The 113,856-nt window shown below is 67.2% G+C and carries 94 protein-coding genes and 6 tRNA genes (2 of these 100 cut by a window edge); 37 read left to right on the top strand and 63 right to left on the bottom strand.

Annotated features, from left to right (window positions below; translation table 11 throughout):
- Positions 1 to 105: the end of a hypothetical protein gene (locus ACK6C6_RS07630; protein WP_409266686.1), read on the top strand. 357 nt of this gene lie to the left of the window's left edge; 105 of the gene's 462 nt are visible here — the last part of the coding sequence; its start codon lies off the left edge, out of view; it ends in the stop codon at positions 103 to 105.
- A gap of 34 nt (positions 106 to 139) precedes the next feature.
- Here ACK6C6_RS07630 and ACK6C6_RS07625 read toward each other — a convergent pair whose 3' ends face one another.
- From ACK6C6_RS07625 to ccoN, 7 genes are all read right to left on the bottom strand, one after another.
- Positions 140 to 1,219 carry a S41 family peptidase gene (locus ACK6C6_RS07625; protein ID WP_409266685.1) on the bottom strand — a complete coding sequence of 360 codons (1,080 nt, stop codon included), beginning with the start codon at positions 1,217 to 1,219 and terminating at the stop codon, positions 140 to 142.
- Between the two features lie 175 nt (positions 1,220 to 1,394).
- Positions 1,395 to 1,922: a FixH family protein gene (locus ACK6C6_RS07620; RefSeq protein WP_409266684.1), complete on the bottom strand. Its 528-nt coding sequence runs from the start codon at positions 1,920 to 1,922 to the stop codon at positions 1,395 to 1,397.
- Between the two features lie 27 nt (positions 1,923 to 1,949).
- Entirely contained in the window at positions 1,950 to 3,338 is a 1,389-nt protein-coding gene (ccoG, locus tag ACK6C6_RS07615) for a cytochrome c oxidase accessory protein CcoG (protein WP_409266683.1), read from the bottom strand.
- Positions 3,335 to 4,282 (bottom strand): cytochrome-c oxidase, cbb3-type subunit III, encoded by a 948-nt coding sequence (gene ccoP, locus ACK6C6_RS07610; RefSeq protein ID WP_209586194.1) that lies wholly within the window; start codon positions 4,280 to 4,282, stop codon positions 3,335 to 3,337. The genes ccoG and ccoP overlap by 4 nt, the downstream gene beginning before the upstream one ends.
- On the bottom strand, positions 4,275 to 4,445 hold the full coding sequence (locus ACK6C6_RS07605) for a cbb3-type cytochrome oxidase subunit 3 (protein WP_409266681.1): 171 nt from the start codon (positions 4,443 to 4,445) through the stop codon (positions 4,275 to 4,277). Before ACK6C6_RS07605 ends, ccoP begins: the two co-directional genes overlap by 8 nt.
- A gap of 2 nt (positions 4,446 to 4,447) precedes the next feature.
- Positions 4,448 to 5,068: a cytochrome-c oxidase, cbb3-type subunit II gene (gene ccoO / locus ACK6C6_RS07600; protein WP_409266679.1), complete on the bottom strand. Its 621-nt coding sequence runs from the start codon at positions 5,066 to 5,068 to the stop codon at positions 4,448 to 4,450.
- A gap of 16 nt (positions 5,069 to 5,084) precedes the next feature.
- Positions 5,085 to 6,545 carry a cytochrome-c oxidase, cbb3-type subunit I gene (gene ccoN / locus ACK6C6_RS07595; protein WP_409266677.1) on the bottom strand — a complete coding sequence of 487 codons (1,461 nt, stop codon included), beginning with the start codon at positions 6,543 to 6,545 and terminating at the stop codon, positions 5,085 to 5,087.
- A 218-nt stretch (positions 6,546 to 6,763) separates the two neighbouring features.
- Here ccoN and ACK6C6_RS07590 point away from each other — a divergent pair, with 218 nt between their 5' ends.
- Positions 6,764 to 7,162 (top strand): TraR/DksA family transcriptional regulator, encoded by a 399-nt coding sequence (locus ACK6C6_RS07590; RefSeq protein WP_409266676.1) that lies wholly within the window; start codon positions 6,764 to 6,766, stop codon positions 7,160 to 7,162.
- 8 nt (positions 7,163 to 7,170) lie between these two features.
- On the opposite strand, the gene ccoS is transcribed toward ACK6C6_RS07590, so the two are convergent.
- From ccoS to ACK6C6_RS07565, 5 genes are all read right to left on the bottom strand, one after another.
- Positions 7,171 to 7,320: a cbb3-type cytochrome oxidase assembly protein CcoS gene (ccoS, locus tag ACK6C6_RS07585; RefSeq protein ID WP_027863618.1), complete on the bottom strand. Its 150-nt coding sequence runs from the start codon at positions 7,318 to 7,320 to the stop codon at positions 7,171 to 7,173.
- Position 7,321: 1 nt separating this feature from the next.
- Positions 7,322 to 9,802: a heavy metal translocating P-type ATPase gene (locus ACK6C6_RS07580; RefSeq protein ID WP_409266674.1), complete on the bottom strand. Its 2,481-nt coding sequence runs from the start codon at positions 9,800 to 9,802 to the stop codon at positions 7,322 to 7,324.
- A complete protein-coding gene (locus ACK6C6_RS07575) occupies positions 9,799 to 10,584 on the bottom strand; it encodes a sulfite exporter TauE/SafE family protein (protein ID WP_409266673.1) in 786 nt (261 codons plus the stop codon). Before ACK6C6_RS07575 ends, ACK6C6_RS07580 begins: the two co-directional genes overlap by 4 nt.
- On the bottom strand, positions 10,581 to 12,047 hold the full coding sequence (hemN, locus tag ACK6C6_RS07570; protein WP_409266672.1) for an oxygen-independent coproporphyrinogen III oxidase: 1,467 nt from the start codon (positions 12,045 to 12,047) through the stop codon (positions 10,581 to 10,583). The genes ACK6C6_RS07575 and hemN overlap by 4 nt, the downstream gene beginning before the upstream one ends.
- Before the next feature lie 326 nt (positions 12,048 to 12,373).
- Positions 12,374 to 13,939, bottom strand: coding sequence for a methyl-accepting chemotaxis protein (locus tag ACK6C6_RS07565; RefSeq protein WP_409266670.1), 1,566 nt, complete (start codon positions 13,937 to 13,939; stop codon positions 12,374 to 12,376).
- Between the two features lie 172 nt (positions 13,940 to 14,111).
- On the opposite strand from ACK6C6_RS07565, the gene ACK6C6_RS07560 reads away from it, so the two are divergent.
- Positions 14,112 to 15,419: a metal-dependent hydrolase gene (locus ACK6C6_RS07560; RefSeq protein ID WP_409266668.1), complete on the top strand. Its 1,308-nt coding sequence runs from the start codon at positions 14,112 to 14,114 to the stop codon at positions 15,417 to 15,419.
- Here the strand turns inward: ACK6C6_RS07560 and ACK6C6_RS07555 are convergent.
- Positions 15,416 to 17,302 carry a glycosyltransferase family 2 protein gene (locus ACK6C6_RS07555; RefSeq protein WP_409266666.1) on the bottom strand — a complete coding sequence of 629 codons (1,887 nt, stop codon included), beginning with the start codon at positions 17,300 to 17,302 and terminating at the stop codon, positions 15,416 to 15,418. The genes ACK6C6_RS07560 and ACK6C6_RS07555 overlap by 4 nt on opposite strands.
- Positions 17,303 to 17,476: 174 nt before the next feature.
- Here ACK6C6_RS07555 and ACK6C6_RS07550 point away from each other — a divergent pair, with 174 nt between their 5' ends.
- From ACK6C6_RS07550 to ACK6C6_RS07540, 3 genes are all read left to right on the top strand, one after another.
- Complete coding sequence (locus ACK6C6_RS07550) at positions 17,477 to 17,947, top strand: MarR family winged helix-turn-helix transcriptional regulator (protein ID WP_409266665.1); 471 nt, start codon at positions 17,477 to 17,479, stop codon at positions 17,945 to 17,947.
- A 70-nt stretch (positions 17,948 to 18,017) separates the two neighbouring features.
- A complete protein-coding gene (locus ACK6C6_RS07545) occupies positions 18,018 to 20,870 on the top strand; it encodes a PAS domain S-box protein (RefSeq protein WP_409266663.1) in 2,853 nt (950 codons plus the stop codon).
- 97 nt (positions 20,871 to 20,967) lie between these two features.
- On the top strand, positions 20,968 to 21,792 hold the full coding sequence (locus tag ACK6C6_RS07540; protein WP_409266661.1) for a hypothetical protein: 825 nt from the start codon (positions 20,968 to 20,970) through the stop codon (positions 21,790 to 21,792).
- Here ACK6C6_RS07540 and ACK6C6_RS07535 read toward each other — a convergent pair.
- The gene (locus tag ACK6C6_RS07535) at positions 21,786 to 22,349 is read right to left on the bottom strand and encodes a carboxypeptidase regulatory-like domain-containing protein (RefSeq protein ID WP_209586184.1); all 564 of its coding nucleotides are present in this window, start codon (positions 22,347 to 22,349) and stop codon (positions 21,786 to 21,788) included. The genes ACK6C6_RS07540 and ACK6C6_RS07535 overlap by 7 nt on opposite strands.
- Before the next feature lie 221 nt (positions 22,350 to 22,570).
- On the opposite strand from ACK6C6_RS07535, the gene ACK6C6_RS07530 reads away from it, so the two are divergent.
- Both ACK6C6_RS07530 and ACK6C6_RS07525 read left to right on the top strand, forming a co-directional pair.
- Entirely contained in the window at positions 22,571 to 22,942 is a 372-nt protein-coding gene (locus tag ACK6C6_RS07530; protein WP_409266660.1) for a hypothetical protein, read from the top strand.
- Between the two features lie 27 nt (positions 22,943 to 22,969).
- Complete coding sequence (locus ACK6C6_RS07525; RefSeq protein WP_409266659.1) at positions 22,970 to 23,386, top strand: hypothetical protein; 417 nt, start codon at positions 22,970 to 22,972, stop codon at positions 23,384 to 23,386.
- Here ACK6C6_RS07525 and ACK6C6_RS07520 read toward each other — a convergent pair.
- The gene (locus ACK6C6_RS07520; RefSeq protein WP_409266657.1) at positions 23,383 to 24,603 is read right to left on the bottom strand and encodes an MFS transporter; all 1,221 of its coding nucleotides are present in this window, start codon (positions 24,601 to 24,603) and stop codon (positions 23,383 to 23,385) included. The genes ACK6C6_RS07525 and ACK6C6_RS07520 overlap by 4 nt on opposite strands.
- Positions 24,604 to 24,690: 87 nt before the next feature.
- Between ACK6C6_RS07520 and ACK6C6_RS07515 the strand changes: the two genes are divergently transcribed.
- On the top strand, positions 24,691 to 25,491 hold the full coding sequence (locus tag ACK6C6_RS07515) for an AraC family transcriptional regulator (protein ID WP_409266656.1): 801 nt from the start codon (positions 24,691 to 24,693) through the stop codon (positions 25,489 to 25,491).
- On the opposite strand, the gene ACK6C6_RS07510 is transcribed toward ACK6C6_RS07515, so the two are convergent.
- Entirely contained in the window at positions 25,481 to 26,725 is a 1,245-nt protein-coding gene (locus tag ACK6C6_RS07510) for a sensor histidine kinase (protein ID WP_409266654.1), read from the bottom strand. The two genes, ACK6C6_RS07515 and ACK6C6_RS07510, sit on opposite strands and share 11 nt — an antisense overlap.
- On the bottom strand, positions 26,715 to 28,085 hold the full coding sequence (locus tag ACK6C6_RS07505) for a sigma-54-dependent transcriptional regulator (RefSeq protein WP_409266652.1): 1,371 nt from the start codon (positions 28,083 to 28,085) through the stop codon (positions 26,715 to 26,717). Before ACK6C6_RS07505 ends, ACK6C6_RS07510 begins: the two co-directional genes overlap by 11 nt.
- Before the next feature lie 215 nt (positions 28,086 to 28,300).
- Between ACK6C6_RS07505 and ACK6C6_RS07500 the strand changes: the two genes are divergently transcribed.
- Genes ACK6C6_RS07500 through ACK6C6_RS07490 form a run of 3 tightly spaced genes read left to right on the top strand, consistent with a single transcriptional unit; the run spans position 28,301 to position 32,742 of the window.
- Positions 28,301 to 29,596, top strand: coding sequence for an efflux RND transporter periplasmic adaptor subunit (locus ACK6C6_RS07500; RefSeq protein WP_409266651.1), 1,296 nt, complete (start codon positions 28,301 to 28,303; stop codon positions 29,594 to 29,596).
- A 28-nt stretch (positions 29,597 to 29,624) separates the two neighbouring features.
- The gene (locus ACK6C6_RS07495) at positions 29,625 to 30,305 is read left to right on the top strand and encodes an ABC transporter ATP-binding protein (RefSeq protein WP_409266649.1); all 681 of its coding nucleotides are present in this window, start codon (positions 29,625 to 29,627) and stop codon (positions 30,303 to 30,305) included.
- Positions 30,306 to 30,318: 13 nt separating this feature from the next.
- A complete protein-coding gene (locus ACK6C6_RS07490; protein ID WP_409266648.1) occupies positions 30,319 to 32,742 on the top strand; it encodes an ABC transporter permease in 2,424 nt (807 codons plus the stop codon).
- Position 32,743: 1 nt separating this feature from the next.
- Here ACK6C6_RS07490 and ACK6C6_RS07485 read toward each other — a convergent pair whose 3' ends face one another.
- Positions 32,744 to 34,723, bottom strand: a complete 1,980-nt coding sequence (locus tag ACK6C6_RS07485; RefSeq protein WP_409266646.1) for an alkaline phosphatase family protein — start codon at positions 34,721 to 34,723, stop codon at positions 32,744 to 32,746.
- Between the two features lie 186 nt (positions 34,724 to 34,909).
- On the opposite strand from ACK6C6_RS07485, the gene ACK6C6_RS07480 reads away from it, so the two are divergent.
- The 10 genes from ACK6C6_RS07480 to ACK6C6_RS07435 all read left to right on the top strand — a co-directional run bounded on the left by ACK6C6_RS07480 (position 34,910) and on the right by ACK6C6_RS07435 (position 49,683).
- The gene (locus ACK6C6_RS07480) at positions 34,910 to 37,264 is read left to right on the top strand and encodes a GH92 family glycosyl hydrolase (protein ID WP_409266645.1); all 2,355 of its coding nucleotides are present in this window, start codon (positions 34,910 to 34,912) and stop codon (positions 37,262 to 37,264) included.
- Positions 37,261 to 39,570 carry a GH92 family glycosyl hydrolase gene (locus ACK6C6_RS07475; protein ID WP_409266644.1) on the top strand — a complete coding sequence of 770 codons (2,310 nt, stop codon included), beginning with the start codon at positions 37,261 to 37,263 and terminating at the stop codon, positions 39,568 to 39,570. The genes ACK6C6_RS07480 and ACK6C6_RS07475 overlap by 4 nt, the downstream gene beginning before the upstream one ends.
- Positions 39,571 to 39,574: 4 nt before the next feature.
- Entirely contained in the window at positions 39,575 to 40,558 is a 984-nt protein-coding gene (locus ACK6C6_RS07470) for a LacI family DNA-binding transcriptional regulator (RefSeq protein WP_409266642.1), read from the top strand.
- 17 nt (positions 40,559 to 40,575) lie between these two features.
- On the top strand, positions 40,576 to 41,811 hold the full coding sequence (locus ACK6C6_RS07465; protein ID WP_409266641.1) for an AGE family epimerase/isomerase: 1,236 nt from the start codon (positions 40,576 to 40,578) through the stop codon (positions 41,809 to 41,811).
- A 79-nt stretch (positions 41,812 to 41,890) separates the two neighbouring features.
- A complete protein-coding gene (locus tag ACK6C6_RS07460) occupies positions 41,891 to 42,229 on the top strand; it encodes a four-helix bundle copper-binding protein (protein ID WP_051996253.1) in 339 nt (112 codons plus the stop codon).
- A 253-nt stretch (positions 42,230 to 42,482) separates the two neighbouring features.
- Positions 42,483 to 44,480: an LTA synthase family protein gene (locus ACK6C6_RS07455; RefSeq protein ID WP_409266640.1), complete on the top strand. Its 1,998-nt coding sequence runs from the start codon at positions 42,483 to 42,485 to the stop codon at positions 44,478 to 44,480.
- Between the two features lie 206 nt (positions 44,481 to 44,686).
- Complete coding sequence (locus ACK6C6_RS07450) at positions 44,687 to 46,825, top strand: protein-disulfide reductase DsbD family protein (protein WP_409266639.1); 2,139 nt, start codon at positions 44,687 to 44,689, stop codon at positions 46,823 to 46,825.
- Between the two features lie 46 nt (positions 46,826 to 46,871).
- Positions 46,872 to 47,477, top strand: a complete 606-nt coding sequence (locus ACK6C6_RS07445) for a redoxin domain-containing protein (protein ID WP_409266638.1) — start codon at positions 46,872 to 46,874, stop codon at positions 47,475 to 47,477.
- Positions 47,478 to 47,573: 96 nt separating this feature from the next.
- A complete protein-coding gene (locus tag ACK6C6_RS07440; RefSeq protein ID WP_409266636.1) occupies positions 47,574 to 48,473 on the top strand; it encodes an alpha/beta fold hydrolase in 900 nt (299 codons plus the stop codon).
- A gap of 82 nt (positions 48,474 to 48,555) precedes the next feature.
- Positions 48,556 to 49,683, top strand: a complete 1,128-nt coding sequence (locus tag ACK6C6_RS07435) for an alpha/beta hydrolase family esterase (protein ID WP_409266634.1) — start codon at positions 48,556 to 48,558, stop codon at positions 49,681 to 49,683.
- Positions 49,684 to 49,740: 57 nt separating this feature from the next.
- Here the strand turns inward: ACK6C6_RS07435 and ACK6C6_RS07430 are convergent, their stop codons facing one another.
- The gene (locus ACK6C6_RS07430) at positions 49,741 to 50,073 is read right to left on the bottom strand and encodes a four-helix bundle copper-binding protein (RefSeq protein ID WP_209586167.1); all 333 of its coding nucleotides are present in this window, start codon (positions 50,071 to 50,073) and stop codon (positions 49,741 to 49,743) included.
- A 191-nt stretch (positions 50,074 to 50,264) separates the two neighbouring features.
- Between ACK6C6_RS07430 and ACK6C6_RS07425 the strand changes: the two genes are divergently transcribed.
- A complete protein-coding gene (locus ACK6C6_RS07425) occupies positions 50,265 to 50,396 on the top strand; it encodes a hypothetical protein (protein WP_409266633.1) in 132 nt (43 codons plus the stop codon).
- Between the two features lie 92 nt (positions 50,397 to 50,488).
- On the opposite strand, the gene ACK6C6_RS07420 is transcribed toward ACK6C6_RS07425, so the two are convergent.
- The 3 genes from ACK6C6_RS07420 to ACK6C6_RS07410 form a co-directional block, all read right to left on the bottom strand.
- The gene (locus ACK6C6_RS07420) at positions 50,489 to 51,814 is read right to left on the bottom strand and encodes a chloride channel protein (RefSeq protein WP_209586166.1); all 1,326 of its coding nucleotides are present in this window, start codon (positions 51,812 to 51,814) and stop codon (positions 50,489 to 50,491) included.
- Positions 51,815 to 51,908: 94 nt separating this feature from the next.
- A complete protein-coding gene (locus ACK6C6_RS07415) occupies positions 51,909 to 52,160 on the bottom strand; it encodes a hypothetical protein (RefSeq protein ID WP_209586165.1) in 252 nt (83 codons plus the stop codon).
- A 172-nt stretch (positions 52,161 to 52,332) separates the two neighbouring features.
- Positions 52,333 to 55,869 (bottom strand): indolepyruvate ferredoxin oxidoreductase family protein, encoded by a 3,537-nt coding sequence (locus ACK6C6_RS07410; RefSeq protein WP_409267313.1) that lies wholly within the window; start codon positions 55,867 to 55,869, stop codon positions 52,333 to 52,335.
- Positions 55,870 to 56,012: 143 nt separating this feature from the next.
- Here ACK6C6_RS07410 and ACK6C6_RS07405 point away from each other — a divergent pair, with 143 nt between their 5' ends.
- A complete protein-coding gene (locus tag ACK6C6_RS07405; protein ID WP_409266632.1) occupies positions 56,013 to 56,480 on the top strand; it encodes an Lrp/AsnC family transcriptional regulator in 468 nt (155 codons plus the stop codon).
- A 9-nt stretch (positions 56,481 to 56,489) separates the two neighbouring features.
- On the opposite strand, the gene ACK6C6_RS07400 is transcribed toward ACK6C6_RS07405, so the two are convergent.
- The 3 genes from ACK6C6_RS07400 to ACK6C6_RS07390 all read right to left on the bottom strand — a co-directional run bounded on the left by ACK6C6_RS07400 (position 56,490) and on the right by ACK6C6_RS07390 (position 62,098).
- Positions 56,490 to 57,800, bottom strand: a complete 1,311-nt coding sequence (locus ACK6C6_RS07400) for a DUF1593 domain-containing protein (protein ID WP_409266631.1) — start codon at positions 57,798 to 57,800, stop codon at positions 56,490 to 56,492.
- Positions 57,797 to 59,074 (bottom strand): pectate lyase, encoded by a 1,278-nt coding sequence (gene pelA / locus ACK6C6_RS07395; protein WP_409266630.1) that lies wholly within the window; start codon positions 59,072 to 59,074, stop codon positions 57,797 to 57,799. Before pelA ends, ACK6C6_RS07400 begins: the two co-directional genes overlap by 4 nt.
- Positions 59,075 to 59,179: 105 nt before the next feature.
- The gene (locus ACK6C6_RS07390; RefSeq protein WP_409266629.1) at positions 59,180 to 62,098 is read right to left on the bottom strand and encodes a TonB-dependent receptor domain-containing protein; all 2,919 of its coding nucleotides are present in this window, start codon (positions 62,096 to 62,098) and stop codon (positions 59,180 to 59,182) included.
- A gap of 411 nt (positions 62,099 to 62,509) precedes the next feature.
- Between ACK6C6_RS07390 and ACK6C6_RS07385 the strand changes: the two genes are divergently transcribed.
- Positions 62,510 to 63,961, top strand: coding sequence for a Gfo/Idh/MocA family protein (locus ACK6C6_RS07385; protein WP_409266628.1), 1,452 nt, complete (start codon positions 62,510 to 62,512; stop codon positions 63,959 to 63,961).
- Between the two features lie 57 nt (positions 63,962 to 64,018).
- Here the strand turns inward: ACK6C6_RS07385 and ACK6C6_RS07380 are convergent, their stop codons facing one another.
- Positions 64,019 to 65,998, bottom strand: coding sequence for a hypothetical protein (locus ACK6C6_RS07380; protein WP_409266627.1), 1,980 nt, complete (start codon positions 65,996 to 65,998; stop codon positions 64,019 to 64,021).
- Between the two features lie 125 nt (positions 65,999 to 66,123).
- On the opposite strand from ACK6C6_RS07380, the gene ACK6C6_RS07375 reads away from it, so the two are divergent.
- Together ACK6C6_RS07375 and ACK6C6_RS07370 are read left to right on the top strand one after the other, a co-directional pair.
- The gene (locus ACK6C6_RS07375) at positions 66,124 to 67,182 is read left to right on the top strand and encodes an AI-2E family transporter (RefSeq protein ID WP_036207550.1); all 1,059 of its coding nucleotides are present in this window, start codon (positions 66,124 to 66,126) and stop codon (positions 67,180 to 67,182) included.
- Between the two features lie 87 nt (positions 67,183 to 67,269).
- Positions 67,270 to 68,487: an MFS transporter gene (locus ACK6C6_RS07370; protein ID WP_409266626.1), complete on the top strand. Its 1,218-nt coding sequence runs from the start codon at positions 67,270 to 67,272 to the stop codon at positions 68,485 to 68,487.
- Here the strand turns inward: ACK6C6_RS07370 and ACK6C6_RS07365 are convergent.
- Together ACK6C6_RS07365 and ACK6C6_RS07360 are read right to left on the bottom strand one after the other, a co-directional pair.
- Complete coding sequence (locus ACK6C6_RS07365) at positions 68,484 to 69,395, bottom strand: LysR family transcriptional regulator (RefSeq protein WP_409266625.1); 912 nt, start codon at positions 69,393 to 69,395, stop codon at positions 68,484 to 68,486. The two genes, ACK6C6_RS07370 and ACK6C6_RS07365, sit on opposite strands and share 4 nt — an antisense overlap.
- 15 nt (positions 69,396 to 69,410) lie before the next feature.
- Positions 69,411 to 70,634: a hypothetical protein gene (locus ACK6C6_RS07360; RefSeq protein ID WP_409266623.1), complete on the bottom strand. Its 1,224-nt coding sequence runs from the start codon at positions 70,632 to 70,634 to the stop codon at positions 69,411 to 69,413.
- A 291-nt stretch (positions 70,635 to 70,925) separates the two neighbouring features.
- Here ACK6C6_RS07360 and ACK6C6_RS07355 point away from each other — a divergent pair, with 291 nt between their 5' ends.
- From ACK6C6_RS07355 to ACK6C6_RS07345, 3 genes are all read left to right on the top strand, one after another.
- Positions 70,926 to 73,349, top strand: a complete 2,424-nt coding sequence (locus tag ACK6C6_RS07355; protein ID WP_409266622.1) for a putative bifunctional diguanylate cyclase/phosphodiesterase — start codon at positions 70,926 to 70,928, stop codon at positions 73,347 to 73,349.
- A gap of 39 nt (positions 73,350 to 73,388) precedes the next feature.
- Entirely contained in the window at positions 73,389 to 74,918 is a 1,530-nt protein-coding gene (locus ACK6C6_RS07350; RefSeq protein WP_409266621.1) for a diguanylate cyclase, read from the top strand.
- Positions 74,919 to 75,028: 110 nt separating this feature from the next.
- Positions 75,029 to 79,594 (top strand): AAA domain-containing protein, encoded by a 4,566-nt coding sequence (locus ACK6C6_RS07345; RefSeq protein WP_409266620.1) that lies wholly within the window; start codon positions 75,029 to 75,031, stop codon positions 79,592 to 79,594.
- Here ACK6C6_RS07345 and ACK6C6_RS07340 read toward each other — a convergent pair.
- A complete protein-coding gene (locus ACK6C6_RS07340; protein ID WP_409267312.1) occupies positions 79,572 to 80,393 on the bottom strand; it encodes a LysR substrate-binding domain-containing protein in 822 nt (273 codons plus the stop codon). The genes ACK6C6_RS07345 and ACK6C6_RS07340 overlap by 23 nt on opposite strands.
- 118 nt (positions 80,394 to 80,511) lie before the next feature.
- On the opposite strand from ACK6C6_RS07340, the gene ACK6C6_RS07335 reads away from it, so the two are divergent.
- Both ACK6C6_RS07335 and ACK6C6_RS07330 read left to right on the top strand, forming a co-directional pair.
- Positions 80,512 to 81,372, top strand: coding sequence for an alpha/beta fold hydrolase (locus tag ACK6C6_RS07335; protein ID WP_409266619.1), 861 nt, complete (start codon positions 80,512 to 80,514; stop codon positions 81,370 to 81,372).
- Between the two features lie 130 nt (positions 81,373 to 81,502).
- Positions 81,503 to 82,999: a diguanylate cyclase gene (locus tag ACK6C6_RS07330; RefSeq protein ID WP_409266617.1), complete on the top strand. Its 1,497-nt coding sequence runs from the start codon at positions 81,503 to 81,505 to the stop codon at positions 82,997 to 82,999.
- A 102-nt stretch (positions 83,000 to 83,101) separates the two neighbouring features.
- On the opposite strand, the gene ACK6C6_RS07325 is transcribed toward ACK6C6_RS07330, so the two are convergent.
- From ACK6C6_RS07325 to plsX, 27 genes are all read right to left on the bottom strand, one after another.
- Positions 83,102 to 83,175: transfer RNA gene (locus tag ACK6C6_RS07325), tRNA-Cys, on the bottom strand.
- Positions 83,176 to 83,320: 145 nt separating this feature from the next.
- A tRNA-Cys gene (locus tag ACK6C6_RS07320) sits at positions 83,321 to 83,394 on the bottom strand.
- 74 nt (positions 83,395 to 83,468) lie between these two features.
- Positions 83,469 to 83,544 (bottom strand) — tRNA-Gly (locus ACK6C6_RS07315).
- A 28-nt stretch (positions 83,545 to 83,572) separates the two neighbouring features.
- Positions 83,573 to 83,648 (bottom strand) — tRNA-Gly (locus tag ACK6C6_RS07310).
- A 46-nt stretch (positions 83,649 to 83,694) separates the two neighbouring features.
- Positions 83,695 to 83,770 (bottom strand) — tRNA-Gly (locus ACK6C6_RS07305).
- An 82-nt stretch (positions 83,771 to 83,852) separates the two neighbouring features.
- A tRNA-Gly gene (locus ACK6C6_RS07300) sits at positions 83,853 to 83,928 on the bottom strand.
- Between the two features lie 89 nt (positions 83,929 to 84,017).
- Positions 84,018 to 84,596, bottom strand: coding sequence for a CDP-diacylglycerol--glycerol-3-phosphate 3-phosphatidyltransferase (gene pgsA / locus ACK6C6_RS07295; protein WP_036207442.1), 579 nt, complete (start codon positions 84,594 to 84,596; stop codon positions 84,018 to 84,020).
- A 141-nt stretch (positions 84,597 to 84,737) separates the two neighbouring features.
- On the bottom strand, positions 84,738 to 86,630 hold the full coding sequence (gene uvrC, locus ACK6C6_RS07290) for an excinuclease ABC subunit UvrC (RefSeq protein ID WP_409267311.1): 1,893 nt from the start codon (positions 86,628 to 86,630) through the stop codon (positions 84,738 to 84,740).
- 177 nt (positions 86,631 to 86,807) lie between these two features.
- The gene (acpS, locus tag ACK6C6_RS07285; RefSeq protein WP_409266615.1) at positions 86,808 to 87,209 is read right to left on the bottom strand and encodes a holo-ACP synthase; all 402 of its coding nucleotides are present in this window, start codon (positions 87,207 to 87,209) and stop codon (positions 86,808 to 86,810) included.
- Position 87,210: 1 nt separating this feature from the next.
- The gene (pdxJ, locus tag ACK6C6_RS07280; RefSeq protein ID WP_036207438.1) at positions 87,211 to 87,984 is read right to left on the bottom strand and encodes a pyridoxine 5'-phosphate synthase; all 774 of its coding nucleotides are present in this window, start codon (positions 87,982 to 87,984) and stop codon (positions 87,211 to 87,213) included.
- A 9-nt stretch (positions 87,985 to 87,993) separates the two neighbouring features.
- Complete coding sequence (gene recO, locus ACK6C6_RS07275; RefSeq protein ID WP_209586123.1) at positions 87,994 to 88,794, bottom strand: DNA repair protein RecO; 801 nt, start codon at positions 88,792 to 88,794, stop codon at positions 87,994 to 87,996.
- A 24-nt stretch (positions 88,795 to 88,818) separates the two neighbouring features.
- On the bottom strand, positions 88,819 to 89,748 hold the full coding sequence (era, locus tag ACK6C6_RS07270) for a GTPase Era (protein ID WP_036207597.1): 930 nt from the start codon (positions 89,746 to 89,748) through the stop codon (positions 88,819 to 88,821).
- 8 nt (positions 89,749 to 89,756) lie between these two features.
- The gene (rnc, locus tag ACK6C6_RS07265; protein ID WP_229445848.1) at positions 89,757 to 90,524 is read right to left on the bottom strand and encodes a ribonuclease III; all 768 of its coding nucleotides are present in this window, start codon (positions 90,522 to 90,524) and stop codon (positions 89,757 to 89,759) included.
- Positions 90,525 to 90,601: 77 nt separating this feature from the next.
- Positions 90,602 to 91,024 carry a DUF4845 domain-containing protein gene (locus tag ACK6C6_RS07260; protein WP_409266613.1) on the bottom strand — a complete coding sequence of 141 codons (423 nt, stop codon included), beginning with the start codon at positions 91,022 to 91,024 and terminating at the stop codon, positions 90,602 to 90,604.
- 19 nt (positions 91,025 to 91,043) lie between these two features.
- Complete coding sequence (gene lepB, locus ACK6C6_RS07255) at positions 91,044 to 91,973, bottom strand: signal peptidase I (protein WP_409266612.1); 930 nt, start codon at positions 91,971 to 91,973, stop codon at positions 91,044 to 91,046.
- Complete coding sequence (gene lepA / locus ACK6C6_RS07250) at positions 91,974 to 93,767, bottom strand: translation elongation factor 4 (protein ID WP_409266610.1); 1,794 nt, start codon at positions 93,765 to 93,767, stop codon at positions 91,974 to 91,976.
- A gap of 278 nt (positions 93,768 to 94,045) precedes the next feature.
- Positions 94,046 to 94,318, bottom strand: a complete 273-nt coding sequence (locus ACK6C6_RS07245; RefSeq protein ID WP_409266608.1) for a glutaredoxin family protein — start codon at positions 94,316 to 94,318, stop codon at positions 94,046 to 94,048.
- Positions 94,315 to 95,793, bottom strand: coding sequence for a DegQ family serine endoprotease (locus tag ACK6C6_RS07240; RefSeq protein ID WP_409266607.1), 1,479 nt, complete (start codon positions 95,791 to 95,793; stop codon positions 94,315 to 94,317). Before ACK6C6_RS07240 ends, ACK6C6_RS07245 begins: the two co-directional genes overlap by 4 nt.
- 221 nt (positions 95,794 to 96,014) lie before the next feature.
- Positions 96,015 to 96,419, bottom strand: a complete 405-nt coding sequence (locus ACK6C6_RS07235) for an RseA family anti-sigma factor (RefSeq protein WP_409266606.1) — start codon at positions 96,417 to 96,419, stop codon at positions 96,015 to 96,017.
- Positions 96,420 to 96,478: 59 nt separating this feature from the next.
- A complete protein-coding gene (rpoE, locus tag ACK6C6_RS07230) occupies positions 96,479 to 97,081 on the bottom strand; it encodes an RNA polymerase sigma factor RpoE (protein ID WP_027863712.1) in 603 nt (200 codons plus the stop codon).
- Positions 97,082 to 97,142: 61 nt separating this feature from the next.
- Positions 97,143 to 97,697, bottom strand: coding sequence for a hypothetical protein (locus tag ACK6C6_RS07225; RefSeq protein WP_409266604.1), 555 nt, complete (start codon positions 97,695 to 97,697; stop codon positions 97,143 to 97,145).
- Positions 97,698 to 97,861: 164 nt separating this feature from the next.
- Positions 97,862 to 99,112, bottom strand: coding sequence for a beta-ketoacyl-ACP synthase II (gene fabF / locus ACK6C6_RS07220; RefSeq protein ID WP_209586115.1), 1,251 nt, complete (start codon positions 99,110 to 99,112; stop codon positions 97,862 to 97,864).
- Positions 99,113 to 99,144: 32 nt separating this feature from the next.
- Positions 99,145 to 99,384, bottom strand: coding sequence for an acyl carrier protein (gene acpP / locus ACK6C6_RS07215; RefSeq protein ID WP_020653257.1), 240 nt, complete (start codon positions 99,382 to 99,384; stop codon positions 99,145 to 99,147).
- A 170-nt stretch (positions 99,385 to 99,554) separates the two neighbouring features.
- Positions 99,555 to 100,292 carry a 3-oxoacyl-ACP reductase FabG gene (fabG, locus tag ACK6C6_RS07210; protein ID WP_409266602.1) on the bottom strand — a complete coding sequence of 246 codons (738 nt, stop codon included), beginning with the start codon at positions 100,290 to 100,292 and terminating at the stop codon, positions 99,555 to 99,557.
- A gap of 27 nt (positions 100,293 to 100,319) precedes the next feature.
- Positions 100,320 to 101,270, bottom strand: a complete 951-nt coding sequence (gene fabD / locus ACK6C6_RS07205; RefSeq protein WP_409266601.1) for an ACP S-malonyltransferase — start codon at positions 101,268 to 101,270, stop codon at positions 100,320 to 100,322.
- Between the two features lie 141 nt (positions 101,271 to 101,411).
- Complete coding sequence (locus ACK6C6_RS07200; protein WP_409266600.1) at positions 101,412 to 102,398, bottom strand: beta-ketoacyl-ACP synthase III; 987 nt, start codon at positions 102,396 to 102,398, stop codon at positions 101,412 to 101,414.
- A 25-nt stretch (positions 102,399 to 102,423) separates the two neighbouring features.
- Positions 102,424 to 103,452, bottom strand: coding sequence for a phosphate acyltransferase PlsX (gene plsX / locus ACK6C6_RS07195; RefSeq protein WP_027863718.1), 1,029 nt, complete (start codon positions 103,450 to 103,452; stop codon positions 102,424 to 102,426).
- Here plsX and ACK6C6_RS07190 point away from each other — a divergent pair.
- A complete protein-coding gene (locus tag ACK6C6_RS07190; RefSeq protein WP_409267321.1) occupies positions 103,411 to 103,605 on the top strand; it encodes a hypothetical protein in 195 nt (64 codons plus the stop codon). The two genes, plsX and ACK6C6_RS07190, sit on opposite strands and share 42 nt — an antisense overlap.
- Before the next feature lie 44 nt (positions 103,606 to 103,649).
- On the opposite strand, the gene rpmF is transcribed toward ACK6C6_RS07190, so the two are convergent.
- Positions 103,650 to 103,832: a 50S ribosomal protein L32 gene (gene rpmF, locus ACK6C6_RS07185; RefSeq protein ID WP_005666806.1), complete on the bottom strand. Its 183-nt coding sequence runs from the start codon at positions 103,830 to 103,832 to the stop codon at positions 103,650 to 103,652.
- Between the two features lie 218 nt (positions 103,833 to 104,050).
- Complete coding sequence (locus ACK6C6_RS07180) at positions 104,051 to 104,548, bottom strand: DUF177 domain-containing protein (protein ID WP_036207394.1); 498 nt, start codon at positions 104,546 to 104,548, stop codon at positions 104,051 to 104,053.
- A gap of 175 nt (positions 104,549 to 104,723) precedes the next feature.
- On the opposite strand from ACK6C6_RS07180, the gene ACK6C6_RS07175 reads away from it, so the two are divergent.
- Together ACK6C6_RS07175 and ACK6C6_RS07170 are read left to right on the top strand one after the other, a co-directional pair.
- Positions 104,724 to 105,338 (top strand): Maf family nucleotide pyrophosphatase, encoded by a 615-nt coding sequence (locus tag ACK6C6_RS07175; RefSeq protein ID WP_409266596.1) that lies wholly within the window; start codon positions 104,724 to 104,726, stop codon positions 105,336 to 105,338.
- Positions 105,339 to 105,360: 22 nt separating this feature from the next.
- Positions 105,361 to 106,110 carry an SAM-dependent methyltransferase gene (locus tag ACK6C6_RS07170; protein ID WP_409266595.1) on the top strand — a complete coding sequence of 250 codons (750 nt, stop codon included), beginning with the start codon at positions 105,361 to 105,363 and terminating at the stop codon, positions 106,108 to 106,110.
- A gap of 69 nt (positions 106,111 to 106,179) precedes the next feature.
- Here ACK6C6_RS07170 and ACK6C6_RS07165 read toward each other — a convergent pair whose 3' ends face one another.
- The 4 genes from ACK6C6_RS07165 to aceA all read right to left on the bottom strand — a co-directional run bounded on the left by ACK6C6_RS07165 (position 106,180) and on the right by aceA (position 111,241).
- Positions 106,180 to 107,445: an EAL and HDOD domain-containing protein gene (locus ACK6C6_RS07165; protein WP_409266594.1), complete on the bottom strand. Its 1,266-nt coding sequence runs from the start codon at positions 107,443 to 107,445 to the stop codon at positions 106,180 to 106,182.
- 120 nt (positions 107,446 to 107,565) lie between these two features.
- Positions 107,566 to 108,816 carry a 23S rRNA (adenine(2030)-N(6))-methyltransferase RlmJ gene (locus ACK6C6_RS07160; RefSeq protein WP_409266593.1) on the bottom strand — a complete coding sequence of 417 codons (1,251 nt, stop codon included), beginning with the start codon at positions 108,814 to 108,816 and terminating at the stop codon, positions 107,566 to 107,568.
- Positions 108,817 to 108,911: 95 nt separating this feature from the next.
- A complete protein-coding gene (locus tag ACK6C6_RS07155) occupies positions 108,912 to 109,751 on the bottom strand; it encodes an ROK family protein (RefSeq protein ID WP_409266592.1) in 840 nt (279 codons plus the stop codon).
- 191 nt (positions 109,752 to 109,942) lie between these two features.
- The gene (aceA, locus tag ACK6C6_RS07150) at positions 109,943 to 111,241 is read right to left on the bottom strand and encodes an isocitrate lyase (protein ID WP_027863723.1); all 1,299 of its coding nucleotides are present in this window, start codon (positions 111,239 to 111,241) and stop codon (positions 109,943 to 109,945) included.
- Positions 111,242 to 111,620: 379 nt separating this feature from the next.
- On the opposite strand from aceA, the gene ACK6C6_RS07145 reads away from it, so the two are divergent.
- Positions 111,621 to 112,406: a PEP-CTERM sorting domain-containing protein gene (locus tag ACK6C6_RS07145; RefSeq protein ID WP_409266590.1), complete on the top strand. Its 786-nt coding sequence runs from the start codon at positions 111,621 to 111,623 to the stop codon at positions 112,404 to 112,406.
- A gap of 167 nt (positions 112,407 to 112,573) precedes the next feature.
- Positions 112,574 to 113,149: a PEPxxWA-CTERM sorting domain-containing protein gene (locus ACK6C6_RS07140; RefSeq protein ID WP_409266589.1), complete on the top strand. Its 576-nt coding sequence runs from the start codon at positions 112,574 to 112,576 to the stop codon at positions 113,147 to 113,149.
- Between the two features lie 73 nt (positions 113,150 to 113,222).
- Here ACK6C6_RS07140 and clpB read toward each other — a convergent pair whose 3' ends face one another.
- Positions 113,223 to 113,856, bottom strand: partial view of an ATP-dependent chaperone ClpB gene (clpB, locus tag ACK6C6_RS07135; RefSeq protein ID WP_409266588.1) — the end only. It continues 1,973 nt past the right edge of the window; the window shows 634 of its 2,607 coding nt (coding positions 1,974-2,607); the start codon falls outside the window, past its right edge; its stop codon occupies positions 113,223 to 113,225.

Raw genomic sequence — 113,856 nt, 5'->3', positions numbered from 1 at the left:
GCGCGCCGCTCCTGGGCTGCGCCAATCCTGATCGGCGTGGCGGGGATCTGCGCCATTCCGTTTGCGGCCGGTGTCGTGACCGCCTTCCGGGTCGCGGCCGCGTAATCGGCCGCGGGCACGAGCGCGCTGGTCGGCGAGCTTACTGCCGCGCGGCGGCCAGCGCGCCGCCCTCCGCGAGCCGGCGCCGCAGCAGGTCCTCGGCCACCCCGAGCGCCTTGTCCGGCGCCGCGGCAATATCCGGAATCACGCCCGCGCCCTCCCAGTTGGACCCGGTGATCGGGTTGATGGCGCGCCTGTTGGGAATGAAGGCAAAGAAATGCTTGCCGATGCGGAAGGCGCGCGACGGGTGGGCGCCGCCCCAGGTCGGCGCGCCGATCACCGTGGCGCGCTTGAGCGCCTGCATCGTGTAGACGAACTCTTCGCCGGCCGACTTGGTGTCGGGGTCGACCAGGATCAGGACCGGCTTCTTGCTGCCATAGCGCTTTCCATCGAGCTTGTCGACGCTCCAGTGCTGCTGGCTGGTGCCGGTGCTGCGATCCCAGATGTCGTTGAGGCGGGTACGCTGGTCCACGAAATAGCTGATGAGTAAGGCCACGCCTTCCGGATTGCCGCCGCGGTGCCCGCGCAGGTCCATGATCAGGCCATCGGTGCCGGCAAGTTCATCCATGGCAGCGGCGAACCTGCGGCCCGAGATGAAGGGTGGAGGGAAACCGGAGATCTTCAGGTAGCCGATGTTGCCGTCCAGGTGCTCGACCTTGTCGACCGGGTTCGCCATGACGTAGGTGATCTGGCGCATCACGAAGTTGTTGCGCCGCTCCCAGTCCGCCTGCGTCTCCGGCCGCGGCCCGCCCTTGCTGTCGGGAGGTAGCGGGTCGGCGCTGAACCCGACCATCATGTGGCGGTCAGGGGCGATGCGCTGGACGTCGTCGGTGAGCTGCTGCGCCAGCTGTTCGGCGTCCGTCACCCGATCGTAGATGCCCTCCTGCTGGCGCTGGCGCAGGAAGGCCTCGACCTGCTTCGCCTTGTCGGGCAAGACATAGTGCCTGTTGTATTGGGTGATCAGCCCATCGATTGCCTCGCGGCTGGTGCCGCGATCGATCGCGACCTTAGGCTGCGGCACGTACATCTGCCACAAGTGCGCCCAGACAGGCATGGTAACAGCGATGCCGGCAAGGGCCAGCACCAGCAAAGGCGCAATCACGATCCATTTCTTCTTCATTGTCTTCCTTTGTGTGGCACACGCCATGTATGCGCGGCGGTTAGGACGGAAACAATTACTTCAGTTTTGAAGCAGAGAAACGAATTGAGAATAGCACAGCAATTGCTAGCTCATAGCAAGTTTTTATGCCGGTCGAGCGCGCGGCATGAAGCTGTCGTGGACCAGGCGCCCCACTTCAGGGCTTGGCGCCGCTCCCCGCCTCCACATCCGCCGTGATCGCCAGGACCGGCTCGCGCTGCCAGCTCCAGCTGCGCGCCAGGCGCCAGTCGCGCGCGCTCCCCTCCACCACGACTTGCCAGTGGGTCGCCTCCAGTCCCGGCGCCTGCGCCGCGAAGCGGCCGCGGGCGTCCGGCAGGGCTTCCAGGACGCGGTCGCGTTCCGGCTGGGTCGGATGCGCGAGGCGGATGTGGAAGGGTGCGCGCACCGGCTCGCCATGGCTGAGCAGGGTGCCGGTCACGCGCCCGGCCGCGGCATCGTAGCCGGCCTCGAAGCGCAGCCCGAGGCGGCTGGCGGCGCGGTCGCGCTTCAGTTCCTGGTTGATGGCCTTGCCCTGCTTGTAGTAGTCGCCGACCACCATCGCGTCCGGACGGCTCAGCGCCAGCGAGAGCATGACGAAGCCGCCAACCAGCACCAGCACGGGGCCGATCATCAGGAACCAGGGCCAGCGGTGCCGGTACCAGGGGGCGGCCGGCTGAAGGCTCATATTCGTTCGCATCTTGTTTGCTCCTTTTTACTTGGGCACGATGAATGCCGCTTCTTCCGTCACCTGCAGCGCGGCGCCGTCTGTCGATGCCAGCGTGAAGGCGATCCGGTTCGACCCGGGCCGGCCATCTCCACCGGCGATGCGCACCCGCACCGGCACGGCGCGCGTGGTGGCCGCATCGATCTCGACCACGTCCTCGTCCACCACTTTCGCCGAGGCGATGCCGTCCACCGTGATGCGCAGGCGCTGCGCCTGTTCCAGCGTGTTCATCACCTGCAGCCGGTACACGTTCTCGATCATCCCGTCGTCGACCTCGCGGCCCATCGAGCCGCGGTCGCGGATCACGTCCAGCTTGAGCGGGTTGCGCAGCGCCAGCGAGGCGACCATGGCGCTGCCGAGGATCGCCAGCACCGCGGCATAGATCATCACGCGCGGACGCAATACACGCCGCCGCACCTGGCGCGGCGAGAGTTTCGCCGCCAGCGCGTTCTCGGTCGCATAGCGGATCAGGCCGCGCGGGCGCGCCACCTTGTCCATCACGCCGTTGCAGGCGTCCACGCAGGCGGCGCAGCCGATGCATTCGTACTGCAGGCCCTTGCGGATGTCGATCCCGGTCGGGCACACCTGCACGCACATGCTGCAGTCGATGCAGTCGCCGCCATTCGGGGTACCGGCGCGCACATGGACCGCGCCACGCGGCTCGCCGCGGGCGGCGTCGTAGGTGACGATCAGGGTGTCCTTGTCGAACATCGCGCTCTGGAAGCGCGCATACGGGCACATGTACTTGCACACCTGCTCGCGCAGCCAGCCCGCGTTGCCGTAGGTGGCGAGCCCATAGAACAGTACCCAGAAGCTTTCCCAGGGTCCCAGCCCGAAGGTCGCGATGTCGAAGCTCAGCTCGCGCACCGGGGTGAAATAGCCGACAAAGCTAAAGCCGGTCCACAGCGCCACCAGGCCCCAGGCCGCGTGCTTGCCGCCCTTGCGCGCGATCTTTTCCAGCGTCCAGGGCTGGCGGTCGAGGCGGATGCGGCTGCTGCGCGCGCCTTCGAACTTGCGCTCGATCCACAGGAAGATCTCGGTGTAGACCGTCTGCGGGCAGGCGAAGCCGCACCACACCCGGCCCGCCACCGCCGTCACCAGGAACAGCCCGTAGGCGCACAGGATCAGCAGCGCGGCCAGGTAGATGAAGTCCTGCGGCCACAGCACCAGTCCGAAGAGATAGAACTTGCGGCTGGCCAGGTCGAACAGCACCGCCTGGCGGCCGTGCATCTCGAACCACGGCAGGCCGTAGAACAGCAGCTGGGTGAGCCAGACGCAGGCCCAGCGCAGCGAGGCATAGCGGCCCTTGATCTCGCGCGGGTAGATCTCTTCGCGCGCCGCGTACAGGCGGACCACCGCTTCCTGGGGGGCATTCATTTTGCTTGCGCCGTCACGATGGGTTTCAGTTCCGCCCCGTTCGACAGGCTCCATACGTAGGCCGCCAGCACGTGCACCTTCTCTTCGCCGAGGAACTCGCCGAAGGCCGGCATGGTGTTGGTGCGGCCCTTGCGGATGGTTTCCATCACGGTTTCCGGGCTGCCGCCGTACAGCCAGGTCTTGTCCGCCAGGTTGGGCGCCCCCATGGCCGGATTGCCCTCGCCTTTCACGCCGTGGCAGGCCACGCAGGCGGCGAACTTCGGCTTGCCGAAGGCGACCTTGATCGGGTCGGCGGGCAGGCCGGACAGGTCGCGCACATAATGGGCCACGCTCTCGATGTCCTTGTCCGAACCGAGCGCCGCGCCCATCGGCGGCATGACGCCGACCCGGCCCTGCATGATGCTCTGCTTGATGGTCGAGGGCTCGCCGCCGTGCAGCCAGTCGCGGTCGGCCAGGTTGGGGAAACCCTTGCTGCCGCGCGCATCCGACCCGTGGCACTGCGCGCAATAGGTCAGGAACAGGCGCTCGCCGATGGCATGGGCCTGCGGGTCGGCGGCGACCAGCTTCAGGTCCTGGTTGGCGTACTTGGCGAACAGCGGGCCGAACTCAAGCTTGGCCTGTTTCAGCTCGGCCTTGTACTCGCCGGTGGTCGTCCATCCCAGCTTGCCGGCATAGCTGCCCAGGCCCGGATACAGCGCCAGGTAGGCAAAGCCGAACACGATGGTGAGCCAGAACAGCACGATCCACCAGCGCGGCATCGGCGTGTTCAGTTCGGTCAGGTCCTCGTCCCAGACGTGGCCGGTGGTCTTCTCGGGCGTGCCGTCGGCGCCCAGCTTGACGCGGTAGCTCGACTGCGACCACAGCAGGATGCCGCAGCCGAGGATCGACAGCACCGTGATGACGGCCACGTACCAGTGCCAGAACTCGTTGAAGAAATCAGCCACGCTCGTTCTCCCCTGCCTCGTCCGCGAAGGGCAGCGCGGCCGCCTTGTCGAAATCGCTGCCCTTGCGCAGCACGTAAGTCCAAGCGACGATGCCCAGGAAGGTCACGAAGCTCACGACCGTCATCACGCTGCTCGCATCATCGAAAATCTGTTGAAGTGCCATGATTAATTCCTCGTCTTGATCTGGGTGCCCAGGCCCTGCAGGTAGGCGATCAGCGCGTCCTGCTCGGTCTTGCCGCTCACCTCGCTTGGCGCGGCCGCGATCTCGGCTTCGCTGTAAGGCACGCCGAGGCGGCGCATGGCGCGCATCTTCGGGATGATCTCGCTCGGGTCCAGCTTGGCCTTGGCGAGCCACGGATAGCCCGGCATGTTCGATTCCGGCACCACGTCGCGCGGGTTGTCGAGGTGGGTGCGGTGCCATTCGTCGCTGTAGCGGCCGCCAACGCGGGCCAGGTCGGGACCGGTGCGCTTCGAGCCCCACTGGAACGGGTGGTCGTAGACGAATTCGCCCGCCACCGAATAGTGGCCGTAGCGCTCGGTCTCGGCGCGGAACGGCCGGATCATCTGCGAGTGGCAGTTGTAGCAGCCTTCGCGGATGTAGACGTCGCGCCCCGCCAGGCGCAGCGGCGAGTAGGGTTTCAAGCCCGCCACCGGCTCGGTGGTGGACTTCTGGAAGAACAGCGGCACGATCTCGACCAGGCCGCCGAAGGAGATCACGAGCAGCACCAGGCCGATCAGGAGCCAGGGGTTCTTCTCGATCCATTCATGCGTAAATTTCTTCTTCATTGTGTGCTCCGGTGGTTCAGGCGTGCGCCGCTTCGGGCTGCACGTGGTTCGGATGCGGCTTGGCCGGCCCAAGCGGGATCAGGGCATCCACGCTCTTCGTGCCGCTCAGCGTCTTCCAGGTATTGAACGCCATGATCGCCATGCCCGACAGGTACAGGAAGCCGCCGGTGAAACGGATCACGTAGTAGGGATAGGTGGCCTTGACGCTTTCGGCGAAGGTATAGGTCAGGGTGCCGTCCGGGTTCACCGCGCGCCACATCAGGCCCTGCATCACGCCGGCGATCCACATCGAGGCGATGTAGAGGACGATGCCGATGGTGGCGACCCAAAAATGGGTATCGACAAGCGTCAGGCTCCACATCTGCTTTTTCCCAGCCAGGCGCGGGATCAGGTAGTAGATCGAACCCATGGTGATGAAGCCGACCCAGCCCAGGGCGCCGGCATGGACGTGGGCGACGGTCCAGTCGGTGTAGTGAGACAGCGAGTTGATGGTCTTGATCGACATCATCGGGCCCTCGAAGGTGGCCATGCCGTAGAAGGACAGCGAGACGATCAGGAACTTGAGGATCGGGTCCGAGCGCAGCTTGTGCCAGGCGCCCGACAGGGTCATGATCCCGTTGATCATGCCGCCCCAGGAGGGCGCCAGCAGGATCAGCGAGAACACCATGCCGATCGACTGGGTCCAGTCCGGCAGCGCGGTGTAGTGCAGGTGGTGCGGGCCGGCCCACATGTAGGTGAAGATCAGGGCCCAGAAGTGGACGATCGACAGGCGGTACGAATACACCGGGCGCTCGGCCTGCTTCGGGATGAAGTAATAGACCATGCCGAGGTAGCCGGCGGTCAGGATGAAGCCCACCGCGTTATGGCCGTACCACCACTGGATCATCGCGTCCTGCACGCCGGCATACGCGGAATACGACTTCATCGCCGACACCGGCATCACCGCGCCGTTCACCACGTGCAGGATGGCGACCGCCAGGATGTAGGCGCCGAAGAACCAGTTGGCCACGTAGATGTGCTGGACGCGGCGCTTGATGATGGTGCCGAAGAAGACCACGGCGTAGGCCACCCAGACCACGGTGATCAGGATCGCGATCGGCCATTCGAGCTCGGCGTATTCCTTGCCGCGGGTGAAGCCCATCGGCAGCGAGATCGCGGCCGACACCAGCACTGCCTGCCAGCCCCAGAAGGTGAAGCTGGCCAGCTTGTCCGAGAACAGCCGCACCTGGCAGGTGCGCTGCACCACGTAGTAGGAAGTGGCGAACAGGCCGCAGATGCCGAAGGCGAAGATCACCGCATTGGTGTGCAGCGGGCGCAGGCGTCCGTAGCTCAGCCAGGGGATGTCGAAATTCAGCGCGGGCCAGGCCAGCTGCGCCGCGATGAAGACGCCGGCGGCCATGCCGATCACGCCCCACACGACGGTCGCGATGGCAAACTGGCGCACGATCTTGTAGTTATAGTTTAGACTGGTGTCCAAGATGCTCTCCTGAAAATACCTTGATGGATGACAATCAGGAGTGTCGTTTTTCGCAGTGCAAAAATCCTTGATGTGAATCAAATTGTTCAGCATCAGATGAGCTATGCAACAGCATCTTGCGGCCGAGTGCGCGAGGCGTGTTGACTGAAAAATCCAAGGCTGCGATTTGAGATCAATCAAGGATCTCGACGGACACTCGGAAAGGAAGGAACCGCGCCATGCCGCCTCTATCGCAATCCGTATCGGAAGAACTCAGCAAGCGCCTGCACCAGGCGCGCCAGGACCTGCTCGACACCGTGCGCTCGCGCACCGGCCCGCAAGATGACGAAGCACCATCCATCGGTCCCCTCGCCCACCAGGGCCAGAGCGACGATGCGCCGCAATCGGAAATGATCAGCCACAACGAGCAGCACCTGGCCGACCACGAATCGAGCCTGCTGCACGAGATCGACGTCGCCATCGGCAAGCTCGAATCGGGCGGCGCCGGCATCTGCGAATCCTGCGGGCGCGACATCCCGGACGCGCGCCTGCTGGCCACGCCCACGGTGCGGCTGTGCATCGCATGCCAGGAACAGCTCGAGAAAGACCAGCATACCGGGCGCGGACCGTCGATGTAGGCCGGTGCTCAGGCCGGCCGATCGTCGTCCACCAGGATCCGCATCCCCGGCCCTTCGAGGTCCTCGAACTGCCCGCTGTCCGCCGCCCCGAAGAAGATCCATACCGCCAGCGCGACCAGGATCACGCTCAGGGGTATCAACAAATACAGTGCTTCCATGTCAGTCCTTGCGTAGCCGCAGCGCGTTCAGCACCACGATCGCCGAGCTGGCCGCCATGCCGATGCCGGACAGCCAGGGGTTGAGCAAGCCGGTCGCCGCCGCCGGGATCGCGGCCAGGTTGTAGACCGAGGCCCAGATCAGGTTCTGGCGGATCACCGCCAGCGTGCGGCGCGCGGTCACGGCGGCGTCGGCCAGCGGCAGCAGGCTGTCGCCCAGCAGCACGCCGTCGGCATGCACCTGGGCCAGCTCGGCGCCGCGCCCCATGGCGAAGGAGACGTCGGCGCCGCGCAGCACGGCCGCATCGTTGCTGCCGTCGCCCACCATCGCCACCACCGCCCCATCGGCCTGCAGCTCGCGCACGAAGGCAAGCTTCTCGGCCGGCAGGCGGCCGCCGAAGGCACTGGCGATGCCGAGCTGGCGCGCCACCGCGCTTGTAGCAGCCTGGTCGTCGCCGCTGAGCAGGATCACGGTCTTGCCGCCGCGCTGGAAGCGCCGCACCACCTCCCGTGCCTCCTCGCGCAGTGCGTCGGACAGGTCGAAGCGCGCCAGCCACTGACCTTCGCAGGCCAGCCAGGCGGTGCTGGTGCCGGCCGGCGCCGCTGAACCTACCATGCCGCCGGCCAGCTCCTGGACGTAGTCCGCGGTGCCGATGCGGTAAACGACGCCGTCGATGCTGCCTTCGATGCCGCGCCCGATGTCGGCGCGCAGGCCGCGCGCGCTCAAGCCGTGGCCCGGCATCGCGGCGCGGATCGCCATGCCGATCGGATGGGAGTTATCGGCCTGCAGCGCGGCGCCGATGCGCAGGCACAAGTCGCTATCGAGCGCACCGACCGGCTGCACCTGGCGCAGCACCGGGCGGCCCAGGGTCAGGGTGCCGGTCTTGTCGAACACCACGTGGGTGGCGCGCTCGAAGGTTTCCAGCGTATGCGGGGCGACGGCCAGCACGCCGCGGCGCAGCAGACGGTCGGTGGCCGCCGCCAGCGCGGTCGGGGTGGCCAGCGACAGCGCGCATGGGCAGGACACCACCAGCACCGCCACTGCCGCATGCCAGGCGCGCTCGGGGTCGACCGTGCTCCAGACCAGGTAGACCGCCGCGCTCAAGCCCAGCAGGGCCAGCACGAACCAGGCCGCGACGCGGTCGGCCCACAGCGCGATCGCCGGCTTGCCCTGGCCGGCACGCTCGACCAGCTTCACCAGCATCGCCAGCGTGCTGTCGCTGGCGGCCGCGGTGATGCGCACCACGATGGCCTGGCCGGCATTGACGGCGCCGCCCGGCAGCACATCGCCCGGTCCCATGCGGCGGGTCCGGCTTTCGCCGGTCAGCAGCGAGAAATCCAGCTCGGTCGTGCCCTCGTGGATGACGCCATCCGCCGGCACCGCCCGCCCCGGCGGCACCAGCACCAGTTCGCCCACCGCCAGGCTCGAGGCCGGCACCAGCTCGGTATCGCGCGCGGCCGGATCGCCGCGCAGGCGCAGGCCCGAGGCCGGCACTCCGCCGCGCAGGGTGTCGAGCGCCTGGGTGGCGCGCCGGCGCGCGCCCAGCTCCAGGTAGCGGCTGCCCAGCAGCAGGAACACGAACATCGTGATCGAGTCGAAATAGACCTCGCCCTTGCCGGACGCGAGGGTGACGCAGCTGCCGGCGAAGGCGGCCGCGATGCCCAGCGCCACCGGCACGTCCATGCCGGGCACGCCGCGCCGGAGGTCGCGCCAGGCGCCGGCGTAGAAAGGCAGGGCCGAATAGAACACGGCCGGCAAGGTCAGCGCGAAGGAAGCCCAGGCCATCAGCGCGCGCATGTCGGCGTCCATGCTGCCGTCTTCGGCCAGGTAGACCGGCACCGCATACATCATCACCTGCATCATCGACAGGCCGGCCACGAACAGCTGGCGGAACAGGGTGCGGCGTGTGCGCTCGATCCGTTCGGCGTGGCGCTGGGCGTCGTAGGGCGCGGCGAAGTAGCCGATGGCGCGCAACGCGCGCACGATCGCGCTGGGGCGGCACAGGGCCGGATCCCAGCGCACGAACACGCGCCCGGTGGCGACGTTCAGCGCCACTTCCTGGACGCCGGCCAGCTGCCCCAGGCGGCGCTCGACCAGCCAGACGCAGGCGCCGCAGCGCACCCCTTCGATCGAGAAGCTGCCCTCGCCGTCCAATCCTTGCTGGTCGAACAGCGCCAGCTCGGGTTCGTCCGCCCTGGCGGCGTTCGATGCCGCGTACTCGGTGCGCACGCTGTAGTAATCGGCGAAGCCGCCGGCGACGATCGCCTCGGCCGCGGCGGCGCAACCGGGGCAGCACATGCTGCGCAGTGCGCCGTCGACCCGGGCCTGCCAGCGGCTGCCTTCCGGAACCGGGGAGCCGCAGTGAAAGCAGCCGGCGGCGGCGTCGCCGAGGCCGGCGCTGCGCATGGCGTCGTTGGCGGCGGCTGCCGCCGCGCCCTCCACCGCCTCCACCGGCGGCGCGACCTGTGCCAGCACCGCACTCATGCTTCAGCTCCCGGCGCCACGCACAGGACGTCGATCCAGTGCGCCCACATCCCGTGGGCCGCGGCGCCGGGCACGGACATCCCGCCGGCGGCGCGCCACAGCCCGAGCAGGCCGAAGCCGAGGATCAGGAGGCCGCAGGCCAGGCGCACCTGGCGCAGCTGGAACAGGGTGCGCAGGCGCACCCCGGCCATGCCGATCGCCGCCAGCATCGGCAGCGTGCCGAGCCCGAAGGCCAGCATCACGCTGGCGCCGCCCAGCGCGGAGCCGCTCAGCATGGCCGTCACCAGCATGCTGTAGACCATCCCGCAAGGCAGCCAGCCCCACAGCGCGCCGGCCGCGAACATGCGTCCCGGCGTGGCGCCCGGACCGAGCTGGCGCAGCAGCGGGGAAATGCGGCGCCACAGCGCCTGTCCGCTACGCTCCAGCAGCGCCAGGCCGCGCCAGGCATCCATCAGGTACAGCCCCAGCGCCACCAGCATCAGGTTGGCCAGCACGTAGGCCCCAAGCTGCAACGCCGGCAGCCCGGCAAGCCTGGCGGCGCCGCCCGCCAGGCCGCCGGCCAGGGCGCCGGCAGTGGCATAGCTGGCGATGCGGCCGGCGTTGTAGGCGCCGACGTGGGCGGCCGCCGGCGCCAGGCGCTGGACGGCCACTGTGCGCACCGGCACGGGGAATGCGGGCCGCGGCGCGGCCGACAGTGCGCCCACGATGCCGCCGCACATGCCGGCGCAGTGGACGCTGCCGGCCAGGCCGACCAGGAATACCGGGAACAGGCTGACGTTCATATGGTCTGCGAATGGCGCGCGCCCTCGCTGCGGGCGCTGAGGTAGCGGTCGAACACCATGCACACGTTGCGGATCAGGAGGCGTCCCTTCATGGTCACGGTCAGCCATTCCGGGCCGACGCTCACCAGGCCGTCCTCTTCCATCTGGCGCAGGCGCGCCAGCTCGGGCGCGAAGTAGTCGCGGAACACGATCGGAAAGGCCTGCTCCAGCGCCGGGATCGACACCTCGAACTGGCACATCAGCTTCTGGATCAGGCTGCGGCGCAGCGCGTCGTCCATGCCGAGCCGGATGCCGCGCGCCACCGGCAGCTCGTTCTGGTCGAGCAGGTCGTAGTAGTCCTCGAGGGTCTTGACGTTCTGGCTGTAGGTGGCGCCCACCGCGCCGATGGCCGAGACGCCGCAGGCCACCAGGTCGGTGTCGGCATGGGTCGAGTAACCCTGGAAGTTGCGGTGCAGGCGGCCCTGGCGCTGGGCCACGGCGAGGTCGTCGTCCGGCTTGGCGAAATGGTCCATGCCGATGTAGACGTAGCCGGCCGCGCCCAGGCGTTCGATGCACAGCTGGAGCATCGCGAGCTTGGTGTCGCTGGACGGCATGTCGGCTTCCACGATGCGGCGCTGCGGCTTGAACAGGTGCGGCATGTGGGCGTAGTGGTAGACGGCGATGCGGTCCGGGCTGGCCGCCACCACCTTGTCGAGGGTCTGGCGCATCGTCTCCAGGGTCTGCTTCGGCAGTCCGTAGATCAGGTCGATGCTCACCGAGCGGAAGCCGGCGGCGCGCGCGGCGTCGATCACCGCGCGCGTCTCGCTCTCGGGCTGGACGCGGTTGACGGCGCGCTGCACCTCGGGGTCGAAGTCCTGCACGCCCAGGCTGATGCGGTTGAAGCCCTGGCGCCGCAAGGCATGCACCCGCTCGGCGGAGACGGTGCGCGGATCGACCTCGATCGAATATTCACCTACCTCGTCGGGCGCGAAGCGGAAGTTGCGGCGCAGGTGGGCCATCAAGTCGTCCATCTGGGCGTCGGAAAGATAGGTCGGGGTGCCGCCGCCGAAATGCAGCTGCTCGACCTCGTTCATGCCGCCGAACAGCGCGCCCTGCATGGCGATCTCGCGCTTCAGGTAGGAGAGATAGGTCGCGGCCTTCTCGCGCTTTTTGGTGACGATCTTGTTGCAGGCGCAGTAGTAGCAGACCGTGTCGCAGAACGGAATGTGCAGGTAGAGCGAGAGCGGGCGGGCGCCGCCGCGGGTGCGCAGGCCGGCCACGGCATGCAGGTAGTCGCGGTAGCCGAATTCCTCGCCGAAGCGGTCGGCGGTCGGATAGGAGGTATAGCGCGGGCCGTTCTTGCCGAGGCGCTTGAGCAGGTCGAGGTCGACGTCGACGCTGGAAGTTGCGGCGGTCTGGGTTGCCGGGTGGGCAAGGATGGGAACCACGGGCTTGCCCACGGCCGGTAACACTGTTGCATGCATGTCAATCAACTCCTGCTGCTGCCGGTTTGCGGAACTGCAAAACGGCTCGAATAACAGGCAGTTTATTGATCAGCGTCTTGGAAATCCTTGACTTGCATCAAATACGGACGAGTCTGCCGAAGCAGATGGTGCGTAGGGTGGGCGGCTCCATGTCACAGGGTGATGAGCGCTGCCATTCGCGCCGCCCACGCGGCGATAGTTCGCAGCGAGATCATCCGGCGCTATGACGGAGCCGATAACAATCACCGCGTGGGCGGCGCACGCGGCGCCTCTTCTCTGCCTGCCGGGTGGAGCCGCCCACCCTACCGTACCGGACCGGCGAGCATTCAGCGCCGCGCCGGCGCCTGCTCGTCGAGCTTGAACACCGACAATGCCTGCACCAGGTGGAAGGCCTCGTCGGCCACATTGGCCGAGGCATTCGCCGATTCCTCCACCAGTGCGGCGTTCTCGCGGGTGATCTGGTCGAGCTGGGCCATGGCCGCGTTCACCTGGGCGATGCCGGCGCCCTGCTCGCGGCTGGCGCCGGTGATGCCGTTCATGATCGCGGCCGCTTCGGCTACCTTGGCCACCACTTCGCGCATGGTCTGGCCGGCGTCGCCTACCAGCACATTGCCTTCGCCGACCTGCCGCACCGAGGTTTCGATGAGGGTCTTGATTTCCTTGGCTGCCGCGGCCGAGCGCTGCGCCAGGCTGCGCACCTCGCCGGCGACGACGGCGAAGCCGCGACCCTGCTCGCCGGCACGGGCCGCCTCGACCGCCGCGTTCAGCGCCAGGATATTGGTCTGGAAGGCAATGCCGTCGATCAGGCCGATGATGTCCACGATGCGGGTGGCCGAGGCGCTGATGTGGCCCATGGTGTCGCCCACCCGGCCCACGGCATCGCCGCCGCGTCCGGCGACGTTCGAAGCCGCCACGACCAGGCCGTCGGCGCGCACCGCGCTGTCGGTGTTGTGGCCGGCCGCCGCGGCGATCTGCGCCAGGCTGCTCGCGGTCTGCTCGAGGCTGGCCGCCTGGGCTTCGGTACGGCTGGCCAGGTCGCCGTTGCCGGCCGCGATCTCGCGGGTCGCATGCTCGATCGAGCCCACGTTGCGGCGCACGTCGCCGACGATCGCCTTCAGGTTGACGTTCAGCTGGCGCAGCGCCAGCTGCAGGCGGCCGATCTCGTCGTTGCGTCCCGGCTCGCATGGATGCGACAGGTCGCCGCCGGCCAGCGCATACACGGCGGCAGTGGCCTCGCGCAGGGGACGGGCAATGGTGCGGTGCAGTTCGGCCCAGGCCGCCAGCGTCGCCGCCACGCCTGCGCCTGCCAGCAATTTCCACAGCAAGCCGTCCGCCGCCAGCCCAAGGCCGGCCATCAACACCGCCTGGCCGCCCATCATGATGCCGAGGCGGCGCGACAGCGGCAGCGAACGCAGCGCACCGAGGCGGGCGCGCCAGCCGAGGCGGCGTGCGGCGCCACGGTGGATCGTCAGTCCCTTCGCCTCGCCGGCGCGGAATTTGCGATACAGTTCGCTGGCCGCCGCCACCTGCGCGCGGCTCGGCGCGGTACGCACCGACATGTAGCCGGTGACGCGTCCGCCCTCCTTGACCGGCACCACGTTGGCGACCACCCAGTAGAAGTCGCCGTTCTTGCGACGGTTCTTGACCAGGCCGGTCCAGGGCTCGCCCGCCTGCAGTGTGCGCCACATGTCGGCAAAGGCTTCGGGCGGCATGTCCGGATGGCGGACGATGTTGTGCGCCTTTCCGAGCAATTCGTGCTCGTCGAAGCCGCTGACTTCGACGAAGCTGGGGTTGATGTAGGTGATGCGGCCCTTGGTGTCCGTCTTCGAGACGATGGACTGGCCTTCCTGTAACAGGTATTCGATGCCGGTAACCGGCAGGTTGGTTCGCACGATGACTCCTAGTTGCCCATGGGCAATAAAATCCAGCGCACGATTCTAACAAGCGAATCGTCAGAATTTTTGACTTGGATCAAATTTAACCGTGACCACGTGGCGCGGAGCCAGCAAAAACCTTGATTTACGTCAAACGTTGCCATTGGTGTAAGCTTTTGGGATGGACAACATGACACACTCGCTCGTCGGCCTGGCCCTGGGGGAACTGGTCGAGCGCGCCCTGCCCGCGGCAAGCGATCCGGCCCGGGGCCGCACCCGCCGCCGCGCCCTCTTGCTCACCGGCCTGCTGGCCAGTAACTTCCCCGACCTCGACCTGGTGCTCACGCCGCTGCTGCCGGCGCCGCTGGGCTACCTGATCCACCACCGCGGGCACACGCATACCCTGCTGTACGCACTGCCGCAGGTAGTCCTGCTGCTGGCCCTGACTTGCTTGCTGTGGCCGGCAGCGCGCCGGCTGCTGCAGGAAGATCGCCGCGCCCGCCACGCCGTCGTCGCCACCGCCCTGCTGGGCATGGTGCTGCACCTGTCCTTCGACGGCCTGAACGTGTATGGGGTCCACCCCTTCCACCCCTTCGATTCGCGCTGGCTGTACGGCGACCTCGTCTTCATTGTCGAGCCGGTGTTCTGGACCGCACTCGGCTTTGCACTGGCCCTGCTGTCGCGGCGCACCGGCTTGCGCTGGCTGGGGCTGGGCTTCTTCGCCGGCATGCCGGTGCTGTTTACCTGGATGGGCTTCCTGCAATGGGGCTCGCTCGCCGGGCTGGGCGCGGTAGCGCTGCTGGTCGCCGGCGTCAATCTCAAGATGGGGGCGCGTGCCGGACTGGTGGCGGCCCTGCTTGCCTGCGTGGGCTTCGTCGGCATCCAGGCGGTGGGCGGTCAGCTTGCGCGCACCGAGATCCGCAGCGCGCTCCAGAAGGTAGCGCCGGGCAGCCGCGTACTCGACATCGCGCTGTCGTCCTTCCCGGCCAATCCCTTGTGCTGGTCTTTCGCCACCGTGTCCGACAAGCCGGCCGCCGGCAGCTATGGGGTGCGGGTCGGCGTGCTCAGCCTGGCGCCCGGCCTGAGCCCGGTCTGGGCATGCCCGGAACGCTTCGGCGGTGTGCCCGACAGTGCAAGCGAAGCCGCCGGCTGGCCGGTGCTGCGCGACGCACAGGGCCGGGGAGCCGAAGCGGCGGCCCGGGCCGTGCCTGCGGCGACAGCGGCACTGGCCTGGAAATTCAGCGAGACCGGCAGCCTGCAGGACTTCCGCGCGCTGCAGCGGACCAATTGCCACTTCGACGCCTGGCTGCGCTTCGCCCGCGTGCCCTCGCTGGCCGGGGGCAATGCCACCGATGTCCGCTTCGGCGCTCCCGACCAGCCCAATTTCTCGACCTTGCCGTATGCAGCCCGCGCGGCCGACCCCTGCCCGTCGCCGCTGGCGGCATGGGGCTATCCGCGGGGAGATCTGCTCGGCTGGAAAGGGCAGCAAGCGCGCTAGTGTGCGCGCCGCGGCGGCGCTCGCAACTGCCCGCCCGCCCGCACCCTCCCCTGCCGGCTGGCCTGGGCAATGACGCGCCCGAAGAAGTCCACCAGGCCGGGTGCGTGCAGGTCGAAGCAGAAGCCGTCGCGCACCTGCCACACGCGCTCGCGCAGCGCGGCCATGGCGGCGCGGTCGTGCAGCTGGCGCGCCAGGTCCTCGATGCTGTCGAAGAACACCCCGATCCCGAGGCGCCGGGCCAGCGCCTGGGCCGCCACGATGGCGGCGCCGTTGTCGAACTGGATCATCGGCAGCCCGGCCGCCGCCAGGGTCGCGGCACGCGCCGGAATGTTCAGGTCGTCCCAGTCGGCGCGCCGGATGTCGCCGCCGTTCTGGCTGCGAAACACGTGCAGCCAGCCGGCGTCGTATTGCGAAAATTCGCGCACCCATCCGTCCGGGTCGACGTTCCGGTGCAGGTGCAGGTGTTCCGGCGCCAGCGCCTGTGCCGTCCTTATCCACTCGCGCCACTGGCCCTGCGTGAAGTCCCCATAGAAATGCAGGTGGATGCCGTGGCGCGCCAGCTCGGCCACCGTGGGCGGATGCAGCCCGATCGGCCGCCCCGGCACCACGGTGTGCACCTGGCCGCCCGCGCCCGCCGCGGATAGCAGGGGCGAGCGCTCCTGCAGGAACCAGGCGCGGCGCGGCAGGTCGCCGTCGAGCACATGTTCAGGACGAGGTGCGGGGCGCGCGGCGGGCAGCCTGGGCACGGCGGTGGCGAACCAGTCGCGCATTTCGGGGCTGCTGTAGATGCAGCCGTCGGCCAGCCGCACCAGGTCGGCCAGCAGCGGCCAGGTGCCCTTCTCGATGCAGATGAAGGGGCCTTCCTTGAAATGCCAGACAAAGGGAATGTCCGGCGTGTGCATCAGCACCTCGTGGGCAAAGGGCACCGCCTGCCAGTTGAGCTGGGCGTAGACGAGGTCGGGTTCGATGCGCGCCAGCGCCTCGCGCCAGCCGTGGCGCGGCAGCTCCTCGACCTGGCCGAAAGGCAGCGGCCCGACCGTGTTGAACCAGCTCGGTGTCGGCGTCCACAATCCGTACAGCCGGTGTCCCAGGGCTTCCAGGGCCAGCACGCGGTCGGCGTTGTAGGCCAGCTCGCCGGCCAGCACGATCTTCAAGCCCGTGCGTGCGTCCGACGGCCGGGCGGCGCGCACCTGTGCATACAGCCGCTCCTCGTCGATGGGGTTGCCGGTGCTGGTATGGAAGCGCAGCGGTCCGGCTACCCGGTAGTGCTGGCGGAAAGGGTTGATGCCCCCGAGCGGCTCGCGCATGCGCTTGTGGCGCTGGCCCGGATGGTCGACCCACTCGCAGCTGATCGCCCCGGTCGGCACAAAAGGCCCCTGGGCGCGCAGCGCGGTCCAGAACAGGCGGTCGAGGTCGTCGCTCTCGAGCTCGGCGCGCTCGCGCCAGCGCAGCGCGGTGCGGCGATGCAGGCATTGCACGGGTTGCAGGCACTCCCCCGGGACGATGCCGTCGGCGCTGCGGTTGTAGTGGTGGCGCACGCCGGCATAGGCCAGCACCGCGCCGGGCGCGCGCTCGAGGCAGGCCACCAGCTGCGCCAGGTGCCCGGCATACCAGACGTCGTCGCTCGGCAGGTAGGCCAGCAGTTCGCCGCGCGCGGCGTCGAGGCCGGCGTTGATGGCGCGGCCCAGTCCGCCATTGCTGTCGAAGCGCAGGTAGCGCACCCGGGCGTCGGCCAGCCAGGGCGCCAGGGCGCTGGCGGTGTCGTCGCAGGAGCCGTCGTCGACGATGACGAGCTCCCAGTCGGAATAGGTCTGTGCCCACAGGCTGTCGAGGGCGCGGCCGATGAAGGCCGCCTGCTCGAAGGTGGGCATGAGTACGCTCACGCGCGGGGAATCGGGGACGGACGGCTGGCTGCTCATGACGATGGCTGGTTGTGGGAGCCTGCCCAGATTAGAAGGCGGCGCCCGGCCGCGTTTGCGGCAGGTCAGCAGTGCGCCGGAGGCGTCGCGGCGTCGCGGACGCAAGCACCGGGCCCGCTGCAAGGCTATACTCGCGGCATGGATCCCGACCAGCCCCTCCCCGATACCGCCTGCTACTGCTCGGCGCTGCGCCAGGCCTCGCGCTACGTCACCTCGTTCTACGACCAGATGCTGTCCGGATCGGGCCTGCGCGTGACCCAGTTCGCGATCCTGTCCCGGCTCAGGCCGCGCCCGGCCAGCGTGACCCAGCTGGCACAGAGCATGGTGATGGACCGCACCACGCTGGCGCGCAACCTGCAGCCCCTGGTGCGCGAACAGCTGGTAGAGGTGCGTCCCGGCGAGCAGGACCGGCGCGAGCGCGTCATCGAGCTGACCGCGCTCGGGCGCGACAAGGTCGAGGCCATCCTTCCCGCCTGGCGCCGCGCCCAGGCCCGCTTCGACGCGCAGTTCGGCGCGGACCGCGGCGCCCAGCTGCTCGCGACCATGCGCGCCGTGGTCGACAGCGGCCTGCACGAATCCGGCGAATCGGCCCCGGCCGAACCGGACTGAACGGCATGGCGGACGCGGCACTTGCCATTTTTTCAGTAAAATCGTCAGTTTCCCCACCGCTCGAAGCGCCGTGCCCCCTACCGAACCCATGCTAGCCTTCCTGTCGAACGGCGGCGCCCTAGGTGCCCGGATCCACGCGCACGACTGGCACGCGCACCCGCTCGGACCGATTACCGCCTGGCCGGCGGCCCTGCGCACCACCCTCGGCATCGTGCTGGGTTCGTCGTTCCCGACCTTCCTCGCCTGGGGTCCGCGGCTGGAGCTGTTCTACAACGATGCCTACCTGCCCCTGCTCGGCAACAAGTCCGCCGACGCGCTCGGCCGGCCGCTGCCCGAGGTCTGGGACGAGGTGTGGGATGCGATCGGCCCGTATGCCAACCGGGTGCTGGCCGGCGAGTCCTTCTTCTTCGAGAACTATGCCACCATGCTGGAGCGCCATGGCTACCGCGAGCAGGCCTGGTTCACCTTTTCCTACAGCCCGGTGCGCGACGACCAGGGCCTCGTGTGCGGCTTGCTGTGCACGGTCATCGAAGTCAGCGACAAGGTGCGCGCGCTGGCCCGGCACAAGCAAGCGGAAGAGCACCTCGCCCTGTCGCTCGAAGCCTCGGGCAACATCGGCACCTGGTCCTACGACCTCAACACCGCCGCCACGTATGTGGACGAGCGCTTCGCGCGCCTGTTCCAGGTCGACGCCGCGCTCGCCCGCGAGGGCACCGAGCTGGTGCGCTTTACCGACATGATCCACCCAGAGGACCGCCCGGCCGTGCTGGCCGCGATCGACCGCGCCATCCTGACCGAGAGCCTGTACGACATCGAATACCGGATCCCGCAGCGCTCCGGCCAGGACGTGTGGGTCAACGCGCGCGGCAAGGTGTTCGCCGATCCGGACACCGGGCGCCGCCGCTTCGCCGGCATCGCCGTCGACATCACCGAACGCAAGCACGCCGAGCAGGCGCGCATCGAGAGCGAGCGCGCGGCGCTGGCCGCGTCGCGGCGCGCCGACGAAAGCGCGCGCCGTCTCGACGTGCTGCTCGACGCCGCGCCGGTCGGCATCGTCTACGCCGACGCCGCGGGCCAGCTGCTGGTGGCGAATGCCACCAACCGCCAGATCTGGGGGGCGCATCCAATGCCGGGCGAGGTCGGCGAGTACGCCGAATGGAAAGGCTGGTGGCCGGATGGTTCGGCACAGGCCGGACAACGCGTGCAGGCGCACGAATGGCCGATCGCGCGCGCGCTGCAGGGCGAGGTCCACGCCGCCGGGGTATTCGAGATCGAACCCTTCGGCGAGCCCGGCACGCGCCGCACGATCCTGGTGCGGGCCGCGGCGATCCACGACCGCGAGGGCGCGATGGTGGGCGCGGTGGCCGCCAACATGGACATCACCGCCCAGGTCGAGGCGGAGCGGGCGATGATGGAAAGCGAGGCCAAGTTCCGCCTGATCGCCGACGCCATCCCGCAACTGGCCTGGTCGGCCGACGCGGGCGGCACCAACGATTACCTGAACGCGCGCTGGAGCGCGTTCACCGGCCTGCCGGTCGAGCGCATCGGCGGCAACGGCTGGGACGAGGTGGTCCACCCGGACGACCTGGCGGCCCTGCTCGCGGCCTGGCGCAACAGCCTGGCCCTGGCGGCGCCCTACGAGATCGAGCACCGCCTGCTCCACCATTCCGGCGAGTACCGCTGGATGCTCAACCGCGCCCTGCCCCTGCTCGACCAGCACGGCAAGGCCACGCGCTGGATGGGCACCCTGACCGACATCCACGACAAGAAGGCCGGCGAGGAAGAGCTGCGCGCGCAGGCGCGCCGCAAGGACGAGTTCCTGGCCATGCTGGCGCACGAGCTGCGCAACCCGCTGGCGCCGATCAGCAACGCCGCCCAGCTGCTCTCGATGACCACGCTCGACCCGCAGCGGGTGCGCCAGTCGAGCGAAGTGATCATCCGCCAGGTGCGCCACATGACCTCGCTGGTGGACGACCTGCTCGACGTCTCGCGCGTGACGCGCGGCCTGGTGGAACTGGAGCGCGAGCGGGTCGACGTCAAGGCGGTCGTCGCCAGCGCGGTCGAGCAGGCCAGGCCGCTGATCGAAGCGCGCGGCCACGCCTTCGACCAGCACATGACGTCGCGGCGCTGCTGGGTGTTCGGCGACCGCATCCGGCTGGTGCAGGTGATCGTCAACCTGCTGGGCAACGCCGCCAAGTACACCGCCCAGGGCGGCACCATCGCGCTGTCGGTCGAGACCGATGCGGCGAGCGTGACGATCGCGGTGCGCGACAACGGCATCGGCATCGACCGCGCCATCCTGCCGCACGTGTTCGACCTGTTCACCCAGGCCGAGCGCACCCCCGACCGTTCCCAGGGCGGGCTCGGGCTGGGCCTGGCGCTGGTGCGCAGCCTGGTGCAGCTGCACGGCGGCCAGGTCGCCGCCCACAGCGACGGCCTGGGCAAGGGCAGCAGCTTCACGGTGACGCTGCCGGTGTCCGACGGCGAGCCGGGTGCGGCGCCGGGCGAAGGGCAAGCGGCGGCGCCGGCCCGCTCGGGCGCCGGCCGGCGCATCCTGGTGGTCGACGACAACGTCGATGCGGCCCTGTCGCTGGCCGACGTCCTGCGCTCGCTCGGTCACCTGGTGGACACCGCGCACGATTCGCAGGACGCGCTGGCGCAGGCGGAGCGGGAATGGCCGGATGTCTTCATCCTCGACATCGGCCTGCCCGACATCGACGGCTACGCGCTGGCGCGCCGCCTGCGCGACAGCGAGCGTGGGCGGGCCGCGACCCTGCTCGCCCTGACCGGCTACGGCCAGGCCCACGACCGGGTGCTGGCCAAGACGGCCGGTTTCGACCATCACTTCGTCAAGCCGGTGGACCTGGCGCCGCTGGTGCAGATCATCGAACGCGCGCCGCGCTCGGGATTAAGGCAGGCTTAACCGGGGGCGCCCCATGCAATGCGCATTGCCCGGGGAACGGGCGGGGAACTATGCTGGCGCTGTCGCCGGCTGGTCCGGCCATTCACGAAGGACACCCATGCCGCCCCGCCGCGCCACCGCCGCCCTGTCCCTGTCCGCGCTGTTCGCCTCGCTGCCGCTGCACGCGGCCGCGGCCCCGTCCTGCACCCCGCTGGAAGCCATACCGGCGGCGGTGGCGGACGCGCCCTTCCTGGTGCTCGGCGACGTGCACGGCACCCGCGAGGTGCCGGCCTTCGTCGCCGCCTACCTGTGCGCCGGCGCGAAACAGCAGCGCAGCACCACGCTGGCCATCGAACTGCCGTCGAGCGCACAGGACGCGCTCGACGCCTTCCTGGCCAGCCAGGGCAGTCCGCAGGACGTCGAACGGCTGCTGGGAGGCGGCCTGTGGCGCAGTCCGCGCCAGGATGGCAGGACCAGCATCGACATGCTGCGCCTGATCCAGCAGGTGCGCACGCTGCGTGCGGAAGGTGCCGACATCCGCATCGCCGCGATCGATACCGTGGCCGCGACGCCGCAACGCAGCGCCGCGATGGCCGAGCGCCTGCGCGCCGAACTGCGCCTGGGGACGGGCCGCCAGCTGGTGGCGCTGGTGGGCGCGCCGCATGCGATCCGCAGCAAGGGCAAGCGCTTCAATCCAGATTACGAGTCGGCGATCTACCTGCTGGCCGACCGGCGTCCGCTCTCGCTCACGGTCGGCACGGCGGGCGGCACGGCCTGGGTGTGCCGCGGCGCCACGCCCGACACCTGCGGCGCGACCGCCTGGGACATCAACCGCGTCGACCCGGCCCCAGCCGGCCCGTTCTCGCTGGTGCCGCCGTCGCCGCAGTACGACGGCGTGTTCTACGTGGGGGCGACGAGCGCATCGCCGCCGGCCGTTCAATGAGGGAAAGGGCTTGCCGTGTCGAAGCGCTTGCCGTCGGGCGCCCGCGGCAGGCCCGCGTCCTGCAGGCGCTTGACCGACGCCAGCGCCGCGGCCGCGCCTGAAGCGGTGAGCGCATCCGTCACCAGCTTGCGTTCAGCCGGCGCCAGCGCGGCCACGCTCGCGGCATACTGCGGCGCTTGCGCTTGTCCGCTCTCCTTGAAGGCCGTGGCGACGGCGCGGTAATAGTCTGCCGGGCGGCCTTGCGCCACCAGGATGACGTCGGCCTGCGCAGCGACGCCCGGCTGGAGCGTGCGGCGCGCCGAACGGTTCTGGTACTTCAGCTTGTCGAAGCTGGCGTAGCGGGCGCTGCCCGGCACCTCCAGGCGATAGTGGCCGGCCGCGTCGGTCAGGGCGGCCTTGAGCAGCTTGCCGTCCTTGTCCTCGATGTTGACCGTGACGGCGGGAATGCCCATCCCGCGCGCGCCGCCATCGACGACCCGGCCATGGATGATCTCGGCCGCAAGCGGCTGGCCGGCAAAAGCGATCGCGACAAGGGCGATCACGGACGATCGTTTCATGCTGCGCATTCCATCCTCCCGGGGCAAGCTGCTTGGCCGTCGATGCTGACCGAGAGTAAAGCATACTCTGCCGGCCGCGCCTAGCCCTGGCTGCCGGCCAGGGGCTGCGTGGCTTGGATGCTGAGGACTCAGCCATAACGCGCGGAAACGAATATTTCGTCCGTTACGGTTTGGAACAATTTCGAATCGTGCATACCTGCAGCCGGGATTACGATTTATTCATGAACTTCAGCTTTTCTACCCCAACCAGCGGCGCGTGCCTGGTGAAGCTCTGGGCCAGCGGACGCTACGGCTTTTCGCTGCCGAAGAAGGTCGAGATCACCGGCCAGGACGGCGTGACCTCGACCTATCTGTACCACAGCCGAAAAGTCGGGCTGACGTCCGAACTCACCAACCGCACGCTTGTCAGAATCGCGATTGCCCAGTACCTGGAAGGCGCCGCGGGCGAGGTCCACCAGATCGACGATACGGTGGCGCCCTTCCCCGGCACCCTGACGCAGATCCGGCCCTTCGCCCCGCCGCCGCCGCCGCCGCGCGTGCGGCCATCGCGGGTGATGCCGCGCGCGGGCTCCGTCGCCAAGGAGGCGGCATGAATTCAACACGGAAGACGAGGTAGACGCATGCGTATCACCTTCACTCCCGGCCAGGTCGCCATGCTCATCGGCAGGGCCGAACGCCAGCTCGAACAGATCGTCGCCGACTCGATCCGCGAGGCCGGCGGCGGACGCAACATCGCGCGCGGCGCGCAGCACATCCTGCACGAGACGGTGGTCACCCTGATCCGCCTGTACCGCGAACAGGTGCCGGGCGGCGCGCCGGTCGCGACCCGCATCGCACGTGCCTACGCCAAGGGAGCCGACGCCCACACCGGGGTGCCGACCCTGGCCTGCGTGCGGACCATGCTCTCGATCATGCGCGACGCCGGCGCGCTGCTGGCGGACCCGTCGCAGCCCCAGCTCGATGCGCCGCAATTGGATGCGCCGCAGCTGGACGCGCCGCAGCATCGGCCGGCGGCCGTGAGGCTCGGACCGGCCTAGGCTGCCTGCCCGGCCGTGCCGGCCTGGCGCGCACGGGTACTGCCGCCCACCCCTACCGCGGTGGCGATCGCCAGCGCCTGGAACAGCGCCACGCCCGCGAATACCCAGCCAGGACGGCCCGCATCCATCACCAGCCCGAACAGCAGCGGGCCGATCGCCAGGCCGCTGTCCAGGCCCGAATACACGACGCCGTAGACCCGCCCGGTTGCCCCTTGCGGCGCGGCGGCGCGGATCATCAGGTCGCGCGAAGGGCCGGCCACGCCCGAGCACAGGCCGATCAGGCCCATCAGCGGCAAGGCCATCCAGGACGGGCCGGCGCCCGCCGCCAGCACCAGGGCCAGCAGCGCCGCGACCGCGAAGGCCGCCGCCACGGTCCGGTCGTGCTGCTTCGCATGCGCGCCCAGGAAGCCGCCCGCCACCATGCCCAGCGCAGAGGCCAGCATGTAGGCGGTGTAGGAACTGGTGGCGAGCGCATGCGAAATGCCGTACAGCGATTCCAGGCTGATCGTCGCGAAGCTCTGGATGCCGCCCAGCGCCACCGCCGTCAGCAGGAAGAAGCCAAAGCACAGCCAGACGGCGCGCAGCTTGAGGAAACCCAGCGTGCCGCCCTGGGCAGTTGCGGCCGCGCGCTTGATCGGATCCGGATACAGGACAGCGCGATTCAGCACCAGCAAGGCCAGCACCGCCATCGGCAGCAGCGCCGCCCACAGCAGCGCGGCGCGCCAGCCCTGGCCGGCCGCGATCGAGGTCAGGAAGATCGGCGACGCGGCCCAGCCGATATTGCCGCTGATGCCGTGCACCGAAAAACCGTGCGCCAGGCGCTCGCGCGAGACGCGCTGGTTCAGCAGCGTGTAGTCGGCCGGGTGGAAGATCGCATTGCCGATGCCGGCCAGCAGCGCGCCCGCCACCAGGCCGGCATAGCTGTCCACGCGCGCGAGCACCAGCGCCGACACGCCCAGCATCGACATGCCGAAGAACAGCACGGCGCGCGCGCCGACGCGGTCGACCACGAAGCCGGCCATGGCCTGCCCCACGCCCGAGACCACGAAGAACACCGTCATCAGGAGACCCAGCTCGGTGTAGCTGAGGCCGAAGGCGGGCTTGAGCCAGGGGATCAGGGCCGCCAGGATCAGGTGGTAGAAGTGCGAGGTGCCGTGCGCCAGGCCGACCAGGCCGATCACGCGGGCATCCTGCTTCAAGCTGTTCTCGTTGTTCATCGCATCCCTCTTGCCGAAAAAGCCAGTGTAAGCACATTTCCGGCGTCCGATTTAAGATAGCCTGTCAAGATTTGTCGAGAACCTGCCATGACGCTTGCGAGAACCGCACTTCCCCCGACCCCGGGACCGGGCCCGACCAGAGAGCATCCGGTCAGCCTGGTTGCGCGCGACCTGCCCGCCGACGTCTCGGTGGGGGCCCACAGCCACGAGTGGGGGCAGCTGACCTATGCGCACAACGGCCTGATGCGGGTGAGCGCCGAAAACAGCAGCTGGATCGTGCCGCCGCAGCGCGCGATCTGGATCGCGCCGCACGTCGTCCACGCGGTCACGATGATGGAGGCGGCCCGCCTCAGTCCCTTGCGCATCCACGCCTCGCGCGACCCGTTCCGCGGCGAGACCTGCCGCGTGGTGGAAGTGAGCGGCCTGCTGCGCGAACTGATCGCCGCTCTCGAGACGGGCGAGCAGCCGCGCGACCCCGGGCGCGCCGCCCTGATCGGCGAACTGATCCTGGACGAGCTGGCGCGCGCGCCCTCGCGCCCGATCCGCGTGCCGCTGCCGCGCGACAAGCGCTTGCAGAGCCTGTGCGAAGCCCTGCTCGCGGCGCCCGGCGACACCCAGACCCTGGCCGGCTGGGCGCACGCGGCCGGGGCCTCGGAACGCACGCTGGCGCGCCTGTTCGAACGCGAGCTTGGAATGAGCTTCGGCCAGTGGCGCCAGCAGGTGCGCCTGGCCCACGGCGTTTCCCTGATCGCGCGCGGCATGCCGCTGTGGCAGGTGGCGCAGCAGCTCGGCTACGCCAGCCAGTCGGCCTTCAGCGCCATGTTCCGGAAGACTTTCGGCAGCACGCCGTCGAGCTTCTTCGCGGACGACCGCCGCCCTAGAAGCTGATCACGAAGCGCGCCCCGGCGCCCACAGGCCGCGCATAGCGCACGGTGCCGCCGTTCTCGTGCACCAGGTGGCGCACCATCGCCAGCCCAATGCCGCCGCCCTGCTTCTTGGTCGTGAAGAAGGGCGTGAAGATGTGGTTGACGAGTTCGAGCGGCACGCCGGGGCCGTCGTCGGCCACCTCGATGCGCAGGCGGCCGCCGCGCACCAGGCGCGCGCTGACGCGTGCCCCTGCCTTGTCGACGCCGGCGCTGGCTTCGAAGGCGTTCTTGAGCAGGTTGATCAGGGCCTGTTCCAGTTGCCCCGGATCGGCCACCAGCTCGAGCGTGGCCGGCTCCACCGAGAACTGGACCTGGCCGCCGCGCGCGCGCCAGGCCGGGGCGACCAGTGCGCGCACCCGCTCGAACAGGGCGGCAACGTGGATGCGTTCCGGCCGCGCCGCCGGCACGTTCGACAGGCTGCGGTAGCTGGCCACGAAGTCGGCCAGGCTGTCGGCGCGCCGGCTGATGGCGTCGAGCGCGGTGACCAGGTCGTGGGCGACATCCTGCGGCAGCGCCGCGCGCACCTCGTCCAGCATGTCGCGCGCGGTGCGCGACAGCGAGGCCACCGGGGTCAGCGAATTCATGATCTCGTGGGTCAGCACGTGCACCAGCTGGCGCCAGGCGTTCAGGGCCTCGGCTTCCAGTTCGCTCTCGACCGGCACCAGGGCGGCCAGGCGCTGGCTTCTTCCCTGCAGCACCAGTTCGGACACCGCCAGCAGCGCGCGCTCGACGCCGCGCTCGGTATCGAACTGGATCATGGTGCGGCGTTCGCCGGGCTGGCCGGCCAGCTGGCGGTAGAGCGCGGCGGGTTCGACGGCGCGGCCCGGCGCGACCAGCTTGCGCGCATTGCCGTTCAGGGGCTTTACCAGCGTGGCCGCCGCTTCCTCGCCCGCGCCCTCGATGCGAAACAGCGCGATCGGCGCGTGCTCCAGGCTGGTCTCCAGCGCCAGCGCATTGTTGACCAGGTGCTGCTGTTCGATGGTCAGGACGGCCTTCGGTTCGGGCGGCTTGGGATGGCGCAGCATGGCCAGCCGCTCCAGGCAGCCCCACAGCGTCCAGAGCAGCGGCAACGCCGCCAGGGCGCACAGCACCACCAGGCGCGGCGAATCGTCGACCATGCCGGCGCCGAAGGCCAGCACGGCGACGCCCGCCACCGACAAGAGGACGCTGGCCTTGAGCCGTGGCTCAGATGCCATGCTTGCCCAGCTTGCGGTACAGCGCGGCGCGGCTCAGGCCCAGCATGCGCGCCGCCAGGCTGATGTTGCCCTTGGCCTTGTCGAGGGCGGCGGCGATGGTGTCGCGTTCCAGCGTGCCGAGCCGGAAGTCCTCGGTCTGCGCCGGCGTCTCCACGGCCGGCGCCGCGGCTGGAGGCGCGACCGGCGCCGCCAATCCGAAATCCTCGAAGCGGTATTCCGGCTGCGCCGCCAGGATCGCCGCGCGCTCGCAGGCGTGGCGCAGCGCGCGCACGTTGCCGGGCCAGGGCCAGGCGCACAGGGCGTCCAGCGCGTGCGGGGCCAGCTCGCGCACCGGGCGCCCGTACTGGCCTTCGTACAGCGACAGGTAGTGGTGCAGCAGCTGGAGGATGTCGTTGCGCCGCTCGCGCAGCGGCGGCACGCGCAGCACGATGGTGTTCAGGCGGAACAACAGGTCGGGCCGGAATACCGAGGTGTCGAACAGGCGCGCTTCTTCCAGGTTGGTGGCGCTGACGATGCGCACGTCGATCGGCTCGGCCCGGTCCGCACCCAGGGGCGTGACTTCGCGCCGCTCCAGCGCGGTCAGCAGCTTGGCCTGGGCGCCGAGCGGCATGTTGCCGATCTCGTCGAGGAACAGGGTGCCGGCGCGCGCCGCCTGGAAACGCCCGGCGCGGTCGGACCTGGCGTCGGTGAAGGACCCCTTGCGGTGACCGAACAGTTCGCTCTCGAAAGTCGCTTCCGGCAACGCGCCCATGTCCACGGCCAGGAAGGTTTCCCCGGCGCGCTTCGAGGCCGCATGGATGGCGCGCGCCACCAGCTCCTTGCCGACGCCGTTCTCGCCCAGCACCATCACGTTGGCCTCGGTCGGGGCGACCGCGGCGATCATCGCGCGCAGCTCGCGCATCGGGCCTGAGTCGCCCATCAGCGGCGAGGCGCCCGCCTGGCCCGGAGTCGCGTCGAGCGGCGCCGTGGCGGCGTGGCGCGCCAGGGCGCCGTCGACCGCCGCCACCAGGCGCGCATTGTCCCAGGGCTTGGTGATGAAATCGCTAGCGCCGCGCTTGAGCGCCTCGACCGCCAGCGGAATGTCGGCATAGGCCGTCAGCGCGATCACGCCGGGCGGGCGCGGCAGCGCGCGCAGGCGGTCCAGCACCGCCAGCCCTTCGGCGCCATCGATGCGGCCGGGGGTGAAGTTCAGGTCGAGCAGCACGAGCTCGGGTACGCCTCCTGCCAGCACCGCGTCGAGCCCGCGCGGATCGCCCAGTGTCGCGACCTTGCCGTGACGCCGGCGCAGCAGCATCTGCGCGGCACAGGCGACGTCCTCGTCGTCGTCGAGGATCAGGATGGAGGCGGTCGATGGGGACATGCGTTCGTGCGCGGGTAATGACAGAATCGCATTCTAGCAGCGGCAATCCGCGCTGTGGACAGCCCGCCGGACACCTGTCCGCCTGCGAACATGCATACCTGTCCGAATCCGGACACATTTGTTCGAATCGCCATCCGCAAGCGCCAAAACCGGGGTGGCACGGAAGTTGCGAAGACTCGGGCATTTCAACCCGCAGTCTCGAACACCCGACTACTATGGACCGACTCCCTCCCCAAGCCCAGGCCCAGGCCGTCACCGGCGCCGCCATGGACGTGGTGATGCCCAAACGCCGCGCCAAGCTGTATGTGCGCGCCGGCGTGACCCTCGCCCTGCTCGCCGCCTTCGGCGCCGGCGCCTGGCACACCATGCCGCACGGCCTGCAGGTAGACAGCGCCGACGTGCGCCTGGCCAGCGCCGCCACCGGCATCTTCCGCGACGACATCGTGGTGCGCGCCACCGCGCAGCCGCTCAATTCGATCATGCTCGACTCGGTCGAATCCGGCCGCGTCGAGGAAGTGCTGGTGGAGGACGGCCAGGCGGTCGACAAAGGCCAGCTGCTGTTCCGCCTGTCCAACCCGCTGCGCAACCTGGCGCTGCTGGAGCGCCAGGCCGAACAGGCGCAGCAGATCTCGAACCTGGCCAACCTGCGCGTGGCCCAGGAAACCAGCCGCAGCGAACACCGCCGCCGCCTGTCGGATGCCGAATTCGCGGTGCAGCAGGCCGAGAAGCAGCATGCGCGCAACAGCCGGCTGGCCCAGCAGGGCTTCATCTCGGCGGTGGCGCTGGAAGAATCAAGCGACCGTCTGGCCCAGCAGCGCCGCACCCTGGACAACGAACAGCGCCGCTTCGAGCTGGAGGAGCGCGTACGCCAGCGCGGCCTGCAACAGATGGAAACGGCGATCGACGGCTTCGCCTCCGGCCTGCAGCTGGTCAGCGCCACCGTCGACGCCTTGGCCGTGCGTGCGCCGGCGGCCGGCATGCTGACCGACTTCCGCCTGCAGGTCGGCCAGACCGTGCAGCCCAACCAGAACATCGGCCGCATCGACGACCCCAAGCGCTTCAAGCTCTCGCTGCAGGTCGACGAGTTCTACCTGAGCCGGGTGACGCGCGGCCTGGCGGGCAGCGTGACCCAGGACGGCAAGGCTTACCCGCTGAAGGTGAGCGCGGTGTTCCCGCAAATCCGCGACGGCCGCTTTACCGCCGAGATGGTGTTCACGGGAGAGCAGCCGGCCGTGATCAGCCCGGGCCAGAGCCTGGACGCCCAGCTGACCCTGGGCCAGCCGGCCCAGGCCCTGTTGCTGCCGACGGGTGCGTTTGTCAACGATACCGGCGGCGCCTGGGTCTTCGTGGTCGACCAGGCCAGCGGGCGCGCCGAGAAGCGCGCCGTGCGCCTGGGCCGCCGCAACAACAGCCACGTCGAGGTCCTGTCCGGCCTGAAGGCGGGCGAGCAGGTCGTCATTTCCAGTTACGGGCCGTTCGGCAAGGCCGAGCAGCTGCAGATCAATCGATAAGCGAACAAACAATCAGAAAGGAAGCACCATGCTGAAACTCAGGGGCGTCTCCAAGATCCACCAGGCGGGCGAAGTGCAGACCCGCGCCCTCGACCGCATCGACCTCGACATCGCGGCCGGCGAATACGTCGCCATCACCGGGCCGTCCGGCTGCGGCAAGTCCACCCTGCTGAGCGTGCTCGGCCTGCTCGACGTGCCGAACGAAGGCGACTACTTCTTCGAAGGACAGAACGTGGCCGGCTGGAGCGAGGCGCGCCTGAACGCGCTGCGCCGCGGGCGGGTCGGCTTCATCTTCCAGAGCTTCAACCTGATCGAGGAGCTGAGCGTGTACGAGAACGTCGAGCTGGCGCTGGAATACACCGGCACCGCGGCCGCCGAGCGGCGCCGCCGCGTCGAGGCCATGCTGGAGCGCCTGGGGGTGGCGCACCGTGCCAGGCATCGCCCGTCCCAGCTCTCGGGCGGCCAGCAGCAGCGCGTGGCGATCGCGCGCGCCCTGGTGGCGGAGCCGGCCATGCTGCTCGCCGACGAACCGACCGGCAACCTGGACACGGCACATGGCGACGAAGTGATGCGCCTGCTGCGCAACATCAACGCCGAGGGCACGACCGTGGTCATGGTCACCCACTCGCCGGCGCACGCCGCCCAGGCCTCGCGCACCTTGCACCTGGTGGACGGCCGCGTGGTGGTCGACGCCCTGCAGGCAGCATGAGGAGCGATTGAGAATGAACCTGCGCGTCTTACGTGATTTCCGCATCGGCTGGCGCCTGCTGGTCAAGGAACCCGGCTACTCGGCCGTGGTGGTGCTGGGGCTGGCTGTCGGCTTCGCCGCCTGCTTCCTGCTGCTCGGCTACGTGGCCCATTCGCTGTCCTACGACCGCCACGTGCCGCAGCGGGAACAGGTCTACCGCCTCATGCAGAAATGGAATACCTCCAACTCCAGCGGCAACTGGAACGATTCCAGCAGCCTGCCGGCACGCGACGCCGTTGTCGCGAGCGGCGCACCGGTACTGGCCAGCGCCTTTATTGAACGCAGCATCGACGTGCGCTCGGTGGTGAACGGCCACAGCCAGGTGCAGACCATCAGCCTGACCGTGGTCGATCCCGATTTCCGCCAGATCTTCCAGCCGACCGTGCTGGCCGGCGACCTGGCCGTCACCCTTGCCCGGCCGGATACGCTGGCGCTGACGCGCGAGACCGCCACCAAGCTGTTCGGCAACATCGACGTGGTCGGCAAGACCGTGCAGGTGGGCGGACTACCCTACCGTATCACGGCCCTGCTGGAAGACCAGCCGGCCGCCACCACCCTGCCCTACGCGTCGCTGGCCGGCAGCCGCACCTCGATCTGGAAGGACGAGTACCGGCAGCTGGTTACCACCAACTGGGGCTCCTCGCACGGCGGCGTGTACGTCAAACTGCTGCCGGGAGCGGACCGGCAGACCGTGCTCGATTCGCTGCGGCGCGCCATGCTGTCTTCGAACTTCATCAAGCGCATGAGCCCCGAGCAGATAGCGTCCCTGAACGGCCGCGACCTGATCGATTTCCGCCTCGGGCCCCTGAGCGAAGCCTACCTCGACCCGCTGATCAAGGAATCCTCGCCCACGCATGGCGACCGGAAGACCATCTTCGGCCTGGGCGCGGTGGGAGCGCTGATCCTGGTGCTGGCCGCCACCAACTACGTCAACCTGGCCACCGTGCGCACCGTGCGCCGCCAGCGCGAGATCGCGGTGCGCAAGGTACTCGGCGCCGGTACGGGTACGGTGAGCCGCCACTTCCTGGCCGAATCGGTGCTGGTGTGCCTGATCGCCACTGCGATCGGACTGCTGCTGGCCTGGCTGCTGCTGCCGGTGTTCTCCGACCTGGTTCAGCGCAAGCTCGACCATATGTTCACCCCACTCTCGCTTGGCCTGAGCCTGCTGCTGGGCATGCTGGTGGGCCTGCTGGCCGGCGCCTATCCAGCCTGGTCGGCCATCAAGGTGCGCCCGACCGCGGCGCTGGCCGGACGCGGCAACAGCGAGACCGTGGGCGGCCTGCGCCTGCGCCGGGTCCTCACGGTGCTGCAGTTCGCCACCGCCATGGGCCTGACCAGCCTAACCTTGGCCGTAGCCTGGCAGACGCGCTATGCCAGCACGCTCGACCCCGGCTTCGACGCGGCGCCGCTGCTGCTCGTGGCCACCTCGGACGACATGCGCAACGCCAATGTGCGCGCCTTCCGCGACGCCCTGGCGCGCATCCCGGGCGTGACCGCTGTCGGGGCCAGCGAGTCGGCGGTGACCGTCAACTTCAACAGCACATCCCTGCAACGCGACGGCGGCAGCCCGATCGAGATCAATAACCGGCAGGTCAGCCCCGATTTCTTCGACGTGCACGGACTCAAGCCGGTTGCCGGAAGGCTGTACGATCCGGCGCGCGACAAGGTCGAGGACGAGGACAAGATCGTCATCAACGAGGCCGCCGTCCGCAAGTTCGGCTTCGCCAGCGCCCAGGATGCGGTCGGCAAGTTCATCATCAGTCCGATCGGCGCGGACAGGATGCAGGTCATCGGGGTTGCGCCCGACATCCGGCACCGCTCGGCGCGCGAGGAGATGCAGCCCACGGTCTACTTCCCGGGCGATCGCACCGGCGTGTTTACCGTACGAACCGGTCCGGACCAGCAGGCCGTGCAGCGCGCCATCGAGGAACTGTGGCCGCGCTACTTCCCGAACGACGTGCTGGAAGTGCAGCGCGTGTCGTCCATGTTCGCGCTCAGCTATGCGGACGACCTGCGCATGGCCAAGCTGCTGGCGGCATCGAGCGTGATCGCTACCGCGATCGCCGCGTTCGGCATCTATGTGCTGGCCGCCTACAGCGTGCAGCGCAAGGCGCGCGAGATCGTCCTGAGGAAGCTCTACGGCGCCGGCCACGCCGCCATCGGCCGCCTGGTGGCGCGCGAGTTCGTGGTGCTGATCGGGATCGGCGCCCTGTTCGGTCTGCCGATTGCCTTCGTGGCGGTGCAGCGCTACCTGGCCGGCTTCACCGAGCAGGCGCCGATCGGCGCCTGGACCCTGACCGCGGCCCTGGTGGTGGCGGCGCTGGTCGCGACCGGATCGACCGCCCGCCATGCGCTGGCGGCAATGCAGATCCGGCCGGCGCAGGCGCTGCGCGAGTAAGTCAGCGCTTCCCTGCGGGCTGCCCGGCAGCGGTCGCAGGGGATGCCACCTGGTCCGGCGCCAGGAAGCGGGTCGACGGCCGGCCATCGGCGTTGTGCTGCATGATGCGCACCGGCCGGCCTTGCGCGTCGAGCCACACCTGGCCGATCCCGGCGCCATTCCAGACGCGCTGGCCCTCCTGGCGCTGGTCGGGCAGGTGCGGCGTGAACACGAGATCGCGGCGCTGGGTGAACCAGTTCAGCGGCGAGCGCGGCGAGTACAGCCAGCGATTCAGGCGATCGAGCCAGTCGAGCAGGCGGCGCGGGAATTCGTTCTTGATGCCGCTGCTGGTGATCTGCCAGACATGCGGCACCCGGTCCGAGTCGCGCACCTCGACGTCGTAGGCGAACGAATAGTGCACGTCGCCCGACAGGACCACATAGTTGCCCGGGGTGCGCGAATGGCTGAAGATATTCAGCATGCTGCCGGCCGCGCCGCGATGCGCCATCCAGTTCTCGGCGTCGACGGTCAGGGCCGCACCCAGAAAGGTGGCAAGCCGTTGCACCACCTCGATCAGCTTGACCCCGAACATGGGCGTCGGCGAGACGATGACGGCGGCGGTTTCGTCCAGCAGCTCGTGCTGCAGCTCGGTGAGCGATTCCCAATCCATCAGGCCCGACGGATGGCCGGGCCGGCCTCGGTTGCGCCAGCGCCGGGTGCGGGTATCGAGCACGATGATCGTGGGCCGGGTCCGCAGCACGAAATCCCACTTGCGGAACGCCAGCAAACGGTCGATCAGCGCGTCCTGCCTTGGTGCGTCGAACCGGTCGTCGCCAGCCGCCGTGTCGATCAGCCCCGCCAGGTCGTCCAGCGCCGCCCCGAAGACCTCAGGGCGATTGCCCCAGCCCTGGCACAACATGTAGGCGACCAGCGCATTGCCCACGATGCGGCGCGAGAACGGGTGCTCGTAGGCGGTGGTTTCCCACTTGGCCGACAGGTTCCAGTCGTCGGTGATGTCGTGGTCGTCGAAGATCATCAGGGTCTGGACGTGCGCCAGCAGCCGGGCGGCGCGCGGCAGGTCGCCGCGAAAGCCCGCCAGCGCCTGCGACTCGCGCTGCCAGCGCTGCGCATGCCTGGGTGTAAGCGGAGGCGGGGCCGCATCCGCCACCAGCTGCCAGGGCACCGGCGACCAGACCAGCAGGTACATGGCCATCACCTCGGACAAGGTGACCAGGTGGTTGTGCGCATTGGCCGTGGTGAAGATCGGCTTTTCGCTGCCGCCGAAGAAGCGGTCGCGCAGCGCGTCGTTGGATTTGACCGCAGGGAGCAGCTCTTCGCGCCGGTAGTAGCTGGCCGGATGGCGGTACAGCGCCTCGCTGTCGGCGACCACCGCGCCTTGCAGGCATTCGGCATACAGGCCCAGGCGCCGGATCAGCGCGTGGATCGCCGCCAGCATCGGGCCGGCCACGTCGTCGGCATACACCTGGTCTCCGCACAGCATCAGCACGGCGGGCCGCTCCTCGGCCTGCTCGACCTGATCGGCCAGCAAGGCGTCGGCGCGCGCCAGGCCGTCGCGCGCGGGATGGTGCGGCTTGCGGCAGGAGCCGAACAGGATATTGTCGCTGCGGCTGCGCAGCACCAGGTTCGGCCGTGTGGCGCCGGCATGCAGCAGGTGCGGCGCCCATCGGGCGATGCCGGCCTGATCGCCATCGTCCTGCGTGACGAGCAAGTCGTATTCGATGATCGTGTCCTGCGGCAGCGGCTCGGTGAGCGCCACATCGATCAGGTGCACGCAGGCGTGGCGGCCGACACGGATCACGCGACAACAGCCCGCGTCCAGGGGCAGGCGCCGGGGCGCTTCTGCGCTGGGCGCCAGCACCAGGGTCAGGTCGAGCGGCGCGCTGCCGACCAGCCACAGCACCAGGCGGCCCGGTTCGAGGCGGCGCAGGATAGGGCCGGCGAGGACGGGCGGCAGGCCTTCAGGGGCTGGAGTCGGGGTCAATCGGGTGGACCAAGCTGGTTTGATGAACACGCGAGTGTAGCAGACACTCCAGGCGGTCCAGTTTCGGAAGATGTTTAGTAAACGAACTAAACAAGGGCTGGGTTACCATCGCTTTATTGCTCAGAAAGCAAACTCGGCATATACATGCGAGACAAGAAAGCGTTTGCCGCCACCGTTGGAGACTCCATGACCGTCCGTTCGACCCGCGCCGCCCTCTCCCACTCCACCCTGGTCCTGCTGGCCGTCCTGGCATCCGCCGCCGTGCCGGCCCAGGCCGCGGCCCCCGGCACCCCGGCCGCGGCCGTGAACGTCTTCATCGGCACCGGCGGCGACGGTCATACCTTCCCCGGCGCCACCCGCCCCTTCGGCATGGTGCAGCTCAGCCCCGACACCCAGGTGCGCCACTTCCGCCAGAGCTATCCCTGGGCCGCCGGCTACCGCTACGAAGACAATTCGATCCTGGGTTTCTCGCACACCCACTTTTCCGGCAGCGGCCACGCCGACCTGGGCGACGTGCTCCTGATGCCCACCAGCGGCGAGACCAAGCTGGAGCCGGGCTACCCCGAGCGTCCCTTCTCCGGCTACCGCTCGCGCTTCTCGCACGAGCAGGAACGGGCGGAGCCAGGCTACTACGCGGTGCGCCTGCAGGACAACGAGGTGGACGTCGAGCTGACCGCCAGCGAACGGGTCGGCCTGCACCGCTACCGCTTCAGGAAGGACGCCACGGCCAAGCTGATCCTCGACCTGCGCTCGAGCATCTACGACTACGGCAGCAAGAACCTGTGGTCGCGCCTGCGCGTGCGCGACGCGACTACCCTCACCGGCATGCGCGAGACGCGCGGCTGGGCGCCGGGGCGCCAGCTTTATTTCGCGGTGAAGTTCTCGCGCCCGATGAGCGCGCGCCAGCTGCACAACCGCGAGGAAGCCATCGAGTACCGCGGCTTCGCCCCGCCCGGCAAGACGCCGGCGGACAAGGTGCTGGTCGAGGGCAAGGCCCTGATGGCGGCGCTGGAATTCGGCGCGCCGCCGGATGGCACTCTCCTGGTGAAGGTGGCGCTGTCGCCGGTCAGCGAAGACAACGCCCTGGCCAACCTGGACGAGATGCCGGGCTGGGACTTCGACGCCCAGCGCCTTGCCGCCTCCCATGCCTGGAACGAAGCGCTGTCTTCCGTGAAGGCCGAGGCGCCGGAGCCGATGCGCACCATGTTCTACACGGCCCTGTACCACAGCATGCTGGCGCCCTCGCTGTTCATGGACCGCGACGGCCGCTACCGCGGACCGGACAACGCGGTGCACCAGGCCAAGGGCTTCAACTTCCACTCGACCTTCTCGTTGTGGGACACCTACCGCGCCCTGCATCCCCTGCTCACCCTGGTGGCGCCGGAAAAGCGCAACGCCGACTTCGTCAACTCGCTGATCGCCGCCCGCGAGCACAGCCCCTACGGCATCCTGCCGGTGTGGTCCTTCCACGGCCTAGAGACCTGGTGCATGATCGGCTACCACGCGGTGCCGGTGATCGCCGACGCCTACATGAAGGGCATCCGCGGCTTCGATGCGGACAAGGCCCTGGCCGCGATGACGGCCAGCGCCGAATACGGCCCCTACGGCGGGCTGGAACACTACATGAAGCTCGGCTACGTGCCGATCGACCGCGAGCCGGAAGCGGCCTCCAAGACCGTGGAATACGCTTTTGACGACTGGACCATCGCGCGCATGGCCGAGAAGATGGGCAAGAAGGACATCGCGGCCAATTACTACAAGCGTGCCCAGAACTACCGCAATGTGTTCGACCGCGAGACCGGTTTCATCCGCGCCCGCAAGTCGACCGGCGAATTCCGCACGCCCTTCAACCCGGTGCAGTCGAACTACGGCAGCGACTACACCGAGGGCAGTGCCTGGCAGTATTCCTGGTACATGCCGCACGATAATGCCGGCCTGATCGCCATGCTGGGCGGCGACGCCGCGATGGTGGCGAAGATCGACCAGGTCTTCGACGCCAAGGTGGAAGACAATGCCTACGCCCACATGGAGGACATCGCTGGCCTGATCGGCCACTACGCCCACGGCAACGAGCCCTCGCACCACGTGGCCTACCTGTACAACTACGCCGGCGCGCCCTGGCGTACCCAGGAACGCCTGAGCCACATCATGGCGACCCAGTACCACAACCGCCCGGACGGCCTGTCGGGCAACGACGACCTGGGCCAGATGTCGGCCTGGTTCGCCTTCACGGCGCTCGGCTTCTATCCGGTGGCGCCCGGGAGCAACGAGTACGTGATCGGCCGGCCGTTCCTGGAACGGGCGCAGTTGAGCCTGCCGAACGGAAAGCGCTTCACGGTACGCGCCGAAGGCCTGAGCGAAGCGAACCGCTACGTCGGCCGCGTCACCCTGAACGGCAAGCCGCTGGCCCGCAGCTACCTCAAGCACGAAGACATCGGCGCCGGCGGAGAACTGGTATTCACGATGCAGGCAAGGCCGAACAAGGAGTGGGGCAAGGAACGCGCTGCCCGTCCCTACACCCAGACCGCCTACCAGCCATGATGCGCATTGCGGCGGCACTGCTCCTCGCAGCGGCGGGCGCCGCCGGCGCCCAGACGGTCGGCAAGGTGAGCGACCCGGTCGAATGGGTCAACCCGCTGATGGGCACCCTGAGCAAGCCGGAGCTTTCGAACGGGAACACCTACCCGGCGATCGCCGTCCCATGGGGCATGAACTTCTGGACCCCGCAGACCGGCAAGATGGGCAATGGCTGGGCCTACACCTACGACGCCGACAAGATCCGCGGCTTCAAGCAGACCCACCAGCCCTCGCCCTGGATGAACGACTACGGCCAGTTCGCCATCATGCCGGTGACCGGATCCAAGCGCTTCAACCAGGACGCCCGCGCCAGCTGGTTCTCGCATAAGGCGGAGGTCGCAAAGCCCTATTACTACAGCGTCTACCTGGCCGACGCCGACGTCACCACCGAGATCACGCCGACCGAGCGCGCCGCCCAGTTCCGCTTCACCTTCCCCGCGTCCAGCGCCAGCTACGTGGTGGTCGACGCCTTCGAGAAGGGCTCCTGGGTCAAGATCCTGCCGGAGCAGCGCCGCGTGATCGGCTACAGCACCCTGCACCGGCGCGGCCCGCTGCCGAAGAACTTCCGCAACTACTTCGTGATCGAGTTCGACCAGGCTTTCACCAGCGCCGATACCTGGCAGGGCGAGAAGCTCGAGGAAGGCAAGCTGGAAAACGAGGGCCTGCACAGCGGCGCCCTGCTCGGCTTCGCCACCTCCAGGGGGCAGAAGGTCCACATGCGGGTCGCGTCCTCCTTCATCAGCGTCGAACAGGCCGAGCTGAATCTGCGGCGCGAACTCGGCAAGGACGACTTCGACACCACGCGAGCCAGGGCCAGGGCCCGCTGGAACGAGGTGCTGGGCAGGCTGTCGGTGGAAGGCGGCACGGTCGACCAGACCCGTACCTTCTATTCGAGCCTGTACCGCACCGTGCTGTTCCCGAACAAGATGTACGAGCTCGACGCCGCCGGCAAGCCGGTGCACTGGAGCCCCTACAACGGCGAGGTGCTGCCCGGCCGCCTGTTCGCCGGCACCGGCTTCTGGGACACCTTCCGCGCCCTGTATCCTTTCCTGAACCTGGTCTACCCGTCGATCAACCGCGAGATGCAGGAGGGCCTGGCCAACGCCTTCAAGGAAGGCGGCTGGCTGCCCGAGTGGTCCAGTCCCGGCTACGCCGACATCATGATCGGCAATAACTCGGCCTCGGTGGTGGCGGACGCGTACATCAAGGGGGTGCGCGGCCAGGACATCGAGACCCTGTGGCAAGCACTGGAGCACGGCGCCAACAACGAAGGGCCGATGTCGGCGGTCGGACGCAAGGGCGTCAAGTACTATAACGAGCTGGGTTACGTGCCCTACGACGTCGGCATCAACGAGAACGCCGCGCGCACGCTCGAATACGCCTACGACGACTTCACCATCTACCAGCTCGGCAAGGCGCTGGGCAAGCCAGCCTCGGAAATCGACATCTACGCCCGGCGCAGCATGAACTACAAGAAGCTGTTCGACCCCGAGTCCGGCCTGATGCGCGGGAAGAACCTGGATGGCAGCTTCCAGTTGCCCTTCAATCCCTTCAAGTGGGGCGACGCCTTCACCGAGGGGAACAGCTGGCACTATTCCTGGTCCGTGTTCCACGACGTCGACGGCCTGATCCGGCTGATGGGCGGGCGCCGGGCCTTCGTGGACAAGCTCGACACCGTGTTCACGCTGCCGCCGGTCTTTGATGAGAGCTACTACAAGGCGGTGATCCATGAGATCCGCGAGATGCAGATCGCGAACATGGGCCAGTACGCCCACGGCAACCAGCCGATCCAGCACATGATCTACCTGTACAACCATGCCGGAGCGCCGTGGAAAGCCCAGCACTGGATCCGCGAGACCATGGACCGCATGTATGCGCCCACACCCGACGGCTACTGCGGCGACGAGGACAATGGCCAGACCTCGGCCTGGTACGTGTTCTCGGCGCTCGGTTTCTACCCGGTGACCCCTGGCGTGAACCAGTACGTGCTCGGCACGCCGCTGTTCCCGAAGGCGACGGTGAAACTGGAGAACGGGCGGACCCTGGCGGTACGCGCGCGCGGCGACGGCCGCTACGTCGACGCTCTGCGCGTCAACGGCAAGCCGGTGGGCCGCAACTGGCTCGGCCACGCCGAACTGACGCAAGGCGCAAGGCTCGACTTCAGCATGGCAAGCCGGCCGAACACCACGCGCGGCACCCGCGAACAGGATGCGCCCTATTCCTTCTCGCGCGATCCGGCCCGCCCGGCCGTGCTGCGGGAGGAAGACTAGCACTATGCCGGCCACCATCCGCGACATCGCGAAGGCGACCAATTACTCGATCGGCACCGTCTCGCGCGCCCTGAAGAACCAGGACGGCCTGACGGAAAAGACGCGCGCCCGCATCCGCGCCGTGGCGCGCGAGCTGGGCTACGACTTCGGCAAGCTGCGCCAGGGAGAACTTCGCCGCGTCGCCTTCCTGCTGCACCGCCAGCACGACACCCGGTCCAGCAGCCCCTTCTACCTGCCGGTGCTGCAGGGCGCCGAGGAAGCCTGCCGCCGGCGCGGCATCGCCCTCTCCTTCGTGGTAGTCGGCCCGGCCGAACCGGTGCTGGAACTGGTGCGGGTGCACCAGCCGGACGCCCTCTTGTGCGCCGGCTTCTTCGAGGCCGAACTGCTGGACGCCTTGCGCGAGACCGGCAAGCCGCTGGTGCTGCTCGACATGCGCCTGCCCGGCTACCGCAGCGTCAACCCGGACCACCAGCTGGGCGGCTACCTGGCCACGCGCCACCTGCTGTCCCTCGGGCGCAGGCGCATCGCCATGCTGTGCGGGTCGCTGGCCCACCACAGCATCCACGAGCGCAGCCGCGGCTTTCGCAAGGCCCTGTTCGAGGCGCGCCTGCTGGCCGATCCGGAGCTGGAGGTGCAGCTGCCGCGCGTCGGCGACCCAAGCGACAACGTGCGGCGCGCGATGGACACCCTGCTCGCCCTGCCCAAGCGTCCCGACGCCCTGTTCTGCTACAACGACAGCACCGCGCTGGCGGCCATGCAGCACTGCCTCGAGCGCGGCCTGAAGATCCCGCACGACCTGGCGATCGTCGGCTTCGACGACATCCAGGCGGCGGCGAGCGCCATTCCGCCGCTCAGCAGCATCGCCATCGACAAGGAAGCGCTCGGCGCGCTGGGCGTCGAGCTGCTGCTGGAAAAACACCCTGCGCCCGATGCCGACCGGACCCTGCCCGTCCAGCTGGTCGTGCGCGAGAGCAGCGACGACAACTAGGAAAGACCCAGGACGCCATGGAACAACTGCCCGACTTCTTCTCGCCCGCCGTGCTCGAACGGCACGTCGCCCACACGATGTCGTTCTACTACCCGCGCTGCGTCGACCCGAGCGGCGGCTTCTACCATTACTTCCGCGACGACGGCAGCATCTACGACCGCCGTTCGCGCCACCTGGTATCGAGCACCCGCTTCGTGTTCGTGTTCGCGCAAGCCTGGCGCCAGTTCCGGGACCCGGACTACCGGCAGATGGTGCGCCACGGCGTCGACTTCCTGCGCCGCGTGCACCGCAATCCGGATACCGGCGGCTACGCCTGGCAGCTGGAATGGGAAGACGGCAGCGCACGCGTGCTGGACGCCGACAACCACTGCTACGGCCTGGCCTTCGTGCTGCTGGCCTATTCGCATGCCCTGATGGCAGGCATCGAAGAGGCGCGCGGCTGGATCCTTGAAACCTTCGCGCTGATTGAGGAGCGCTTCTGGGAGGAAGAACACGGCCTGTACGCCGACCAGGCCAGCGCCGACTGGGCGCTCCGCGATCCCTACCGCGGCCAGAACGCCAACATGCATGCCTGCGAAGCCCTGCTGGCGGCCTTCCGCGCCACCGATCACCTGCCCTACCTGCACCGCGCCGAGCTCCTGGCCCGCAACATCACCCAACGCCAGGCCGGACGCGCCAATGGCATGGTCTGGGAACACTACACGCGCGACTGGCAGCCGGACTGGGAATTCAACCTGCACGACAAGGCCAACCTGTTCCGTCCCTGGGGCTACCAGCCAGGCCACTTCACCGAGTGGAGCAAGCTGCTGCTGCAACTCGAGGCCCATGGCGCCCGGCTGACGGGCGGGCGCGACTGGCTGCTGCCCGCCGCCCAGGATCTGTACGCCAAGGCGCTTCACTACGCCTGGGACAACAGGCACGGCGGCCTGCACTACGGTTTCGCACCGGATGGCAGCGTCTGCGACGCCGACAAATACTTTTGGGTGCAGGCCGAAACCCTGGCCGCGGCGGCGCTGCTGGGCGCGCGTACCGGCGCGGAACGCTACTGGGTGGATTACGAGCGCCTGTGGCGCTACTGCTGGGCGCACTTCGTCGACCACGAGCATGGCGCCTGGTACCGCATCCTCACGGCCGACAACCGCAAGTACTCCGACGAAAAGAGCCCGGCCGGCAAGGTCGACTACCACACCATGGGCGCCTGCTACGACATCCTGCCGGCGCTGGCGCAACGCAGGCCGCCGGTATCGAGCTAATCAGTGCCGGGCGGAATCAAGCGCTTGCCGGCGCCGCATTGCGCTAGGATGGCCAGCCACCACAGCAAAGGAGACGATCATGGGCGAAATGGCAAACGTACAGTCGTGCATCCAGGCCTGCATCGATGCGATGCGGGCCTGCCAGGTATGCGCCGCGGCCGACATCCGCGAAGGCCAGAACAATTGTGCGCTGATCAACCTCGACTGCGCCGACATCTGCGCAGCCACCCTGAACGTGCTGTCGCGCGGCTCGCCCCACCACGGCGACTTCTGCGCGCTGTGCGCCCACATTTGCCGCGCCTGCGCGGCGGAGTGTGCCAAGCACGCATCCATGCACCAGCACTGCGCCGACTGCCAGGCCGCATGCGAGCGCTGCGCCGCCGAGTGCGACAAGCACGCGCGCGAACGCCACATCTGAGCTTCGGCAGTTCCCCCGCTGCCATCCCCTGCCCGCCCTCCCGCGGGTGGGCATCCCCTAGTGTCGTATGTACACATCATTTAACGCATTCTTAACGCCCCAATAACGCCAGACTGAGCCGTTGCCGCGTAGCATCGACTATGATCTGAGCATAATATACATACACGGTCGCGCTGCCTACCAGGCGGGGCACCACGGGGGCATCGCCTGGCGATGTGTGTTCCACGTCAACCAGGCGTCGCAACGCGTTTTCATGTTTCCAAAAGCATCCGGCAGCACCTCCCAGGACAAGACCCCCTCGGCGCGCCTGGCCCGAATCACCCGCTGGGCCGGCCCCTATGCCAGCCTGCTGCAGATGCTGCTGTTGGGACTGCTCATCCTGACCCTGTCGCGCGTGGCCCTGGCCGCCTGGCAGTGGGAACGGGTGGAGGCGACCGGCATCTCGGCCGTGCTGTTCCTGCAGGGTGCCCGGGCCGACCTTATCCTGCTCGGCTATTTCCTGGCGGTCCCGCTGCTACTGGCGCCCCTGTTCGCGCACCGCTTCTCGGCCCGCCTGTGGCGCACGGCCACGGTGGCCTGGGCCACCTTCGCGCTGGTCTTCATCGTCTTCATGGAACTGTCCTCGCCGCAGTTCATCATGCAGTACGATGTCCGCCCGAACCGCCTGTTCATCGAATACCTGGCCTATCCGCACGAAGTGTTCGCCACCTTGTGGAACGGCTTTCGCACCGCCCTGCTGCTGGGCGTCGGACTGACCGTGGTGCTGGCCGTGCTCCTGTACCGGCTGCTGCAGCGCGCGTCGAACGGCATGAACATGTGGCCCTCGCGCAAGCTGCTGCTGCTCTGGCCCGTGCTCTGCATCGCGGTCTTCATGCAGGTGCGCTCGACCACCGGGCACCGCCCGGCCAATCCCGCCCTGTTCGCCCTCACCGGCGACTCGATGGTCAATTCCCTGATCATCAACTCGGCCTGGTCGGTGTTCGACGCCATCGGCTCGATGCGCAAGGAATCGGTATCTTCGGAAATCTACGGCGACATGCCGCGCGCCAAGGTGCTCGAGCAGGTGCGCGCGGCGCCCTGGCTGGCCGGGGCACGCTTCGACAACCCGCAGCTGCCCACCCTGCACCACCAGCCGGCCGCCGTCCAGCGCGCGCGTCCGCTGAACCTGGTCATCGTGCTGGAAGAAAGCCTGGGCGCCACCTTCGTGCAGTCGCTCGGCGGCCTGCCGGTGACGCCGGAGCTGGAAAAGCTCAAGCACGAAGGCTGGTGGTTCGAGCAGCTCTACGCCACCGGCACCCGCTCGGTGCGCGGCATCGAAGCGGTGGTGGCCGGCTACGCGCCGACGCCGGCGCGCAGCGTGGTCAAGCTGTCGCTGGCCCAGCAGAACTTCTACACGCTGGCGGCAGGCCTGGGCCAGCAGGGCTACCACACCGAATTCGTCTACGGCGGCGAAGCGCACTTCGACAATATGCGCAGCTTCTTCACCGGCAACGGCTTCCAGAAGATCGTCGACATCGGCGAAATGCGCCCGTCCTTCGTGGGCAGCTGGGGCGCCTCCGACGAAGACCTGTTCGACAAGTCGCTGGAGCGCTTGAACAGCCTGCATGCCGCGAAAAAACCCTTCTTCAGCCTGATCTTCACCTCGTCCAACCACGAGCCCTTCGAATTCCCGGACGGTAGAATCGCGCTGCACGAACCCACCAAGCAGACGGTCAACAATGCGGTGAAATATGCCGATCATGCGCTCGGCAACTTCATCCGCGAAGCGAAGAAGCAGGACTACTGGAAGGACACCGTATTCCTGATCGTGGCCGACCACGACAACCGGGTCTACGGCAATGCCCTGGTGCCGATCAAGAAGTTCCACATCCCGGGCCTGATCCTCGGCGCCGACATCCAGCCGAAGCGGATCGCCACCATCGCCAGCCAGGTCGACCTGGCGCCGACCCTGCTGTCGCTGCTGGGCGTGTCGAGCACCCACCCGATGATCGGCCGCGACTTCGTGCGCGACAGCAGCTCGCCCGGACGCGCCCTGATCCAGTTCAACAACCTGTTTACCTGGCTGGAAGGCTCCTCGGCCACCATCCTGCGCCCCGGCAAGGCGCCCCTGCTGGGCCGCTACGATGCCGCCAGCGGCGTGCTCGATCCCTACGCTGGCAAGCCGAGCCGGGCCCAGGTCGACCAGGCGATGGCGCACGTGATGCTGCCCTCCCTCCTGTACCGCGAGCAGCGCTACCGCCTGGCGCCGTAGACATACATATTCCGGAAACAAAACCGCAACAAAGTCGCCATCCTGCGGCTGATTCTTCGGCTTGGGTTCCTGCTAATATTGGTCGTCCCGCTCGCCTTGCTGTCCGGCCGCGGGCGCCAAATGCAGCGCTCTTCCAACCGGGAATAAGAAGATGGACGCCAGAACGCCAGCCTTGCTTGCCTGCACAGTTATGCCCACCAGCGCCCATGGACGCTGAGATGCGGCGTCCGGCCTTCCTGCCCGCTTTCCTTGCCTTGCTGGTGGCCGTCGTGCTCGCCTTCCATGGGGGCTGGGCACAGGCCGCCTCCACGGCCGAGACCGGCCATGCGCGCGCCAGCCTGCTGGTGCATGCACCAGGCGGCATCAAGCCGGGGCTTGAGGTCTGGCTGGGCCTGCGCGTCGAGCACCAGCCGCGCTGGCATACCTACTGGCTCAACCCGGGCGACTCGGGCCTGCCCACCACCACGGCCTGGACCCTGCCGCCCGGATTCGCGGCCGGCGACATCGCCTGGCCGACACCGAAGCAGCTGCCGCTCGGTCCCCTGATGAACTACGGCTACGACGGCGACCTGCTGCTGCCGGTGCGCCTGACGGTGCCGCCCGGCTACGCGGGCGGCCCGGTTCCGGTGAAGCTGCGCGCCGACTTCCTCATCTGCGAAGAGGTATGCATCCCGGAATTCGCGGAACTGGACACCGTACTCGCGCCCGGCCCTGTGTCCACCCATGCCGCGCTGTTCCAGCGCGCCTTCGACAGCGCGCCGCGCGAGCTGCCCGGCCTGAAAGCCAGCGCCAGGATCGAAAACAATGCGCTGGTGATCGAGGCCCAGGGGCTGCCGCCCGCCTACCGCGGCCAGGCCTTGCAGCTGTTCCCTGCCAACGGCGGCGTGATCGACCACCCGGCGCCGCTGGCGCAAGAGTGGAAGGACGGGCAACTGGTGCTGCGCGCGCCCTTGTCAAGCCAGCGCAGCGACAGTCCGGCATCCATGGATGCGGTGATCACCGCGGGCCACCAGGCACCCGGCATCCCCATCAGCTTCGCGATCGCGGGACCCTGGCCGACACCGGGTGCGGCCGCGGCGGCGCCGGCGCTAGCCGCGCCACCGGCGTCCGGGCCGGTCGACAGCGGCGCCGAGCGTCCCTGGCTGGTGGTGCTGGCCTTCGCCTTCCTCGGTGGCGCCATCCTGAACCTGATGCCCTGCGTGTTCCCGGTGCTGTCGCTGAAAGTGCTCGGCTTCGCCCAGCATGGCGGCGAGCGCAAGCGCATCGTGGCGGGCGGCTTCGCCTACACCCTGGGCGTCATCGCTTCCTTCCTGCTGCTGGCCGCGCTGCTGCTGGCCTTGCGCGCCAGCGGCGAGGGCCTCGGCTGGGGCTTCCAGCTGCAGTCGCCGCTGTTCGTGGCGGCGCTGGCCATCCTGTTCACGCTGATCGGCTTCAACCTGGCCGGCCTGTTCGAGTTCCGCCATATGCTCCCGAGCCGCATCCTGAATGCGCGCGCACGCACCCCGGTGCTGGACGACTTCCTCACCGGCGTGCTGGCGGTGGCCGTGGCTTCACCCTGCACCGCGCCCTTCATGGGGGCGGCCCTGGGCGCCGCCCTGTCCCAGCCCGCGCCCCAGGCCCTGTCGGTGTTCGCCGCGCTGGGCGCCGGCATGGCCGCACCCTATCTCGCCGCCAGCCTGTTCCCCGGCCTGGCGCGCATGCTGCCGCGTCCGGGTCCGTGGATGCTGCGCTTCAAGACCTTCATGGCCTTCCCGATGTTCGCCACCGTGGTGTGGCTGCTGTGGGTGCTCGGGCAGCAGGCCGGCGTCGACGCGGTCGCGGCCATCCTCGGCCTGATCGTGGCCGCCGCCTTCGGCGTGTGGGTGCTGGGCATCCCGGCGCGCAGCCATGCCGGGCGCTTTGCCGGCATCGGTGCCGCCGCCCTGGCATTCCTGGGCGCGGCTGCCTGGGCCTGGCCGGCGTTCCAGCATGGCCAGGCGAATGCGGCCACGGCCGAAGCCTCGGCCGGCTGGCAGGCCTGGTCGCCGCAGGCGGTGGCCCAGGCGCGCCAGCAGGGCCGGCCGGTCTTCGTCGACTTCACAGCAAGCTGGTGCGTGACCTGCCAGTACAACAAGCGCACCACCCTCGCCGACCCGGGACTGATGCGGGACTTCCAGGCCAGGGAGGTGCTGCTCCTGCGCGCCGACTGGACCCGGCGCGACGAAACGATCACGCAGGCGCTCAAGGAACTCGGACGCAGCGGCGTACCGGTGTACGCGCTCTATCGCAAGGGTGCGCCCCAGCCGACGCTGTTGTCGGAACTGCCGAGCGTGGAGGAAGTCAGGCAGGCCCTCGCCGCGCCGTAATCAACAGTTCAATCAGTCCAACCAGACCAACCACCAGGAGGATTTCATGAAGCGCACCATCGCATTCTCGCTGTTCGCCGCCGGCCTGCTTCTCAATGGCAGCGCCCTCGCCGAAGCCGTGGTCGGCCAGCCCGCGCCCGCCTTCAAGGGCGTCGACGCCGCCGGCAAGCCGGTCTCGCTCGAGCAGTACAAGGGCAAGTACGTGGTGCTCGAATGGGTCAACCCGGAGTGCCCCTTCGTCAAGAAACACTACGACAGCGGCAACATGCCCACCGTGCAGAAGTACGCCGCCGACAAGGGCGTGGTCTGGCTGTCGGTCAGCACCAGCGCCGACGGCGACCGCGCGGGCAAGTCGGCCGCCATCAACGACTGGGTCAAGGCGAAGAAGGCCATGCCCGCGGCCACCATCATGGACACGGGCGGCGCCATCGGCAAGGCCTACGGGGCGCGCACCACCCCGCACATGTACCTGATCGACCCGAGCGGCAAGCTGGTGTACGCCGGCGCGATCGACAGCAAGCCGAGCGCCAATCCGGCCGACATCAAGAGCTCGACCAACTACATGGTGCAGGCGATCGACGAATCCCTGGCCGGCAAGCCCCTGAGCCAGGCCGTCACCAAGCCTTACGGCTGCTCGGTGAAGTACGGCTGATTCATGCGATTCAGATAATGTGCCGCAGGGGCCCGCCATGCCTGGCGGGCACTGCTATGATGATTCCCAATATTCAAAAACAACAAGGGGATCCTCATGCGTCGCACCTCGCTTTCACGCCGCAGCCTGCTGGCCGCGGCCGCCTTTGCCGCCTTCCTGCCGCTGGGCAGCGCCCTGGCCGCGCCCTTCGAATCGACGCGCATCACGGTGCGCACGGAGGGCTCCGGGCCCGACGTGGTCCTGATCCCGGGTCTGAACTCCTCGCCGCGCGCCTGGGCCTCGACCGTGGCTGCAGTCAAGGGCTACCGCTACCACCTGGTGCAGGTGTCCGGCTTCGCCGGCCAGCCGGTGGGCGGCAACACCGAAGGCAAGGTGGCGGCGCCGGTGGCCGACGAGATCGCGCGCTACATCAAGGAGGCCGGGCTGAAGCAGCCGGCCGTGATCGGGCATTCGATGGGCGGCACCATGGGCATGATGCTGGCGGCGCGCCATCCGGAAGCGCTGTCGCGCCTGATGGTGGTGGACATGTATCCCTACCTCGGCAACTTCTTCGCCGGTCCGGGCGCACCGCCCGAGCAGGTCGAGGCGGTCGCGAACGCGGTGATGGCAGGCATCCGCAACGCCAGCCCCGAGCAGCGCGCCAGGAACACAAGCGACACCATCGCCGGCATGGTCAACACCGAGTCGATGCGCGCCGGCGCCATCTCCGATTCGGCCGCCAGCGACCTGGACGTCAGCAGCCGCGCCTACCGCGAGCTGATCGTGACCAACCTGATCCCGGAGCTGGACAAGATTACCAAGCCGGTCACCGTGCTCTACGTGCAGCCGAAGACCGTGCCGATCCCGGCCGAGCAATTCGACTTCGCCTACAAGAGCGCCTATGCGCCGGTGAAGAACCTGACCCTGAAACGTATCCCGGACAGCGCCCACTTCATCATGTGGGACCAGCCGCAGCGTTTCCAGGGCGAAGTGAAGGCTTTCCTCGCCACGCCCTGATCTAGCCTGCGCGTTCGCCAGCGCACGGAGCACGCGCCCCGAGACGATTATATTGCACTGCAACATAGCTTACAGATGCAATATGGTCAAACTTGCCCCCGGGGTGCGCTTGCTGCGCAGCCTGAGCCGCGCCGCCAAGGCGCAACAATCGCTGGCCGCGACGCTGCTGGGCGCGTTCGCGCCGGCGCCGCAAAAGCCGGCTTCCAGACGCAGCACTTCCCGACCCGCGCCGCGGGAGAACCGTGCGCTTGAAGCCGGCGCGCCCGGCCGATGGCTGGAGGCACAGTTTCCCCTGCCGCCGCAGCCGGGACAGGCGTCCGCGCAAACCATGTCTTACTGGCTCTACCTGCCGCGCCACGTGCCCGAGACCGTGACGCGGCACGGCTGGCCATTGGTCGTGATGCTGCACGGCTGCCACCAGAGCGCCGTCCAGTTTGCAGAAGGCACGCGCATGAACCGCCTGGCGGAAGAAAAAGGCTTTGCCGTGCTCTACCCGCAGCAAGAACGGCAGGCGCAGCGGCAGCGCTGCTGGCGCTGGTATGACCGCGACACCCAGCAGGGCGGCGGCGACACCATGGCGCTGGCCGCACTGGTCGACGCGGTGTGCACGCAGCACCCGATCGACCGCCGCCGCATCTATGCCTGCGGCCTGTCCGCCGGCGCCGGCATGGCGGCCGTGCTGGCCCTGAACCATCCCGAGCTGTTCGCCGCCGTCGGCCTGCATTCCGGTCCCGTCTTCGGCGCCGGCCACAGCCCGATCGGCGCCATGCACGTCATGCGCCACGGCGCTCCCTTGCAGGCCGATGCGGCCATCCGCGCCGTACTGGAGCGCCGTATCGCCGATGGCGTGGAGGCGCCGATGCCGCCGATGCCGGCGCTGATGATCCAGGGCGAGGAAGACCGGGTGGTGCGACCGATCAACCAGTTCGAGCTGGCGCGCCAGTGGCTCCAGTTGAACGGTTTGCCGGCAGGTCCGGCGACACGGATCGCGCAGAAGCCTGCGGGACGGGGCGGCCGCCGCAATGCCCATGAAATCCACGACCACCTGGCCGGTTCCAAGCTGCTGCTGCGCGTGGTCCGCATCGCCGGCCTGGGTCACGCCTGGAGCGGCGGCGATCCGGCCCTGAAGTTCAATGCGGAGGCAGGGCCGGATGCAAGCCGGATGATGCTCGACTTCTTTGGCAGGCATCGGCGCCAGGCGCGCTTATGACGGACCGGGAATTTCCACTGGACTAGCCTCCGTACCGCAGCAGCTTGCGCGGTCCGCTTACGCTGCAGCCATCGCGCGGCATGCATCCGCGCAGCGGCGGCACGCGGCGGCGCACTGCTGGCAATGTTCCATCTGGTGCTTTGCGCACTCGTCGGCGCAGGCCGCGCACACCTCCGCGCACTGGCGGCACAGGGCCGCGGCGTACTCGCTGCCGCGCGCCATGAAGCCGGAGGCGAGCCGGCAGATCTGGGCGCAATCGGTGTCCAGTGCAATGCAACGCGCCATCATCTTGACATCGTCCTCGCCCAGGCAGGCGCTTGCGCAGTGGTCGCATGCGGCCGCGCAGGCGTCGCAGGCATCGATGCACTCTTGAAATCGTTCGTGAGCCATATGTCCTCCATGAGAAAAGCCGGCAACGCAAGACCTCGGCAGCAGTGTGCCGGCCTGCGCCGTGATTCGATACATTTGCACAAACAGATTACGCGCATGGCGTCGCAGCCGGCACACGTTACCGGCGTTCATTGCTAATGCCTCTCAATCACGGGGCGCTCGTTTCCAACCTGCATACTAGGAGAAGCCGCATGCAATCGAGGGACAGCATTGCCGACATCTGGGACCAACGCAGCCCCTACGAGGGCGAATACCGCTGGCCGGTCCGGGTCGACCAGCGTAGCCTGGAGGAGCCCGAGCCCTGGGTGCAGTCGGCCAACTGATCGGCCGGCTGTGCGCACTGGACAAGCCACGCGCAGCCCGCTCGACGGCGACGAAGGACAGGACTGAAACGGATCTGCGCGGCGCCGGACTGTCAGCGCGGCGGCCGCGGCGGCAACTGGATCGCGGCCAGCGCTCCGTACAAGGGCGGGCTCCAGACCCGCGACACGGTGCTGGCCACCACCGCGCAAGCCATCAGGCTCAGCACCATGCTGTGGCCGTCGACCATTTCCATGACGATGATGAAGGCAGTCAGGGGCGCCTGGGTGGCAGCGGCCAGGAAGCCGACCATGCCAAGGGCGATCAGGGCCGCCCCATGCGGGTAGCCGGTCAGCAGCGCGATGTCGTGCCCGAGCGCGGCGCCGATCGACAGGGAAGGTGCGAATATCCCGGCCGGCACGCCAGACCATGCCGTCAGCCAGGTCGCGATGAACTTGAGCAGCACGAATGCCGGCGGCAGGCTGGCTTCATTCTCGAGCAAGGCGCGGGTGGTCTCGTTGCCGCTGCCATAGGTGGTCCCGCCGCTGATGGCGCCGATGGCCGCCACCAGCAAGCCGCAGCCGGCCGCGAACCAGACCGGATGGCGCGCCCGCAGACGCGTCGGCCAGTCGGGCGACACGCCGCGCAAGGAGGTCAGCAGCAGGCGCGCAAACAGTCCGCCCGCGCAGCCGCTGGCCAGCGCCGCGAGCAGGCCCGGTCCCAGCAGCGTCAGGCCGATCGGGCCGGGGTGGATGACCCCGAAATGGGTGCCGTTGCCGTACACGGAAACCGCAATCAGGCCGGCCAGCACAATGCCGGCCACGATCAGGCCGCTGTTGCGCTGTTCCGGCGCACGCGACAATTCCTCGATGGCGAACATGATCCCCGCCAGCGGGGTGTTGAAGGCGGCTGCGATCCCGGCGGCGCCCCCCGCCACCAGCAGGGAATGGGCGCTGACGCCGCTGCCGCGCGGCAGCCAGCGGCGCGCCCCCAGCATCACGCCGGCAGCAATCTGGACCGATGGTCCCTCGCGCCCGAGCGACATGCCGCCCAGCAGGCCGGCCGAGGTAAGTGCGATTTTCGCAATGCTCAGCCGCAAGGAGACCAGCAGGGGGCGGCGCCCGCCCGACAGCGCGGGGTCCAGCGCCGCCATGACTTGCGGGATGCCGGAGCCGGCCGCGCCGCGGGCGTAGCGCCGCGTGACCCAGACGATCGCAGCACAGCACAGCGGTGTCCACAGCAGCGGTGTCCACCACCCGTTTGCAGCCAGGTCACCGAACAATCCGAATGCCCCTTCTGCCAGCCACGTGAAGGCCACGACGACCAGTCCCGCCAGGGCCGCCATGCTGACCACGACGATACGCGTGCGCCAGAGATTAGGAGAAACGAACTCACGCTGGAATGCGGAGCGGACGTCGTGGGAAGAAGGGTCGGGTGGCATGGCGGGCACGATAGGATCGAGCGCCCATTATAAATGCATTTGTACGAATGCATTTTTCACACCGAAGGGGCTCAGCTTCAGCCGACTCCCGGACTCAGATGAAGGGCCAGCTCAGGATGCGCTTCAGGTGCAGGACCGTGCGGGTGGCAATGTAGCCGAAGGCGAACGCGAATGCCAGCAGGCTCCAGGCGTCTCCCAGCACCGCCAGCCAGGCGCCGCCGACGGTGGCGGCGGCGACCAGCACCATCAGCCAGAGTTCGATACTGAGAAAAAAGCTGGCGGCTTCGCGCCAGACGCGCACTAGGAGCGCAAGGGCTTCCTTGAAGGTCTTGATGTCGTGGCCCATGATCGTATTCGCAAGATGGCAATGATAAAAATGAAAAAACGCTGCCGGAAATGCAAATCGCCGGCAGTGCCGGCGATTTGCGATTATGTTGCGGTGGATTATAACCGAGTTCGCGAGTTTTGCCTGACAGCATCATCCTCTAGCGAAGAAGGGTGCGGGAACTTGCGCAATTTCAACGTTCCATGCGCACCAGCGCAACTTCCTTCATCTGCTCCTTCTTCGGCTCTTTGAACGCCTGCAGCAGGCGCGCCGTCTCTGCCCTGGCGCGCTCCAGGTTGGCCGCCTTGACGTGCCCATAGCCGCGGATCGACTCCGCCACCTGGGCCAGCTTGAGCGCGGCCGCGCGGTTTTCCAGCGTCAGCTCCGTGGCCAGCATGTCGACCAGCGCAAGATAGTCGCTGCGCAGCCGGCGCTCGGCGCGGCGCTCGTGGGTATAGCCGAAGACGTCGAAGGCGGTGCCGCGCAAGACCTTCAGCGGCGCCAGCATGAGGAAGGCCGAGCGCATCCACGGGCCGAATCGCATCTTGGCAGGGACGTCCGTGCCCGGCTTCTTCCTCGCCAGCAGCGGCGGCGCCAGGTGGTACTCGACCCGGAAGTCCCCCTCGAACTGCTCCTTCAAGCCTTCCAGGAAGCCGGTCTGCGTGTGCAGGCGCGCTACTTCGTATTCGTCCTTGTAGGCCATCACCTTGAACAGCGAACGGGCGACCGCCTTGGCCACTGCGCGCTTCGACGCCGGACCCTCGATCTCGACTTCGCGCGCCTCGACCTTCGCCACGGCGGCGCGGTACTGCTGGGCGTAGGCGGCGTTCTGGTAGTGCGTCAGCCAGTCGGCGCGGAAGGCCACCAGTTCCTCGAGCGAGCTTGGCGGCGCGAACTGCACCACCCTGGCCGGCTGCGCCAGGCGTGCGGCGGCCTGCTCGTCGGCGGCCACCAGGCGGCCCAGCATGAAGGCCTTCTTGTTCATCTCGACGGCCACACCGTTCAGTTCGATCGCGCGGTTCAATGCCTCCAGGCCGACCGGCACCAGTCCCAGCTGCCAGGCCGCGCCCATCATCAGGATGTTGGCGCCGATCGGGTCGCCCAGCACGCTGCTGGCGAGCTGCTGGGCGTCCAGGCGTAGCGTCGGGCCGCCGGCGTCCTGGATCTTGGCCAGCAGCTCGTCCTTGCGGATGTCGGCGTCGGGATCGCGCGTGAACTCGGCGGTCGGGGTCTCGTTCTCGTTGGCGACCACGCGGGTATGCCCGCGCCGCATCACGGCCAGCGCGTCCGGCATCGCCGCCACCACCAGGTCGCAGGCCAGCAGGGCGTCGGCCTGCTGCAGGTCGATGCGGACCTGGTGCAGCAAGCGCGGCGACGGGGCCAGCCGCACGTGCGACATCACCGCCCCGCCCTTCTGCGCGAAGCCCATGAAGTCCAGGGTCGAGGCGCCCTTGCCTTCGAGGTGGGCGGCCATCGTGATCAGGGCGCCAACCGTGACCACGCCGGTGCCGCCGACGCCCGCCACCAGCATCTCGAAGGGCTTGTCGAAGGCGTAGCTGGCGGGCAGCGGATAGGCGGCCAGCATGCTTTCCAGCTGGCGCAGTTCGAGCGCAGCGGCGGCCGGTTTCTTGAGCTGGCCGCCGATGACGGACACGAAGCTCGGGCAGAAGCCTTCGGCGCAGGAGTAATCCTTGTTGCAGGAGGCCTGGTCGATTCTCCGCTTGCGGCCCAGCGGGGTCTCGAGCGGCAGGATCGACAGGCAGTTCGACTGCACACCGCAGTCGCCGCAGCCTTCGCACACCGCCGGGTTGATCACCATGCGGCGCGGCGGATCGGGGAATACGATGTTGTCCGGCTTGTTCTTCTTGCGGCGGCGGCGCTTCTCGGCGGCGCAGGTCTGGTCGTAGACCAGCACCGTGACTCCAGGCATGTCGCGCAGTCGGCGCTGGATGGCGTCGAGTTCGTCGCGGTGGTGCACCGCCACCCCGGCCGGCAGCGTGACGCCCCCGTAGTTCTCCGGCTGGTCGGTGACGACCACCGCCTCCACCGCGCCTTCGCTGAGCACCTGCTGCAGGATCTGCGGGACGGAGAGCTTGCCGTCAACCGGCTGGCCGCCGGTCATGGCCACCGCGTCGTTGTACAGGATCTTGTAGGTGATGTTGGCGCGCGCCGCCACCGCCTGGCGGATCGCCAGCGAGCCCGAATGGTAATAGGTGCCGTCGCCCAGGTTCTGGAACACGTGCTTCTCGCGCGAGAAGCGCGAGGCCGCGACCCAGGGCACGCCCTCGCCGCCCATCTGGGTCAGCGTGAAGGTATCGCGCTTCATCCAGCTGGCCATGAAGTGGCAGCCGATGCCGGCCAGCGCGCGGCTGCCTTCGGGCACTCGGGTCGAGGTATTGTGCGGGCAGCCCGAGCAGAAGTAAGGGGTGCGCTTGATCGCGTCGGCGCCGTTGGACAGCAGCTCGGCGCGGCAGAACTGCGGCAGGAACTCCTCGAGGCGCAAGGCGGGCAGCTTCGGCCCCAGCCAGCGCACCAGCACCGGCGCGATGCGCGAAGGGCGCAGCTCGCCCAGCTGCGAGAGCAGCGGATGGCCGGCAGTATCTGTCTTGCCGAGCACCTGCGGACGCTGCTCCGGCGCCAGGTTGTACAGCAGGCTCTTGAGCTGGCCTTCGATGACGTCGCCCTTCTCTTCTACCACCAGCACTTCCTGCAGGCCGTGGGCAAACGCATGCAGGCGGGTGCGCTCCAGCGGGAAAGTCAGGCCCGGCTTGTACAGGCGCAGGCCGAGTCCTTCGAGCTGGTCGAGGCCGAGGCCCAGGCGGGCAAAGGCTTCCAGCAGGTCGAGGTAGGCCTTGCCGGCCGCGATGATGCCCAGCTTGGCGCTTGGTGCGGCGACCACCAGCTTGTCGATCGAGTTCACGGCCGCGAAGGCGTGCACGGCCTGCAGCTTGTCGGCCACGCGCTGTTCGATCGCCAGGCTGGGCAGGTCGGGCCAGCGGTAGTGCAGGCCGTCAAGCGGCGGCACGTAGCTTTCCGGCGTCTTGAAACAGGGGGGCGCGGGCAGTTCGACGACCGCGCCGCCTTCCACGGTCTCGGAGATCGCCTTGAAGCCGACCCAGGCGCCGGAAAAGCGCGACAGCGCCCAGCCGTACAGGCCGAACTCCAGGTATTCCTCGATATTCGCCGGATTCAGGACCGGCATGCCCCAGGCCATGAAGGCGTGGTCGCTCTGGTGCGGCATCGACGAGGACACGCAGCCGTGGTCGTCGCCGGCGATCACCAGCACGCCGCCCAGCGGCGAGGAGCCATACGCATTGCCGTGCTTGAGCGCGTCGCCGGCGCGGTCCACACCCGGGCCCTTGCCGTACCACATGGCGAACACGCCATCCACGGTGCGGTGCGGGTCGCCCCCGACCTGCTGCGAGCCCAGCACGGCGGTAGCGCCGAGTTCCTCGTTGATGGCGGGGAGGAATTCGATGGCGTTCTGCTGCAGGATTTTCGATGCGCGCCAGGCTTCCTGGTCGACCGCGCCCAGCGGCGAGCCGCGGTAGCCGGAAATGAAGCCGCCGGTGTTCAGGCCGGCGCGCTCGTCCAGGGCCTTCTGCATGAGCGGCAGCCGGATCAGGGCCTGGGTGCCGGTCAGGAACACGCGTCCCTGCTCACGCTTCAGGTTGTCGTCCAGCCGGTAGGCAGGGTCGGCCAGCGCCGCCCCGCCGACTTCCTCGTGCATCGATCCCATCTATTGTCTCCACTGTGCCAGCCCTGCAGGGCTTGTTCATAGTGAAAGATGATAGTCAATGCCAGGGAAATAAGTTTTCTAACTTACCGGGCTTTGGTGCAGAATAGGTAAATTATTTCTATTCAGAGCCATTCATGGAAAAATATTACCTTGACGCAGCGTCAATGCGCATCCTGCGCGAGCTGCAGCAGGACGGTCGCCTGTCCGTCAACGAACTGGCCGAACGGGTCGGCATGTCGGCCTCGCCCTGCTGGCGGCGCCAGAAGGAACTCGAAGAGCACGGCTACATCCGCCGCTACGCCGCCCTCCTCGACCGCCGCAAGCTCGACCTCGGCCTGGTGTGCATGCTGCACGTGTCCCTGACGCGGCACGAGGCCGGCGTGGTCGAGGCCTTCGAGGCGCAGATGCGGGCCTGCCGCGAAGTGATGGAGTGCTACGAAATGACGGGGACCTCGGACTACATCGTCAAGGTGATGGTCGCCAACATGGATGCCTACCACGACCTGCTGCACAACGTGCTGCTCAAGCTGCCGGGGGTGTCGCAGCTGAACACGAGTGTCGCGCTGCGCGAGGTGAAGTACGAGACGGCTCTGCCGCTCTAGGGTGCGCAATCATGGAGACTGGGCCGGGGACTGGGTACGGCGTAGCCGCGCGGCGAAATCGCGCAGGAATGCCGCGCGCCAGCGGCTGACTGTTCTGGCGCCCTGGTGCAATCCTTCCGCCAGCCGCGGATCGGGATCGTCGGTCCACCAGTTCGGGTGCCTAGCGGACGGCCGGCGTGCCAATTCGGGCGCCGCCATGCGCGAAGTGAAGCCGCCCGCCTGTCCGTCCAGCCCCGGATAGTTGCTGGCGATCCGGTAGCTCCAGGTCTTGTCTTCCTTGGGCGAGAACAGGAAGCGCCAGGAACCGTCCGGCTGCGCCCAGCCCGGGAATTCCTGCTTGTCGACCTGAAGGCTGGCCCGGGCGCCGGCCGGCGCCTTGCCCGCGGGGCGGTAGTTCAGCTCCATGATGGCGAAAGTCTCGACCACGTCCTGCGTGCTCGGCGGCGCATCGAAGACCACGCGCGGGCGCTCCCAGGCGCGCACGAAGCTGCCGCCCCAGCCGCCCGCGGTCGGATCCTCCGGATTCGCGCCCATCACATAGGTCAGCGAGGGCGTGTCGCCCATCTTGACCAGCGGCGCGATGCCGGCGAAGTAGTCGCCCAGGGCGCCCACACCCTTGACGTGGCGTTCCACGAAGGCGCGGTTATCCAGGTCGCCCGACTGGTCGCCCCCAAGGAACCAGCCGCGGTAGGTGGAGTTGTTCTCGATGATCCAGAGATCGGGATGTTCGCGCGCCAGGTAGTCGTAGGACGCGTTCGACCACTTCTTGTTGGGGCCGCCGATCATGTAGACGCGCAGCTTGGGCTTGATGTCCGGCGCATCGTGCAAGGCCTGGGCCAGGTCTTCGAAGCCGCCCCACAGCAGCACCCAGAGCGGGCGCGGGTCCGGCTGGCGGGCGCGCTCGACGATCCAGTTCGATCCCTCGGTCGGCTGGCCCCAGCCGGGCGGCGGCGCCAGGTCCAGGCCGCCCTGCTTCGCGATGCTCCGCAGGGTGGCCGGGCTCGGATAGGCCGCCGACCAGGTCTTCAGGTTCGGATAGTCCTTCTCATAGGCGTCGATGATGGCGAGCAGGTGGCGCTTGCGGTCGCGTCCCTCGCCCCAGGGCGAAGCCAGCATGCCTTCCAGCTCGATCATGTCGGTGTACAGCAGCAGGTGGACCAGCGACTGGAAGTCGTCGTAATCGGTGCCGCCGATGTCGGTGGAGACGATGACACGGGGTTTCGGTGCGGCTGCGGCGCTCTGGGCGGGCGGCAGCGCGCAGCCGGCCAGCGGCAGGGACAGGGCGAGCAAGGCAAGCAGGCGGCGTCGGTTCGTCTTCATTCGGCCCCCCCCGGATACTGCACGGACCAGGCGGCGTAACGCTCGATCGCCCGGGATGGAACCGTCCCGAACCATGCATAACCGTTGCGGCGCTCGATGTGCAGTTCGTTGACATCGTCATGGACGCTGCGGTCGCGGTCACCGAACACGGGCTTCATGCTGCGCGCGTCGTAGTAGCGCGCCCAGATTTCTCCCGCGCCAGGCGCAGGCAGCAGCATTCTTCCACGCTCGGGCGTGGTCGACTTCCAGGCGACGTCGCGCAGCGCCACCGAGCGCAGCCAGGCTACGCCACCATGTACCGCTTCCTGCACTTCGCGCGGCGGGTCAGGAAGGCGCATCATCAGCAGGAGCACGCTCGCGGTTTCGGGCGTGGCCAGGGCGGCCGGTTCGAAATTGCGCGCTCCGGCAAGCTCCAGCGTCAGGGCATCGAACTGCTGACCCCAGCCGGTCTTCGTTCCGCCTTGCGTCTGCTGGGTCGCGACCAACATCCTGACGGCGCGCTGCACCGCGGACTTTGCTTCTTCGACCTGCGTGGCCGGCACGAACGCAAAGTCGCTCCGCCCTTCTCCGACGTCCATCAACAGGTTCACGACCCGCGCCATGGCGTCGTCGTTCAGGGTGACCGCATCGTGGTAGCCGCCCTGCAGCGGATAGATCTGCGGGAAGCCACCATTGGGATACTGGGAACTCAGGAGATAACGCAGGCCCTTGAGGAAGCCGGCGCGATAGGGCCCGCCCCTCGTTCCCGGCAGCTGCGCCTGGACCCGCGCCAGAAAGCGCAACTCGTTGGTGGTGGCGCCGTTGTCGATGGTGCCGACGTAGGTCCAGTTCGTCCTGCCTTGCCGCTCTTCTCCAGGCACCCAGTGCTCGCCTGGGCGGCGCGGCGCCCCGCCACGGTCGACGTTCTTGCCCCATCCGCCGGCAGGCGTCTGGAAACTGAGGATGTTGTCTGCCACCCGCAAGGCTTCAGGCCCGCCATACCATGCAGCCGGTTTGCGCAGTGGCATCCCGCCTTCCGGCGCATCGGCGTGCGGGCGTTCCGGCACGCTTGACAATCCGGCGCGTTCAGCGCGCAGGGCAGCCTTGTCCGCCTCCATCAGCGCACGCGAACGCGTGAGGTAGGCCGTCCATTCGGCGCGCTGCGCCTCGGACAGAGCGCCGATGCGCGCCTCGCTCAGGGGCTGGGCCGGGGTCATGTGCGAAAGGATCGCCGGGCGGCAGATCGCGGGAAGCGCCAGGCACAGGGCGCCCAGGGTATAGGCAGTTCGTCGCATGATGGTGTTTGATTCCACAAAAGACAAAGCGGCACAGGCGTGGATTGCTTCCGCCCGTGCCGCCGGTGCGCAGGTATTGCACCTGCGCGACTCCAAGCCTTCAGCTTAGAACTTGTACTCGACCGACATGCGGTAGACACGGCCCATCATGTCCGCCAGGCTGGTCAGGTAACCGCCGCTGTAGATCGTGTTGGCGGTCAGCGGTGGCCACTCTTCCGTGATGTTGTTCACGCCCAGCGACACGGTGGTTTTCTTGATGCCGGTATAGCGCACGTTCAGGTTGAACTGGCTATACGATTCCACTTCGGTCAGGTTCGATCCCGCACGCGGAGTCAGGTCGGTCAGCGCGGTGTTGAAACGCTGCGACAGGGTGGCGCGCCACGGGCCGGTGCTGTAGGTTACCGCCGCGGTGTACTTCCAGCGCGGGTTCACCTGCGGCATGCCGGCCAGGCCCGAGTTCGGACCGGCGCTGCCGAAGCGGCCGTCGTTGGTGATGATGCCGACGTTGCTGTTCCATGCGCCGCCCGCCTCGCTCTGGAACTCGTACTTGTGGTACCAGGTCGCATCGAGTTTCGCATCGAAGGTGCCGAAACTGGTCTTCGGGAAGCGGTAGCTGCCCGAGAAGTCGGCGCCGCGGATGCGGGTCTGGCCACGGTTGGCCTGGCTGGCGATGATGTAGTCGATGGTGCCATCGGCGCGGCGGTTGATGACGCTCTCGTACTTGGCCGGGTTCTGCTGGATCTCGGCGATCGAGACCGCGCCCAGCACGTCACGCAGCTTCAGGCCCCAGTAGTCGACCGTCAGCGACAGGTTCTTGATCGGCTCCAGGCCGATGCCGATGTTGAAGCCGCGCGACTTCTCCGGCTTCAGGTGGCTGTTGTTGGGCGACTTGGTCCAGTAGTTGGTCAGGACGTTGCAGACCTGGTCGGCGGTATAACCTGCCGACGGGGTGCCGGTGCCCGGCTCCAGCGGACGGGTGCTACGGCACAGGACCGGATCGTCCATCAGCTGGCTGCGCACTTCCGGGGTCGGGTTCTGGATGTCCATGATCGACGGCGCGCGGAAGCCGCTCGAGACCGAGGCGCGCAGCACCATTTCCTGCATCGGCGCCCAGCGGGTCGCCAGCGCCGGGTTCACCGTGGTCTGGTCCAGGTCGTCGTAGCGGTCGGCGCGGACCGAACCGTTGACCAGCCAGGTCTTGGTGATCGGCGCATCGACCTCGAACATCAGCGAAGAGATCTTGCGCTTGAGCTTCTTGGCCACGCCCTGCGGGGTCTCGCCCACCAGGTCGGATTGCACCACGTTGCCGGAAGCGTCGATGTTGTAGCTGCCGTCGGCGCGCTTGTACACGAAGTCGAGCGGCGCGTTGTGGGTGCGCGCCGAGTCTTCGCGCAGTTCACCCGACACCGCCAGCACCATGTCGCCGCCGCCGAGCGTCCAGACCGGACGGGTGACGGTAGCGTCGATGCTCTTATTGAAGGCCTTGTTCAGGCGATAGGTATAGTCCTCGGCCTGGATGCTGCGCAGGTAGGCCAGTCCGGCGGCGTCCTGCGGGCCGAACGGATTCAGGATGCCCTGGTCGAAGCCGGCCTGCGCCTTGCTGTACAGGATGTAGCCTTCGCCCACGCGGGTGTCGCGCTTGGAACGGCCATAGTTCGCGCCGAGACGATAGTCCCAGCCCATCACGTCGCCTTCGAGCGACAGCACGACGCGGTCGTTGCCCTGTTCGTCGTTGCGGTAGGCCGGTCCGAGTTCGCCCGGACCCCACTGGAAGTAGATGGTGCGGTTGTTCATGTTCAGCGGCGTCGCCGTGCCCGGGGTCTTGGCCGGGTCGATGAACATGGCCGGGGTGTTGGCGCCGGTATTGCTGCCGACGACCTGCGGCAGCGGCGTGATGCCCTTGCCCGGGTAGAAGCGGCTGGTGGCCGGCATCGAGTAAGTGGTGAACGGCTGGGTCGCGTTCGGCACCTGCATGCCGCGGAACTTCTGCACGGTGAACGCGGAATGCAGCACGTCGAGGTCGAGCTTGTGGCCGCCCGCCAGGTTCCAGCTGACGCGGCCGGCGACGGTGGTGATTTCGCTGCCGTCGGTCACGGCGTTCCAGAACAGCGGATTGCGGATACAGCCCGGCGCGTAGACCGGCGGGGTCGCCAGGCTGTTGTTGCCGAGGGTCTGCAGCGACCATGGCGAATCGCAGCCGGTGGCGAAATTCGGGTTGTAGTTCGAGTTGGCGTTGCGGGCGAAGCCGAAGTTGGCCAGCGGGTTCGGGTTGCGCGCGTCCGGCGTGATGCCCAGGCCCAGGCTGCGCAGCACGGCCGGGTCATGCTGTTCCGGACGGTCGCCCTGGAACAGCGCATCCTTCTTCTGGTGGTCGATGGCGATGTAGGCGTTCCAGCCCTCCTCGCTCAGGTCGCCCCAGCCGAAGATGCCGCTGATGCTCTTGGTACGGCCGCCGCCGCTCAGTTCGGGACGGGCGTACTCGGCCTTGACCGCGCCGCCCTGGTAGCCGCGCTTGGTCCAGTAGTTCTGGACGCCGCCGATGGCGTCGGCGCCGTAGATCGAGGCGCCGCCGCCGTTCAGGGTCTCGACGCGCTCCAGCGCCATGCGCGGGATCACGTTGACGGAGACGTACTGGTCCTGCAGCGGCTCGTTCGCCAGGCGGCGGCCGTTCAGCAGGGTCAGGGTGCGCATCGGGCCGAGGCCGCGCAGGTTGGTCACCGGACCGGCCGCGCCGGAGTTGGTGCCGAGCGACAGCGATTGCGGCTGCTCCAGCACGAAGTCCTTGAGTTCGGTATGGCCGCGGGCTTCCAGTTCCTGGGCCTTGACGGTGGTGACGGGATTCGTGCCCTCGTCGTCGACACGGCGGATCAGCGAGCCGGTCACCACCACCGCCTGCACGGCTGGCGTTGACGACGGGGCTTCGGTGTTCTGAGCCTGCGCGTGGGCCGCCAGCTGGAACAGCGCCAGGCTAACTGCGCTTGCCAGTTGAGCTCGGCGTGGGGTGGGAACAAAGGTCGGGTTCATTCACGTCTCCTATCTTTTTTCTTAAGATTGATATGACCACACTACTGATTGGCCAGGCCACTTGGAGCGAATTCCACAGGCCTGCCGTCAAATCCTGACGCTGTCTTTGCAGGTTTTACAAGAAGTGATATGACCGGATTATAAATTGGTCAGGCCACTTTGTTGCAACAAATATTTACGGCGCATACTGATCAGCCTGCAAATAATGTCGAGTTGACAATATTTTGTTGCAATTATCTAACGAAATTCCATTGGCACCTCGGTTTTCCTCCTCAAATTGTTCGACCAGATGCGTGATTTAGTCCAACCACCTATGAAAGTGGTCTTGCCAATTCCACTACTTCAGGCCACCATATGCCGAGCCTGCGGCCGTGAACGCCGATGGCGCCACAACAAGACTGGAGACGAAGCATGAATGAAAAGAATTTCGGGGGGATCGATCGCCGCACCGTACTGAAGGGCGCCGGGGCGGCTGGCCTGGTGCTGGCTAGCGGCGGTGCCTTCGCGGCGACCGCGCGCAAGCGCTATGCGGTGGTGGGCGTGGGTTCGCGTGCGCGCATGTTCACCAATGCGATGACGGGCAAGTTCCGCGATACCAGCGAAGTCGTGGCCATCTGCGACAAGAATGCCGGCCGCCTGGCGCGCGCCGTGAAGCTCGTTACCGAGACCGGCGCCAGCCAGCCGCGCGGCTACGCCGCAGCGGACTTCGACCGCATGATCCGCGAGACCAGGCCGGAGTATGTGATCGTCACCACGCCCGACGCCACCCACGACGACTACATCGTGCGCGCCCTCGAAGCCGGCTGCGACGTCATCACCGAAAAGCCGATGACGACCACCGCCGAAAAAGCACAGCGCATCATCGATGCCGTCAAGCGCACCGGCCGCCAGGTCCGTGTCACCTTCAACTACCGCTATTCCCCGCCGCGCACCCAGATCAAGGAGCTCTTGATGTCGGGCGAGATCGGCGACGTCATCTCGGTCGACTTCACCTGGCTGCTCAACACTGTTCACGGCGCCGATTACTTCCGCCGCTGGCACGCCAACAAGGCCAATTCGGGCGGTCTGATGGTGCACAAGTCGACCCACCACTTCGACCTGGTCAACTGGTGGCTGGGCGCCCAGCCGGAGACCGTGCACGCCTTCGGCTCACGCCAGTTCTACACCCCGGAAACCGCGCGCCGCATGGGACTGTCCGGTCCGCACGAGCGCTGCCTCACCTGCCCGGAAAAACAGAAGTGCAATTTCTACTTCGACCTGGCGTCAGATCCTGGGCTGAAAGCCCTCTACCTCGACAATGAACGTTACGACGGCTACTACCGCGATCAGTGCGTGTGGCGCCCGAGCATCGACATCGAAGACACCATGAACGTGATGGTCCGCTACGACAACGGCGCACACCTGAACTACGCGCTGTCGGCCTATGACGCCTGGGAGGGCTACCACATCGCCTTCAACGGCACCAAGGGCCGTATCGAACACCGCATCGTCGAGTCGGGCGGCGCGGCCGGCGCCGCCAAGGTGCAGAGCGGCAGCGAGAACGTGTCGATCCGCGTGATCCCGATGCGCGGCCAGCCGCGCGACATCGAGCCGATCATCGGCAAGGGCAGCCATGGCGGCGGCGACGACGTCATGCTCACCGAGATCTTCGGCGAGGGACCGCCGGACAAGTACAAGCGCGCCTCGGACGAGCGAGCCGGCGCCTGGTCGGCCCTGGTCGGTATCGCGGCCAACAAGTGCTTCGAGACCGGACAGACGGTGCGCGTGGCCGACCTGGTCACCGGCCTCACGCCGCCGGACCGCGCGCCGATGCCGGACCGCCGCGCGCCGGTGCCGATGCCGATCCGGATCAAGATTCCCTGACCATCCACTTGCCAGAGTGAGAATCGTAGGGTGGACGGCGTTGCCGTCCACCCTACTTTACAGATCCACTGACAGGTAAGCCGACACCAGGCGCCCGGTGATGACGTCATACGCGCCGGCGCCGCGCAGTTCCCAGCCATAGGTATCGAACACGTTGTTCACCGCCACCCGCAGCGAAGCCGGCTGCTCGCCCAGCTTGAAGCGGTAGCGGCCGCTCAGCGCCACCAGGGTGCGCTCAGGGATGGCGACCCGGTTGTCGACGGTGGCGGTGATGGCGCCGCTGTGCGAAGCCGTCATGTCCAGCGACAGCCCCTCCAGCCACGGAGTGCGCCAGTCCAGATTGAATTCGGCGCTGCGCCGGCTCATGCCGACCGGACGCTCGCCGACCCGCCCCAGGCGCACACCCTCGCCGGTCGCGCGCGGGCGCGACAGGACCGCGCCGGCGACGACGTTCAGGCGTGGGCTCAAGGCGCCCGCCAGCGACATTTCCAGCCCCCGATTCTGCACGTCGCCCAGTTGGGCGTAGCGGTTGCCGGCATCGAAGTTGAAGTAGGGCTTGCGCAGGTCGAACACGGTGGCGACCAGCTTCATTTCCGGGCTCAAGGCATAGCGCAGGCCGAGGTCGCCCTGGGTGGTGCGGATCGCCGGCAGCAGCTCGTTGCGGTTGAGCGCATTGCTGGGCGCTACCCCGCTCTCTTCCAGTCCGCGAGTAAAGCTGCCGAAGGCCACCAGCTTAGGACCGAGATGGCCGGCGGCCGTCAGGTTGTACAGCCAGGGCTTGTCCTCGGCGGTGGCGAGCGGCAGGCCAGGCTTTTGCAGGCGCTTGCGGTAGTCGGTCTTCTGCAGGCTGAAGCCGATCTCGCCCACCTTGCGCCAGCGCCCGTCGTAGGCGAAGCCGCCGGTCCACTGGCGGGTGCGGTCGCGGGTCTGCTCGCCGAACACGAAGGCCGGCTCGGGCGCGGAGTAAGGCGCATCGATCGTGGTGCGCCCCAGGTCGAAGGCCTGCGAGCCGTCGTAGCGGCGCTGGCGGTCGCGCCCGCGCACGCTGAAGTGCAGGTTGTGCAGGCGCGGGCCTTCGACGACGACGCGCGTGAGGCGCAGTTCGCCGCTGGTGGAGGCATTCTCCGCCGGCGGATCGACGATCAGGCGTCGGTTCGCGCTGCCGTCCAGCGTCACGCCGGTGAGCAGGTGGGTGAAGGCGCGGTGGTCGTTGTACAGCGAGCGGAACACGCCGGCACGGACGGTCCAGTCCTCGTTAGCGCGCAGCGTGGCCAGGCCGCCGTAGTTCATCGCGGTGGTGCGAAAGTCGGCCCACTCCGGGCCTTTGAAACGGCGGCGCTCGATGCGCGGCGGCAGGTGGCTGCCGGCCGGCAGGAAGCTCGGCGCCTTTTCGTCGTCGTAGGTCTCGGCGCGGTGCCAGAAGGGGACGATCTCGAGGCTTGCTGCCGGCTGCCAGCGCAGGCTCAGCGCGGCATTGCGGTAGCGCGAGTCGGTGCCGTTGGGGTATTCGTTGCTGCCGACGGCAGTGCCGATGCCCAGGTTCAGGCTGCGTGCCAGCGGCAGTTCGCCGTCGGCCTCGATATAGGCGCCGCCGTAGCTGTCGCCACCCGTGACCAGGGCCAGCCTGGCCCGGTCGCCCGGCTTGCGGAAGCTGTAATCGACGATGCCGGTCGGCGCCGGGAAGGGATAGCCCTGGGCCGAGATGCCGACCCGGATGTTGGTGGAGCGCCGGATGCGCGGCGTGAGGCCCCAGACCTGGTCGAAGTACAGGCCCTCGATGCGCGCATTGCCCGCCGCGACCGGCGAGAAGCCGCGCACGCTGGACGAGTTGTACAGGCCGATGGTCTCGCGGCCGACGCTGGTGCCGAAGGCATCCTCGGCCTGGCGCATCACGTTTTCATCGGCCCGCCCATGCAGCTGCTGGGTACCGGGCATCGCCGGCTCGGCGGGCTGGCTGGCGGCGGGAGGAGTGGTCTGTGCCCAGGCGGGCGCCGCGGCCAGGGCCAGCAGGACGGTCGAGCTCAGGATCTTCAGCATGAGGCAATGCGCAAGTCGGAAAGCTGCGCATTATCCGGTATTGATAGACTACTATCAATATGAAATCACGCCTCGAATATTGATAGAGTATCATCGACACCATTCTTGAACTCCGGGCGCTCCTGATGACGCAATTCACGCTGCCGCAAAACTCCTTCCTGCTCCTGCTGGGCGCGGTGACCCTCGCCTTTTTCTGGATCCTGCTGCCGTTCTCGGGCGCCGTCTTCTGGGGCATGGTGCTGGCGATCGTGTTCGCGCCCGTGTACGAGCGCCTGCTGGCGCGCTTGAAGGGGCGCGCCAACATCGCGGCTTTCGTCACCCTGGTGCTGATCATCCTGATGGTGATCCTGCCCCTGACCCTGATCGCCGCCGCGCTGGCCGACCAGGCGCTCGCGCTGTACAACATGGTCAGCGCCGGCAGCCTCGACTTCGACGCCATGCTGCGCCGGGTAGTGGCGGGCCTGCCCGACTGGGCTGCCTCCCTGTTCGAGCGCTACCAATCGACCATCATGTCGACGGTGCAGGACAAGCTCAGCGCCGGAGTCGCCCAGGCCAGCCAGCTGGCGGCGCGCTATGCGGTGGGCTTCGGGCGCAATGCGCTCGACTTCCTGGTCGGCATGACCGTCATGCTCTACCTGCTGTTCTTCCTGTTCCGCGACGGGCGCACCATCGCGGCGCGCATCAAGCGCGCGGTGCCGCTCGACTCGCACTACAAGAAGCCCCTGTTCGACAAGTTCGTGACCGTGATCCGCGCCACCGTGAAGGGCAATGTGCTGGTGGCGGTGGCCCAGGGCACGCTCGGCGGCCTGATCTTCTGGTTCCTAGACGTCCCCGGACCGGTGCTGTGGGGCGTGGTGATGAGCTTCCTGTCGCTGCTGCCGGCCGTGGGCGCCGCCATCATCTGGGGGCCGGTGGCGGCCTATTTCCTGTTCACGGGTTCGGTCACGCAAGGGGTGGTGCTGGCCCTGTACGGCGTGCTGGTGATCGGCTTGGTCGACAACCTGCTGCGCCCCATCCTGGTGGGCAAGGACACCAAGCTGCCGGACTACCTGGTGCTGCTGTCCACGCTCGGCGGCATGGCGCTGTTCGGCCTGAACGGCTTCGTGATCGGTCCAGTGATCGCGGCGCTGTTCATCGCGGCCTGGAGCCTGTTCGCGCGCGCCGACGAGTTCCACGCAGAGTGAAAAGGAGTATTGCGTAGCGCGCATCAATCGGGGCCGGCGCCCCCCATAGAATCGGTCCCGACATCCATTTTCGACAAGGACCACAGCATGCGCCCCACTACCACACCCGCCGCCGACATCTCTCCAGGATTGACGCGCCTGCTCGCCGTCTCGGCCGGCCTGATCGTCGCCAACCTGTACTACGCCCAGACCCTGGTCGGTCCGATCAGCCTTGCCACCGGCCTGTCGCTGCATGCAGCCGGCCTGGTCGTCACCCTGACCCAGGTCGGCTACGCCCTCGGCCTGCTGTTCATCGTGCCGCTCGGCGACCTGCTGGAAAACCGCCGGCTGGTGTTCTGCGCCCTCCTGGGAACCTCCGCGGCGCTGCTTGCGGCCGCCTTCAGCAGCAATGCCTGGCTGTTCCTGGCCGCCGCGCTGGGCATCGGGCTCGGCTCGGTGGCGGCCCAGGTGCTGGTGCCCTTCGCCGCCCACCTGTCGCGCGAGGAGACCCGCGGCCAGGCCGTCGGCAAGGTGGTCAGCGGTTTGCTACTGGGGATCATGCTGGCCCGGCCCGCGGCCAGCCTGGTGGCCGATGTCGCCGGCTGGCACGCGGTGTTCGGCGGCGCCGCCGCCATCATCCTGGTGCTGGCCTTCGTGCTGCTCAGCAGGCTGCCGCAGCACGCACCAACGCAGGCACTTTCCTACCGCAAGCTGATCGCATCGCTGTGGACCCTGCTGGCGGGCACGCCGCTGCTGCGCCGCCGCGCCGCCTACCACGCGGGCCTGTTCGGGGCCTTCAGCCTGTTCTGGGCCGTGACGCCCCTGATGCTCGAAGGTCCGCGCTTCCACCTGTCGCAGACCGGCATCGCGATCTTCGCGCTGGTCGGCATGGCCGGGGCCATCGCCTCGCCGGTGGCCGGACGGCTGGCGGACGCCGGCCACACCTTGCCCGCGACCGCCGCGGCCCTGGTGCTGGGCGTAGCGGGATTCGCGCTGCCGCTCTACCAGCCGGCCTCGCGCGAACTGGCGATCGGGGTGCTGGCCGTGGCCTCGATCGTGCTCGACATGGCGGTCGCGGCCAACCTGGTGCTGGGACAGCGCGCCATCTTCAGCCTGGGCGCGGACGTGCGCAGCCGCCTGAACGGCATCTACTTCGCCCTGTTCTTCGGCGGCGGCGCGCTGGGATCGGCGCTGGGCGCCTGGGTGTTCGCGCAATATGGCTGGAATGCCGCCCTGCTGGCCGGCATGGCCTTCCCGGCCGCCGCCCTGCTCTACTGGCTGGGCGAACTGCCGGGCCGCGCTTCGGTACTGGGGAAAGCTGTCTAGTTCAGGCCGGAGCGCGCGAGCTGCGCAGCAAGCAGATCGACAAAGGCGCGGATCTTGTGCGAGCCGCGCCGGTTGGTCTGGTAGAGCGCATGCAGCGTGACGTCCATCGGGCCCGGGTTGGCCTCCCAGGCCGGCAGCACCGGCACCAGGCGGCCGGCGGCGACGTCGTCGCGCACCAGCCAGTGCGCCAGCATCGCGATGCCGACGCCGGCGAGCGCGGCCTGGCGCAGCAGTTCGGCGCTGTTGGCCTGCAGGACGGCGTCGATCGTGATCTCCTCATCCTCGCCTTCCCCCTCCAGGCGCCGCATGCGCCACAGCCGCCGCTCGGCGAGCTGCAGGCAGTCGTGGTGGGCCAGGTCGGCCGGCAGGATCGGCGTGCCGCGCGTGGCCAGGTAGGCCGGGCTTGCGCACAACAGGCGCCGGTGGGAGCCGAGGCGACGCGCCACCAAGGTCGAATCCGGGTCGATCCTGCCGATCCGGATGGCGACGTCGATCGATTCGTCGACCAGGCGCGCGGCTTCGTCGCTGAGGCGCAGGTCCAGCGCCAGGCGCGGGTACCTGGCGCGCAGTTCCGGCAGGATGGGCGCGATGTGCAGGGTGGCGAAGCTCACCGGCGCGGCGACGCGCAGCACGCCCTTGACGTCGCCGCCCTGCCCCGCGACGGCATCGTCGGCCGCATCGAGCTGCTCCAGCACGCGCCGCGCTTCCTCGTAATAGCTGCGCCCGGTATCGGTGAGCGTGACGCTGCGGGTGGAGCGGTTCAGCAGGACGGCGCCGAGCCTTGCTTCGAGTGCATCGACCAGCCGCGTCACGGAAGACGTCGCCACGCCCATCTGGCGTGCGGCGGGCGAAAAGCCGCCGCTGGCCGCGACCAGGCAGAACGCCTTCAGTTCGGCGAACCGGTCCATGCGCCGCGGACTCGCTTAAAACGCCAGCGTGACGCTACGCGGGCAATGGTCGCTGGTCTCGATGCGTTGGTCCGGCGCCTGCACCACGGCGGTCTTGCGCGAGCCGAGATTGGCCGGCTGGCGCGCCGCCAGGGCGCCGCTGAGCACGATGTGGTCGAGGCCCGTAAAGCCCTTGCAGTGCGCATCCACGCTGGCCAGCGGCACCTGCCGCAGGTCCCTGCCCGCGTTCAGCTCCTGCCACATGTAGCGCGTGGCCACGCGGCCATCCTTGTCCGTTGCCGGGACACCGGCGGGGTCGCTGCCGTCGGTACGCACCTTGTCGGCCGGGATGTTGGCCGCGGCTTCCTCGTCGATGCGGCGGTTGAAGTCGCCCAGCAGGACGAAGTCCGGGCTCTGTTTGGCCACGCTGTCGATCCAGCGCTCGAGCGGCGCGACCTGTCGGTTCAGGGTCTTGCAGGCGCCGGCCGGATCGTCCAGCAGGCGCGCCTGGTAGATCGGGGTCGGCACGATGTTGGCGCAGCCGGACTTCAGGTGCACGTTAAGAAAAGCGATGGGGCGTCCCGCCACCTTCATTTCGAGCGCCAGGCCCGGACGGACCTTGCGCGACTCGGGGTCGGTGGGATTGTCGACGATGGCCAGGCCCTTGTCCACGCTGCAGCGGGCTTCGTTACCCAGGCTGCGGTCCCAGGCGAAGGCCAGGGTCTGGAAACCCTCGTGCGGCGCGTCGCAGACGCCGAAGCGGCCGGCATGGCGGCCCAGCAGCTGCTTGATCACCTCGCTCGAGCGCACCTCCTGGAAGGCGATCACGCGTACGCCATCCTTCTCGATCAGCCCGGCGATGGTCGCCTGCAAGCCGGCCAGCTTGGCCGCATAGTCGGCGCTCGTGAGCGCCACCGGCGCACCGCGTCCCTGGTAGGCATTACACGGCGCCATCATGGCCGCCCCGTCGCGACCGCCCGCCAGGCGCTCGGTGTCGGCGACGCACTGGCGCGCCACTTTCACGGCTTCCTCGGTGATCGACGTCTGTCCCGGCTGGCGGCGCGGGCGCGTGTCGCACCACGACACGGTCGAGCAGACCGCGTTCTGGCGATCGAAATCCTGCTGCGAGCCGGCCCAGCCCATGTTGAAGGAGGCGACGCCGATGGAGGTCATCGACGCCGGCGGAGCGGGATCGGCAGCATGGCTCGCCGCGGCGGCAAGCAGCGAGGCCAGGACGGCGATGCGGGTTGGTTTGATCATGGACATCGTGCTTTTCATCGTAAGAGCGCCTTGGGAGTGTGTACGGGGCGAAACGATGGATTATCGCGGAGTTCCGGGGCGGCGGCAATGAGCAGCGGCGGGCACACGATCGATACGCATCGTGAGAATTGTCGATAAAAAATCACTGAATCTCACAAAATTTGATCTAGATCATTCTTTTTCCATAAGGCAACGAGATATCCTTGCCCGGTCGTCAACCCGCATGCGCCGGCGCCAGACGTGGCGCCGCAGCCCGGCAAGCCTACTTCCGGCATCGCGTGCATACAGACCATGTTAGCCACCACCATTTTCAAAGAACAGCGCGACCCGCTTCGCTGCCGCGCCCATGCCCCCGAACTCCAGCTGCCGCAGGCGCCGTCCGTCCCGGCGTCGATCCTGGACGAACTCCAGCAAGTCGTTTTCCAGACCGATCGCCACGGCAACTGGATTTTCCTGAACCAGGCCTGGCAGGCATTGAGCGGATACCCGGTCGAGGCGACGCTGGGCGATTCCTGCCTCGCGCAAGTCCACCCGGACGACCTGGCGCGCGAGCAGTCCACGCTCGCGCAGCTGCTCTCCGGCCAGCGCAGCCGCTGCCGGCACGAGGTCCGCCATGTGCGCAGCGACGGCGAAGTGCGCTGGGTCGAAGTGTCCGCGCGCACCCGGCACGGCGCAGACGGCATGGTGGACGGCCTGCTGGGCACCCTGTCCGACATCTCGGACCGCAAGCTGGCGCTGCAGCAGCGCAGGCTGGCCAGCAGCATCTTCGCCAGCGCCGGCGAAGGCATCATCGTCACTTCGGCGGACGGCCGCATAGTCGACGTGAACGGCGCCTTCGAGGCGATCACCGGCTACGCCCGCGCCGAGGTGCTGGGAAAGAATCCGCGCCTGCTCAGCTCGGGCCGCCAGGACAAGGCGTTCTACGCCGACATGTGGCGCAGCATCGCGCTTACCGGCAGCTGGAGCGGCGAAGTGTGGAACCGCCGCAAGTCCGGTGAATTCTACGTGGAGCGCCTCACCATCACCGGCATGCGCGACGACGATGGCAGGCTCTCCGGCCACGTCGGCGTATTCGCCGATATCACGCGCCAGAAACTGCAGGACCAGCACTTCGAGCACATCGCCCACTACGATCCGCTGACCGGCCTGGCGAACCGGCGCCTGCTGGCCGACCGCCTGCAGCAAGCCATGGCGCGGGCGCGCCGCAGCGGCGCCGGCGTGGCCGTCGCCTTCCTCGACATCGACGACTTCAAGGCCATCAACGAGGCCCATGGCCATGAATGCGGCGACGAGCTGCTGGCCGCCCTCGGCCGCAGGATCCAGGACACGGTGCGCGACAGCGATACCGCCTGCCGCCCTGCCGGCGACGAGTTCGTGGTCGTGTTCGACGGTGTCGACTCGCCCCAGGCCTGCCAGCCGATGCTGGCGCGGCTCCTGCACGCGATTTCCGAGCCGGTATCGGCCGGCGGCGCCGTGCTGCGCGTGAGCGCCAGCGCGGGCCTGGCCTTCCACCGGCAAAGCGAGGACATCGGCGCAGACCTGCTGATCAGGCAGGCGCACCAGGCCATGTACGATGCGAAGATGGCGGGCAAGAACCGCTTCCATGTGTTCGACAGCCTCGGCTATCGCGAGATGGTCGAGCGCGCGGAAGAAATCGAGGTCATCGAGCGCGCGCTCGCGCAGCACGAGTTCGCCCTGCACTACCAGCCCATCGTGCATCTCGGGAACGGAGAGCTGAATTCGGTCGAGGCCCTGGTGCGCTGGAACCACCCTGGCCGCGGCTGCCTGCCGCCGGCCGCCTTCCTTCCGGCCCTGGAGGGGCATCCCCTCATGCTGGCCCTGGAGAACTGGGTGCTCGAGGAGGCATTGCGCCAGCACGTGCGCTGGCTCGACGCCGGCCTGGACATCGCGATCAGCGTGAACATGAGCGGAGCGCAGCTGCGCCGCAAGGATTTCGTCGCTCACCTGCGCGGCCTGCTGGCCGCCCACCCGCGCGTGAACCCGCGCCGCATCAAGCTGGAGGTGCTCGAAAGCAGTGCACTGGACGACATCGCGCACGTGTCCGGCCTGGTCTCGCAATGCGCCGAGATCGGCGTCGGGTTTGCGCTCGATGATTTCGGCACCGGCTATTCGTCCCTGCGCTACCTGAAGCAACTGCCGGCCGGGCGCATCAAGATCGACCAGGGCTTCGTGCGCAACATGCAGCAGGATCCCGACGACCTGGCTATCCTCGAAGGCATCATCGGCATGGCCGCCGCCTTCAAGCGCGAGGTGGTGGCCGAAGGGGTCGAAACCGCCGAACACGCCGCCATGCTGGTCCAGCTCGGATGCATGCTGGCGCAGGGCTACGGCATCGCGCGCCCGATGCCGCCGGAAGCGCTGGCGCCCTGGCTGGCGGCATGGCGCCTGCCCGCCGAGGTGGCCTCGTGCGCGCCGCTCGAACGCGACGATGCCCTGCTGCTCAAGGCCCTGGTGGAGCAGCGCGCCTGGCATGCGGCGCCGGGCGACGCCGCCAGCCCGTCCGGGATGCAGGCATTCGACGCCTGGCTGGACCGGCACAGCCGCAAGCGCGCGCGCTGCAAACGGCAGGTCGCCCGGGCCCTGTCCTGTCGCGATGCCTTCCTGGCACAGGCCGGCCATGCCGGCCTGGCCGCCCCACGCGAACAGGCCAGCCGGGCATTTGCCGATGCCCTGAAGGAGCTGCTCCATGCTTGACCCAGGCATGTACGGGCGCCAGGCTTGCGGACGGCAGCCATGATCAGCGCGCAACTGGCCGCCAAGCGGCGCAGCATCAAGCTCCTTGCGCTGAGCATCCTGGTAGTTGCCGGCGCCGCACTGGCGGCCGCATACGCCTGGAGCAGCTGGCAGTTGCGCCGGCTCGAGCTGTCGAACGCCGAGATCTCGACGAGCAATCTCACGCATGCGCTTGCCGACCAGGCCAGCTCGGCGTTCAAGATGGTCGACACGGTGCTGGTCGGGATGGTCAACCGCATCGAGCACGATCGCCTGCCGGCGACCGACCGGGACGCGCTGTACAGGCTGATGATGGATCACCTGGCGGAGCTGCCGGCCTTGCAGGGCCTGTTCGTCTACGACGCGTCGGGCACCTGGATCGTGAACTCGGCCGGCCAGTCCTTCAACGGACGCAACAACGCCGACCGCGCGTACTTCAGGTTCCACCGCGATTCGCCCGCGCGCGACGTGCACATCGGCGCCCCCATCATCGGCCGTACCAGCGGCGCCTGGGTGATCCCGGTCTCGCGCCGCCTCGAGCATCCGGACGGCAGCTTTGCCGGGGTCGTCCTGGCAACCATCAAGGTCGACTTCTTCCGCAAGATCTACGAACAGATCGAGCTGCGCCAGGACGGCAAGATCATCCTGGCGCTGCGCAGCGGCACCCAGTTGCTGGCGATCCCCTTCACATGGACGGGAATCGGCGCCGACCTCGCGTCGACCGCGCTGTTTCCGCGACTGGCAGGGCAACTGCCGAACGGCCGCCTGCCGGATGTGGCGGAGGGCGGCAAGCGCCTCATGTACGGGGTCGCGCAGGCGGGCGACTATCCGCTGCTGGTCGCCACCGCACGCTCGCAGGACCAGGTCCTGGCGCCATGGCGCGAAACGATCTTCACGGCCGGCGCGGCGCTCCTCGCGCTGGCCGGCGGCATGGCCGTCCTGGCTGTCTACCTGGTACGGCAGATGCGCTTGCGTGACCGTTTCGAGCGTGAGCTGCTCGATACAAAGACGGCGCTGGAAGCGTCGAACGCGTCGCTGCTGGTTCAGTCGCAGATCGATCCGCTCACGGGTCTCTACAACAAGCGCCATTTCGAGGGGGCACTCGAGCAGGAGCTGGCCCGCGCGCGCCAGGACGGCAGCCCGCTTGCCGCCCTGATGATCGACGTCGACCATTTCAAGAAGTACAACGACAGCCATGGCCACCTTGCCGGGGATGTCGCGCTGGCGGAGATCGCCCGCACGATCAGGGCCGGCGCTTCGCGTCCGCGCGACGTCGCGGCCCGCTTCGGCGGCGAGGAGTTCGTCGTGCTGCTGCCGGCGACGGACGCCGCGGGCGGCTTGGCGGTCGCCGAGGCGATCCGCACCAGACTCGAACGATTGCGCATCGCCCACCGCGAAGCGCCGCTTGGCATCATGACGGTCAGCATCGGCCTTGCCTGCACCGTCCCGCGACATGCCGAGGACGGCGCGGACAGCTTGCTGTGGCGCGCCGACGCCGCACTGTATGCAGCCAAGGAAAGCGGACGCAATCGCGTCGGCCCGGCCGGATAGCCGGCGCACGCCAGCGGAACTCCTGGAGCGTTGAGAACGGTTTAATATAACGCTACCTTGCGCACGCAAGGCTGGACCACCACCTACCACCGCCGATCCGCGAAACAAACATGCAATCCCCTGCCCAGCTCATGAGCGGGCTGCTCGACTACCTGGTCGAGCAAGCCAAAGACATCGATCCAGCAGCTTTTACATTGTCGAAGGCTACCGAGTTCAAGAAAACCTATGCCGACCTGGAGGCGCTGCCCTGGATCGACTTCAACGTCGACACCGATGGCGAGCCGGTCTGGCTGCGGGTGCATCGCCTCGAGGCGATGCGCGCCCCAAGCCTTCCGGAGCCCGAGCTTGCCCCCTTCCTGACGATCGGCGACGACCCGGCTGCCCGTCCGCCGGCCTTGAATGAAGCGATGCTGGCGAGCGCCCGCAACGAGGACGCCGGCGTCCTCGGCGAAGAACAGGCCGGGCAGCGCGACCGGCAGCGCCGCGCGCGAGTGGGCCGCCTGCTGGAGGTCTACACGCAGCACTGGAACGACTGGGCCATGCGGGAGCGGCCGCGGCGCCAGGTGATGAGCCTTTACGCCGACCTGTTTGCGCTGAAGACGCGCCTGGAATCCGAAGAGGCGGTGCGCCCGACAGAGCTGGTCTGGGGCATGGGGGTGTCGTCGTGGCGCATTCCGGGCACCGAGGAATCCGCTTCGCCGTCAGCCGTCGACTTCCATTACCCCTTGATCACCCAGGCGGTGGAACTCGAGATCGACAACGCCAGCCACGCCATCGCCGTGCGTCCGCGCCAGGTCGAGCCGCGCCTGGAGTTCGACGCCTTTGCCGCCTGCGCCGTGCCCGGCATCGGCGATGTCGAACGCGCCGCCCGCGCCCTGCTGCGCGAGCGCCCGGACATTGCTGTCTCGCCCTTCGACCCGACGACCGTCGAACCCATCCTGAGCCTGGTCGCCGGCAAGCTCGCGGCATCGGCCCGTTACGACCGTGAGGCCGCCGGGGCCCCGAGCGCCGGCGAGGAGCTGGTGGTGACGAACGGGTGGGTCGTGTTCACCCGCCCGCGCGCCAGCCATTTCCTGATCGACGACATCGCGCGCCTGAAGGAGCGCGTCAGCGCCGGCGATGCGATTCCGGAGGGCCCGCTCGGCATCGTCACGCCGCCTGGCCAGGCCGTGGTCGAGCACGAAGCGATCGCCTTCCGCGGCTTGTCCGGCCGCGCGGACAGCTGCGGCGAAGCGCGCGAGCTGTACTTCCCCTTGCCCTACAACCGCGAACAGGAAACGATCGTCCAGCAGCTCGCGCGCTCCCCGGGCGTCGCGGTCCAGGGCCCGCCCGGCACCGGCAAGACCCATACGATCGCCAACATCATCAGCCACTACCTGGCGTCGGGAAGGCGGATCCTGGTCACCTCCAAGGGCGAACCGGCATTGAAGGTATTGCAGGAGAAGATTCCGGCATCGATCCGCCCGCTCACGGTGGCGCTGCTGTCCGGCGACAAGGAAGGCATGCGCCAGTTCCAGGCGTCGATCGAAGCGATCATCCACACTCTCACCCATCTGCATCCGCACATCGAGGAGGAAGCGATCGCCACCTGTCGCGCCGCACTCGACCGCGCGCATGAAGAGATGGCGCGGATCGACACCCGCATCGACGACATCGCGCGCGCCCACCTGGGCGAGATCGAGGTCGACGGCGTGCCGATGCGGGCCCAGAAGATGGCCGAGCTGGTGATCCACGGCCAGGAACAGTTCGGCTGGTTCGACGATCCCTTGTCGCTGGCGACGGAACATGCGCCGCCATTCGGCGAGCAGGCCGGCATGGAGCTGCGCGAGGCGCGGCGCCGGCTCGGCGCCGACCTGGTCTACTGCCATGCCGAGGTCCCGGCTTCCGGCATCTTGCCTGCGCCTGCCGAGCTCGGGCGCCTGCACGAGCTGCTCCAGACGCTGCGCGAGATCGAGCGCGACGAGGCGGCCGGCGTGCTGCTCCCGCTGCGCGCCACCACGCCGGAGGTGCTCGGACATGCCCGCCAGCTGCTCGCATCGATCGATGTGGCAGCCGCGCTGGTGCGCGAACTCGAGGAGTCCGGACACGACTGGGTCTTCGCGCTGCGCGAAAAATGCCGGCGTGCCGATTTCGCCACCGAACGCAGCTCGCTCGAGGCGCTATTCTCGGAGATGGACGCGCTGCTGCAGGCCAGGGCCGAATTCATGCAGCGACCGGTCAGCGCGCCGCGCGAAGCGCTGGAACATCCGAAGGCGCTGGAGGCCATCGCGCGCGGCGCGGAATCCGGCAAACCCTTCGGCTTGCTCGCCTTCGGCGTCGGCGACATCAAGCCGCACGTCAACGCCATCCGCGTTGCCGGCCTTGCGCCCGCCTCGAGCGCGGACTGGGCGCACGTGCAGCGCTTCGCGGCACTGCACACGCGGCTGTTGTCCTTCGTGGTGCGCTGGAACGCCTTCGCCGAACTGCTTTCCCTGCCGCTGCTGCAGCCGGAGGTCGGGCAGCTGCGCGCGGTCGAACAGGTCACGCTCGCCGCACGCCGGGCCCACACCCTGGCCACGACGCACGACCGCATGCTGCCTGGCCTGGCCGAACAGGTATTCGTCCGGGCGCCGCAGGACGAGCTGCTGGGGCGGCAGGCCGACCTGGCCCGTGTCCGCGAACAGCTGCGCCGCCACCTCACGCGCGCCGAACTGGCAGAGGCTATCACGAGCGCGGCCGCGCTCCGCGAGAAGCTGGCGGGCAGCACCGGCCCTGTCTCGGAACGGCTGAGCGCCCTGGTCGACCATGCATTGGGCAGCGCGGACGTGCCCGTCGAGGGCGTCGTGGCCGACTATGCCGACATCCTTGCCGACATTCGGCGGATCGAAGCGCTGGCGCCGGTCCTCGCCACCGTGCGCCAACTGGCCGACGAGATCGCGCGCCATGGCGCCCCCAAGCTGGCCGCGCGCGTGCTGTCAAGGCCGGTCGAGGCGGTCGGTGACGATACGGTGTTCCCGGTGCGCTGGCGCGACGCCTGGACCTGGGCGCGCCTGAAGGCCCACCTCGACGCCATCGACGACCGCGACGAGATGCGGACGCTGGCGGCGCGCCGGCGCGAGCTCGAGAAGGGTCTGGCCCGCCTGTATGAAACCCTGGTTTCGAAATCGGCCTGGCTCGCAACCCGGCGCCAGGCCGGCCAGAACGTCCTGACGGCACTCGAAACCTACCGCATCGCCATGCGCAAGATCGGCAAGGGCACCGGCGTCAACGCCGGGCGTTACCGCCGCGACGCCCAGCAGGCGATGGTGGACGCGCAGGCGGCCGTTCCCTGCTGGATCATGAGCCACGCCCGGGTGTCGGAGTCGCTCCCGGCCACGCTGGGCGCCTTCGACCTGGTCATCGTGGACGAAGCGAGCCAGTCCGACCTGTGGGCCTTGCCGGCGGTCCTGCGCGGCAAGCAGATCCTCGTGGTCGGTGACGACAAGCAGGTCTCGCCCGAGGCCGGCTTCGTATCGGCCGCCAAGATCGTCGACCTGCGCCGGCGCTTCCTGGCCGGCCAGCCCTTCGAAGCGGTGCTCACCGCCGACATGTCGCTGTACGACATCGCCTCCTCGGTATTCGCGGCCTCGCGGGTCATGCTGCGCGAGCACTTCCGCTGCGTGCAGCCGATCATCGCCTACAGCAACCGGGTGTTCTACAAGGACTTCATCCAGCCGCTGCGGATCCCGAAGGCGTCCGAGCGGCTCGACCCGCCGCTGGTCGACGTCTTTGTCGCCAACGGCTACCGCACCGCCAAGTCCCAGAATCCGCCCGAGGCCGAGTTCATCGCGGCCGAGATCGAAGCGATCATCCGCGACCCGGCAATGCGCGAGCGCACGCTCGGCGTGGTATCCCTGCTCGGCCCCGAACAGGCCCAGTGGATCGACAAGCTGGTGCGCTCGCGCGTCGAGGCGGCGGAGCTGGCGCGCCGCAATTTCGCCTGCGGCGACGCGCGCATCTTCCAGGGCAGCGAGCGCGACATCGTCTTCCTGAGCATGGTGGCCGACAGCAGGAACCACCACGCCCTGTCGGGCCTGCAGTACGACCAGCGCTTCAACGTGGCCGCATCCCGGGCGCGCGACCGCATGTACCTGGTGCGCTCGGTGCGCCTGGAAGAACTGTCCACGGCCGACCTGCGCCGCACCCTGGTCGAACATTTCGCCAAGCCTGTCGAGAGCAATGACGAAGCCGGCAACCTGATCGGCCTGTGCGAATCGGGTTTCGAACGCGATGTCTACAGCGAGCTGTTCGAGCGTGGCTACCGCGTGATTCCGCAGGTGCCGGCCGCCGGCTACCGCATCGACATGGTGGTCGAGGGCGCGGACGACCGGCGCCTGGCGATCGAGCTCGATGGCGACGAGTTCCACGGGCCGGACCGGTGGGCGGCCGACATGGGGCGCCAGCGCGTGCTGGAGCGCGCCGGGTGGATTTTCTGGCGCTGCTTCGCCTCGACCTGGTCGCTGCAGCGCGACGCGGTGCTGGCCGAGCTGCTCGCGCAACTGGCCAGCATGGGCATCGAGCCCCTCGGGGCGATGGCGCGCATCCCGTCGCTGGTCGAGTACCGTGAATGGGGACGGGAAGCCGAGGCGGCAAGCGACGACGCCGCGGGAAGCATGCTCGAAGACGCCCTCGCCGCTAACGCCGCAACTCCGACATGATGTTCTCGGCCATGAAGTCGCAGGGCGGACGCCGCGACTTGCTGCTGCGCGCGAGGATGACCTCCAGCGCATCCGGTTCCGGCAAGCCTTGCGCCTGGCCGAGTTGGCTCAGGTGCGCCGGCACCGCGCAGCGCGCCAGCGGCGCGATGGCCAGGCCCGCTTCGACCATGCTGAGCAGCCCCATCAGGCTCGGGCTCTCGTACGAGGTCCGGTAGGGAATCCGTGCCCGCTCCAGGCTGCGGATCGCGTTCTCGCGCGCCACGCTGCCGGGAAGGAAAACCGCGATCGGCAGCGGCCGCTCGCGCCAGATCTCGTGCACGCTGGGCGAGGCGGCCCAGACCATCGGTTCGAAGCGCACGAACTCCCCCGACAAGCCCTTCACGCGCGTGGCGCACACCAGGTCGACCGTGCCGTCCTTCACCATGGGCGCGAGCGCCACGCTCGGCAGGCCGACCACCTGGATCTCCACCTTCGGATAGGTGGCGGAAAACTTCTTGAGGATCGGCGGCAGCAGGGACGAGGCATAGTCGTCGGGCACGCCGAGCACGACCCGGCCGGTGACGTCGGGCCGGACCACCGCGGCCCAGGCTTCGTCGCGCAGGGCCAGCATGCGCCGCGCGTACGTGAGCAGGACCTCGCCGTCCTGGGTCGGCGTGACACTGCGCGGCCTGCGTACGAACAGCGGCTTGCCGAGCGCGGTCTCGAGCGTCTTGATCTGCATGCTCACCGCCGATTGCGAGCGGTGGACGACTTCCGCCGCGCGGCTGATGTTGCCGGTATCGGCCACCGCCACGATCATGGCCAGGACGTCCAGGTCGAGTGCTTTCACAGGTATCAGAAAAACAGATAGATGCCTTCAATATTATGCGATTTTCTTAAGCAATGCCATCGTGCATAGTATTGGAAAGGAGTCAGACATGAACGCAGCCACCGATCCACGCATCTTCGCAGTCCCCGAGCTTTGCTTCGCCACCGTCCCGTCCGGGGTACGCATCCCCTACGTGGCGACCGGGTCCGGCGAAGCCCTGCTCTTCGTGCATGGCTCGCTGTGCGACTACCGCTACTGGAACAGCCAGACCGAGGCCTTGTCGCAGCACTTCTCCTGCTACTCGGTCAGCCTCAGCCACTATTGGCCCGGCGACGAGGCCGGCGCCCTGGGCGCTTTCAGCTGGCAGCTGCATGTCGCGGAACTGGCGGAGTTCATCCGGGCGATGAAGCTCGGCGCGGTGCATCTGGTGGGCCACTCGCGCGGCGCATGCGTCGCCTTCAACCTGGCACGTAGCTATCCGGAACTCGTGAAAACGCTGACCCTGGCGGATCCCGCCGGCCCGCTGCAGACCGGCCCAACGCCGCCGGCGCCGCTGTCCTCGTCGGACGAGGCGGTCCGCGCGCGCGTTGCCGAGCTGATCGGGACTGGAGAGCTCGACGCGGGCCTGGAGCTGTTCGTCGACTCGGTCAGCATGCCCGGCATCTGGCGCAAGAGCCCGGTGTCGTTTCGCAGCATGGCGATCGCCAACGCGGCAACGCTGCCGAAGCAGTTCCGCGATCCCTTGCCGGCCTACACCCGCGCCGGCGCGGCCGAGCTGCGCTGCCGGACCCTGCTCCTCGCAGGAGAACGCAGCCCACGCATGTACCGCGATAACGTCGAACAGCTGGCGGGCTGGATGGCACACGTGGACAAGCGCACCATGGCGGGCGCCTCGCACGGGATGAACGTGACGCACGCGGCGGCGTTCAACCGCCTGCTCCACGCATTCCTGGGGAAACAGGCGGCATAAGTTCGGGACGACTGCTGCCGAACGAAGGCAGCTACTGGATTCGATACAATGGCAGCGACGATCTGCCTGGATTTCCGCGTCGCCGCCCGGCGCAGTCCTCGGCAGGATCGGTTCAAGCCCTGACCTTGCCATGCCCGATGCCCATCAGGCCGACCGCCTTTCGAAGCTGAGCGCAAAGAAAACCCACGTCGCCTTGCGCGTCGTGGTCGCGGCCAGCCTGTTCAGCCTGGTGGCGCTTGCCGCGACGGCCTGGGGTGTCTGGGCCCTGCGCGAGTCGGCATTGCAGAGGGCGGGCGTGGCCACGGCCAACATGGCGCGGGCACTGGCCTTCCAGGCCGACGCGGCCTTCCGCGGCGCGGACCTGGCGCTCGAAGGCATGGTCGAGCGCGCGGAAGCGGACGGTCGCAACATCGCCGCCCTCGAGCGCCTGCGGGCACACCTGCTGCTGATGGCGCACAAGGCCTGGTTCCTGCACGATTTGTTCATGTATGACGAGCATGGCGTCCTGCTCACCTCTTCCCTCGAGCCGCCGGTCGAAGCGAACAATTCGGACCGCGCTTATTTCCGCTACCACCAGCTTCACCCGGACCGGGAGACGCGCATCGGCGCTCCCATCCGCAGCCGGTCGAGCCGCCTGTGGGTCGTGCCGGTCTCGCGCCGCCTCCAGCATCCGGACGGCTCCTTTGCCGGCGTGGCGCTCGCGACGCTGCGGATCGACTTCTTCGAAGACATCTACGACGAACTGAACCTGGGACAGAGCGGCACGGTGCTGCTCGCGCTCGAGGACGGCACCTTGCTGTACCGCCGTCCGCTGCAGGAAGATCTGATCGGTAGGAATATTTCGGATGGACCTGTTTTCCAGACCTACCGCAAGCTCGGGCCGGACGGCACGGCCATGCTCACCGAGCGGGTCGACGGGGTCGAGCGTCTGTACAGCTACCACCGAACCAGCACGCCGCCCCTCATTGTCGCGGCCGGCGTGTCGAGCGAAGAAACCCTGGAGGAATGGCATCGGCTCGCGGTCATCATCGCGCTTGCCCTGGTGTTCGTACTGGCGCTGATCGGCTATCTCACCCGCAGGCTGCTGCGTCAGCTCGCCATCCGCGACCTGCTCGAGGAAGGCCTGCGCAACAGGACCAGCGAATTGCAGCAGGCCAATGCCCATCTGTCGGCCATGGCCTGGAAAGACGGCCTGACCGGCCTCGCCAACCGCCGCGCCTTCGACGACTTCCTGAATCGCGAACTGCGGCGTGCCACCCGCAACAAGGTCCCGGTGTCCCTGGTCCTGCTCGACGTCGACTACTTCAAGCGCTACAACGACAGCGAAGGCCACGCCGCCGGCGACGAGTGCCTGCGCCAGGTGGCTACCGCGCTGGGCGCCGCCCCCAGCCGGGCCGGCGAACTCGCGGCCCGCTACGGCGGCGAGGAATTCGCCGTGGTCCTGTCCGGCACCGACCTCGCGGGCGCCGCCGTGCTGGCCGACAAGCTGCGCCAGCAGATCGCCGCGCTGGCGATCTCCCACCCCCAGCATCCGGAAGGCGTCGTGACCGTCAGTGCGGGCGTTGCTCTACGCCGCCAAGCAGGCGGGGCGCAACCGGGTGGAGCCGGCGCCGGACGCCATGGCTGAAGGGGCCAGGTTACGGTCGGCCGATTGAAGTGGCTGATGTCGCCCTGCGCTGCTGCAAGGTCAATGCAAACAGGCCCTCGAAAGGGCCCGTTTCTTGAAGTCTGGAGGCGAGGACAGGAATCGAACCTGTCTCGGCGGCTTTGCAGGCCGCTGCATAACCTCTTTGCTACCTCGCCAGAACCAATCTTAGTCCGATGGCTCCGTTCGGTTGTGTGCTGGCGCAAGGCCGTGCACACCGGTCATGACAAGTCATGACCCGAACTGCGCAAAGCTGCCAGAAAAGCAAACGGGCCCTTGTAAGGGCCCGTGCTTGATAGGATCTGGAGGCGAGGACGGGAGTCGAACCCGTCTAGACGGCTTTGCAGGCCGCTGCATAACCGCTTTGCTACCTCGCCAGAGGTAATCTTGGAACAGCTGACCCGGCCGGTTATGTGCCGTATCAACCGAGAAGCAATGTCTTCTCTAAATTTGGAGCGGGAGAAGAGTCTCGAACTCTCGACCTCAACCTTGGCAAGGTTGCGCTCTACCAACTGAGCTACTCCCGCATTGGAGTCCTACCTGTCGTAAAACCTTTGGAGCGGGAGAAGAGTCTCGAACTCTCGACCTCAACCTTGGCAAGGTTGCGCTCTACCAACTGAGCTACTCCCGCATGGAGTCTTACTTACGCCTGTCGCACCAAGCCATCCGAAGATAACTGGAGCGGGAGAAGAGTCTCGAACTCTCGACCTCAACCTTGGCAAGGTTGCGCTCTACCAACTGAGCTACTCCCGCGTACAGAACAACGATTATCGCAGAACTTTGACATTTTCTCAAGTTTCTCAATCGTGCAACCGATCGTGTCACCTGAAAAACTTGGAGCGGGAGAAGAGTCTCGAACTCTCGACCTCAACCTTGGCAAGGTTGCGCTCTACCAACTGAGCTACTCCCGCTTTGTCTTTCATCCTGCTGCGTTGTTGTCGCAACAGGCAGGCATTATAGAGATTCTATTCCGTACGTCAAGGATGACACGGAACATTTCTTACAAGTTTCCTGCCTTTTCCTTAATAAGCGGCCACGCCCGGCGCAGGTAGTAGAACATCGACCAGACCGTCAGCCCGCCGGCCAGCCACAGGAAGTACTCGCCCCAGTACAGGGTGTCGATCCCGAACAGCACGTCATGGAACAGCAGCATCGGAATCGCCGTCATCTGGGCGGCGGTCTTGATCTTGCCGAGCGAGCTCACCGCCACCGACTTGGTGGCGCCGATCTGGGCCATCCATTCGCGCAAGGCGGAGATGGTGATCTCGCGGCCGATGATGATGAAGGCGATGATGGCGTTCACGCGGTCCAGCTGCACCAGCACCAGCAATGCGCCAGCTACCATCAGCTTGTCCGCGACCGGATCGAGGAAGGCGCCGAAGGCCGAGGTCTGGTTCCAGCGGCGCGCCAGGAAGCCGTCGAACCAGTCGGTGACGGCGGCGATGATGAAGACCAGGGTCGCGGCAAGGTTGCGGTCGGCCAGCGGCAGCCAGTGGGTCGGGAGATAGAAGACGCCTACAACCAGGGGAATCAGCGCTACACGTAGCCAGGTCAGGAGAATCGGGATGTTGAAAGGCATAGGAAAAACGCTGATTACGGGAATGAAAAGTTTGGGCGACAGTCTACATGGGTATTGCAAATTGGACTAGGTGACTCGTCTGTATGCGTCCGACTGGCGGCCCCCAAAACAAAACCGGGGCACATGCCCCGGTCCGGTCAGTCAATGCAGCTGCCGGTAAATCTCTTCCGCCAGCGTACTCGAGATGCCCTCCACCGACATCAGGTCTTCCACGCTGGCGTCGATCACGCCGCGCAGGCCGCCGAAGCGGGCCAGCAGGCGCTGGCGGCGCTTGGCGCCGATGCCTTCGATCTCTTCCAGGCGCGAGGCTTGTCTCGCCTTGGCGCGCTTGGCGCGCATGCCGGTAATCGCGAAGCGGTGCGCCTCGTCGCGGATCATGGCCACCAGCATCAGCGCGGCCGATTCCTTGCCCAGCTCCTGCGGCGCGCGGCCGTCGGCGAAGATCAGGGTTTCCAGGCCCACGCGGCGCCCTTCCCCCTTGGCCACGCCGACGATCATCGACGTGCTCAAGCCCAGTTCCTCGAACACCTGGCGCGCCATCTCGACCTGGCCCTTGCCGCCGTCGACCAGCACGATGTCGGGCATGACGCCTTCGCCACCGGCCACCTTCTCGTAACGGCGCTGCAGCACCTGGCGCATGGCGGCGTAGTCGTCGCCCGGGGTGATGCCGTTGATGTTGAAGCGGCGGTACTCGCCGTTCTGCATCTGGTGGTGGTGGAACACCACGCAGGAGGCCTGGGTCGCTTCGCCCGCCGTGTGGCTGATGTCGAAGCATTCGATGCGCAGCTCGTCGAGGGTTTCGCTGTCCAGCGACAGCACCTCGGCCAGCGCGCGCGTGCGCGCCTGCTGCGAGCCCTGCTCGGAGAGCAGGCGCGCCAGGGCAATCTCGGCGTTCTTGCAGGCCAGCTCCAGCCACTGGCGGCGCTGCCCCTGCGGCTGGAAGATCAGATTGATGCGGTGGCCGCACTGCTCCGACAGAGCCACGATCAGTTCCGGCTGGTCGAACTCGATGTTCAGGATCAGGGTGCCCGGAATGAACTGGCCCGCGTAGTGCTGGGCCAGGAAGGCGCACAGCACCTCGACCTCGATCGGGCACTCGCCCAGCGATTCGCCGACGTGGGTCGGGAAATAGGCGCGGTCACCCAGGTGGCGTCCGCCGCGCACCATCGCCAGGTTGACGCAGGCACGACCGCCCTGCACCACCACGGCGATCACGTCGACGTCGGCGTCGCCCACGGTTTCCATGCTCTGCGCGTGCAGCACTTTCGACAGGGCCTGGATCTGGTTGCGCACGCTGGCGGCCTGCTCGAACTTTAGCTCCATCGCGTAGGACTGCATCTTCTGCTCCAGGTCCTCCAGGACCTCGCTCTGGCGCCCGCGCAGGAAGCGCGCCGCGTTGTCGACGTCGCGCTTGTAGTCTTCCGGCGTGATCAGGTCGACGCAGGGCGCGCTGCAGCGGCCGATCTGGTGCAGCAGGCAGGGACGCGTGCGGTTGCTGTAGACGCTGTCCTCGCAGGTGCGCAGCAGGAAGACCCGCTGCAGCAGCTGGATCGATTCCTTGGCCGCCCAGGCGCTTGGGAAAGGCCCGAAATACTGGTTCTTCTTGTCCAGCGCGCCGCGGTAGTAGCCCAGGCGCGGCGCCTCGCCGCCCGTGATCCGGATGTAGGGGTAGCTTTTGTCGTCGCGGAACAGGATGTTGTAGCGCGGCTTGAGCGACTTGATCAGGTTGTTTTCCAGGATCAGCGCCTCGGCCTCGCTGCTCGTCACCGTGGTCTCGAGGTGCGCGATCTGCGACACCATCATCGCGATGCGCGGGCTCGACAGGTTCTTCTGGAAGTAGCTCGACACCCGGTTCTTGAGGTTGCGCGCCTTGCCGACGTAAAGCACGTTCCCGTTGGCGTCGAAATAGCGGTAGACGCCCGGCAGCCCGGGCAGTTTTGCCACAGTCGCCAGCACCTGCTCGCGCGCCGCTTCGGTCGGTTGCACCGGTTGCGCCGCGTCGCCCTTCAATGTCGCTTTCAGTTCTTCTTTCATGGCCTGCCAACTGTCCGGCCGCACGCGTGGCGCGGCGGCCTCAATCTTCCTGATCTTGGGTCTGGCGGCGCCGATGCGCGCCGGCTTCGTTGCCGGGACCGGCATCGCCGCCCCGCCGCTCGCCACATAGGCGACGGTCCCCTCGTCTTCCTTGCTCACGTCCTGCCTACTTGTACTTTATGCGGCCACGTCCTTGGTCACGATCACGAAGGCCACCGCATAATCGGCCTCGTCGCTGACGCTCACCTGCGCCGTCAAGCCATTAGCGCGCATGAATTCTTCCAGGACCCCGCTGCACACGATCACTGGCTTGCCGCTGGGTGCGTTGAGCATCTGGGCCGAGCGCCAGGTCATGGGCATGCGCATGCCCAGCCCGATCGCCTTGGAGAACGCCTCCTTGGCCGAGAAGCGGGTGGCCAGGAAGCGCAGTCCGCGCACCGCGTTCTTGCTGCTCCTCGCATGGTATTTCGCCAGTTCCTCGGGGCCGAGGATCTTCTCGGCGAAACGCGGGCCGCTGCGCGCGAGTGCCGCCTCGACACGCGAGATCTGGACGATGTCGGTGCCGATCCCGTAGATCATCTCAGGCCCCTGCCCCGTATTGCACGCCGAGGCGCGCCGCCACCATGATGGCCTTCATCTCGCGCACCGCGTTCTCCCAGCCCGCGAACAGGGCGTGGGCGACGATCGCGTGGCCGATGTTGAGCTCGTGGATGTCGGCAATGGCCGCGATCGGCTGCACATTGGTGTAGTGCAGGCCGTGGCCGGCGTTCACGCGCAGGCCGCGCGAAGCGCCCGCCCGCACGCCGAGCTTGATGCGCTCGATCTCGCGCAGCGCCTCCTCGCCTTCGGCTTCGGCGTAGCGGCCGGTGTGCAGTTCGATCACGGTGGCGCCCACGGCGGCAGCTGCTTCGATCTGCCCTTCGTCGGCATCGATGAACAGCGACACGCGGATGCCTTCGCTCTTCAACTGCTGCACCGCCGCTTCCACTTCCTTGTAGTAGCGGATCACGTCCAGGCCGCCCTCGGTGGTGACTTCCTCGCGCCGCTCCGGCACCAGGCACACGTCCTGCGGCTTGACCTGGCAGGCGAAGTCGATCATCTCGCGGGTGACCGCCGCTTCCAGGTTCATGCGCGTGGCCAGTTGCGGGCGCAGCGCGATCACGTCGGCATCCTTGATGTGGCGGCGGTCTTCGCGCAGGTGCAGGGTGATCAGGTCGGCGCCGGCCTGCTCGGCCAGCAGGGCCGCGCGGATCGGGTCCGGATACGTGGTGCCGCGGGCATTGCGCACGGTGGCGATGTGGTCGATGTTGACGCCGAGGTCGATGACGGAGCCAAGGGGTTGCAGGAAGCTCATGTGTGGTCTTTATAGTTGCATCAGGTCGATCAAAATCTGGCGCGTGTTCAGCGGCGCGCCGCCCAGGTGGTGCGCCAGCAGGAAGCGCATCAGCTGCTTGCTCTGCGCCTGCGTGACCGGATCGCTGTAATCCTCGCGCTCCATGTCGAGCAGGGTCTTGCCGAGAACGACCGGCCAGACGTCGGCGGGCACGGCTTCGCGCGCGCCCTTTTCGGGGTCCACCACGTAGTCGCGCGCCAGGTCGACCGGGCCGCGCGTCGTGGTCGAGCGCGCCAGGTCGGCGGCGACCCCAGTTTCCTTAAGTAAGGCCCGTTCGAACTTTCGCAAGACGATCGGCGGCGGTTCGCCGTGAGCCAGCTGGTTCAAGGTCGAGACGTAGTGGTCGAACAAGGCCGGGTGCTTGTCGTCGCGCGCGAGCAGCTTGACCAGCAGCTCGTTGAGATAAAAGCCGCACAGCAGCGCGGTCTTCTCCAGCGGCAGCATGCCGCCGACCCATTCGGCATCGATCAGGGTGCGCAGCTCGGACTTGCCGCTGAACGAGACCGACAGCGGCTGGAAGGTCTGCAGCACGCCGCGCAGTTTCGACAGCGGCCGCTTGGCGCCCTTCGCCACCACGCCCACGCGGCCGAAGTCGCGCGTGAACATGTCCACGATCAGGCTGGTTTCCTTGTAGGGATAGCTGTGCAGGACGAAGCCGGGCTGGCCGTTGACACGGGTGTCGCGCACGGGCGGCCGGCTGCGTTTGGCCGCTACCGGAATATTCGGTTCCGGAGCGTCGATGAGGTCGTCTGGTTGTGCTTGATCTGGCATGCGGTCGGGACGGCCTCCGGGCGCTTACTCGTAACCGTAGGCGCGCAGGCCCGCTTCGTTGTCGGCCCAGCCGGATTTGACCTTGACCCAGATTTCCAGGTACACGGGGCCGTCGAACAGCTTTTCCATGTCCAGGCGCGACTGGGTCGAGATTTCTTTCAGGCGCGCGCCCTTGTTACCGATGATCATGGACTTGTGCGTGTCGCGCTCGACCAGGATGGCGCAGAATATGCGGCGCAGGTTGCCTTCCTGAAGGAACTGCTCCACCACCACGGTGCTCGTGTAGGGCAGCTCGTCGCCCAGCAGGCGGAACACCTTTTCGCGCACGATCTCGGCGGCCAGGAACTTCTCGCTGCGGTCGGTGATGTCGTCCGGTCCGAAGATCGGGGCGTTTTGCGGCAGATGGCGCTTGATCTCGTTTTCCAGCGCGTCGACCTGGAAGCGCATCTTGGCCGAGACCGGCACGATGGCGGTGAAGTCGCGCAGCGCGGCGATCTTTTGCGCGAACGGCATCAAGACCGCCTTGTCCTTCATGCGGTCCGACTTATTGATGACCAGTACCACCGGGACGTTCTTCGGCAGCAGGTCGAGCACCTGCTGGTCGGCCGGGCCGAAGGTGCCGGCTTCGACCAGGAACAGGATCACGTCCGAGGAGGTGAGCGTGTTCGAGACGGTCTTGTTCAGCGTTTTATTCAGGGCATTGGCATGGCGGGTCTGGAAGCCCGGCGTGTCGACGTAGATGAACTGGGCGTCGTCGCGGGTCTGGATGCCGGTGATGCGGTGGCGCGTGGTCTGGGCCTTGCGCGAGGTGATCGACACCTTGGCGCCGATCAGCACGTTCATCAGGGTCGACTTGCCGACGTTGGGGCGGCCGACGATGGCGATATAGCCGCAGCGGAAGTTCTCCGGGGTGCCGGTGGTGTCGGTGGTGTCGTTGCTGTCGATATTATTCATGCTGGTGCTCATGCGGATTTGCTGCCTGTTTGTTCTGTTCCTGCGGCCCCGTCGGACTGGACCGTGCCTATGCCTGCCAGCTTCAGCTGGGCGGCGCGCGGTTTGCTCTTGCGGGCCGCCGGCGCCTTGGCCAGCACTCCCTGCGCCGCTTCCAGCGCCAGCCGGGCGGCGGCCTGTTCGCCGGCGCGGCGGCTGCCGCCGCGTCCGAAGACCTGCACGTTCAGCTTCGGCACCAGGCATTCGACTTCGAATTCCTGGCTGTGGGCGGCGCCGTGCGTGGCCACCACGTTATAGGTCGGCAGCGAGATTTTCTTGCTCTGCAGGAATTCCTGCAGCAGGGTCTTGGCATCCTTGCCCAGTGTACGCGGATCGACCGAGTCGAGCAGCGGAATGTAGAAGGCGCGGATCACGTCGCGCGCGGCATCGAAACCGGTGTCGAGGAAGATCGCGCCCAGCAGGGCCTCCAGGGTGTCGGCCAGGATCGAGGGACGGCGGAAGCCCCCCGATTTGAGCTCGCCCTCCCCCAGGCGCAGGAACTGCGACAGCTCGAGCTTCTGGGCGATCTCGAACAGCGATTGCTGCTTGACCAGGTTGGCGCGCAGACGCGACAGATCGCCTTCGTCGAGCTTGGTGAAGCGCTCGTACAGGATCGAGGCCACGACGCAGTTCAGGATCGAGTCGCCCAGGAATTCCAGGCGTTCGTTATGCAGCGCGCTATGGCTACGGTGGGTCAGGGCTTGCTGGAGCAGGCCGGTGTCCCGGAACGTGTAACCCAAGCGTGTTTGCAATAACTGTAGATTCATTGTGCTGTCATGGTTTCACCAGGCACCCAGTGCCCGGAGTCTATTGCCTGTTACTGGGACGCGGTTGCGGCCCCATCTGCGGAAGCCATGGCTTCCTTGGCGGCATTGACGCCGCTCGGGTCGGTCGTGCCCGCGTAATCGATCACCAGGCTCACATTGCCCACCAGCGGCACCCGCTTCTCGTAGGCGAAGCTGATCTGCGTCTCGCCGTCGTCGCGGGTAATGGTCAGGTCTCGGCCGTTGATGGCGGTGACGTTGTTCATGCCGGCGTTCTTGTCAAAGGCTACCTGCATTTCGCGCGGCGTGCCGCCAGCTTCCTTGGCGCGCTGAATCGCTTCCTTGATCGCGCTGTACTCGAACCAGGTCGGCAGCAGCTTGAGCGCGAACACGGCGATCACGCCGATCACGGCCAGGACGAGGATCAGGCCGGTCAGGGAAATGCCGGCTTGCTTGCTGGGTGCTTGGTAACGCATTGTCTGTCGATCTCCCGGATTACTGGATGCCGCCAATCCGTTTGGGATTGCCGAAGTTCATCCAGACGACGATCGCCTTGCCAACAATGTTTTTATCCGGCACGAAGCCCCAATAGCGGCTGTCGGCACTGTTGTCGCGGTTATCGCCCATCATGAAATAGTTGCCTGGAGGTACGATACAGGTAAATTTATCGTACGAATAGTCGCAGGCTTCACGATTCGGGAAATTGTCCACAGCGCCGAGGTCGATCGTGCGCTTGCCCTCGGTGTTCAGGATGCGGTGCGCCACCCCGTTCTCCTTGCCGGGCAGATGTTCGACGAACTGCTTGTGGTAGATCGGGTGCTGGTCGTCCAGGTAGTCGTCCATCGGGGTGTACTGGACCGGCTTGCCGTTCACCGTCAGGCGCTTGTCTTCATAGGTGATGGTGTCGCCGGGCACGCCGATGACGCGCTTGATGTAGTCCTGGCCCATGTCCTTCGGATACTTGAACACCATGACGTCGCCGCGCTGCGGGTCGCCCACTTCGATCACCTTCTTGTTGACGATCGGCAGGCGCACACCGTAGGCGTACTTGTTCACGAGGATGAAGTCGCCCACCAGCAGGGTCGGCACCATCGACGAGGACGGGATCTTGAACGGCTCCCACAGGAAGGAGCGCAGGATGAACACCAGCGCGATCACCGGGAAGAAGCTGCCCGAGTACTCGATCCAGGTCGGCTGGCGCAGGTGCGCCTGCTCGATGGCGGCGCGCTGGTTAGCGCTGTCAACCTTGATGCCGTCGGCCGTGAGTTTGCTGGTGCGGGCGTCGTATTCGGCCAGGGCGGCGTCGGCCTTGCGGCGGCGCGCCTTGGCCAGCACGAACACGTCCAGGCACCAGATGACGCCGGTGACCACCATCAGGACGAACAGGATCAGAGCAAAATTGCTCAGGATGGGTTGCATATCCATTTATTTTTCTTCCACCTGGAGGATGGCCAGGAAGGCCTCCTGCGGGATCTCCACCGAACCGACCTGCTTCATGCGCTTCTTGCCGGCCTTCTGTTTTTCCAACAGTTTCTTCTTGCGCGAAATGTCGCCGCCATAGCACTTGGCCAGCACGTTCTTGCGCAGCGCCTTGACGTTTTCGCGCGAGATGATGGTGGCGCCGATCGCGGCCTGGATCGCCACGTCGAACATCTGGCGCGGGATCAGTTCGCGCATCTTGGCCGCCACCTGGCGTCCGCGGTAGGGGGCGTTGGCGCGGTGCACGATGATCGCCAGCGCGTCGACCTTCTCGCTGTTGATCAGCATGTCGACCTTCACCACGTCGGCGGCGCGGTATTCCTTGAACTCGTAGTCCATCGAGGCATAGCCGCGCGAGGTCGACTTCAGGCGATCGAAGAAGTCCAGCACGATTTCCGCCATCGGGATCTCGTAGTGCAGCTTGACCTGGCGGCCGTGGTAGGCCATGTCCATCTGGACGCCACGCTTGCCGTTACACAGGGTCATCACCGCCCCCACGTACTCTTGCGGCATGTACAGGTTGACGTCGACGATCGGCTCGCGCACTTCGTTGATCTTGGACGGCTCCGGCATCTTGGACGGGTTGTCGACGCGGACCATGCTGCCGTCGCGCATCTCGACCTCGTACACCACGGTCGGCGCGGTGGTGATCAGGTCCATGTCGAACTCGCGCTCGAGGCGTTCCTGCACGATCTCCATGTGCAGCAGGCCGAGGAAGCCGCAGCGGAAGCCGAAGCCCAGCGCCTGCGAGACTTCCGGCTCGTACATCAGGGCGGCATCGTTGAGCTTCAGCTTTTCCAGCGAATCGCGCAGGGCGTCGTACTGGTTGGCTTCCACCGGGAACAGGCCGGCGAACACCTGCGGCTGGACTTCCTTGAAGCCCGGCAGCGGGCTAGGGGCCGGCTTGTTGGCCAGGGTGACGGTGTCGCCGACCTTGGCGGCGGTCAGTTCCTTGATGCCGGCGATGATGAAGCCCACCTGCCCTGCCGACAGTTCCGGCAGCGAGACCGAGCGCGGGGTGAACACGCCGATGTTCTCGACCAGGTTCACGGAACCGGTTGCCATCAGGAGGATCTTGTCCTTCGGGCGCAGGGTGCCGTTGACCACGCGCACCAGCATCACCACGCCCACGTAGGGGTCGTACCAGGAGTCGACGATCAGGGCCTGCAGCGGCGCGTCCTTGTCGCCCTTGGGTGGTGGTACCTTGGCGATCAGGGTTTCCAGCACGTCTTCCACGCCCAGGCCGGTCTTGGCCGAGCACACGGTAGCGTCGGACGCGTCGATGCCGATGACGTCCTCGATTTCCTTCTTGGCGTTGTCCGGGTCGGCGTGCGGCAGGTCGATCTTGTTCAGGATCGGCACCACTTCCACGCCCAGGTCGAGCGCGGTGTAGCAGTTGGCCACGGTCTGGGCTTCCACGCCTTGCGAGGCGTCGACCACCAGCAGCGCGCCTTCGCAGGCCGACAGCGAGCGCGAGACTTCGTAGGAGAAGTCGACGTGGCCCGGGGTATCGATCAGGTTCAGGTTGTAGGTCTGGCCGTCGCGCGCCTTGTACTGCAGCGCCGCGGTCTGGGCCTTGATGGTGATGCCGCGCTCGCGTTCCAGGTCCATCGAGTCGAGCACCTGCGCGTCCATCTCGCGCTCCGACAGGCCGCCGCACAGCTGGATGATACGGTCGGCAAGGGTCGATTTGCCGTGGTCGATGTGGGCAATGATGGAGAAGTTACGTATGTTGTTCATTAACAAAGCTCAAAACCAAAAAGGCCGCGGGCAGCGCGGCAGGCTACGACAACGAATAGGGGCAATGCAAAAAAGCGCTCCGTGAGGGCATGCCGGCCCCCGGTCGAAGCGCTCGATCAAGCGAATGAAAAGCGTGGGCGGCAGGCTTGCGATCGGCCGGCGCTTTTCCGACCCCGGCATTTTACCGGATTCCGCGCCGGAAAGCCCGGTTTTGGGGGCGGCGAAGGGTAGAAAGGCCCGTTTTTGATTATCCGGGAGACAATGGCAGGGTTTGCGGATCAGGCGGCAGCCCGTGCGCAGGCGTCGGCCCAGCCGCGCGCCGCCACCGGGTCGAGGAAGTAATGACACAGCTCCTCGCCCTCCGGGTCGCCATACAGCACCGGCACCAGCTCGTCGAAACGCGCCACCAGCGCCGGGTCGGCATCGACGTCGACCACGGCGACCTCGAAGCGCTCACCGGGCTGCTGCAGGGCCAGCAAGGCCTGCAGCATGTCTTCGCACAGGTGGCAGTAGCTGCGCGAGTACAGCGTGAACGGAACCGCGCCCATCATTGACGCGGCTTCACGACGACGTACTGGGTGACGTCGTCACGGCGCACCAGGAGGGCCACCGGCTTCTTCGGATCGAGCTTGGCGACCAGGCCGTTGAACTGGGCCACGCTGCTCACCGGGCTATTGCCCACCTGCGAGATGATGTCGCCCGGGCGGATGCCGGCCGTGGCCGCGCTGCCCTCGGCATTCTCGACCAGCACGCCGCCGTCGACGCCGGCTTCGGCGCGCGCCGCCGCCGGGATGTCGGAGACCACCAGGCCGAGCGCGTTCGGCGCTGCGCCCGGGGTCGGCTTCTTGGGCGTCGGGCGCGCGGTCGGGGAACGCTCTTCCTGCAGTTCGACGATGGTCACCGGCACGTCGAGCTGGGTGCCGCGGCGCCATACGGTGACGTTGGCGCGGCTGCCGACCTTGGTGGCGCCGACCAGGCGCGGCAGGTCGCGGGTGGTCTCGATCGGCTGGCCGTTGAATTTCAGGATGATGTCGCCGACCTTGATGCCGCCCTTCTCCGCCGGGCCGCCGGCTTCGACCATCGACACTTCGGCCCCGCGCGCCTTGCCCAGGCCGAGGGACTCGGCGACGTCGCGCGTGACTTCGCTGATCTGCACGCCCAGGCGCCCGCGCGTGACCTTGCCGGTGGTTTTCAGCTGGTCGGCCACGCGCATGACCTCGTCGATCGGCACCGCGAAGGAGATGCCGTTGTAGGCGCCGGAGAGCGTGGCGATCTGCGAGTTGATGCCGATGACCTCGCCGCGCATGTTGATCAGGGGGCCGCCCGAGTTGCCCGGGTTGACCGCGACGTCGGACTGGATCAGCGGCAGGTATTCGCCGGTGTCGCGCGACTTGGCCGAGATGATGCCGGAGGTGACGGTGTTGTCGAGGCCGAAGGGCGAGCCGATCGCCACCACCCATTCGCCGACCCGGATCTTGCTGGAGTCGCCGGTGCGCAGGTAAGGCAGGTTGCTGGCCGAAAGCTTGAGCAGGGCCACGTCGGAACGGCGGTCGGCGCCCAGCACCTTGGCCTTGAATTCGCGGCGGTCGGTGAGCGTCACGGTGACTTCGTCGGCGCCTTCGACCACGTGGGCATTGGTGAGCACGAAGCCGTCGGCGGAAACGATGAAGCCGGAACCGACGCCGCGCGTGACCTGCTCCTCGGCGCCGCCCTGCCCGCCCGGACGGCCCTGGCCGCGCCCGCCGCCACGCGGAATCTGGCCGCCGAAGAAGCGGCGCAGGAATTCCTGCATCTCCTCCTCGCCCGGCATGCCCTGGCCGCGCTGCACGCGCTCGGTGGTGCGGATGTTGACCACGGCCGGGCCGACCTTGTCGATCAGGTCGGAGAAATCGGGCAGGCCGGTGACGACCGGGGTCTGTACCGGCGCCGCGGCCATGGCGGCATGAGGAAGGAAGGCACAGCTCGCTGCGACCAGCAGGGCCGACAGGAACACGCGAAGTGGACGATGCTTGGATTGACGGGTCATGGGCTTGGCGGTGGAAGGCTGAGATTGACTTTATGGTAAGCCAAAATACGCGCTTTGTCGCGCCGTACGCGGGCATGCCGCGCCCCCATCGAAGGTGGAAAAGAGATTTGGAACAAGCCGAAAGGCTTATATACGGAATGAATCAGATGAGCTATGTGATATGCCGCGCATATCAGCGATGCATGCGCCGGCGTCTGGTGTCGGCCGGCCGGGCCCTCAGACTAGAGGCGCTTGACGGCCGCCGGGCTCGTATCGGCAACCGGCGCGTCGCGCGGTGTCGCGCCTTGCCCGGCCATCTTGCTGCCGCCCAGCGATTCCGCCCCCGCCACGACCGCCGGTGCGATCGCCGCCAGCGCATCGGCCGCTGTGGCCGGGCGCCCTGCCGCACGCCGCAGCGGCGTCGGTTCGGCGGCCAGCCGGTCAGCCAGGCGCAGCGCGAAACCGGGCGAGAGTTCCGCCTCGAGCGGCTCGGCGCGCAAGGCATCGCCGATGCGGTGGTAGAGATCCCATGTCTGCCGCCCGTCCGCATCGCGCAGGGCCGCCAGCGCGAGCTCGAGGTCGGCGTCCGGCAGTTCGCCGTCCGCAAAGGCCGATATGTATTCGCGTATCTTCTTGTTCGTGTCCATCTGGTAACCCGTCGACGTCGGTCTGTTTGTGTTGTCCCGTCTCTGTACGATCCTGCTACCTACCGACGTTTGTCAACCGGGAAATCGAGCAATGGGCGCAATTTCTCGGCAATGACTTCGCGTGCACGGAAAATCCGGCTGCGTACGGTTCCTATCGGACACGCCATCACCTCGGAGATTTCTTCGTAGCTCAATCCTTCTATTTCTCGCAGAACAATTGCCGTTCGCAATTCCAGCGGCAGTGCTTCCATCGCCGCATTGACTGTGTGGGCAATCTGCTTGCTCGCCAACACCGATTCGGGTGTGTTTATGTCGCGCAAGCTGTCTGCGTCGTCGAATCCCTCTGCCCGCTCGGCGTCGGCCTCGGTGGAGGTCGGCGCACGGCGGCCCTGTGTGACCAAGAAATTCTTGGCCGTGTTGATGCCGATGCGATACAGCCAGGTGTAGAAGGCGGAATCCCCGCGGAAGTGGCGCAGCGCGCGGAAAGCCTTGATGAAGGTCTCTTGCACGACGTCTTCGGCTTCCGCCGGATCGTGCACGAGGCGCGACACAAGGCGCATCAGGCGGCGCTGGTACTTGGCCACGAGCAGGTCGAACGCGGCCCGGTCGCCAGCCTGGACGCGCTCCACCAACACCTGATCTCCCTCGCGTTCTGTCGTCACGGACCCTGCCCCATCGGCTGCAGCGGCCCTCCTGCATAAGAGTTGGCCCGCTGCAATAAGTTCAAAGTATTTTGTGCTCCGCCGCTGACCCGCCCCCAGCCTGGACGCCGGCGCCGAGCGCCACCGCCAGGGCACGAAATTCCTCCGGCGGCAGGCTGTCCGGCAGGACGGCAACCGGCGTTCGTACGGCTGCGCGCGAACCAGGCCGGCGCCGTAGCCGCCAGCCCTGCGCACCCTCGTTCGCCGCTCCGACAGCGCCGCCCTCAGTCTCCTCCAGGCACAGCATCAACATCCGCGGCCACAGCGTGGAGCCGGCCGACAGCCTCGCCGGCGAGCCTTCGCGTTTGTCCTGCCGCACACCCTGTTGTACCGTCAGGCGTAGCTGGCCGGGTCCAGAAATATCAATGCGATGCACCGTTGCAGCACGCAGCGCGGCATGCAGCACGCATGCTGCCGCGAACAGCAGCGCAGCCGCCACACAGGGCGCGGCCGCGAAGCGCGCGGACGTGGCGAAGCCCACGGCGCACGCGGCCGCGAACAGGGAAGCGCCGAAGCCGGCAAGCAGGCAACGCAGGCGGCGCGACGGCGCAATGACGACGCTCAGCGCGATCGACATGGCTCTTTGGCGAGAAAAGGAAAGGGCGCCGCAGCCCGGGGGCGACGGAGGAGATACGAGGGGGGGTGGTTTACGCAGGACCGAACGACGACGGCTGCAGGGCGCCCATTCCGGTTAGACCGGAATGGGCGTGGTCTGGTTCAGACCCGCTTGTCAGATTATCTTCAGACTTTTGCGAAGACCAGGGTACCGTTGGTACCGCCGAAGCCGAAGGAGTTCTTGACCGCGTAGTCGATCTTCATGTCCCGCGCCGTGTTGGCCACGAAGTCCAGGTCGCACTCCGGATCCTGGTTGAAGATGTTGATCGTCGGCGGCGACACCTGGTTGTGGATCGCCAGCACGGTGAACACCGATTCCAGGCCGCCCGCACCACCCAGCAGGTGGCCGGTCATCGACTTGGTCGAGTTCACGACGAGGCCGGTCTTGGCGTGGTCGCCGAAGACGCGCTTGATGCCGCGCACTTCCGCCACGTCGCCCAGCGGCGTCGAGGTGCCGTGCGCATTGACGTACTGGACTTCGCCGGCGTTCAGGCCGGCGTTCTTCAGTGCCGCCACCATGCAGCGCGCCGCGCCACTGCCATCCTCGACCGGCGAGGTGATGTGGTTGGCGTCCGCGCTCATGCCGAAGCCGATGACTTCCGCATAGATCTTGGCGCCGCGTGCGACCGCGTGTTCGTACTCTTCGAGCACCATCACGCCGGCGCCCTCGCCCAGCACGAAGCCGTCGCGGTCCTTGTCCCACGGACGGGACGCGGTGGCCGGATCGTCGTTGCGGGTCGACAGCGCGCGTGCCGAGGCGAAGCCGCCCAGGCCCAGCGGCGACACGGTCGATTCCGCGCCGCCGGCGATCATCACGTCGGCATCGCCGTACTCGATCAGGCGAGCAGCGGCGCCGATGCAGTGCAGGCCGGTGGTACAGGCGGTGACGATCGCCAGGTTCGGGCCGCGCAGGCCGAATTTGATCGAGAGATCGCCCGAGATCATGTTGATGATCGATGCCGGCACGAAGAAGGGCGAGATGCGGCGCGGGCCGCGATTCATGTACTCTTCCTTGGTGGCTTCGATCATCGGCAGGCCGCCGATACCCGAACCGATGGTCACACCGATGCGGTCCGCGTTTTCCTCGGTCACGACCAGGCCGGAATCCTGCAGGGCCTGGATGCCGGCTGCCATGCCGAAATGGATAAAGCTATCCATGTTGCGGCCTTCCTTGCCCGGCAGGTAGTCTTCCACCTTGAAGTTCTTCACTTCACCGGCGAAATGCGTCGTGAACGGCGTCGCGTCGAACTTGGTAATGTTGGCAATGCCCGACTTCCCGGCCAGCGCCGCGTCCCACGCCTCGGCAATGGTGTTGCCGATTGGTGAAATGCAGCCCAGGCCGGTAACGACGACACGGCGGTTGCGTGAACGGCTCAAGCGATTCTCCCAGAAACTTTTAAAGCGACAGCTTAGGCCTTGACGTGCGCGGTGGCGTAGTCGATGGCTTGCTTGACGGTGGTGATCTTCTCAGCCTGCTCGTCAGGGATTTCCATTTCGAACTCGTCTTCCAGTGCCATCACCAGTTCCACGGTGTCCAGCGAGTCAGCGCCGAGGTCGTCAACGAACGAGGATTCGATTTTGATGTCTGCTTCTGCAACGCCCAGTTGCTCAGCGACGATTTTTTTAACGCGTTGTTCGATATCCGACATGTTATGGCTCCATTAAGGTGTGTGTTGCGGAAAGTGCGCGCATTTTATCAGGTTTGCGCGATGAAAAACTACTTTCGGCGATTACGCTTATTTCCACCGAAATTACTGCTAAAAGTGGCGTACACGCCGGATTATCTTCGCGAGCGCTGATAATCCGGCATTCTAGCGCCTTAATTCATGTACATGCCGCCATTCACATGCAGCTCGGTGCCCGTGATATAGGCGGCGGTCGGGCCGGCCAGGAAGCTGACTGCGTGGGCAATGTCTTCCGGCTGGCCGAGGCGGCCCAGCGGAATCTGGCCCAGCAGTGCGCTGTGCTGGTCGTCGCCCAGTGCCTTGGTCATGTCGGTGTCGATGAAGCCCGGCGCGACGCAGTTGACGGTGATGTTGCGGCTGCCGATCTCGCGCGCCAGCGCGCGGGTCATGCCGGCCACGCCGGCCTTGGCGGCGGCGTAGTTCATCTGGCCCGGGTTGCCCGAGGCGCCCACCACCGAGGTGATGTTGATGATGCGGCCGTGCTTGGCCTTCATCATCCCGCGCAGCACCAGGCGCGACAGGCGGCCGACGGCGGTCAGGTTGGTGGAAATGACGCTGTCCCACTCCTCGTCCTTCATGCGCATGGCCAGGTTGTCCTGGGTGATGCCGGCATTGTTGACCAGGATCGACAGGCTGCCGAAGCCCTTCTGCACCTCGTCGACGACGGCGCCGCACTGGGCCGCGTCGGTCACATTCAGGACCACGCCCTTGCCGCCGAATTCAGCCAGGTAGGCGCCGATCGCTTCGGCGCCGGCCGCGCTGGTGGCGGTGCCGACGACCTTCGCGCCCTGGCGCGCCAGTTCCAGCGCGATGGCCTTGCCGATACCGCGCGATGCGCCGGTGACGAGGGCGACTTGGTTCTCCAGATTCATGCTATTCCTTTTCTTTTGGTTTTGATCTCAAGCCGCTTTGATCGAGGCCAGCACGCGCTCCAGCGCAGCCTGGTCGACCAGGGCCTCGCCGACCAGCGCCGCATCGATGCGCTTGGCCATGCCGATCAGGGTCTTGCTCGGGGCGCATTCGATGACCTGGGTCACACCCTCGGCCGCCATCTTCTGCATGGTCTCGACCCAGCGCACCGGACCGGCGGCCTGGCGCACCAGCGCGTCCTTGATCGCGGCAGGATCGTGCAGGATAGCGACGTCGACGTTGTTGATCAAGTCGATCTGCGGCGCCGAGAAAGCGATGTTCTCCATGTAGTCGCGCAGGCGGTCCGAAGCAGGCTTGAGCAGCGAGGAGTGGAACGGCGCCGACACCGCCAGCTTCATGGCGCGCTTGGCACCCTTGGCCTTGGCGATCTCGCAGGCGCGGTCGATTGCGCCGGCGTGGCCGGCGATGACGATCTGGGTCGGCTCGTTGAAGTTGACGGCTTCGACCACTTCGCCCGCATTTTCCCCGCCTACGGCTTCCAGGCAGACAGCGCGCACGTCGTCGGCCTGCAGGCCCAGCACGACGGCCATGCCGCCCTGCCCGACCGGCACCGCGTCCTGCATGGCCTGGGCGCGGAAGCGCACCAGCGGCACCGCGTCCTTGAACTGAATGACACCCGCGGCGACCAGGGCCGAGTATTCGCCCAGGCTGTGGCCGGCAACGATGGACGGCAGCGGGCCGCCGGCGGCGATCCAGGCGCGGTACACGGCGACCGCGGCGGTCAGCATGACGGGCTGGGTGTTGGTGGTGAGGTCGAGGTCTTCCTTCGGGCCTTCGGCGATCAGCTTGCCGATGTCGAAGCCGAGGGCCTCGGAGGCCTCTGCGACGGTCTGCTCGACGACCGGGTTGCCGGCGAAGCCGTTCAGCATGCCGACGGCCTGGGCGCCCTGGCCCGTAAACAGGAATGCGAATTTGCTCATGTTCTTGTTCTCTCTGTTCGGAAATGTCGTGATTCACGTAGGGTGGTCGGCTATGCCGACCGCGCGTTCAGCAAGAATATGCACAGTCACGGCGCGTCCGGGAGTTGGACGCGCGGCCGGCGGAGCCGACCACCCTACAAATTACATGCGGGCGAGCACCGCGCCCCAGGTGAAGCCGCCGCCGACGCCTTCCATCAGCACATTGTCGCCCTTCTTGATGCGGCCGTCGCGCACCGCGGCGTCGAGCGCCAGCGGGATCGAGGCGGCCGAGGTGTTGCCGTGCTGGTCGACGGTGACGACCATCTTTTCCATCGGCAGCCCGAGCTTCTTGGCGGTGCCCTTCATGATGCGCAGGTTGGCCTGGTGCGGGATCAGCCAGTCGACGTCCGAGGGCTGCATCTTGGCGTGCTCGAGCGCTTCCTTGGCGACTTCTTCCAGCACGGTGACGGCCAGCTTGAACACCGCCGGGCCATCCATGTACAGGAAGCCGCTGCCGGCCACGGCGCCGCCGGCCAGGTTGCCCGGGATCGACAGGATGTGCGACTGGCTGCCGTCGGCGTGCAGCTTGGTGGCCAGCACGCCAGGCTCTTCCGAGGCTTCCAGCACCACGGCGCCGGCGCCGTCGCCGAACAGCACGCAGGTGGTGCGGTCGGTGAAATCGAGGATGCGCGAGAACACTTCGGCGCCGATCACCAGCACGCGCTTGTACACGCCGGCGCGGATGAAGGCGTCGGCGGTCGAGACCGCGTACACGAAGCCGCTGCACACGGCCTGCACGTCGAACGCGGCGCTGTTGTTGGCCATGCCGAGCTTCTGCTGCACGATGCAGGCGGTGCTCGGGAAGCTGCCGTGGAAGTCGGGGGTCGAGCTGGCGACGATCACCAGGTCGATGTCGGCAGGCAGGCAGCCGGCCGCTTCCAATGCATTGCGCGCGGCCTTCACGGCCAGGTCGGAGGCGTTCTCGTCGCTGGCGGCGTAGTGGCGGCTCGAAATGCCGCTGCGGGTCACGATCCATTCGTCGGAGGTTTCGATCCCCTGCTCGGCCAGCTGGGCCGCGAGTTGATCGTTGGTGACGCGCTTGGCCGGCAGGTAGCTGCCGGTACCGGTGATCTTGCTGTAGACAGTCATCTGTTCCACCATCCTGCTGGTTTGGTCAAGCCTGGCGCTGCTGGGCGTCGGGCGGGGGCGGCATCAGTTCGGCGATCAGGGCCGACAGCTGCTCTTGTACGTCGTATTTGGCGGCGTCGTAAGCGCGCTTGATCGCCCATTCGAAGGCAAAGGCGTTGGCGCCGCCGTGGCTCTTGAAGACCAGGCCCTTCAGGCCGAGCAGGCTGGCGCCGTTGTAGCGCTCCGGGTTCAGCTTCTTGAGCGACTTGCGGGCCAGCAGCGCGCCGGCCATCGACAAGATATTTTCCGTGAACACGGATTTGACGAAGCGCGACAGGCCTTCGACGGCCTTGAGCGTGACGTTGCCGACGAAACCGTCGCACACGACCACGTCCACCGTGCCCTTGAAGATGTCGTTGCCTTCGACATTGCCGTGGAAATTCAGTTTGCCGCGCTCGTGGTCGGCCTTGAGCAGCTGGCCGGTGGCCTTGACCACGTCGTTGCCCTTGATTTCCTCGGTGCCGACGTTCAGCAGGCCGATGCTCGGGCGCGGATTGTTTTCCATGGCCGAGCACAGCACCGAGCCCATGATGGCGAACTGGTGCAGGTGGTGCGGTTCGCAGTCCACGTTGGCGCCCAGGTCGAGCATGTAGGTCGGGCCGCCCTTCTGGTTCGGCATGATCGAGCAGATCGCCGGACGGTCGACGCCGGCCATGGTCTTGAGCACGTAGCGCGAGACGGCCATCAGGGCGCCGGTATTGCCGGCCGAGACGCTGGCATTGGCGCTGCCGTCCTTGACCAGCTCGACCGCCACGCGCATGGACGAATCCTTCTTCTTGCGCAGGGCGATCTCGAGCGGGTCGTCCATGGTGACGACCTCGGTGGCGTTTTTAACGGTGATGCGGGCGTTCGACTCGGCGCCATGCTTCTTGAGCTCGGCGCGCAGGACGTCTTCGAGACCCACCAGGATGAGGTGGACGTCAGCTTGTTTTTTTAGAAACGAGACGGCTGCCGGAATGGTAACTGAGGGGCCGTGATCGCCGCCCATGCAGTCAATGGAAATTGTGATTGTCATTTGTCGGGGGCTGCCGGCTCACGCGATGCGGGCGGCAAGATGGGATGGGGCATGGCGCGTAGCCAGCCGCTGTCCGCGCAATTCAAAATGACGGAGTGCAAAGTTGTTGCAGCCGCTGAAAACGGAAAAGAAAAAGCGGCGCCACGCAGATAACATACGTTGCACCGCTTTCATGGTACTAAAGGACAAGACGTCGATTACTCGTCGTTCTTGGTCTTCAGGACTTTACGGCCACGGTAGAAACCGTTCGGGCTGATGTGGTGACGCAGGTGGGTTTCGCCGGTGGTCGGCTCGACTGCCAGGTTCGGTGCGGTCAGGAAATCGTGCGAACGGTGCATGCCGCGCTTCGACGGGGACTTCTTATTCTGCTGAACTGCCATGATGACTCCTAATACATAAGTTCTAAAATTCTAACACATTCGATTTGCAAATACTTGCAGATCGAGTATCCCAGCGGCAATTTCTTATTCATCCATCGCCGACATGTTTTAACGCTGCTACATCAACTGCCTACTGCCATACTCGACTACTGCACGCGTTTGACACGTTCTTTCAGTCGTACTGCGGGGTGCTGCGGTACTACTTGATTCTGTACTGCTTATTCGGACTTGAGATTTTTCAGTGCCGCGAACGGCGAGACCTTCTCGGTCTTCAGGGCGTCCAGGAGCTTGGTGTCCGGACATACCTCATGCTTCGGTGCCTGCGGCAGGGCCAGCAGGGCTTCGTCTTCCAGCAGCTGGCGGATGTCGCACTCGCGGCTGCCGACGATCACGTCGATGCTCTCGTCGTCGAGGACCTCCTCGATCCCGTCCGCATCTTCGTCGTCCTTGCCGAGCACCAGCATGGTGGACGAATCGATTTCGTAGTCCATCGGTGTCAGGCAACGCTGGCAGACCAGCTTCACGGGACCGGCGACCGCCAGGGTCATCGATGGGTAGCCCTGCTTGGTCAGGCCGCCGTCGATCGACCAGTGGATCTCGCCGGACTTGTCGGCGCAATCGGCAGCCAAACGGGTCATCTCGGCGACAGGGGTCGTGCCCTCGCGGTGTCCGCTATTCCGGCAAAACTCGAAGGCGTCAATGACAAAAGCGCTCATTTGGAAAACTTCCCCGGAAAACCTGCGATAATAACAGGCTTCTCCCCGCAGAGTCAAAGACTTACGTCGTTTTTGAGCGCTGCGCGTTGTACCCGATATGATTTATCGGGTTTACTTGACGGAGATATATGATCTATTAGCTTAGCTTATAGTTTTCCTTATTCGCCAGACCGCAATGATACCAAGTTCGGCGCCTTCGCGCCTCATTCTCGCCTCCAGTTCCGCTTACCGGCGCGAGCTGCTGGCGCGCCTCCAGCTGCCCTTCGAGGCGATCGCACCCGACATCGACGAAACACCCCGCCCCGGCGAAATGCCACAGGACACCGCCATGCGCCTGGCGCGCGAGAAGGCGGCCGCGGTGGCGGCGCGCGCTCCGGGTGCGCTGGTGATCGGCTCCGACCAGGTGGCGACGCTCGACGGCATGCAGATCGGCAAGCCCGGCGACCATGCGCGTGCGCTGGCGCAACTGCAGCTGATGCGTGGGCGCCGCGTGATCTTCCATACGGCACTGTGCCTGTGGGACAGCCGCGTGGCCGACCCGCTGCAAGCCGCCCAGGTCGAGAATGTGCAGGTCTTCGTCGACTTCCGCGACCTGCCCGATGCCGAGCTGGATGCGTATCTGGCAATCGAGCAGCCCTATGACTGCGCCGGCAGCGCCAAGAACGAGGGCCTGGGCATCGCCCTGCTGGAACGGATCGAGTCGAACGACCCGACCGCCCTCACCGGCCTGCCACTGATCGCCCTGACCGGCATGCTGCGCCGCGCCGGCGTTTCCTTCTTCGGCGTGTAACACCACTTATTTTTTCTCAACGATGCCCGGCACCCTTTACCTGATCCCGAACACCCTTGGCCCCACCGAAGCGTCCTCCGGCGCCCTCTCCGCCCTGCTGCCGACGCAGGTGCAGGCCCTGACCTCCAGGCTCGACTACTTCGTCGCCGAGAACGCCAAGACCGCACGCGCTTTCCTGAAACTGGTCGCCATCGACCATCCGCTGGCCAAACCCTTGCAGGAAATCGAGATCGCCGAACTGAACGTGAACACGCCGCCGGCTGCGCTCGCGCAGCTCCTTGGCCCGCTGCTGGCGGGACGCGATGCGGGACTGGTGTCGGAAGCGGGCGTGCCGGCCGTGGCCGACCCGGGCGCGGACCTGGTGCGCCTGGCCCACCAGCACGGCATCCCGGTGCGTCCGCTGGTGGGGCCGTCCTCGCTGCTGCTGGCGGTGATGGCGAGCGGGCTGAACGGCCAGAGCTTCGCCTTCAACGGCTATCTGCCGCTTGAGGCCGCCCAGCGCACCAAGCGCATCGGGCAGCTGGAGGGGCGTTCGCGCAGCGAGAAGCAAACGCAACTGTTGATCGAAACGCCGTACCGCAACGGGCAGATGCTGGAGGCCCTCGTGGGCGCCTGCCAGCCGGGGACCCTGATTTGCGTGGCAACCGACCTGTCGCTGGCGAGCGAGTCGGTCCGCACGATGACGGCTGCAAAATGGAAGGCGGCGCTGGCGGCCGGCAAGGGGCCGGATTTTCACAAGAAGCCGACGGTGTTCCTGTTCCTGGCGCAGTAGGGTGGACGGCTTCGCCGTCCGCGCGTTCAACTCAGGTATGCGCTGCGGCGACGTCGGCTACCCTACGAATCAATGCACTTCATGGGTAAGTTCCCTTACCCAGTCGAAGGCCTTCAGCTCGATCTCGCGAATCTGCGCCACCGACAGGCCGAGTTTGCGCAGCGCGTTATACAGCTTGCACCCGCCCTCCGCCGCCTCGAGCAGCTCGGCCACGCGCAGCATGGTCCCGAACTCCCCTTCACGGTCGAGCAGCGCCATGCGCACGTCGTCGGCCACCTCGACGTTGTCGAGGATGTCGCGCATCTGGATCGAGAACAGCGCATCGGCCAGCGACATGATCCCCACCGTGAAGGCGCGATCGGCCCTGGCCGCATCGTTCGGGTAGCGGGCCAGGGTCATCAGCTCGAGCAGCTTGCCGCGCGTGGTGGCCAGCTGCAGCAAGGGCGAAGCCAGCTCGACCCCGCCCGCGGTCGTGTACAGCAGGATCTGCAGCCAGCGCTGCAGCTGGCGCCGTCCGAGCTGGTGCAGCGCCTGCGACAAGGACTCGATCTGCGGCCCCGGCGCCGCGCGGCTGTTCACCAAGCGCAGCAGGTTCAGACTGATCAGGGCGTCGCGCTTGACCGCCGTTTCGATCACCTGGGCGTCCGCATCCGAGCTCACCAGCTCCAGCAGGCGCAGGATCGTCATCTCCGAGGGCGTGATCTTCTTGCCCGACAAGATGACCGGGCGGGCGAAGTAATAGCCCTGGAAGTATTCGAAACCGAGCTCCATGCACAGCTTGAATTCGTCGAGGGTCTCGACCTTTTCAGCCAACAACTTCTTGCCGGTGGACTTGAGCGAACACACCAGATCCTTCAGCTCTTCCGGCGGCACCAGCTTGACGTCGACCTTGATGACGTCGACCAGGCCGACCAGGCGGTCGAGCTCGGGCGAATGCTCGACCACGTCGTCGACCGCGAACTTGAAACCGAGCTCTTTCAGCTCGGCGACACGCGCCAGCAACTGTCGGGTCGGCTTGACGGTTTCCAGGATTTCGAGGATAACCTTATGCGGAGGCAGGAAGCGTACGAAGTCGCTCATCAGGACGACCTCGTCGACGTTGACGAAGGCGAGCTGCTCGCCGACCACCTGCTCCATGCCCAGCTGCGAGGCGTGCGAGATCACCGCCGCCGTCGCCGCAGCGTTGTCGGTCAGTTTCGCATCGTCGTCCTCGCCGGCGGCACGGAACAGCAGCTCGAATGCCACGAGATGCTGGTCACGGCCGAGGATAGGCTGACGCGCGAGAAAAAAATCGTTGGACGGCACGGATGCCGCTGCCGTTGCTTCGGCATGCATCTACAAAACTCCTGGAAACTGTTTCGGCCCGGATAGACGCGCCGGACAGGCGCGCACGCCTGCCTCGGAGACTATACTACAAATCCGACACTATTAGCATTTTTATATCGAACTTGCGGGTCAGCGCTTGCCGCCGCCCTTGCCGCCGCTGCGTGGACCAGCCGGCCGCGGACCGGCGGTACGCGGTCCGTTGGTGCGCGCACCGTCCGCGCGCGGCGCCGCCGAGCGTGCGCCCGTGGCACCCGCGGCAGGCGGACGCTTGCCTCCCTCGCCCGCCCCGCCCGCCTTGCCCTGGACGCTGCCGTCCGGGTGCCAGACGCGGCGCGCACCCGTCTTCGGCACGGCCGGCGCCGCCGCTTCGCCCTCGCGCACCATGCTTTGTCCCGGCAGGCGCAGGCTGCCCTTGCCGGACAGCGGGCTGGCGCGGCGTGCATTGCCAACCGGGGCGCGCGGTCCTTCGCCGGCCAGGCGCGCGGAAGCGGCGCCGGTCAGCTGGGTGCCGGTTTCGATGGTGAAACGCGCGCCGGCATCCTTGCCGAGCACCTGCACCAGATAAGGCATGGTTTCGCGCAGCATCGCCTCCAGGGTGTAGGGCGGATTCAGGATGAACATGCCGCTGCTGTGCAGGCCGATGCCGTCCGGCCCCGGAGTCGACACGGTCAGGGTCACGTTGAGCCATTCCTTGGCCGGCAGGCGCTTGAGCTTGTCAGGGAACTGGCGCGATTCCATGCGTTGCAGCACCGGATACCAGACCGCGTACATGCCCGCCGGGAAACGGCCCAGGGCTTCTTCCAGCGCGTCGCGCACCTTCTTGTAGTCATCCTTCACTTCATACGGCGGGTCGACCAGCACCAGCGCACGGCGCGAAGGCGGCGGCAGCAGTTTCTTGAGGCTCTGGAAGCCGTCGCCGTGCTCGATGAGGACGCGCTTGCCGCGGGCGCGCTCACCCTGCTCGGCCCGGTGCGCCTCGGCCTTGCGCACGTTCTCGGACAGGATCTTGACGTCGGCCGGGTGCAGCTCGAACAGGCGCAGGCGGTCATCGAGGCGCGACATCTGGTCGGCGACGTAGGGCGAACCCGGGTAGTAGCGCATCTTGCCGCTCGGGTTCATGCCCCTGACCAGGTCGAGGTAGGGCTTGAGCGCCTCGGGGACGTCGGTCGCGTTCCACAGGGGGCCGATACCGGTGTCGTACTCGCCGGTCTTGGTGGCCTGGAAACTGTCGAGCGCATACACGCCGGCGCCGGAGTGGGTATCGATATAGGTGTAGGCGACGTCCTTCTGGTTCATGTACAGGTGCAGCTGCACTTGGACGAAGTGTTTGAGGACATCGGCGTGATTACCCGCGTGGAAGGCGTGGCGGTAGCTCAACATAAGCTGGAATTCCTGAGAAGAGAGTCGTGCGGTGGCGGCGCCGTGTTTTCAACGGTGCAATGGACGCCATTATCCACTACAACGGCATGTGCGGCCTAGAAAGTCACTGTTGCCGCCATCTGCGCAGCGCCAAGCGCCACCAGATCTTCGATGTCGTGCACCAGCCGCAGCTCGCAGGCCGCCCGCAAGGGTGGCAAGGCACCCGCTTCCAATGCCTGTTCGGCCGCGCGCCAATAGCCGTCCAGCCGCAGGGCGCCGCCGCCAACGCTCAGGCGATGCGGATTGAGCAGGTTGACGAGGCCAGCCAGCGCATTGCCGAGCGCCCGGCCTCCATCGGCAACGATCGTGCATGCCGCCGGATCGCCGGCCGCCGCGCGCGCCGCCAGCGTACGGCCGTCGCAGCCGAGCCGCGCCGCCAGGAAACTTCCGCCAGCCAGTTGGTCGAGCCGTTCGGCGGCCGTACCTGGCAGCGGCCAATAGCCGAGTTCCCCTGCCCACCCGCTCGCACCGCGCAAGGGAAGGCCATCGACGACAATCCCGCAGCCAATGGCGCTGCCGGCCATGACGGTTACGGCGACGCCGCCCTGCGGCAAGCCCATCGTACTTGCCCGCAGCGCCGCTTTCGCGTCGTTGACCAGCACGCATGCGATGCCTCCCAGCGCCAAGTTCGGGCGCCAGCCCACCAGGCCTGGAAGCACGTCGCAGGCGGCGACCGTGGTCCCGTCCGCAACCAGACCAGGGACCGCGATGCCGATGGCGGCCGGCGCTTGCCCTTGTTCGTCCAGGAAGCGCTGCAGAACGTCGCTGAGTTCGGCGGCGCCGAAACCCATCCCGGTATCGCGGCGCAACCAGCGATCGCGGTATCGGATCAGCAGCTTGGTGCCGCCCAGGTCGACGCCGGCGATGGTGTCGAAGATGGATGCATCATCGTTCATGGATTTCGCTTTGGGGATAAGGGACCGGCGATGCGCCGGCGGGCGGCAGCAAAACGCACGCAGTTTGGGGCGGTAGCGAGTATGGCAGCGCGGCGGCGGAGCGGCAAGCCCGCGCCGCCGTGGCAGCAAAAAAACCGCAGGCCCTCGCGGGCGCTGCGGCAAGTCTTGGAGGTAAGTGGACCGGGAAGCGCTTACGCGACCTTCTTCTCGTCGAAGAACTGCTCGTCCTCGGTCGAGCCATGCAGCGCGGTGGTCGAGCTCTGGTTCTGCTGGATGGTCTGGGTCACGGCGTCGAAGTAACCGGTGCCGACTTCGCGCTGGTGCTTGACGGCGGTGAAGCCCTTCTCGGCGGCGGCGAACTCGTTTTCCTGCAGCTCGACAAAGGCCGACATGCCGCGGCGGGCATAGCCGTGCGCCAGGTTGAACATGCTGTAGTTCAGGGCATGGAAGCCGGCCAGGGTGATGAACTGGAACTTGTAGCCCATTGCGCCCAGCTCTTTCTGGAACTTGGCGATGGTGGCGTCGTCCAGGTTCTTCTTCCAGTTGAACGAAGGCGAGCAGTTATAGGCCAGCATCTTGCCCGGGAATTTCGCATGGATGGCTTCGGCGAACTGCTTGGCGAAATTCAGGTCGGGCTTGCCGGTCTCGCACCACACCAGGTCGGCGAAGGGCGCGTAGGCCAGGCCGCGCGAGATGGCCTGTTCGATGCCCGGCTTGACGCGGTAGAAGCCTTCCACGGTGCGTTCGCCGGTGCAGAAGGGCTGGTCGATCGGGTCGACGTCCGAGGTCAGCAGGTCGGCCGCTTCGGCGTCGGTGCGGGCGATGACCAGGGTCGGCGTGCCCATCACGTCGGCCGCCAGGCGCGCGGCATTGAGCTTCTCGACCGCTTCGCGGCTCGGCACCAGCACCTTGCCGCCCATGTGGCCGCATTTCTTGACCGAAGCCAGCTGGTCCTCGAAGTGCACGCCGGCGGCGCCGGCATCGATCATGGCCTTCATCAGCTCGAAGGCGTTCAGCACGCCGCCGAAGCCGGCTTCGGCATCGGCCACGATGGGCGCGAAGTAGTCGATGTCGTCCTTGCCCTCGGACCACTGGATCTGGTCGGCGCGCTGGAAGGTATTGTTAATGCGGCGCACCACCAGCGGCACCGAATTGGCCGGATACAGCGATTGGTCCGGATACATTTCGCCGGCAACGTTGGCGTCGCCTGCCACCTGCCATCCCGACAGGTAGATCGCCTTCAGGCCCGCCTTCACCTGTTGCATGGCCTGGTTGCCGGTCAGGGCGCCCAGGGCATTCACGTAGGGTTCGTTGTTGACCAGGTCCCACAGCTTCTCGGCGCCGCGCTTGGCAAGGGTGTGCTCGATCTGGATCGAGCCGCGCAGGCGGACCACATCCTCGGCCGTGTAGTTGCGCGTCACACCTTTCCAGCGCGGGTTGGTTTCCCAGTCTTGCTGGAGTTCACTGATCTGTTGTTCACGAGTTGCCATGCTGATTCTCCTGATTGAGGACTAAGTTGCGAAGGAATCCGTTGGGTAAATCATAGATCAGTTTGTGCGCAGCACAACAACTCTTATATAAGACATCAAAAGATTTATTTATCGCTTTATTTCAACGACTTACAATTCACGTTTCATGATGTGATATAAAATTTCTCAGAATGGGAATGAAGGAAGGGGCCGGCTTTGCTGCAAATTTCGTCAGGCGGAATGTGCATTTCACGATGTAAAAAGAGCTTGAGCCAAGCTGTTGTGTTGATGCATTTACTCATCAATTTAAGCAAATATTTGTTGACTAGACGAATTTGTAATGACATGATGCAAATCGTCATATTCGTCAAAAAACTTCAACAAATTATTGAAAGTGATTATGCCTCCCCTCTTCCGTCGCGCCCTCGGTAGTCTCCTTATTGTTGCCGCAAGCAATGCCTCTGCCGGTGTCATCACGCAGGATGGCGTCGTATTCACCTCGACCTTTACCGGCAATGTGCTGACGCTGGAGATCGATGCGGCCGGACGCACCGGCGGCTGGGCCGGCGCTACCGCCATCGATGCCCTCGGCATCAAGACGGTCGGCAGTTTCGGGAGCGTGACAATGCAAAGTTCGACGGGCGCCGACTGGACCCGGTCGAGCGCGGAACTGAATGCCTCCGGCTGCGCCGGCAAGGGCAAGGGTAAGGCGGACAGCAGCCGCCTGTGCTACAGCGGCGGCGCCGTCGATCTTGCCGACAACATGCTGTTCACCTTCACCTTCGAGGGCACGCCGAGCCTGGCCGCGCCTCACCTGAAGGTCCATTTCGTGAACGCAAGCGGCGCCAAGGTCGGCAGCTTGTTGTCGATGGACTTCCCGTGGCAGGCCGAGACCATTCCGGTCGCGGCCCCGGCTCCGGCTCCGGCTCCAGCTCCGGCTCCGGCTCCTGCCCCGGCTCCTGCTCCGGCGCCCGTGCAAACGCCGCCGCCCGCCGTGGATCCGGTACTGATTCCGCCGCCGGCCATTTCCACGCCGGGCGGCAGTGCCGCCGACACCGGCAGCACGCCGATCACTGCGCCCGCCGAAAACGCATCCGGCGATGTGCCCGAGCCGCAATCGCTCGCCATCATCGGCGCCGGCCTGGCCGTGATGGGCCTGGCGCGCCGCCGTCGCCGCACGGTCTGATCCCCCTCTTCCTTGACGCTGCGGCGCTAACTCAGCCATTGGTTAGTCGCCTAACAGAAAGGTCAATACGAGCGGACTAGTCTGGACTCGCGTGCTCATCCGTACGCGAGTCCGGGCCGTTCGCCGACGCGAAGGCCCGGTCGTTCAATGTCACTTAGGAGATTGAATTGAAGACCTTACTTTGCAAAGCAACGGCTGCCCTTGCGCTGTTTGCCGGCGTCGCTGCATCCAGCCAGGCCGGCTCCCTCACCTACCAGGGCGTGACTTTCACGTCGACCTGGAGCGGTAATCTCTTGACCCTGGAAATCGATGCCGCCAACCGCAGCGGAGACTGGCTCGAGGCCAGCTCCATCGGCGCCCTCCAGCTCAAGGACCTGGGCAGCTTCTCCGACGTGACCCTGGTGTCGGCGCCCGGCCTGGCGACCGACTGGACCCTGTCGTCGAACGAACTGAACGCGAACGGCTGCGCCGGCGGCGCCCATGCGGGACGCAGCCTGTGCTTCTCGGGCGAGCGCGTGGCCCTGGCGGACAACATGGTGTTCCAGTTCAGCTTCAGCGGCGGCGCGCCCGACCTGGAAGCGCCGCACCTGAAGGTGAACTTCTTCGGCGAGGGCGATCGCAAGGTGGGCAGCCTGCTGTCGCAGGCCATCGCGCCGGTGCCGGAGCCGCAGACCTACGCGATGATGCTGGGCGGACTGGGCCTGGTGGGCTGGATGGCGCGCAGGAAGCGCAAACAGGCCTGATTTCTTGAGCATGAAAAAAACGGCGCGTGCCTTGCGGGACGCGCCGTTTTTCCTGTGTAGGGCAGGCCGATGCTTACTTGGCCAGCTCCACCTGCTCGCCGAACACGAGGTTCCCCCCGAGGACCCGCACCGGGATCGTATCCTTCGGCCCGAAGCGGCCCGACAGGATCGCCTTCGACAGCGGATTCTCGATCTGCTGCTGGATCGCGCGCTTGAGCGGACGGGCGCCGTAGATCGGGTCGAAACCGGCTTCCGCGATCTTCTGCAGGGCTTCGTCGTCAATGTCGAGCGACATCTCCATCTTGGCCAGGCGCTGCTCCAGGCCTTGCAGCTGGATCTTGGCGATCGCGCCGATGTTCTTCTCGTCGAGCGCATGGAACACCACGATCTCGTCGATGCGGTTGATGAACTCGGGGCGGAAGTGGCCGCGCACCTCGGCCATCACGGCCAGCTTCACCACGCCCGGCTCGTCGGTGTCCATCGACTGGATCTTGTGCGAACCCAGGTTCGAGGTCATCACGATCACGGTGTTCTTGAAGTCCACGGTGCGGCCCTGGCCGTCGGTCATGCGGCCGTCGTCCAGCGCCTGCAGCAGCACGTTGAACACGTCCGGGTGCGCCTTCTCGATTTCATCGAGCAGGATCACGCTGTAGGGCTTGCGGCGCACCGCTTCGGTGAGGTAGCCGCCCTCTTCATACCCGACGTAG

The sequence above is a fragment of the Massilia sp. BHUDP2 genome (assembly GCF_046236355.1).
In the GTDB taxonomy this organism is placed as follows: Bacteria; Pseudomonadota; Gammaproteobacteria; order Burkholderiales; family Burkholderiaceae_D; genus Telluria; species Telluria varians.
Note: the sequence above shows the minus strand (reverse complement) of the source record. Positions and strands in the feature narration are given on the sequence as shown.

Coding starts and splice junctions, on each gene's coding strand:
- ACK6C6_RS07510 (WP_409266654.1), bottom strand. CDS start 26,725: ATGGCATCTGAGCCACGGCTCAAGGCCAGCGTCCTCTTGTCGGTGGCG.
- ccoG (WP_409266683.1), bottom strand. CDS start 3,338: ATGAATGCCCCCCAGGAAGCGGTGGTCCGCCTGTACGCGGCGCGCGAA.
- ACK6C6_RS07360 (WP_409266623.1), bottom strand. CDS start 70,634: ATGATCAAACCAACCCGCATCGCCGTCCTGGCCTCGCTGCTTGCCGCC.
- ACK6C6_RS07385 (WP_409266628.1), top strand. CDS start 62,510: ATGAATGAAAAGAATTTCGGGGGGATCGATCGCCGCACCGTACTGAAG.
- ACK6C6_RS07490 (WP_409266648.1), top strand. CDS start 30,319: ATGAACCTGCGCGTCTTACGTGATTTCCGCATCGGCTGGCGCCTGCTG.
- ACK6C6_RS07375 (WP_036207550.1), top strand. CDS start 66,124: ATGACGCAATTCACGCTGCCGCAAAACTCCTTCCTGCTCCTGCTGGGC.
- lepB (WP_409266612.1), bottom strand. CDS start 91,973: ATGGATATGCAACCCATCCTGAGCAATTTTGCTCTGATCCTGTTCGTC.
- ACK6C6_RS07465 (WP_409266641.1), top strand. CDS start 40,576: ATGGAACAACTGCCCGACTTCTTCTCGCCCGCCGTGCTCGAACGGCAC.
- ACK6C6_RS07480 (WP_409266645.1), top strand. CDS start 34,910: ATGACCGTCCGTTCGACCCGCGCCGCCCTCTCCCACTCCACCCTGGTC.
- ACK6C6_RS07605 (WP_409266681.1), bottom strand. CDS start 4,445: ATGGCACTTCAACAGATTTTCGATGATGCGAGCAGCGTGATGACGGTC.
- pelA (WP_409266630.1), bottom strand. CDS start 59,074: ATGCGACGAACTGCCTATACCCTGGGCGCCCTGTGCCTGGCGCTTCCC.
- hemN (WP_409266672.1), bottom strand. CDS start 12,047: ATGCATGCAACAGTGTTACCGGCCGTGGGCAAGCCCGTGGTTCCCATC.
- ACK6C6_RS07160 (WP_409266593.1), bottom strand. CDS start 108,816: ATGTTGAGCTACCGCCACGCCTTCCACGCGGGTAATCACGCCGATGTC.
- ACK6C6_RS07540 (WP_409266661.1), top strand. CDS start 20,968: ATGCCGCCCCGCCGCGCCACCGCCGCCCTGTCCCTGTCCGCGCTGTTC.
- ACK6C6_RS07235 (WP_409266606.1), bottom strand. CDS start 96,419: ATGGACACGAACAAGAAGATACGCGAATACATATCGGCCTTTGCGGAC.
- ACK6C6_RS07550 (WP_409266665.1), top strand. CDS start 17,477: ATGGATCCCGACCAGCCCCTCCCCGATACCGCCTGCTACTGCTCGGCG.
- ACK6C6_RS07180 (WP_036207394.1), bottom strand. CDS start 104,548: ATGAGCGCTTTTGTCATTGACGCCTTCGAGTTTTGCCGGAATAGCGGA.
- ACK6C6_RS07620 (WP_409266684.1), bottom strand. CDS start 1,922: ATGAGCCTTCAGCCGGCCGCCCCCTGGTACCGGCACCGCTGGCCCTGG.
- ACK6C6_RS07340 (WP_409267312.1), bottom strand. CDS start 80,393: ATGATCGTGGCGGTGGCCGATACCGGCAACATCAGCCGCGCGGCGGAA.
- ACK6C6_RS07240 (WP_409266607.1), bottom strand. CDS start 95,793: ATGACCCGTCAATCCAAGCATCGTCCACTTCGCGTGTTCCTGTCGGCC.
- ACK6C6_RS07365 (WP_409266625.1), bottom strand. CDS start 69,395: ATGGACCGGTTCGCCGAACTGAAGGCGTTCTGCCTGGTCGCGGCCAGC.
- ACK6C6_RS07530 (WP_409266660.1), top strand. CDS start 22,571: ATGAACTTCAGCTTTTCTACCCCAACCAGCGGCGCGTGCCTGGTGAAG.
- ACK6C6_RS07470 (WP_409266642.1), top strand. CDS start 39,575: ATGCCGGCCACCATCCGCGACATCGCGAAGGCGACCAATTACTCGATC.
- era (WP_036207597.1), bottom strand. CDS start 89,748: ATGAATAATATCGACAGCAACGACACCACCGACACCACCGGCACCCCG.
- ACK6C6_RS07505 (WP_409266652.1), bottom strand. CDS start 28,085: ATGTCCCCATCGACCGCCTCCATCCTGATCCTCGACGACGACGAGGAC.
- acpP (WP_020653257.1), bottom strand. CDS start 99,384: ATGTCGGATATCGAACAACGCGTTAAAAAAATCGTCGCTGAGCAACTG.
- ACK6C6_RS07145 (WP_409266590.1), top strand. CDS start 111,621: ATGCCTCCCCTCTTCCGTCGCGCCCTCGGTAGTCTCCTTATTGTTGCC.
- ACK6C6_RS07625 (WP_409266685.1), bottom strand. CDS start 1,219: ATGAAGAAGAAATGGATCGTGATTGCGCCTTTGCTGGTGCTGGCCCTT.
- ACK6C6_RS07475 (WP_409266644.1), top strand. CDS start 37,261: ATGATGCGCATTGCGGCGGCACTGCTCCTCGCAGCGGCGGGCGCCGCC.
- ACK6C6_RS07590 (WP_409266676.1), top strand. CDS start 6,764: ATGCCGCCTCTATCGCAATCCGTATCGGAAGAACTCAGCAAGCGCCTG.
- ACK6C6_RS07155 (WP_409266592.1), bottom strand. CDS start 109,751: ATGAACGATGATGCATCCATCTTCGACACCATCGCCGGCGTCGACCTG.
- aceA (WP_027863723.1), bottom strand. CDS start 111,241: ATGGCAACTCGTGAACAACAGATCAGTGAACTCCAGCAAGACTGGGAA.
- ACK6C6_RS07435 (WP_409266634.1), top strand. CDS start 48,556: ATGGTCAAACTTGCCCCCGGGGTGCGCTTGCTGCGCAGCCTGAGCCGC.
- ACK6C6_RS07405 (WP_409266632.1), top strand. CDS start 56,013: ATGGAAAAATATTACCTTGACGCAGCGTCAATGCGCATCCTGCGCGAG.
- rpmF (WP_005666806.1), bottom strand. CDS start 103,832: ATGGCAGTTCAGCAGAATAAGAAGTCCCCGTCGAAGCGCGGCATGCAC.
- ACK6C6_RS07260 (WP_409266613.1), bottom strand. CDS start 91,024: ATGCGTTACCAAGCACCCAGCAAGCAAGCCGGCATTTCCCTGACCGGC.
- ACK6C6_RS07380 (WP_409266627.1), bottom strand. CDS start 65,998: ATGCTGAAGATCCTGAGCTCGACCGTCCTGCTGGCCCTGGCCGCGGCG.
- recO (WP_209586123.1), bottom strand. CDS start 88,794: ATGCCAGATCAAGCACAACCAGACGACCTCATCGACGCTCCGGAACCG.
- ACK6C6_RS07535 (WP_209586184.1), bottom strand. CDS start 22,349: ATGAAACGATCGTCCGTGATCGCCCTTGTCGCGATCGCTTTTGCCGGC.
- ACK6C6_RS07355 (WP_409266622.1), top strand. CDS start 70,926: ATGTTAGCCACCACCATTTTCAAAGAACAGCGCGACCCGCTTCGCTGC.
- pgsA (WP_036207442.1), bottom strand. CDS start 84,596: ATGCCTTTCAACATCCCGATTCTCCTGACCTGGCTACGTGTAGCGCTG.
- ACK6C6_RS07175 (WP_409266596.1), top strand. CDS start 104,724: ATGATACCAAGTTCGGCGCCTTCGCGCCTCATTCTCGCCTCCAGTTCC.
- ACK6C6_RS07345 (WP_409266620.1), top strand. CDS start 75,029: ATGCAATCCCCTGCCCAGCTCATGAGCGGGCTGCTCGACTACCTGGTC.
- ACK6C6_RS07500 (WP_409266651.1), top strand. CDS start 28,301: ATGGACCGACTCCCTCCCCAAGCCCAGGCCCAGGCCGTCACCGGCGCC.
- ACK6C6_RS07330 (WP_409266617.1), top strand. CDS start 81,503: ATGCCCGATGCCCATCAGGCCGACCGCCTTTCGAAGCTGAGCGCAAAG.
- ACK6C6_RS07415 (WP_209586165.1), bottom strand. CDS start 52,160: ATGGGCCACGACATCAAGACCTTCAAGGAAGCCCTTGCGCTCCTAGTG.
- uvrC (WP_409267311.1), bottom strand. CDS start 86,630: ATGAAAGAAGAACTGAAAGCGACATTGAAGGGCGACGCGGCGCAACCG.
- ACK6C6_RS07515 (WP_409266656.1), top strand. CDS start 24,691: ATGACGCTTGCGAGAACCGCACTTCCCCCGACCCCGGGACCGGGCCCG.
- ACK6C6_RS07335 (WP_409266619.1), top strand. CDS start 80,512: ATGAACGCAGCCACCGATCCACGCATCTTCGCAGTCCCCGAGCTTTGC.
- ACK6C6_RS07575 (WP_409266673.1), bottom strand. CDS start 10,584: ATGAACGTCAGCCTGTTCCCGGTATTCCTGGTCGGCCTGGCCGGCAGC.
- fabD (WP_409266601.1), bottom strand. CDS start 101,270: ATGAGCAAATTCGCATTCCTGTTTACGGGCCAGGGCGCCCAGGCCGTC.
- ACK6C6_RS07520 (WP_409266657.1), bottom strand. CDS start 24,603: ATGAACAACGAGAACAGCTTGAAGCAGGATGCCCGCGTGATCGGCCTG.
- ACK6C6_RS07440 (WP_409266636.1), top strand. CDS start 47,574: ATGCGTCGCACCTCGCTTTCACGCCGCAGCCTGCTGGCCGCGGCCGCC.
- ccoS (WP_027863618.1), bottom strand. CDS start 7,320: ATGGAAGCACTGTATTTGTTGATACCCCTGAGCGTGATCCTGGTCGCG.
- ccoO (WP_409266679.1), bottom strand. CDS start 5,068: ATGAAGAAGAAATTTACGCATGAATGGATCGAGAAGAACCCCTGGCTC.
- ACK6C6_RS07560 (WP_409266668.1), top strand. CDS start 14,112: ATGACACACTCGCTCGTCGGCCTGGCCCTGGGGGAACTGGTCGAGCGC.
- ACK6C6_RS07525 (WP_409266659.1), top strand. CDS start 22,970: ATGCGTATCACCTTCACTCCCGGCCAGGTCGCCATGCTCATCGGCAGG.
- ACK6C6_RS07245 (WP_409266608.1), bottom strand. CDS start 94,318: ATGATGGGCGCGGTTCCGTTCACGCTGTACTCGCGCAGCTACTGCCAC.
- plsX (WP_027863718.1), bottom strand. CDS start 103,452: ATGACAATCACAATTTCCATTGACTGCATGGGCGGCGATCACGGCCCC.
- ACK6C6_RS07450 (WP_409266639.1), top strand. CDS start 44,687: ATGGACGCTGAGATGCGGCGTCCGGCCTTCCTGCCCGCTTTCCTTGCC.
- ACK6C6_RS07455 (WP_409266640.1), top strand. CDS start 42,483: ATGTTTCCAAAAGCATCCGGCAGCACCTCCCAGGACAAGACCCCCTCG.
- acpS (WP_409266615.1), bottom strand. CDS start 87,209: ATGATCTACGGGATCGGCACCGACATCGTCCAGATCTCGCGTGTCGAG.
- ACK6C6_RS07460 (WP_051996253.1), top strand. CDS start 41,891: ATGGGCGAAATGGCAAACGTACAGTCGTGCATCCAGGCCTGCATCGAT.
- ACK6C6_RS07410 (WP_409267313.1), bottom strand. CDS start 55,869: ATGCACGAGGAAGTCGGCGGGGCGGCGCTGGCCGACCCTGCCTACCGG.
- lepA (WP_409266610.1), bottom strand. CDS start 93,767: ATGAACAACATACGTAACTTCTCCATCATTGCCCACATCGACCACGGC.
- ACK6C6_RS07165 (WP_409266594.1), bottom strand. CDS start 107,445: ATGCATGCCGAAGCAACGGCAGCGGCATCCGTGCCGTCCAACGATTTT.
- ACK6C6_RS07225 (WP_409266604.1), bottom strand. CDS start 97,697: ATGTCGATCGCGCTGAGCGTCGTCATTGCGCCGTCGCGCCGCCTGCGT.
- ACK6C6_RS07170 (WP_409266595.1), top strand. CDS start 105,361: ATGCCCGGCACCCTTTACCTGATCCCGAACACCCTTGGCCCCACCGAA.
- ACK6C6_RS07350 (WP_409266621.1), top strand. CDS start 73,389: ATGATCAGCGCGCAACTGGCCGCCAAGCGGCGCAGCATCAAGCTCCTT.
- ACK6C6_RS07200 (WP_409266600.1), bottom strand. CDS start 102,398: ATGACTGTCTACAGCAAGATCACCGGTACCGGCAGCTACCTGCCGGCC.
- ACK6C6_RS07390 (WP_409266629.1), bottom strand. CDS start 62,098: ATGAACCCGACCTTTGTTCCCACCCCACGCCGAGCTCAACTGGCAAGC.
- ACK6C6_RS07580 (WP_409266674.1), bottom strand. CDS start 9,802: ATGAGTGCGGTGCTGGCACAGGTCGCGCCGCCGGTGGAGGCGGTGGAG.
- ACK6C6_RS07445 (WP_409266638.1), top strand. CDS start 46,872: ATGAAGCGCACCATCGCATTCTCGCTGTTCGCCGCCGGCCTGCTTCTC.
- ACK6C6_RS07425 (WP_409266633.1), top strand. CDS start 50,265: ATGCAATCGAGGGACAGCATTGCCGACATCTGGGACCAACGCAGCCCC.
- ACK6C6_RS07430 (WP_209586167.1), bottom strand. CDS start 50,073: ATGGCTCACGAACGATTTCAAGAGTGCATCGATGCCTGCGACGCCTGC.
- fabG (WP_409266602.1), bottom strand. CDS start 100,292: ATGAATCTGGAGAACCAAGTCGCCCTCGTCACCGGCGCATCGCGCGGT.
- ACK6C6_RS07420 (WP_209586166.1), bottom strand. CDS start 51,814: ATGCCACCCGACCCTTCTTCCCACGACGTCCGCTCCGCATTCCAGCGT.
- ACK6C6_RS07495 (WP_409266649.1), top strand. CDS start 29,625: ATGCTGAAACTCAGGGGCGTCTCCAAGATCCACCAGGCGGGCGAAGTG.
- ACK6C6_RS07400 (WP_409266631.1), bottom strand. CDS start 57,800: ATGAAGACGAACCGACGCCGCCTGCTTGCCTTGCTCGCCCTGTCCCTG.
- pdxJ (WP_036207438.1), bottom strand. CDS start 87,984: ATGAGCTTCCTGCAACCCCTTGGCTCCGTCATCGACCTCGGCGTCAAC.
- ACK6C6_RS07370 (WP_409266626.1), top strand. CDS start 67,270: ATGCGCCCCACTACCACACCCGCCGCCGACATCTCTCCAGGATTGACG.